Here is a 93,565-nt window from a genome sequence, read left to right as displayed (position 1 = left end):
TCCGCTCCGAGAACTCAGCGAACCGTTTCGCCACCGCCCGGGGGGAGGCCACGCCATGGCGGTCGCAGGCAAAGCGCTTCAGTGCCCGGATGTCCACCGGGCTCCCCTCACCGGATTTACGGCAGTTCTTCTCGCAGGGGGCGGTGCAGACCCTGCTGCAGACGGAGACCAGGGGGTTGGTCTGGCGGGCGATGAGGTAGGCCTTCTCGTACTCCCCTTCGGTGATAGCCCGTACGTACCGCTTGGTATCGGTCGCCAGGGGACAGGCGCTCTGGCAGGCCACCAGGGCCTGATAGTCCTCAACCCCCAGAATCTTTACCTGATACTTGCCGCTGTGATTGCCCATCTTCTTCTCCTCTGTCTGGTGCACGGTCATTCGGCCGCTTATTGCTAGAACTGTGTTAATTGCCGTTAAGCCCGGAGATATAAGACATGGTGTATGTATGATGTTTATGTCTCGTGTACTAAGCATTGCATATGCCAAACAATGTTACATTGTGCGCGATGGTTGCCTTCCGTGACGACAAAGTCCTTGAGTGATAAGGGGTTGCGAGTGGGTAGAATTTTGTTTGAACGGGTCGATGGGGTTGTGACGAGGTGGGGAGGTCGTGGCTGTAGTTTATTATTTCGTGAATTTTGTTGCGACCGGAGCGAATGTTTTTTATCATTTGATAAATTGGTGACAAGGGCGGGGAGGGGTGGTCAGGCGGGGAGAGGGGTGTTTTCTTTCTTGCTCGCAGCGTTGATACATAGTAACGTAACCTTGTTTCGGTATGGTGTGCGTAGCATTTTCCCGTGCCTGGTAATGAATATGTGTAGTTCTGGCAAGCTGATATGATGGTTGGTTGAGCCTTGAGATACAACGATATACGTCCTGGTGAGGTGATATCCGGCATATCGTATAACGCGGTTTTTGCGATGCGGTGGGCGGTTCAATCAATGGTGCATATGGATCGACGGGGGATAATGAACAATGTCCAGCAGCAAGAAAAGATCTGTCAGCGGATTGGTTAAAGGCGATCTTCGTGCGCAGCTACGCTTCTGTTCCGAGACCGGCCAGATATGGCTGCACGAGCACCGCATGCTCCTGGTCCATGCCGAGGCCCAGGGTGGGATGCGCAGGGAGTTGATCGACACCCTGGGTATGGACCGCGCGCGCGGACTTCTCATCCGCATGGGGTTCGCATCGGGTATGCACGATGCCGAAATCTTCAGCAGACAGGATCAGGGGGCGTCCGATTACGAAGCGTTCGTAACCGGCACACAACTCCATACCCTTGAGGGGATCGTAAAGGTTACCACTCTCAAGCTTGATGTAGATCGTGCCGCCGGCAAGTACTACGGCGAGTATCTTTGGGAAAACTCCTGGGAGAGCCAATGGCACCGGAAGCACTTTGGTAACTTTTCCGAGCCGGTCTGCTGGAGCCAGATCGGCTACGCCTGTGGCTACACCACTTCCCTGATGGGGCGCCCGATTCTGTATAAGGAAGTTGAATGCGTCGGCATGGGGGACAACAACTGCCGCATCATTGGCAAACCTCTTGATGAATGGGAAGATGCGGCCGAGTACGAGCGTATCTTCAACCGGGAATCGATCGCCGAACAGCTCATCGATCTGCAGACCCAGGTCGTGCAGCTCCGTTCCGCCATAAGCGAGAAGGAGAAGCTTCCTGCTGACATAGTGGGGAATTCCCCGAGTTTTCGTGCCGCCTATGACCTGCTCAAGCAGGCGGCAAACAGCCAGATTACGGTACTGTTGCAGGGCGAGACCGGCGTTGGCAAGGAGGTGTTTGCCCGTTCATTGCATGACAGGGGAACCCGCCGCCAGGAATCCTTCATTGCGATCAACTGTGCCGCTATTCCCTACGATCTGGTGGAATCCGAGCTGTTCGGCGTCGAGAAGGGAGCCTATACCGGTGCACTGGCTTCCCGTCCCGGACGTTTCGAACGTGCTAACGGTGGCACGCTGTTTCTCGACGAGATCGGCGATCTCCCCCTTTCGGCGCAGGCCAAACTTTTGCGTGTGCTGCAGGAAGGGGAAATCGAACGGCTCGGCGACCACAAGACCCGCAAGGTCAACGTGCGGCTGGTGGCGGCAACCAACGTCGACCTCAGGCAGTTGGTCAAGGAGGGGAAGTTCCGCTCCGACCTCTATTACCGGCTCAACGCTTTCCAGATCAACATCCCGCCACTCAGAGACCGCAGGGACGACATCATGCTCCTTGCCGAGCGCTACCAGGAGAAATACTCCGCCGTCCACGGCAAGAAATTGCGCGGGTTCACCGACAAGGCCAAACGGGCGCTTCTTGCCTACCAATGGCCGGGCAACATCCGCGAACTGCAGAACATGGTCGAACGTGGCGTCATGCTCGCCCCGAACGGCACCCGTATCGAGGTGGACCAGATGTTTTCGGCCAGCAACGACGACCATGCACTGGAATACGGCCTCGACAGCAACGGGAGTCTCGACATCGACCGCCCGGAGTCCGGCAAGGATATTTACGAGTCGGTGCTGAACGGCAGCATGACGCTGGATCAGGCTGAGGCCACGCTTATCGAGGCTGCCGTGAAGAAGGCAGGCGGCAACCTCTCCGCCGCTGCCAGGCAGCTCGGCCTGACCCGGCCCCAGCTCGCCTATCGATTGGGACGCCTGAACGGCAGCGAATCGGCCCAGCCGGATAGCGCCCCTTCACACGATCATCAGCAATGACAGATGCTCTGGCTATGCGGGTGCTGCGGTATCTGCGGGAGCACAATGTTGCCACCCTGGCTACCGGCAGCAACGGTGATCTCTGGGCCGCGGCAATATTCTATGCCAGCGACGGCTATACCCTTTATTTCCTCTCCTCGCCCACGAGCCGGCACTGTCTCCACCTGACGCAGCACCCGCGCGTTGCCGTGACGATCCAGGAGGATTACTCGGACTGGCTGGAGATCAAGGGGGTACAGATCGAAGGTGTTGCCAGCGAGATTTCCGGTGCGGAAGAAGAAAAGGCCCGCCGGTTATACGGGCAGAAGTTTCCCGTGGTCGGTCTGCTGACGCAGGCTCCGTCGGCCATTGTGAAGGCGCTTGCCAAGGTGCGCTGGTACCGGATTGTCCCCCAGCGCCTCTATTTCATAGACAACTCCATAGGTCTGGGCCACCGCGATGAGGTCGATTTGAGCCCTGGGAACAATGACGGTACTTGAAGGGAATCTGGTCAGCGGAGCAGGGCGGGCTGCGGAGTTCTTGCAGCTTGACTGGGTCCGTTCTCAGCTCATGGAACTGGTCGGGATCGATCCGTTCCCCGGCACGCTCAATCTGGCGCTTGAGGACGATACGAGCCTGGCCAGCTGGCGGCAGTGGCGCAGCATGCCCGGTCAGGCCCTGGAGCCGAAGGAGGCCGGCTTCTGCAGGGCGCGCTGTTATCCCGTGCAGGTTGCCGGCCGTATTCCGGCGGCGGTGCTGCTGCCGGCTGTCGCCGATTACCCCGAGGACAGGGTCGAACTCGTCGCTGCGCTGCCGATCCGCCGGCATCTGGCGCTCGGTGAGGCTGCACGGCTCAGGGTGGAGTTGTGCAGCCCTCTTGCCGTCAGGGCGGTACTGTTCGATCTTGACGGCACGCTGGTCGACTCGGTCAGCGCCTATATCGAGGTGGCGCGGGGTGCTGCCGCCCCGTTCGGGCTGAAGGTTACCGGGGAGCAGGTGCGTACGGCGCTCGCCACGGGTGGCAGTTTTTGGAAGGGGATTGTGCCTGAGGGGCGGACTGACGTCGATGCCATCGCAAAAGGACTTTCGGCGCATGCCGCCCGCGAGTGGCCGAGGGTGCTCAGGGAGCATGCCCGGCTCTTTGACGGGCTTGCGCAAACGCTCGATGCGTTGAAAACTCTCGGCATCATGCTCGGCATCGTGAGCGGCGCCCGGCCGGAGGTGTTGGAACTGCTCCGGCCGGACGGTATTCTGGACCGGTTCGACGCGGTCATACTCGGTTCCGACGTGTCAAAAGCGAAGCCCGATCCCGAGGGTATCCTCAAATGCCTGCACCAGTTGGGCGTGGCGCCCACTGAGGCCCTCTACGTGGGCGATGCCCCGATAGACATCCAGGCCAGCCGTGCCGCCGGAGTGCGCGTGGCGAGCGTGCTCACCGGAGCCGGTGACAGCGCCATGCTCTCCGCATACGGGCCGGATCGTCTGATTTCATCGCATGTCAGGTTGCCGGCGATGGTGGCATCGCCAGCGGCCATTGACCATTGATGTAATCCCGTTCTTCAAATAAATGCCTTCCGCGTTGAGGTGATCCTTATCTCCCCACGTCCTCATTCGTTGTTTACCCCGTTTTTTCCAATTCCTCACGTAACTCCATCCAGGCCAGCCGTTTGCCCGTTTCGGTAAAAAACCAGGCATCAATCTGGTTGGATGTCCATTGCAGATGATACTGCCTGCTGTGCCGGAACCGTTCACCATCGATGGCCATACCTGTTGGCGTACACCGGAACAGTTTGTCGGCATCCTTGACAATTTTGTCGCTGTCCGAGATCGCGTACAATCGGGAATCATGGCCGTCGATAATTTCCAGAATCTCCGCGGTCTTAACCGGATCATACTGTACCTGCTGTAAAATGCCCCTGGCCAGTTTGACTCCTTCCACCTCATGGATCCGCCGTAAATCCGGATCGAATCCCGGCCCGAACGCCTTCATCTGCAGCTCCTCGGAAAGCTTTATCCACCCCAGGTCATGACAGATAATTGCCGGTATGACCACTTCCGGATCACCCGGTTCATCTTCAAGCAACCGGCGGGCAAATGTATAAGAAATTTCAACATGAATATCGTTCTTCCGGGTAGCTAAATACGGTTTGGCCAGTTCGTAAATTGTGTCATACCTGGTCGACATTATTAGCCTTTGTCCCCGCCAGGGCGGTGGTCTGCTGTGGTGCGCGCCAATAACGAATTGATTGGGATTAAGAGGGGAAAGGGGATAGGACGATCGATCAGTTCTTATCCCCTTTCCCCCTCTGAGCTCAGTTGGCCAAGGTCTCCTGGACGCTGGTGACTATCTCGGCACTGGTGAATGGTTTATGAATGAAACCGTTCACTCCTGATTCAACAGCGATCCGCGTCAACTCCTCTTCATTTTTTGAAGAGATCAGCAGGATGGGTATATGCCTTGAACACTCCTTTTCCTTCAGGAGCCTGGCCTTTTGATCCCCGGAGAGCATCGGCAGCATGACATCGAAAATGATCAGGTCCGGCTGGTGCTTGGAAAATATGTAGCCATTGGCGTCGATGCCGTTGGTGGCAGTCAGCACGTCATAACCCGCTTCCCTCAAGGCCTCACTGGCCTGCGTCAGAACCAGTTCACTGTCGTCAACAATCAGAATCTTCTGTTTGTTCATGGTCGTTAACCTTTCAAGAACTCAATTTTTCACCGGCTACGGGACATTTATCAAACAGCCGCTTTGGGATTGTACGGCAACATCACCGCTTTTTATGCTGCCTTCGATCACAACGCCTTCAACGTAATAATCTCCCAGGTCCTTGGTAATCTTGATCTTTCCTACCTCATTCCGGATCAAACCGGTGCTGCCGATGCTGGAAAACCTTCCTTCATACCGATATACCGGGACCACTGCATTGAGACAGAATTCTTCCTTGGCCAGCTTGCTCCCTCCATGGAAAAGATGGACGGTGTCTCCAGTCTTGGCGAAAACGGCATTCTGCACCTGGACCGGGACTTGAGGGGGAACCGTAGCGCAGGCAAACACCAGGACAGATAGTGTAAGCATTGTAGTTCCCATTACGAATCTTTTTACCCCGCTCATAATTTCTCCTTTATTTTTAGTTAGTTACTCTCTGCCACTTGCAAGGGCTGTCATTGTTCCCTAAAGAGCGTACCCTGGCTAGAAGGCATAGATAATCTTGAACTGGGTCTGGGGACCGGTGGCGATGTTCCTGGCGCCGTACTCCCAGTACTGCTTGAGGGTCATGCTGAGCGGTCCCATTTTGGGCCAGTACTTGATGCCGATGCCGATACCCCCGACACGGCTCTTGTTGTTTTCCACTGTGGCACCGTTGAATTCATCGTCGGTGGTCTGCCAGTAGTTATAGCCGACCAGGCCGCCGCTCAGGCCGTTCTTCAGGCCATAGCCCGCGGCCCAGTCGATATGAAACTCCTGGCCCGGATCAAGATTGCCCACCGTGCCGGTAGCGGGGTTGAGGAACTTATCGTTGCTTGTGTTGAAGTCGTACATCAATTTGGCAGAGACATCAAACCCCTCCCAGAGATACGAAACAGCGAGAAGCGGTTCAATGGTCCAGTGGTTTTTGGAGAGGATCTGTGTGGCTGGGCGATAGGTGTCGTAATTGCCGGTGGGTGCCCAGAAATCAACGACTGCGACGGCGTGCAGGTTTTGATTGAAATGCCAGCCAAAGATCAGCGGGCTGAAGATGATGTCGCCAAGTCCCTTTTCCCGGGAATCGAGTGCTTTGCCCCCGGGGGTGGCCAGGGACGAACCGGCCTGGAGGTCGGCGCTGTAGTAAGGAAGGAAAATCTGTGCTCCCCAGTCGGCCCCTAACAGTTTGAAGGGGCTGACGTAAATGAATCGGGGTACCTCGGCCACTACGTCAGCCTTGAAGCTTCCCGGCTGGCTGTTCCCGGAGTTGTCCCTGACGCTGTTTTTCTGTGCGAGGATGAGATAGTTGACGAGATACACGCCGGGCGGGGGGAGGGCGCCGACTGCGAAGTCTTCGACACCGTTGGGGTAGTGTTGTCCGCCCCCGGCCCAACTCTGGACAACAGTCAGAATAAAAAATACAGCAGCTATCCAAAGGGTGCGCAACACTCGATAACCTGGAACTTTCATCATGTTAATTCTCCTCTCGTTTTCCTTCAGGAGTAGACCGACAATGCTTCCTCGTTGTTGAAGTAGCGCAGCGCCGCATCGGCCAGCGCTTCCATCTCGTTTTCGCCGGGATTCAGATACACCGGCGCGATGAACGAGATCTTTTTCTTCAGGCTGTCCAAAAGCCGCTGGGAGTAGACCAGGCTCCCGGTCAGGGCGATGGCGTTCACCTCCCCTTCGAGCACCGCCGCGCAGGCGCCGATCTCCTTGGCCACCTGGTAGATCATCGCCTCGAACAGTTCTGCCGCCTGCTGGTCGCCGGCCGTGATCCGTTTCTCGATCTCGATGACATTGGTGGTGCCCAGGTAGGCGTATAAACCGCCGCCACCGGTCAACAGCTTCAGGACCTCGGTCTTGGTGTACTCGCCGCTGAAGCAGAGCTTGACCAAGTCTCCTGCCGGAAGCATCCCGGCCCGTTCCGGCGAGAAGGGGCCATCCCCTTCCAGGGCGTTGTTGACATCGATGATCTTCCCCTTCCGATGGGCGCCCACCGAGATCCCGCCCCCCAGATGGCTGACGATCAGGTTGACCTCGTCGTACTTTCTCCCCAGCGTTGCTGCAATTTTCCGGGCAGTGGCCTTCTGGTTCAGGGCATGGAAGCTGCTCTGCCGGGCAATCTGCGGAATTCCGGAATAGCGGGCCGACGTACACAATTCATCGGTCATGGGCGGGTCGGCCGTCAGCACCGGGATGTTGAACTGGTTCCCCAGATCGAAGGCCACCAGCCCCCCGACGTTGATCGGGTGTCCGCCGTAGATGCCGCTTCTCATGTCCGCAATCATCTTCGGGCATATCCGGTAGGTGCCTCCGGGGAGCGGTTTGACGTTGCCGCCGCGGCAGGCGATGGCATCGATTCCCTCCATGGAGAGGTTGTGTTTTTTCAGGAACTGAAAGATGGCCTCCTTTCTAAAATCGTATTGATCCCAGATGGTTGGAAACTTCCTCAACTCCGCGTCGTCATGCTTGACCGATTCGTTGATCTTCATCTCACCGGCCGAGAAAATGCCGATCTTGGTCGACGTTGAGCCGGGATTGATGATCAGAATGTTTTTGTCACCGTTCATGCTCTGTTCTCCAGTACATGCGGGTCAGTTGGCGATCCGCAGCGACTCTCTGAGCTGCTCCTTTGGGTCGTGTCCGCTCCAGCGTTTGAACAGGTTGTGCTCTATGCCGACCTGGTCGAGCGCCTTGCCGATGCTTTGATGGATAATGTCCATGATCGATTCCGGTTTGTGGTAGAACGCCGGCATCGGCGGCAGGATCTGGGCGCCGCAGTCGGCGGCGCGTGACATGAGATCGAGGTGCCCTTTGTGCAAGGGAGTCTCGCGCACCATCAGTACCAGCGGTCGCCGCTCTTTGAGCGTTACATCGGCGGCTCGTACCACCAGATTGTAGGTGAACGAATTGGCAATGGCCGAAAGCGTCTTCACGGTGCAGGGCGCGACGATCATGCCACGGGTACGGAACGACCCGCTGGCAACGGCGGCGCCGATATCCTTGTTGTCATACACCACGTCCGCCAGCGACTTGACATCGTCAAGTGTGTACGACGTTTCGATCTCCAGGTTCTTGCTGGCAGCCTCGCTGACGATGAGGTGGGTCTCCTGCCCCAACCCTTTCAGTACACTCAGCATCTCTACCCCATAGATCACTCCGGTTGCGCCGGTAATTGCCACTACCAATGGAAGGCTCATGGTCTGCTCCTCTCGTTTCGTCGCGTTTTCTGCGTGGGCCGTTGTCCGGCAATCAACATCTCCCGCTGACCGGGAAAAAGCCCGCCGCCTCCAGCGCGGAAATGACTTTTTCAAAATCAGGGGCGTGGAAGCGAAGGATGACCGATTTCTCCGGATAGCCGTCATCCGCCTGTTTATCGTGCATTGCTATGGGATAGATCGCCTGTAGTACGGCACCGGCAGCTTCAGCGACATCGGCAATTCGACCCAGCACACCGGGGCTGAGCCGTATTCCGCCCAGCGTCACGCCGTTGCGTCGTTCCCAGGCCCCCACGCAGTGAGCGGCAAGCTGGAAAATCTCGTGCGCCGAGATGATCCCCGCCACCTCGCCTTCGTCCATGACGGGGAACTGTGCCACCATCAGTTCCTTGCCGTACCGCAGGCAATGCTCCATGGTGTCGTTGATATCCACGGTGGCGGGATTGCGGACCATGAAGTCCCGCACCTTGAGCCGATTGACAAAAAAGCTCAATTCGTCAGGATTCTGGGTGCGCGTAACGTAGTGCCCCATGCGCAGCATATTGTGTCGCGTTACCAGGCCGCGTAACCGTCCGTTGTCCACCACGGGCAGTGCATTCAGGTTGTTGTCGATGAGGAGGCGCTTTGCCTCCGCGGCAAGCGTATCGCTCGAAACCGTCATCGGGTTGGCTTGCATCCAGTTGCGCACTATCATTGCCCATCCTCCTTTATTGCGATCAGCGGTGTTATGCCACTGCTTTTGCCCGTTCCTCCGCATACAGCCGCACGAATTCGTCGACTGCCACGCGGGCGAATTCCGGTGTGTACAGGTGAAGATCGACCTCCTTGACCCGGCCGGGATCGTCGAGTCTCTCCTTCAGCCGTGTTACGAAAGCGGCGTCGGCAATCGGATCAAAGATGATCCTCCCTTCAAGATCCTGTGACGACCACCCCTTGAGCGGGATCAGGAAGGTCCAGGCACCCTTGGCCCGGTTGAGCCGATCGGCGATGACGTCGGCGGCCTGGCGCAGTTCGTCGGCGCTGGTGCGTACCTGGACCCGCAGCGAGTCCTGCACATACTGCGGCCGATCCTTGGTCTTCTCCAGCATGTCGGCACGACCGCCGTAGGACAAAATGTCGAGCCCGCACGGTGCCAGCACCATGGGAATGCCGGTCTCCACTGCCGCATTCAGCCGGTCCGGCCCGGGATCGCGGTTGCCCTGGAACAGATTTTCGATGATCCCCCCGGTGCAGATGTCAAGCACCCCGTGGAAAGCGCCGGCGCGGATCATATCCTCCATTGCCTTGTCCCCTTTACCCTGGGCATGGCAGACGATGGGGGTGAAACCGGCCTCCTCCAGCATGGACAGCGCCGCCTGCACCGCCATCTCGCCGAAGCCGAACGAGGAGATGGCAACACATGGCTTGTCAAACGTGATGTTCGTCCCCTGGGTTACCTCGACCATGCCGCAGATGGCGCCCACCGCGTTGATGATCTGCGCCTTCAGGAGCGGGTTCATCTTCACCACATCGAGTACCGTATGGTGCATGGTGATGTCAGAGGTGCCGACGTACTTGCCGACATAGACGGGATGAGCCGCCATGGGGGACGCCATCAGTTTGGGCATGCCAAAGGGCAGGCTTTTCATGACGCTGGTGCCGACCAGCGACGACGTCCCGCCGCCAACTCCGAAGACCCCTTGAACCTTTCCCTCTTTCATCATGTCGGCGACAATTGCTTTCGCACCTTTAATCTGGTTTTCCATCGCTCGATCGCGATCGGAACGGTAACATTCACGCACGGCCTCAATCGTCATGCCACCCCGCTCAGCCACCTGCTCGCAGGTGATATCTCCAGGAAAAGGGGGGGGCTCTTCCATGCTGAAATCAAGGAAATAGGCGTTATGCCCCCGTTCCTCGATCATATGTTTGACAAAGACGATATCCTCGCCCCGCGTGTCCAGGTTGCAGATGATGACGATACCCTTTTTCCGGGCCATGGTATGTTCCTCCCTCTTGATTGCTGCTCCGGCAGGCGGCCAATTGAGGCCGCCTGCCGTCCCACCGCTACCTACTTCTTCTTGACCGTCTCGGGTCGGGTCAGGCGCGGAATCATATCGGCCACCGGACTTACCCCGGTGAAGCCGTACTCGTTCCAGCGGTCGGAGACCTTCTGCAGCACTGCACGATCCATGAAGATCTCGTTCGGTTTGTTTTTCCACTCGAAGGGGGTGCAGGCATCCATGATGATACGGCTGACCACATCACGCGCCTCGATCGGCAGACCCGGATCGAGCGGTGTGGAACGGCCGCGGGTGATGATCTGGACCGAGCGCTTCGGATCGAAGCGGGTGGCCAGCGCCCACCAGACACGGTCCATGTCGTCTGCCTCGATATCGTGATCAACGACGATGATCCCCTTGACCCCGTAATGCCCGGTGGTGCTCCCGTTCACCGCATCGGCCACGTGGTTCGAGTGGCCCGGATACATCTGCTTCACGGACACAACGACCCAGAAGCGACCGGTGGCCGCGGCCGGGAAGTAGACGCTCTGGATACCGGGCACCTTCATGGTTTCCAGGTCGTGCCACAGCGTGGCGGTACGGTTGAGTGACTGGACCATATGGGTGTCGTTGATCGGCTTGCCAACCGTGGTCGACCAGAAGACCGGCTTGGTACGGTGGATGATCCGTTTCACGCGAATCACCGGCTTCGGATAGTCCTTCATCTTGTTACCCGAGTAGTACCCGGTGTATTCGCCAAACGGGCCTTCCTCCATCAGTTCGTTCGGATCCATCCACCCCTCTACGATGATCTCGGCGTTGGCCGGCAGAGTCAGGCCGGTGAGATCGGACTTGAACACCTCGATCGGGCGGCCGCGCAGCGCACCCCCCACGTCGTACTCGTCCGTCTGGGCGCTGACCAGGGTGGAGCTGGCCAGGAACAGCACCGGATCGCCGCCCACCACGTAGGCAACGGGCATCTTCTCGCCGCGCTCCTGGTACTTCTTCATGTGGAATTCGCCATGCTTGCCGGCGATGATCTGTGAGCCGAGGATATTCTTGCCCAGAATCTGCGAACGATAGGTGCCCAGGTTGGTCCAGCCGGTGTCAGGGTCCTGGGTCACCAGGTAGCCGGAGGTACCGAAGAAACGGCCGCCGTCATCGGGATAAAACCAGGGTGCGGGAAAGTTTTCCAGGTCGATCGCCTCTCCCTCGATGATGTTTTCCATTACCGGCGGGTTCTTGACGAACGTGGGTTTGATCATCTGCTTGGTGGTCAGTTCCATCCATTTCCGGGAAAGCTGGCACATGGTAAGCGACGGATCCTGCTCCAGGCAGATTGCGATCCGCTGAGGTGTGGTAAAGGCACTGGTGAAGACCGGAATGGTATGCCCTTTTACATTCTCATAGAGCAATGCCGGGCCTTTTTGCTCTTCGTTCACCTTGGATATGTGGGCAAGTTCGAACTTCCAGTCCACTTCCGATTTGACGCGATGCAGTACCCCGTGGGCCTCAAGGGCTGCAATGTAACTCCTGATGTCGTTGATGGGTTTTACGTCCGGACGGTTGTTCATAATATTCGTGCCTCCTTGTTGTGTTGGTTTGAGTGGTCGCTGCTGTTTTTGTTCCGTAGATAGTCCTCCTTATGGTTTTAGTTTGTGAAGCTGCCGTAGCGGCGGTTGCCCGGTGCTCCTACGCCACTCGTTTCCCTTCCAGTATGCTGGCCAGGATGTAATCCATGGCAGAAGCACCTGCCTTGGCTGCTACGGGTGATTGCTGTTTCTGGCTCCAGACCGTTTCAGGGCGCGCCTGCAGAATGAAGATGTTGCCGCCGAAGGGGAGATCCTTATCCACTGCCCATTCGACGTCCATGGGCCGGCCGTAATGTTTCTCGATCAGCTTCCCCATCCTGGCCAGTTCGGTGATTTCGTCATCCATCAGCGACTGCACCTTCTGCCGCTCGAATGGTACCTCTATGGGACGGGAAACCTGCGTCTTCTGGTCGACCGTGTAGTAGATATCCTTCTGCGAAATGGTCCGCTCTAAGATGTCCAGCGTGATCTTGTTCACGACAAAGTTGTCCGGCGTTACCTCTCCTGAGACCACCGACTCGCCGAAACCGTAGTTGGAATCGATGACGATCACTGAACGGTCGCCGTTGGCCGGATGAATGGTGAACATCACGCCTGCCGTGAACGAATTGGCCATCTTCTGCACGCCGACGCTGATTGCCACCAACTCGTCGGCGTACCCCTGGTTGATCCGGTAGGCAATGGCCCGGCCCGTGTACAGGCTGGAGATGCAGCGCCGCATGTGATGCAGCACTTCATCCACACCGCGGATCCAGAGGTAGGTGTCCTGTTGGCCGGCAAAGCTTGCTCCGGGCAGGTCCTCGGCGGTGGCGCTGGACCTGACGGCCACCGGAACCGCCGGCAGGCAGCTGCGGACCGAGAGCTTGCGGTACTTTTCCGCCACCAGGTCCTCTATTTCCATGGAGAACGAGTGGGCCTCTATCATCTCGCGGATGGTCGAGCTGGTTTTTTCCAGGGCATCCATGTCCCGGGCGTCGATGCCGGTCAGCAGGGACTGTATTTCCCGGTCGATCCCCGCACCGGTCATGAAGCTCCGATACCCCTCGGTAGTGAGCGCGAAACCGGGGGGGACGCGGATTCCGGCGTTGATCAGTTCGCCGAGCGAGGAGCACTTCCCCCCGACCAGGGGAACCGAATCCTTCCTACATTCCTCGAACCAGCAGACCAGGGGGGTGCCAGTAGTTGCCGATTGGGTTGCACGTACGTTCGCTGTCATATCCGTCGTCTCCTTTTGAATCTTTCAGCGCTCAATGGTCACGATCCCGGTTGAGCCATCGACATGGAGCATCATGCCGGTCCTGATGATCTTCGTTCCGAGCCCGGTGCCGACCACCGCCGGCATGCCGTACTCGCGGCAGACGATTGCCGCGTGGCTCATGACGCCGCCTACATCGGTAACAGCGGCCTTGATCTTGGCAAAGGCCGGGGCCCAGGATGGCGAGGTGGTGGGGGCAACGAGGATTTCACCCTCCTGCAGGAGGCGGATGTCGTCGGCGCTGCGACAGACCCGCGCCTTCCCTTCGACGACGCCGGGGCTGCCGGCGAACCCCTTCAGGGATGTGATGCTGTCCGGATCGGAGGCGTCCTGGACCTCGGCCCAATCGGAAATGGACGAGTTGGTGACCCCCCACAGCACGATGGTGAACGGTTCCTGGATTACCTCCGGCGCCGTGCCGATGGCAGGAGGCGGACTCCATTCCTGGAACTTTTGCATTACCCCTTTACGCCAGGCGATTTCCTTCGGCCAGACCTTCGTGCCGCGCGGCTTGACCCCGGTTGCCCAGGCCGTGACCATGTCCCACAGCGCCTGCTTGATCTCGTCACGGCGCAGATACCAGACATCCTCGATATCTTCGATCAGGCCGTGCTCCTTCATGATCGCCGCCACTTCGCGCATCTTTCTCCAGAAGATGGTATGGAACCAGTGCTCGACATAGAACAGGTGGTTTTCCACATAGGGGAAGACCGTCTTGGCAGTGGCCAGCAGATCATCGAAGGTCTTGCGCTCTTCGTCCGAATTGATCAGATTGCGATATTCGGCGGTGATCCGGTCGCGTTCGGCACGCACCTTCTCCATTGGCCGCTCGATGTCCACTCCCTGCTTGAGCTGCTGGATGTAGGTGGCGATGCCCGACATCGGTATGTTCAGGTCGTCGTTCCAGGATTTGTCGCTGTGGGACCAGCCGGTGCCAGTGGATATGTGGAACCAGGGGTAACGGGCCTCTTCCAGGGCCGCAAGCCATTCCTGCCCCTTGGGTTGGTTCTTCAGGGTCGCCTCGGCATCCTTCCACTCCGTACAGGAGGTGAGTACCTGGTCCACGCCCAGCTCGATCGCCTTTTTTGCCAGCTTCTTCAGCTCCTCGTCGGAGCGGAACATGAGCACGTCGATGCCGGCGATCATCTGTGTCACGCTCTGCAAGGGGACGCTTGGGAACAGTTTCTGGACGAAATCGAGGAAAAAGACATAGGCCGCGTAGCCGAGGTTGAGAAATTCAAAGTGATACTGCCAGCACTGGATACCCAGGTTGATCAGGTCGTCATAGGCCTTGATCAGGTGGAACCCCTTGGATTCGCCGATCCCGTCGGTCACCACGCTGATATCTTCGAGATCGGGCAGGCGCGGGATCGACAGATCCTCGACTTCCTTGATGACCCGCTTCATCTTCTCTTCCCACTTGGCTTCCAGCTCGTTCCAGTTCTTGTAGTAGTAACCGGCCCGCTCCATGAAGTTCGGGACGCGTCTGCCAATCTCCTCCGGATCCATTACCGGCACTGGCGAGATATAGACGTAGCCGTTGATGATCCGATGGTCGACGCCGCGCACCGGCGGCACCTGGAAGATCCGGTTGTTGTACTGGGACAACCCCAGGTACCAGGCCTCGTCCCAGATCGTGTCAAAGGGGTAGATCGCTTCCGGATAGTGGAGCCCGTCGTAGAACCAGAATGCCTGCTCTTCGTAGACCTTCCGTTCCGGGTCGTCAGTGACGAACTGGTACTGGTACGGATACATCCTCTCCCAACCTTCTGTTCCCGGAATGTCCTTGATGTCGTGCGGCTTCGGAAATTTCATTACGTCTCCCCCCAATTTGTTCGTGGATGCTGCATGGTTTCGGAAATGACGTTCCTCTTGCACCGGGTGTTCGGTGGCTCTACTACAATTCGTGATTACGCAATGTTATGTTGCCAACTGCTGATTCTTGCGGGTACCATGCTGGATCTATATCTCCATGAGCATGGCTTGTGCCAAACATTGTTTTGATTGCTGATGGTGGTCGCCGGGTCGTACTGAAAGCGCAGGCGAATGGTCTGTTAATTAAGGACAAACGACGATTTTTATTGGCCGTAAATATTTCGAAAAAACCGTCTTCGAATCGGTCGGCATCGCCGACTCCCTCCATCGACAGTTGACCATTTTGTCATTTCTTGCCGTCGACGAACCGGGTGATTTGACAATTTTGTCAAACTTCGAAAGTGGCAAAATCGAGCAGGGTAGTAAGGGATGCCATACTGACCGGTATGGAAAGGGTTTGGGTGGGGTAGTGACTTCTGTCGGGCAACCGGAGTGGTGCTGAGATTTCCGGTAAAGAGTGGCAGATGTATCGTCAGTCCGGATTGGGCAACTGTTGTTGAGCGCAGTTTTCTTGCTTGCATGTCAATTGTGCGGGTGTTAGCATAACCTTGTTTTGCAAACTGATCCCGGACGGTTGACGCCGGCAGTATCGGATTGAGTCTGGCTTCGTGATGAGTTGCTAATCTGTTCCGGTCAGCATTGATGTAAGTTGTCGTCAACCTGACTGCTAATTGGAAATGAATGCGACAATGTTTTGTTTTGGCGGGCTCTGAAGAGATAGTCTAACCGCTACGGGAACTGTAGAGAGGTTCGCCTATGACCAAGCTCCGCAGTATCAGTAAACCCACCCGCGATACGACCGACGGGGATCTGCGCGCACGGGTCCATTTCTGTGCTGAATCCGGTCATATCTGGCTGCACGAACATCGTATGCTCCTGGTCCACGCCGAGGCACAGGCCACGCTGCGCCGGGAGTTGATCGACACGCTCGGTATGGAGCGCGTACAAGGGCTTCTCACCCGCATGGGGTACGCGGCGGGGATGCATGATGCCGAACTTGCCCGGACGCGCTTCGAGGGGGCGACGGACATGGAACTCTTTATGACCGGTCCGCAACTTCATATGCTGGAGGGGTCGGTCAAGGTCGTCCCGGTTAGGGTTGAATTCGACCGTGTTGCAGGAAGCTTCTACGGCGAGTTTCTCTGGGAGAACTCATGGGAGGCCCAATGGCACCGCCGCCACTACGGTACCTACTCCGCACCGGTCTGCTGGGGTCAGATCGGCTATGCCAGCGGGTATACGACGGCCTTCATGGGGTGCCCGATCCTGTACAAGGAGGTGGCGTGTGCGGGGATGGGAGAGAACCATTGCCGCATTGTCGGTAAGCCGATTGCTGAATGGGAGGACGCGAACGAGTATGCGCGCCTTTTCAGCCGGGAATCGATTGCCGACCAGCTCATTGACTTGCAGACCCAGGTGGTGCAGCTCCGTTCAGTCATCGGCGAGAAGGAAAAACTTCCCGCCGACATAGTGGGCAATTCCCCCCCCTTCCGAACCGCCTACGAATTGCTCCAGCAGGCGGCAAAGAGTCAGATCACGGTACTGCTCCTCGGGGAGACCGGTGTCGGCAAGGAAGTGTTCGCCCGCACCCTGCATGACAGCAGTGCCCGCCACAAGGAATCCTTTATCGCCATCAACTGCGCGGCCATTCCTCACGACCTGGTGGAATCCGAGCTGTTCGGGGTTGAGAAGGGGGCCTATACCGGAGCACTAATCACTCGTCCGGGCCGATTTGAGCGGGCAGACGGCGGCACGCTGTTCCTCGACGAGATCGGTGATCTGCCTCTTTCGGCTCAGGCCAAACTCTTGCGCGTGCTGCAGGAAGGGGAGATCGAACGTCTCGGCGACCAGAAGACCCGTAAGGTCAACGTGCGGCTGGTGGCGGCAACCAACGTCGATCTGAAACAGCTGGTCAAGGAGGGGAAATTCCGCTCGGACCTGTATTACCGGCTGAATGCCTTCCAGATCGGCATCCCGCCTCTTCGGGAACGCAAAGAGGACATCCCGTTGCTGGCCAAGCGCTTTCTGGAGAAATATTCCGCTATCCACGGCAAGAAGCTGCGCGGCTTCACCGACAAGGCCAAGCGGGCACTCCTTGCCTACCCATGGCCTGGCAACATTCGCGAATTGCAGAACATGATTGAGCGTGGCGTCATTCTGGCCCCGAGCGGCAGCCGCATCGAACTTGAGCAGATGTTTTCGGCAAGCGGCGACCAGCAGTCAGTGGAATTTGGTCTTGATGGCAACGGTGATCTCGACACCAACCGCTGGGAATCGGGCAAAGATCTTTGCGAGGCGGTCTTTAACGGGGTCATGACGCTGGACCAGGTCGAGGCCATGCTGGTCGAAACCGCCGTGGCCAAGGCCCGCGGCAATCTTTCCTCTGCTGCCAGGATGCTCGGCCTGACCCGGCGTCAGCTCGCCTATCGTCTCGGGCGCCTGCACGAAGGCGAACCGGCCCGGCCCGACATCGGGCTCGTTTCCTCCTGAGATTGGCGCCGATTGATGCGTCCGGATGAAACGTGGTGTATGATACTTGCGGGCCTGCCAACAGTGGGGTGTATGGTGATTACGGACTGACTCCGCTGGTACGCCTTCCCTGATATGATGATATTTCTGCGCACGCATAGGCTGTTGATTGCCCTGGTCTTGATTGTTGCCAGTGCCATCGGTGCGCTCCTCTGGATTCAATATGCCAATAACGAGGTGCGGGCCGAAGCACGTGCTCGTTTCTTCGAACAGTACAATCGTCAGCAATTCCTAGTGGCCGAACTGGCATCCCAGAGCCTCAATGAAATGTTCACCACGTTCCACCGCGACCTGGACCTCGTGGTAAGCCTCTTCGAAGGGAAGGAGGTCAACCAGCGACGGGCCGAAGAGGTGAAGGGTAGCCTGAAGAAGATCTACGGCTCCCTTGTCAATACCCCGATCATCGAACTGGTTGTCTTTGACCGCAATGGGATCGTTGTCGCCATCGAACCACACGATACGTTTACCCTGGGCCGTAGCTATGCCTGGCGGGACTATTACCGCTGGGCCAAGGGAAACAAGGAGCCGGGGCGGATGTATCTTACGCCGTTCATGCGGCTTGAGGGTGGGCGGCATCGCGGGGTCAAGGAGCTGATCGTTGCCGAAGGTATTTACGGTCCGCGGGGGGAGTTTCTTGGTGTTGTCACCTGTACGCTGAATTTTGACGAACTGGCGCGCAAACATGTCCTTTCCGTCCGGATGGGTAAACACGGCCATGCCTGGTTGATGGACCGCAGCAACAGGACCATTCTTGTCGATCCCAACGGTAAAATTGCCGGGAAGAGTTTCGAGGAGGCGCTTCTCCCCAAATGGCCCCGTATTTACAATCTGTTGATCTCTGCCGGGGACGGGAAGCCGGGGAGTGGCTGGTATGATTACGTGGACCCGGATGACCCGAACCGGCACGTCCGCAAGCTGGTCAGTTACCATCCGGTACGCCTGGAAAATAGACTCTGGATATTGGGTGTCGCTACGCCCGAGCGGGAGGTGGAGGCGCTTCTCTCCTCCTTTCTGCAACGTCAGGAAGCCATTTCAACGACACTGTTGGTAACGATCCTCGGCGGCGCCACCCTGTTGCTGGCGCTCTTGTTCAACTGGAACAGGACCCTTTCGACCCAGGTCGGGGTGCATACCAGGGCTCTCAGTGAGGCGCATTCGCGCCTTGAGTCCACCTTCGACGAACTGCTGGTGGCCAAGAAAGTTGCGGCTGTGGGGCACCTCGCACTGGGACTTGTGCATGAAATCCGCAACCCTCTTTCGGCTATTCAGATGAATATGCAGATGATTCGCAAGAAGATCGATCTTTCCGGCGTCCTCAGTGAAAACTTCTCCATTGTTGATGGCGAAATTCAGCGTCTCAACCGTCTGCTCAAGGATGTCATGGACTTTGCGCGTCCCCGGCCGCTGCGGCTGCAGTCCGTTGAACTGGGAGAGATTGTCAGCCGCTTGATTCAGCTTATGTCGGAGCGCCTCGCCGACCAGCGCATTCATGTCGAAACCAGTATCGAATCCCCTGTGCAGCTTGTCTGTGACCCCGAGCAGATCCATCAGGTGCTGCTGAATCTTGTTCTTAACGCAATCGAAGCCATGGAGGGGGTCGCACACGAAAGATGTCTGGACATAACCGCATACGGCAAAGACGGCCAGGCGCATATCCTGGTGGGCGATACCGGCGGAGGAATCCTGAAGGACAAGCGTGAGCAGCTCTTTGATCCATTTTACACAACCAGGACCTCTGGCGGTGGTTTGGGACTGTCAATCCTTCAGACCATTGTTCTCCGTCACGGTGGGTCGGTTACGGTTGCAAGCGAACCTGGTCTTGGTGCCACTTTTACGGTGGTCCTGCCCTTAGAGGGGCCTTCCGAAAAAGGAGAGCAGCTGCTTTAAGAGCTATGCTGTAGCCGGGGGCAACCGACCCGGCCATTGGGCAATGGAAAAACCATGAGAGTGTTCTACGATAATCGTCAATCGGTTCCTGGGCAGGTCTCTTTCAGTCCTTCTGCCGGCAAGCCGGCACAGGTGCTTGAGAGCTGGAGAAAACTAGGGATTCCTTTTTGTGAGCAGTCTTTTGCGCCGCTCACTGCTGACGACATTGCCCTGGCGCATGCCAGGGAGTATGTGGACGGTGTGCTTTCATGTACCCAGATAAACGGTTATGAAAACCGGAGCCCGGAGATTGCGGCGGCCTTGCCGTGGGTTGCCGGAAGCATGGTTGCCGCTGCCCGGCACTCCTTCATTACCAAGGAGGTGAGTTTCAGCCCTACGTCAGGCGCACATCATGCCTGCTATGCCAGCGGCGGAGATTTTTGTACCTTCAATTTTCTTGTCATTGCCGCGATAATGGTACATCGGGCCGGTGCCGGGCGGATTGGCATTCTGGACCTGGACTATCACTACGGGAACGGTACTGACGACATCATAGAGCGACTTGATCTGAGATATGTCCGGCATTACAGCTTCGGGGGGGACCCGGATGCTAAATCCTCATCCGCGGAGCGCTGGCTCAAAAGGCTGCCGGGTGTCGTGGGGGAATTCTCGGATGTAGACCTGATAATTTACAACGCCGGCGTCGATTCCCATATTGACGACCCATTGGGCGGCAATCTCACCACTGAACAGATGGCCAGACGCGAAAGGATTGTCTTTGAGGTGATCCGTGAAATCGGGGTTCCCATCTGTACCAGTCTTGCCGGGGGGTATCAGGTGATGCGGGATGGTACCATTGATCCCGTTCTCAGGCTTCATGACACAACCTTTGTGTCTGCGTGGGAGATGATCGAGTCGCCAGAGAAAGGATACATCCGAGAAACATGGACATCATGGTAATAAGAGTACGTTTGGCCACTCTTCGGGATGAAAAATAATTAAACTTGAAAACCATTTTAAATTGTGGTATTAAGGTACCAAATTAGCATTCTCTTGCTCGTAGTCTACAGAGGCGGTCTGATCCTTATGTTCGCAGGTAATGAGCCGTGCGGCAGATTACTCGGCCGGACGTTGCTGCGACACAACAATCATTCAGGATACGGAAATGAAAAGTCAGATTTCCATACGCAACGCCGTTCCGACCGACCTTGATGCCGTTATCGCATTGGACGATGTTGACCCCGAGGAGGCAAAACCTGCCTACTGGCGCGGGGTTTTTGAGCACTATGTGATAAGCGATAAAGGGCAACGGCTCTGCCTGGTCGCTGAAGTCGGCAAAGAGGTCGTCGGTTTTATTATTGGCGAGGTGCGTGCCTGGGAATTCGGCTCGCCCCCGTGTGGTTGGGTGTTCGCGCTGACCGTCTCTCCAAAGGTACGTCAGAGGGGGATCGCCCATCTGATGTTCGAGGAGATTTGCAAGCGGTTGAAGGAGACCGGGATCAAGACGGTGCGAACGATGGTGCATCTCGATAATACACTCACCCTGTCGTTTTTCCGCAGCCAGGGTTTGCGGACGGGCCGCTATGTCGAGCTCGAAAAAAAGCTCGATTCGCTTTGACCTTTATCTACTTGACTATCCAGGTCTCTGACCGGAGCGGGATCTTATTATGAAGCTTAATAAAGGAAGCCTGTTTGCCCTTCTTGCCGTACTCGAACTGGCCAGCGACGCTGATCGCCAGCTTTCAACCACCGATATTGCCGACAAGTACGGGATATCCTCCCATCATCTTGCAAAAGTGATGCGGAATCTTGTTCACGAGGGGCTGGTACAGGCGGTGCGTGGCGTTGGCGGCGGATATCGGTTCGCGGGAAACGTCAGTCGCACCACGCTGCTGGACGTAATCCAACTTTTTGAAACCCTGGAATCGGAGCTCGACATACCGAACCACTGGAATCACTCGGGCGACCCCATCGTGGCGGAGTTGCAAAGTATCACCAACGAAATCGACGAACTTACCAAGGCAGTGCTGGATACGATTACCCTTGCCACTGCATTGAAAAGCGCGCGCAAGCGTTCCGAAACCGATGCCCAGAATAAGGCTCCCGGGAAACCAGCTCTTCGCGTAACGCCTGATTCCGCCTAGGTATCCTCTTGTTTTTGTACGCTCATGCCGTGTGTCAGGGTATGCCCGAGCGGCGTACCTCAACCCGAGAAATCACTGCCCGAACCCCTCCGCCCCGTTTCTCCCGCCGATTTTGTCTCGATCTTCTGATGCTTCTTGTTGAAACGGAATTCCATGTGATAGGTGTCTGTTTCCTGAGAATATGCCAATGAATGACCCAGCTTGCGGTGATAGCTGATCATCGCCTCGTTGGTGGGCAGTATCTCCGAACAGAACCCCTCGATTCCCTTGCTGATTGCGTAACGTTCCAGTTGCCGGAGCAGGTATTGGGCCAGCCCCAGTCTGCGGAACGCCTCATGGACCACCACCGCCGTTTCCGCCATGTTCGTGCGGGGATTGACCGCATAACGTGCTACGGCCACAATTGATTCGGCATTGTCCACCTGCAGGAACACAGCCAATGCCATACGACTATGGTAATCGACGCAAACCTGTTTTGCCGCCTCCAGATGCGCAAGCTGCAGTTTGGGTCCGAAGTACCGGTTGTAGATTGTTTCCGGATTGTGGCTATAGAAAAATTCCTGCAGGGTACGTTCATCGGTGGCCTTGAGGGGTCTGACCAGCATCATGGTGCCGCCGAACTGCCTCTGCTCCTCAAACTCCTTTGGGTACTGATCCAGTGCCTGTTGCCACACCTGCTCGTCTTCATAGACATAATGCTTCTTCTTGACGAAATCCAAGAGCTCCTGGCGATAGTCGGGGTGGGCGATGGAGATCAATGCCAGAGCCCGTTCGCGAATGGTTTTGCCATGCAGATAGGCGATGCCGTATTCGGAAACCACGTAATGGGCATCACCACGGCTGGTAACGACGCCGGCGCCGTCGTCGATCCGGTGCACTATGCGGCTGATTGTCCCATCTTTTGCGGTACTGCGAATTGCCACGATAGGCTTGCCTCCCCGGCTCATGGCCGCACCGCGGGCGAAATCCACCTGACCGCCAATGCCGCTGTAAAACTTGTAACCAATGCTGTCGGCGCATATCTGCCCGGTCAGGTCCACCTGTAGCGCCGAATTGATCGCCACCACCTTGTCGTTGCGGGAAATTACCCGTGGATCGTTGACAAAATCCGACGGATGAAATTCGATGCCGGCATTGCCATCGATAAAATCGTAAAGCGTTTTGCTGCCCATGACAAAACTGGTGACCGTCTTGCCGGGGCAGACCTGTTTCAAGCGGTTGGTGATATTGCCTCCGTCGATCAATGGTATCAAGGCATCGCTGAACATCTCCGTATGGATACCGAGATCACGCTTGTCGGCAATAAACTGCAATACGGTACCGGGTATGGTGCCGATTCCCATCTGCAGGCAACTGCCGTTTTCCACCAGGCGTGAGATATGGTAGCCAATCTGCAACTCCACCTCATCGGGCTGTTTTGCCTCGGATTCGAGAATGGGCTGGTCGATCTCTACCATAAAATCTATTTTACTCAGGTGTACGTAGCTGTCGCCGTGAGTCCTGGGCATTCGGCAGTTAACCTCGGCAATGACCAGCTTGGCACGATCCAGTGCCGCACGCTGGATATCCACATTTGTTCCCATGCTGCAGTATCCGTGTTTGTCAGGTGGCGACACTTGTAATAAGGCCACTTGATTGCCTCGCTGACCATTACGGATAAGTTCCGGGATTTCACTCAGAAATATCGGTGTGTAATCGGCCCGCCCATCGCAAACGGCCTGGCGGACATTTTCGCTGATAAAGAATGAGTTGTGCCGGAAATGCCCGGCATTTTGTTCGGCAATATAATCGGCAGCCCCTAAGGAGAGGAGTTGGATCAATTCTAGATCGTGAAGACGGTTGGCGTTTCTGCAAAGAGCGGCAACCAGTGTTTGCGGGACCGCACACCCTGATCCTACAAAAACGCGCCAGCCTGATTGTATCTGACATACCGCCTCATCTGCGGTTTTCAGCTTCTGTCGGTAAAGCTCGGTTAGGGTGTTCATGTTCACGCCTTTTTGACTTGTTAACGCAGTGTGAAGTGACAGCCGATGGTTTGTCGGGGTAGTGTGCTGCTCTCCATGGCGGTGCCGATGTGCGGCAGCGCATCGACGATCACCGCTTCTTATCCATCGGTTGTACACTAATTGCTTCAGATCATTCTATAAGGTTTCGCACGCTTCTCAACAAAAGCCGCTGGCATCGGCACTCCCAGATTTTTACACGGCTGCTCAATATATTACATTGTCGAAAGGCTTATGGTTAATGTATAACAATGTTGTTTGAGGTTTGAAATTATTTTCTTTTATTTTTGGGTGTGTTTTTGGTGTAGCGGGTCGAACGTGTCTGTCTGTGGCTTTTGGTTTGTAATATGCATAACGATATTTTAAATTATAACATACCGGTCAACGTTTCCACGACTGTCAAAAACTACATCGGAGGTTCACCATGCCCTACAATCTCAATCTACCGGAAGCTTTCAACGCCGCTGACTTTTTCGTAGATCGCAATATTCGTGAGGGAAGGGGGGACAAGCTCGCAGTCCTCTGCGAGGAGCGGGCCTTCACCTACAGCCAGATCCAGGAAGGGGTGAACCGTTTCGGAAATGCTTTGCACTCACTGGATGTCAGGATGGAGGAACGGGTAGCCCTTCTCCTCCTGGATACCGAGGTATATCCCCAGGCCTTTTTCGGGGCGATCAAGATAGGGGCTGTCCCGGTCTGTCTGAACACCATGAATCGTTCCAAGGATTTTGAGTTCTACCTCAACGACTGCCGTGCCCGTGTCCTTGTTGTCGATTCACTCCTCCTCGAACAAATTGAGCCCATTCGTGGCAACCTCAGGTTCCTCAAGCACATTATCGTTGCCAACGGGCCTGCCCCGGCCGGCGATCTGAGCCTGAATGAGCTGACCGGTTCGCAACCCACCACCCTTGAAACCGCTCCCACCTGCCGTGATGATGCCTGCTTCTGGCTGTACAGTTCCGGCTCCACCGGTTCTCCCAAAGGTACGGTCCATCTTCAACACGACATGGTGTATGCCGCCAAGACCTATGGGGCTAAGATTCTTGACATCAAAGAGGACGACATCTGTTTCTCCGCAGCCAAGCTGTTTTTTGCCTACGGCCTCGGCAACGGCATCTACTTCCCCTTCTGTGTAGGGGCCACGGCTGTCTATCTGCCGCAACGACCGACACCGTCACAGGTCTTTGAGACGGTGCTGCGCCACCGGCCAACCCTTTACTTCGGTGTACCCACGCTCTACGGACAGATGCTTGAGGAAGAAGGGGCCATGGACGGGGTGAGATTGTGCGTTTCAGCGGGCGAAGCCCTGCCGGCGCCCTACCTGCATCGCTGGAAAGAGCGCTTTCAACTGGACATCCTCGATGGTATCGGCTCCACCGAGATGGCCCATATTTTCATCTCCAACAGGCCGGGTGAGATCGTTGCCGGCAGTTCCGGCAAGGCGGTGCCCGGTTACGAAGCCCGCATCGTTGGCGAGGATATGCACGATCTGCCGGTGGGTGAGATCGGCACGCTGCTGGTCAAGGGTGACAGCGCCGCGGCCCTGTATTGGAACAAGCACGAAAAAACCAGGCAGACCATGATGGGCCACTGGATAAATACCGGTGACAAGTATTTCTGCGACGAGCAGGGCAATTTTTACTGCGCCGGGCGTTCCGACGACATGCTCAAGGTGGGGGGGATCTGGGTGTCGCCCAACGAAGTGGAATCCTGCCTGATAGAACACCCTGCTGTCCTCGAATGCGCGGTTATCGGGGCTCCTGATGAAGACGACCTTGTCAAGCCGATGGCGTTTGTTGTCCTCAACAAGCAGCATTCGGCATCTGAAGAGATGGAAAATGTACTGAAGGACTATGTGAAGGGCCAGCTGGCGCTCTACAAGTATCCCCGTTGGATACGGTTTCTTGACGAGCTGCCCAAGACCCCGACCGGAAAGATCAAGCGTTTCGAGTTGCGCAATCTGATCATGCAGGAAGCTGCCTGACCGCACGGCGTTTCATGCCACGGTCGGCAGATGAGGCGGGCATGGCGCACCAGGCCGGACGCCCGAAGCTGAAAAAATGCCCTTTATCGTCTATTTTCAGACAGGTAAAGGGCATTTTTGTGTTACTGTAACGTGGTGTTTCTCATGGAGTTCCCGGATCAGTCCGGGAGCTGGATAATCAGGCAGCTGGTTACTTGTTGCAAGGGGAGATGGTTAATGCTGGTTACTGAAATCATGATTTCCACCTCAATTCAGATGTGCCCTCACGACAGCATACGTAAGGCTTTGGAGTTGTTCAAAAGTTCCAAGCTGAACGGCGTGCCTGTCGTCGATGGGACCGGGAAACTGATCGGCTTTTTCAGCCGCACCAATCTGCTTGATTGCCTGTTGAACGATATCAGTCTCGATACGGCCATTGACAACTACTACATCAGGGATGTGGTGTACCTGCGTGAAGACAAGTCCTATGATACGTTGGAAGAAATATCCCATTGGCTGCAAACGTGCCAGGTCGGACAGACCGTTGTCGTCAATATGGACCATGAACCTATCGGCTTTCTTACCCAGGCGAGTACGGTCATTGATCTTCTTGATCGTACCGAGTATCTGTACAAAGAACTGTCCGGCGTGATTGAAAATGTACCGGCTGGTATCCTGGCGACTAACGATGCCGGGTTTATCACCCTGGCAAATCAATACGCCAAGGACATCCTGCAGGATATTCGGACGGGGAAATACATTGGCGAGTATCTTTGTGACTTGAAAGGTAATTTTACCCCCGTTACCAATGGCAACTGGATTGCCCCCCGCAAGATCGAGCATAAGTCCCTGAAGTTGATTGCCACGGCAGTACCGATATATAAAAACAACAGGGTCAAGGGGGTCATTTTCGTTATCCAGGATCTGACCGATGTCGAGGGAGTTGCCCATGAGCTGGGGGCCGTAAAAGAGCTTAAAATGACCTTGGAGACAGTGTTGGAGGTGGCCTACGAAGGGGTGGCCGTCCTGGATGAGCAGGGTCAGATCACGTTGGCCAATGCACGCTTCTGCGCTAAGGTGGGAGCGGCAAGGGATCAGATTATCGGCCAGAACATAAGCAGATTCATCCCCATGACGGATAACAATCTGGTGTTGAAGGTGCTGGAAATCAATGGCAAACCATGCGTCATCTCTTCGTTGCCCATTACCAAGGAAGGCAATGTCAAGGGGGTCGTGATAAAGATTTACGAGGACCTGGATCAACTGGCCGATGTGATGCAGCAGCTGAACCGGCTGAACATGCAACTGGATTATTACAAGGACGAACTGTACAAGGTCAACGGCACCAGTTACACCATCAGCAGTATCGTGTGCAACAACGACCTTATCGCAAACATCAAATCTCGGATTATCCAGGTTGCGCGAAGCAACTCCACAGTGCTCATCACCGGGGAAAGCGGTACCGGCAAAGAGCTGTTCGCGCACTCCATCCACAATGCGTCCAATCGGCGCAAGGAACCGTTCATCAAAGTCAACTGTTCGGCCATTCCGGCCGAGCTTGCCGAAGCCGAGCTGTTCGGGTATGAGGATGGCGCTTTTACCGGCGCGCGTAAGCAGGGCAAGCCGGGCAAGTTTGAGCTGGCTGGTGGCGGCACAATTTTTCTCGACGAAATAGGCGACATGCCACTGTTGCTTCAGGGCAAACTGTTGCGGGTGATTCAGGAAAAAGAGGTCGAGAGAGTCGGCGATGTCAAGACGCGTAAGGTCGATGTGAGGATCATTGCCGCGACGAACCGGGATCTGAAGCGTCTTGTGGCCGAAGGCAAGTTCAGGGAGGACCTTTATTTCAGGATAAACGTCATCGAGTTCAAAATCCCTTCTCTGCGTGAACGGAAGCAGGATATTCCGGTTCTTGCCGATCATTTCATACGAAAATACAACAGCCTGTTTACCAAGCGGGTCAGTGGCATCACGGATGCCGCTTTGGAGGCATTGGTCCAGTATGACTGGCCGGGCAACATCAGGGAGTTGGAAAATATTATCGAAAGAATGTTGAATTATGTCGAGAGTGGCCTGATTGATCTTCGTGATGTGCCTGAGGAGATCAGGCTGCCGGAGAAGGTTGCCATGAAAGCGGGCAGGAGTTTGGCCGATATCGAACAGGAGGCTATCCAGGCCGTCCTGGCAGAAGCTCAGGGGAACAAATCCAAGGCCGCGAGGTTGTTGGGAATCAGCAGGTCGAAACTGTATGAAAAGCTTTCGCAGGGCCAGTAGTTCGTTGGCGTTGTAATAGGATCAGTACCGGTTGGATTGTTCAAGCCCCTGGCTTTTCGTTGCCAGGGGCTTTTTGCGTTCGGTTGTATGGAAAACATACGACTGTTTGTATTCAGGACAGCACTGCTGAGTTGCCGGAAGGGTGCTGTGTGGTAGGATTTCATGATCCCGATCCAAGTTGCTATGATGTTGGCGTATTCTGCCCGGTCCCCGTGCCGTTCAATTGGCTTCTGTGGTCGGTATGGCTGGTACTGAAATTGCAAAGTCTGTGATTCGGAAAACAGTGTTATTTGATAATCAAGTCAAGTATCATAAATGGCTGGAATGTGGCGTTGGCTTGTTTCTGGCGCAGTTGGTCAGTTTGTCTCAGTTTTTTGAGTTGTGGAGCAGGTGTGGTGATGGAGTGTTGTAAGTCGTGGTAATGTATTGTCGGTAAATTTTAAAACAACGTACCAGTACTGGCTTTACAGGAAAGGTGTAAAATGGTACAAGAATACTACGTGGACCAATTGTGGTTCAACTAGGGGCGGAGTTTTACTTCTAAAGGAGGCTCAGGATGGAAAAACAGAGACACAATTTGTTGACGATTGTTCATGGTGTTGCGGTTTTTCTCATGGTGATGTGCGGAATAGTTGCACTTGCAACCGACCAGGCCTATGCCGCGGGGGACACGATCAAGGTCGGGATCATTACCGAGATGACCGGTACTTTCGCTGATTTCGGGCGGCATATTGTCGGCGGCGCCAAAGCGTACATGAAGGTGCATGGCGATACGGTCGCGGGGAAGAAGGTCGAGCTTATCATCCGGGATACTACCGGCCCTGTGCCCGATGTTGCAAAACGACTTGCGCAGGAACTGATAGTCAAGGACAAAGTCGACTTCATTGCCGGCCTCGGCTTCACTCCAAATGCGCTTGCAATAGCACCGCTCGTGACCGAAGCGAAAAAACCGACCATCATCATGAACGCGGCGACCTCGATAATAACGACCAAGTCGCCCTACTTCGCCAGGGTGTCGATGACGCTGCCCCAGGTCACCGAGCCGATGGCGCAGTGGGCGTTCAAGAAAGGCTATCGCAAGATATATACGCTTGTCGCCGACTACGGCCCGGGCCACGACGCTGAAGCTGCCTTTAAGAAGGCATTCACGAAAATGGGTGGCGAGGTGGTCGGCGAGTCACGTGTGCCGTTGAAGAGCCCGGAGTTCGGCCCCTACGTGCAGCGCATTAAGGACGCCAAGCCGCAGGCGGTGTTCGCGTTCGTAATGCCCGGCGAGATGGCTGTTGCTTTCATGAAGACCTACAACGAGCGTGGTCTGGCCAAGTCGGGCATTAAGCTGCTTTCAACCGGTGACGTGATGGACGACGCGGTGCAGGATGCGCTGGGAGATCACGCGCTGGGCGTGATATCGTCACATCAATACTCCGTAGCCCACAAGTCTCCGGAAAATAAGAATTTTCTTGCGGCCTACAGCAAGTTTGACCCCCAGCGACCGAACTTCATGGCAGTTGGTGGCTATGACGGTATGGCGGCGATCTATAATGTGATCAAACAGTTGAACGGTAAAATAGATGGCGACAAGGCGATGGCCGTACTCAAAGGGATGAAGCTGAACAGCCCTCGTGGCCCGATCCAGATAGACGCTGCTACCAGGGACGTTGTTCAGAACATCTATATCCGCGAAGTAAAGAAGGTGGACGGCCATTATTACAACGTCGAGTTCGAGACATTTAACGCGGTGAAGGATCCGGGCAAATGATAGTTATCTCCACCAACGTGGATCAAAGGTCAAACTATGCTTAGTTTACTCGGAGTCCTTTTCGACGGTTTGGCCTACGGTGCCTTGCTGTTCGTGATCTCTGTCGGACTGTCAATTACGCTTGGCCTGATGGGATTCAACAATCTTGCCCATGGCGCGTTTGCAATGGCCGGTGGGTATCTGTTGGTAACGTTGATGTCAAAGGCCGGAATCGGTTTTCTTCCGGCTCTGCCCATCGTGTTCTGCATTGTTGCGGTGGGGAGTCTTGTTCTCGAACGGACTCTCTACCGGCAGCTTTACAAGAGCACGCCGCTCGATCAGGTGCTGTTGTCGGTCGGCATCATTTTCGTCGCCACCGCCGGGACGACATTTTTGTGGGGACCGGGGCAGCAGCCGGTGGTTATCCCTGAGTGGCTGAGCGGTCAGTATAGCGTACTGGGACTCGATCTGTCGCGGTATCGGCTGTTCCTGATGGCGATTGTTGCAGGGATCACGCTTGCACTGGTATTTGGTCTTGAACGCACCCGTTTCGGGGCCAGGATTCGCGCTTCGGTCGACAATCAGCGGACAGCCGAGTCGATGGGTATCCGGGTCGAACGGGTATTCCAGATGACGTTTGCGCTCGGCAGCGGCCTTGCCGGCTTGGGAGGAGCGCTGGGCGTGGACGTGCTCGGGTTGGACCCTAACTTTGCAATCAAATATCTCGTGTACTTTCTACTTGTTGTGGTGGTTGGCGGTCCCGGATCGGTGTTCGGCACCTTGCTGGCGGCATTGCTTCTCGGTGTTGCCGACATCGCAGGGAAATATTATGTGCCGCAACTCGGCGCATTTATCATCTATGCAGCGATGATCTTCCTGTTGTTATTGTTCCCCCATGGGCTCCTGGGGCGGAGGAAGTCGAAATGAGTGATACTTTGGCCCGGGATTCGCGTCACCTCTCTTTTCTGCGGGCGCGCGAACGCTGGAAACCGGCGGAGATTGCGTTCTGGCTCGCATTGGTCGGCGTCTATTTCGTTTTTCCGACCAGCTTGATATTTGCCTCCCAGATTCTGATCACCGGCCTGTTCGCCCTGTCGCTCGACATGATTCTCGGCTACGCCGGAATAGTCACGCTCGGCCATGCCGCGTTCTTCGGCATTGGCGCCTATACGGCAGGCTTGATGGCGGCGCACGGTTGGCACGAGCCGCTTTCGGGGCTGCTGGTGGCCGGCCTCGCCGCCGGTATTGCCGGCTACCTCAGCAGTTTCCTCTTGTCGCGAGGCGGCGGTGACTTGACCCGTCTCATGATTACTCTGGGCATCGGCCTGCTGCTTTTCGAGGTAGCGAATAGCGCGACGGAATACACGGGGGGCGTGGACGGACTGCAGGGTGTTGAAGTCGGCAAGTTGTTCGGCGTTTTTGGGTTCGATCTCTACGGTAAAACGGCCTATGCCTATGTACTGGGCATAGCTTTTCTGTTGTTTGCCTTCACGCGCAGCATGATGCATTCGCCCTATGGGCTTGCCCTGCGCAGCATGCGAGAGAATCAGACCCGTGCGCTTGCCATCGGGATTCCGATCAGTGCCTGCCTGACCAACATCTACACTATCGCGGCGGTAATCGCGGGGATCGCCGGCGCATTGCTGACGCAGACAACGCAGTTTGTCGGCATCGATGTCCTCAGCTTCCAGCGTTCGGCAGACTTGCTGATAATACTGATTATCGGCGGTACGGCAACGTTGTACGGCGGTTTTGTCGGCGCAGCGGTATTCATGCTGGCGCAGGACCGTCTTTCCAATCTCAATCCACAGTACTGGCTGTTTTGGCTCGGTATCATACTCATCGTCATGACACTCTATCTGCGCGGCGGGATGCTCGGTGGACTGAGCCGACTGGCGGATCTGTACAGACACTGGCGCAACAAGGAGCGTCCATGAACGCCATTCTTCAGACTCGTGACCTTTGGAAGGCCTTCGGTGGACTCATCGTTACGAAGGACGTCAACCTGTCGCTTGCGCCAGGTGCGCGGCATGCGCTGATCGGTCCGAATGGCGCCGGCAAGACCACCCTGATCAACCAGCTTACCGGCGTGCTGCGTCCTTCGAGCGGTTCGGTATGGCTCGACGGTGCGGATATCACACGGATTCCGCCAAATGAGCGGGTTTATCGCGGCTTGTCGCGAACATTTCAGATCAATACGTTGTTCCCACGGCTGACTCCTCTGGAGGCGGTGACAAACACAATTTGTGTCCGGGAGCGCAAGCGGTTGAACATATTGAAACGGAGATTTTTCGGGGTATCGCGGTGCAGTAAGTTGATAGACGAGGCCTATGCGTTGCTTGAGCAACTCAATCTTGCCCAGGATTGTCTGGTCGAAACTCACACGCTGGCCTACGGTAAACAGCGTCTGCTCGAAATGGCGCTGGCGCTGGCGACCAGACCGAAGGTGCTCCTGCTGGATGAGCCGGCAGCAGGCGTGCCGGAGGGAGAGAGCGATGAATTGTTCGAGGTGTTGAACACATTGCCGAAGGAGATCAGCATCCTTTTGATCGAGCATGACATGAACCTTGTGTTTAATTTTGCCGATCGCATCACGGTACTGGTCAACGGAGAGGAACTGGTCACGGGGACGCCGTCTGAAATTGCCGACGATCCGAGGGTACGCGAAGTGTATCTGGGAAAGGGGCACTGAGATGCTGACGCTTGAACATGTGTACGCCGGATACGGTGAGGCGATTGTTATCGATGACTGTTCGCTGACGATGGCTGAGGGCGAAAGCATTGCGCTGCTTGGTCGTAACGGCGTCGGCAAGAGTTCGCTGTTGTTGACGGTCATGGGGCATACCAAGGTGCATCGTGGTTCGATACGCTGGTGTGGGCAGGACCTTGTGAAAGTGCCTCAGCATGCTCGCGCACGCGCTGGTCTCGGCTGGGTACCGCAGGAGCGTGAAATATTCAAGTCGCTGACTGTCGAGGAAAACCTGACGGTAACCGCTTTGCCCGGAAAGTGGGACCTGAAATCGATCTATGCACTGTTCCCGCGTCTTCAGGAACGACGCAGAAACTTCGGTAATCAGTTGTCGGGCGGTGAGCAGCAGATGCTTGCGATTGGGCGTGCCCTGATGCTTAACCCGAAAGTGTTACTGCTTGACGAACCGTTGGAAGGACTTGCGCCGGTGATCGCCGACGAACTCTGCATTTCAATTCAACGCATGATCCGCGACGAAGGGCAGTCCCTGATTTTGGTCGAACAGCACGTTGAACAGGCTTTGTGCTTGACGCATCGAGCCATAGTGCTGGAACGCGGCCGCGTAGTGCATAACGCCCAATGCTCCGACCTGCTTGGCAATCTCTCTGTTCTGGAAAAATGGGTCGGCGTACGCGTTGCGCATCCGTAACTCCCATTACAGGAAGTTACCGGCCACTTTTCCGGCAACTGCAGGTGGTGGCCAATAATCTTAGCTGGCTCCGCGTAGATTCAGTGGTAAGATTCCGTTCCGCGGTTACTGAAAGCCTGGGAGGCTCTCATGAAGTTCAAAGATATTCTCGTTCATATCGATAATTCACAACAGTGCGCAAACAGGCTTGAACTTGCAATTAAACTCGCCAGGGAGCATGAGGCACATCTGACGGGACTTTACATAATTACCCATTCCCCGTACGAATCGCAAAGCATAAGGGTGAAACAGGATGAAGCGCAAGCGGAAGCGAAGTTTGTACAGAAAACAGGTGAGGCTGATATCAGCGCAGAATGGGTATCCGCTGATTGGGCACGAGTCGGTGTCGGCATGGAGGTGGTCCTCAATCACTATGCACACTCAAAAGATCTGATTATTGTTGGCCAGACAGATCCGGGCGTCCTGCCAGGGGATGTGCCTCCCGATTTGCCCCAACGGATTGTCGTGGGCGCGGGGCGACCGGTACTCGTGGTGCCGTATACGGGGACGTTCGCTACCGTTGGCAAGCGCGCAATTGTGGCTTGGAAAGCCGGACGTGCTGCAGCACGGGCAGTAAATGATGCGCTACCTTTCCTGCTGAATGCCGAAGAGGTGTCCGTGCTCACGATAAGGGATCCCGATGAACAAGGTTCCGAGGAGCGGACGGATGGCGGTATTCGTGTCAACCTGGAACGTCATGCTATCAGGGTCAAAGAAGCACATATCGTGATGAAGAACATTCCGGTTGCCAATTTATTGATGAATTATGCCTGGGAAAATTCCTGCGACCTTATTGTCATGGGCGTCTATGCCCAAATCTCCCGTGGGAAATACGATCTCGGCCCGGTAGCCAAGGATTTTTTTGATCACATGACACTGCCGGTGTTAATGTCCCATTGAAATCAGATCAAAGGCGGGATGTAGATGGAATCAACGGCCATCCATGCGGCGAAACAAATCCTTTTCATTGTTGGTATCATCCTGCTGGCCGGTTCCTTCAGCGGTATCCTGGCGCAAAAGTTCAAGGTACCTGACGTAGTTGTCTTTCTCCTTATCGGCATAGGGCTGGGTCCGGAACTGGCGGGAGTGATCGATGTCAGGGCCGATTCCACCATCAATCAGTTGATCCTCATTTTTGGCTCTTCCTATATCCTTTTCGATGGCGGGGCCGGCCTGCGGCTGAAGGTGCTGAAGGAGGTCTGGATCACCATCGTGATCATTTCCACTGTCGGTGTGCTTATAACGACAGCCATCGCCGGTCTTGCCGCTCTCCAGTTCCTCGGAATGCCGCTGATCACGGCACTGCTCCTGGGGAGTACCATCGCCTCCACCGACCCGGCGACACTGGTGCCGGTCTTCAAGCAGGTGCGGATCAAGGACCGCGTTGCCCAGACCGTCATGAGCGAATCTGCCTTCAACGATGCCATGGGCGCCATTGTTACCTTCACCATAATGGGGGTCGCCCTTGGCACCGGCGGACCCTTTTCGCTCGGCGCGGCAACATTCAGCCTGGTCAGCAACGCATTGATCGGGGTGCTGATCGGGGGCGTTCTCGGCTATGCCGCGGCATTTCTGATCGCCCATGAAAAATTCGGATTCCTCCTGGAGTATGCGCCGCTGGTCACCCTCATGGCGGTTGTCGGGGCCTACATGAGTGCGGAAAGCATGCATGCCAGCGGCTTTATGGCGGTCTTTGTCTTCGGCATCATGCTTGGCAACAAGGATACCTTTGGCTTCACGATGGAAGAGCAGGAACAGGAGAAGCTCGAAGACTTCGTGCTGACCACTTCTCTCATTATGCGCATGTTCATCTTCATCCTGCTCGGGAGCCAGGTGAACTTCGCCCTGATCGGGAAATATCTCTGGGGCGGCATTGCCCTGGTCCTGGTCTTTATGTTCATCGCCCGGCCGGTCACGGTCTTCTGTTGCGCACTCCCTGACCGTCGCACCAGATGGAGTCTGAAGGAAATGTTGTTCATGAGTTGGACCCGTGAAACCGGGGTGATCCCGGGGGCACTGGCCGGCATGCTGCTCGGGATGAAGGTGCCCGGTGGCGAGATTATCGCTTCAGTCACATTCATTACCATTCTCCTGACCATATTGATCCAGGCGACAACTACCCGCTGGCTCGCCGGCAAGTTGGGTTTATTGCTCGATGAGCCGCAGATTCCGCTCCGGAGCTTCAATGGCAATGATCTGCCCACTCCAGAGTGACAACGTCCTTATCCCATGTACGCCACCTACCGGATTTACCAAGGCCCCAGTTATTCCCGTCTTCTGGCATTGCCCCGATCCACGTTCATCCACGGCCTGTCTCCACAGGACGGGTTTGTTGAGCCCTTCCCTCAAGCCAGCGACCGGCACCCGCAAAGGGCCTGTGCAGGATTTATCCGTCATATTCATCATCAACGACGATTGCTACCTGAGTGGGGGCAGGGGAGGGGGGGCGGTTCCGACGGGATCTGATCGTCTGCGATTGTCGTGGTGAGGTGTCCGCAAATCAGACGGTTGTTTGGTTCCAGGACATGTTGTCGAAGCGATTGGGGCGTACTTCTTTCATCAAGCCCGTTGTTCCTCTCTGGTATACAGCCGATCGAAAGTTTTTGTCATGGAGGCTCGGTTGGTCTGGTGGTTACGCTATGAGGGTGGCTGACATCTGCTGAAATCAGTCAGGTAGCGATCGCAGGGAAAGGTTGTGTTGGGCCGGGTTGTCTCGCCGATCAAGCGGAACAGCTCTTTTTTGTATCGGATTGGTCAAGCAGAACAGTGTTAATTAATTGTTGAAGTGCAAACTTCGAGTAGTCGTTGTTGTTGGGCATATACCGTGCAATAAAAGGGTTATGGGTGGATCGGTATTAGAACAGTGTGCGGATGTACTTTACAAAAAGTACGCATTAAGGTACTAGTTTACCAATAGGCCCTTTTCCGGATATGAAGTACGCCTCTCAAGGCTGATGGTGTTGTTCATTGCGGAGTAATACATAAAAGGAGCCGGATATGGGAAAAGAAAAGACAATACTGGTCATTAATCTCGGATCGACCTCAACCAAGGTGAGTGTCAGCACGTCGGGGGAGATGCTGTTCACCGAATCGGTGAGCCATTCTGCGGAAGAGCTCAAGCAGTTCACGTCGATCATTGATCAGTATGACCTGAGGAAAAACACGATTCTGGGTGTCCTTTCAGGTAAGGGTATAACCCTTGATCAGCTGGACTGTATAGCCAGCCGGGGGGGGAACATGAAGCCTATTCCCGGCGGGATCTATGCCATCTGCCCCGAGATGATCGACGACATGAAGAGCGGTAAGTTCGGCCAGCATCCCAACATGTGCGGCGGCATCGTGGCGTACAACCTGGGACAGGAGCTGAATATCCCGGCCCTCACGGTCGACCCGCCCACGGTGGATGAGATGTGCATGTTCGCCCGCTATTCGGGTATTCCGCAGATAACGAGGCAGAGCAGTTTCCATGCCCTGAACCAGAAGGCAACGGCCAGAAAGATCTCCGCCAGGCTGGGAAAGGGGTACGACGAGGTCAACCTGATCGTCGTGCACCTGGGTGGGGGTATTTCGGTGGCGGCGCACAGAAACGGCAAGGTCGTGGATGTGAACAATGCTCTGGATGGCGATGGTCCCTTCTCGCCGGAGCGCGCCGGAACGCTCCCGGCCGGCGATCTGGTCAAGCTCTGCTTCAGCGGCGACTACACGAAGGAACAGGTCTACAGGCTCGTGCAGGGTGGTGGCGGGCTGGTGTCCTATCTGGGGACGACCAGCGGTCTTGAGATAGAAAAGAGGATCACCGGAGGGGATGCCGTTGCGGCAGAGGTGTTCGAAGCAATGGCCTATCAGGTCGCCAAGGAGATCGGCGCCTGTGCGGCCGTGCTGGAGGGGCGAGTGGACGCCATTGCCCTCACCGGCAGTCTTGCCTACTCGAAGCGCCTGACCGAGAGCCTGAAGGAAAAGGTCTCGTTCATCGCCCAGGTGTTGCTGGATCCGGGCGAGAACGAGATGGAGGCATTGGCCGCCGGTGCGATGCGCTACTTCAACGGTGAAGAACAGCTGTCAACATACTGAAAGGAGCATGACCATGATCAAGTCTTTTAACGAACTGATTGCCGCCGTCCAGGAAAAGCCGAAGAAAAAGGTCGCGATTGCCGCCCCCGAGGGGACTACTGTCATAGAGCTCGTCAAAAAGGCAACAGAAGAGGGTATTGCCGAATTCATTCTCGTCGGTAACGAAGAAAAGATCAAAAGCATGTGCGCCGAAGCCGGCTTTGATTCCCATTGTGTCAACATCATCAATATAACTGATCAGAAGGAAGCCGCCGAAGAGGCCGTCAGGCTCGTTGTGGCAGGTGGTGCCAACGCCATCATGAAGGGCAATCTGCCGACGGCTACCTTTATGCGGGCAATACTCGACAAACAAAAAGGGCTCAATGACAACAAGGTGATCAGTGAGATTACCATCTATGAAAAGATAGTTGACCCGGCCGGGGGAGGATTCCGCTTCCTGACCGATTGTGCCATCAACGTGCAGCCAACGCTGGATGAAAAAAAGCAAATCATCGAAAATGCGGTCGGTCTGGCGCACAAGCTCGGCAATCCACTCCCCAAGGTGGCTGTCATATCTGCAGTAGAAGTGGTGAACCCTGCCATGCCGGATACCATCGAGGCCGCAGCCCTGAGCAAAATGGCCGATCGTGGCCAGATTACCGGCTGCATCGTTGATGGCCCCTTTGCCTTTGACAACGCCATCTCGGTCGAAGCCGCTGAATACAAAAAGGTGGGGGGAGAGGTCGGAGGGCATGCAGATATCATCATGATGCCCAACCTGCTGGCGGCAAACCCGCTGCGCAAGTGCCTCGTCTACTACACCAAGCAGCGGATCGCCACCGCCCTGATGGGCGCTAAAGCGCCGGTCATCCTGACCTCCAGGACGGATTCCGCGGACACCATGCTGCTGACCATCGCCCTGGCAGCGTATATTTCCTAACACATTTAAGGAGCAGGTCATGGCATCGACACAGCAGGTTCTTACCGATTGTACCCTCTGTTATCACAGTTGCGGCACCAGGGTGACCGTCGAGGACGGCACGGCCGTCAAGGTCGAGGGGCTGGAAGGTCACCCGATCAATGACGGGCAGCTCTGTCCCAAGGGGGAGGCGGCACTCACGCATATATACTCCCCCAACAGGATCAAGACGCCGCTGAAAAAGGTCGACGGGAAGTTCGTTCCGGTCAGCTGGGAGCAGGCGCTGGATGAGATCGCCGCCAAGCTCCTCAAGCTGAAGGAGGAGTTCGGACCCAGCGTTCTCGGGGTGTTCAGCGGTTCCATCGGCGTCGAGAACCTGGAGATGGCGCAGCTGACCCAGCGGTTCAAGGCCGCCTTCGGCTCGCCGAACTTCTTTTCGGTGGAGAGCATCTGCTACCGGATGCGGATACGCACCAGGCAGATCACCTTCGGCAAGTACCCCACTGAGGAGCTCGATTCCAAGCTGTATATCCTCTGGGGCCACAACCCCGATGCCAGCGACTTTCCCCTGAAACTCGCCCTGGAACGGAACCTGGCCAAAGGGGCGAAGCTGGTGGTGATCGACCCCCGGCGGATACCGCTGGCCGATCAGGCCGACATGTACCTGAAGATCCGCCCCGGCACCGACGGCGCCATGGCCATGGCAATGATGCACGTCATCATCAAGGAAGACCTTGTCGACCACGACTTCGTCGACAAGCATACCTCCGGCTACGACAAGCTGGTGCCGCACATCGAGCCGTTCACCCCGGAATGGGCCGAGGAGATCACCTGGGTCCCGGCCGACAAGATCCGGGAGCTGGCGCGGATGTTTGCCACCACCAAGGGGGCGTCCATCTACCAGGGGACCTGCACCCAGGACCAGACCGCCGGCGGCACCCAGAACAGCCGCGCTTTTTCGGTCCTCCAGACCATCACCGGCAACATCAACGTGCCGGGCGGCTGGGTCATCAGCCCGCGTCCGCACTTCGGCAATGTCGGGCTCAACGTGGAGGGCGACCCGCTGGGGATGGACGAGTATCCGCTGTTCATCGAGGTTTGGGGCCGCAAGAGCCCGTATGGCGTCATCACCATGGTGCCGGAGGCGATTCCCGACAAGCTGAAGGCGTTTTACGTGGTGGGGGGGAACCCGCTGGTCTCCATGGCCGATTCCAACGCCTTCCGCGAATCGTTCCGGCGTCTGGACCTGCTGGTGGTGCACGACATGTTCATGACCGAGACCGCCCAGGAGGCCCACTATGTGCTGCCTGCCTGCTCGCACCTGGAAAAATGGGGCCTTGCCTATACCTACAACGTCTGCCACTGCCTGCCGTTCCTGATGCTCCGCAAGAAGGCCATCGAGCCGATCGGGGAGAGCTGGTCCGAGTGGAAGGTGTTCACCGAGCTTGCCAAGAGGCTCGGGCTGGGCGATCAGTTCCCGTGGCAGAGCGAGGAGGAGCTGATCCAGTTCGAGCTCGGACCCTCGGGCATCACCTTCGAGCAGATGCTTAACGAGCAGCCGGAAGGTCTCTACTACGGCAAAAAGAAGTACGAGGTGCGGGACGGCATCTTCGCCACCCCCACCGGCAAGATCAAGATCTACAGTTCAGCCCTGGAGCATGTCGGTGCGAACCCTCTGCCGGTCTACATCGAGCCGGAGAGGAGTCCGAAGCGCAGCAGCAAGGAGTTCCTGGAGAAATATCCGCTCATCCTCTCCACGGGCCATCGCAACTACTATTACGTGCACTCCCAGTTCCGGGGGGTAGACGCCCTGAAGGCGGAAACCCCGGACCCGGTTGCCGAGGTGGGGATGGCGACCGGCACGCAGTACGGTCTGGCCACCGGTGACGATATCATCATCGAAACCAACCGCGGCAAGGTCAGGATGAAGGTGGCGCTGGACGAGCGGGTGGCGGAAGGGTGCATCTTCGTCCCCCATGGCTGGTCAGGTGAGGCCAACGCCAACCTGCTCACCGATACCGACTGTCGGGAAGAGATCCTCGGGTATCCCGACGTGAAATCGCTCATGTGCTCGGTGAGCAAGGCCGCCTGACGCTAACGCCAGATAAGCCAATAGCCGCTGTTTCTTACGCCGTACCAGTAACCATAGATGGTGGGACCGGCCCCATGATACCGGTCCTCCCGGCAAAGATAAGGAGTAGCTTGATGTCAGAACCAGATTACGATTGGAAAAGCATCGCCAAGAATCCGAAGTTTGTCACGTTGCATCGCAAGAAGAGCCGGTTCCTTTTCGGACTCTGGGTATTCGGAGCGATTCCTTACTTTCTGCTGACCCTTGGCGCCGCTTACGCCCCGGACATCTTCAAGACGAGGCTTGTCGGCAGGATGAACCTGGGGTACCTGTTCTGCGTCGTGCAGTTTTTCGTGACAGTGGCAATCGCTGTTTACTACACGTACCGGACTAATAAGGTATTCGATCCTCTCACCAGAGAACTGTTGGAAGAACTGGAGCCGGGGAGGGGCCGATGAAGAAGATAGCATTGCTGTTTATAGTTCTGGGGGTGCTTTGCACCGTTGCCTTTGCTGCTGAACCGGCACCGAAGGTGGCAGCTCCCGGCCAGGTGACAGTAGCGTCCGTAGCAGTCTCGGCTGCTTCTACACCCTCGGCCATGCGGGGTATTCCGGCCACGGCCAGCGCCAAACCGGCTCTGCCGGCAAAGGAGCTCAAGACCAATCGGGTGTTCACCATCAGCATGTTTCTGGCGATTATCGCCACCACGGTCGTGATTCTGGTCTGGACGTCGGGCAAGACAAAGACTGCGTCCGATTACTACGCCGCCGGTGGAGGTATATCAGGCCTGCAGAACGGTTGGGCCATTGCCGGCGACACCCTGTCGGCCGCCACCTTCCTCGGGACCACCGGGCTCATCTCCCTCTTCGGCCTCGACGGGTTCATGTATGCGGCCGGTCCAACGGTCTGCTTCCTCACGATTCTCCTGATCATCGCCGAACCGTGCCGCAATGCCGGCAAATACACCTTGGGCGACATCCTGTCGTTCCGTTCGCCGTCCAAAATGGTCCGCGGTGCCGCATCGGTTTCGGCGGTGGTCCTGTCCTCGTTTTATATGCTGGTCCAGATGGTGGGTGCGGGCAAGCTGATGCAGCTTCTGCTCGGCATTCCCTACAATGTGGCCGTTGTCGGCGTCGGCATCCTGATCGTCGTCTATGTCAGCTTCGGCGGGATGAAGGCCACCACCTATGTCCAGATCATAAAGGCGGCGCTGCTGATATTCACTGCCATCATCCTGGCCGGAGCCGTACTCTGGAAGTCGGGTATGAACCCGGTCGCTCTCCTGGACAAGGTTGCGGACAACACGGCGGTTCAGGACCATGTGCGGACGCTTCTGAAGCATCCCTCGGCGGTACAGGGTTTCGACTACGGCCAGCGCTTTCTTGAAATGGGACTGTTTCTCAAGGATCCCCTTGACCAGATCTCACTCGGCATCGCCATGTTCCTCGGTGTTGCCGGCCTGCCGCACATCATGATGCGCTTTTTTACCGTGCCCAATGCCCAGGCGGCGCGCAAGAGCGTTGTCGTCGCCATGAGTCTGATCGCCATTTTCCAGTTAATGGTGACGTTCCTGGGGCTCGGCGCGGCCGTCTACGTGACGCCGCAGCATATCATGGCCATTGACAAGGGCGGCAACATGGCGGCGCTGATGATGGCCCAGTTGATCGGCGGCGGTCCGGGAACCATCGGCGGCGACCTCCTGCTGGCCTTTCTCTGTGCCGTGGCCTTTGCCACCATCATTGCGGTCGTGTCGGGGCTGGTCCTGGCTTCTTCCGCGGCCATTGCCCATGACCTGTACGTCAACATCATCAAGGATGGCAATGCCGACCAGAAGACCCAGGTAAAGGTTGCCAAAATGGCTTCGGCTGGGGTGGGGGCTATCGCGATCCTGCTGGCGATTGCCTGTGAAAAGCAGAATGTCGTAGTCCTGGCCTCGCTCGCCTTTGCCGTGGCAGCTTCCAGCAACTTCCCGGTGATCCTGCTCGCCCTGTTCTGGAAGAGGCTGAATACCGCCGGTATCGTCAGCGGGCTGATGGTCGGTGCGGCCGTCACCATCGGTCTGGTGATGGTCTCTCCAAATATGACCTACCCGAAAAAAATTGCTGCCGATGCGCAAAAAACCATTGTAACATTGGAACAAAAGCAGACTGCAGGTCTGCTGCTGTCGGAAACGGAGTTGCAGACCCTGGCCAAGGCGCGTACCGATTATGCCAGGAACAGGAACGGCACCTCCCTGGTCGGGCTCGATGCCCCACTGTTCCCGCTCAAGAACCCGGCGATCGTCTCGGTACCGTTCGGTTTCATGATCACGTTTATCGTTACTCTCGTCTTCGGCAGCCGGCGAAACGAGGAGATGTTCGACGAACTCTTCATTCGCCAGAACACGGGGCTCGGCATTGCGAAAGCGGATGTACATTAGGGCTGAACGAGTTTGCAGGACTCAGAGGTATGAGCCATGATCAGCATCTACAGCTACAGCAAAGACAGTAACGGCACAGGCCAGCTGACACCACGGGAGCGGGAGGTGGTGGAGGAGTTTCCGCTGCCCCTGAACGTGAACGGCCGGGAGATCGCCACCCTGATCGCCTCTCCCCACGATCTCCGTTTCCTGGTCGCCGGGTTCCTCCGGCTCCAGGGGTTCGTGGAGCGGGTGGAGGATTTCAAGCTCCTCTCCGTCTGCACCGACTTCGGCGTTGCCAAGGTCGAGATCAAGGGGGAGCTGCCGGAGAAGCTGAAGCCGGTGCTCACCTCCGGCTGCGGCACCGGGATTACCTTCACCATCCCCAAGGCGCTCCAGGGTGGGACTGTTGACCAGGACAGAACTTTTTCGCCGGATGCACTGTTCAGCATGATGGACGAAATGGCCAAGGCGGCGCAGAGGTACAGTAACCATGGCGGCATGCATTCAGCAGCCGTGGGTTTTGACAGCCTCTGTCTCTACGCCGAGGATCTCGGGCGTCACAACACCATTGACCGGATAGCCGGGGAGGCACTTCTGAAGGGGATCGACCTGGCCGGCATGATGCTGGTCACGTCGGGGAGGGTTTCCTCGGAGATGGTGGCCAAGGCGGCCCTGCTCGGGATCACGCTGATCGCTTCCCGCACCTCTCCGACCAGTATGGCGATAAAAATAGCAGATGCTGCCGGCATCACCCTGATCGGTTATGTCAGGGCAGGGAGGTTCGATATTTATGCCCATCCCGAGCGATTGCAGATTGCATCTCAGTAGGAAGGTCAAGGGGGTGACCGGCGTCATCCTTGCCGGCGGGGCTTCCAGCCGAATGGGGAGCAACAAGGCGCTCCTTCCCCAGAAAGGTGTCCGGTTTATCGAGGGGATATACCGGACCCTGGCGAAGCTGTTCGAGGAGGTGATCGTCGTCACCAACTCGCCGGAACAGTACGCGTTCCTCCCCTGTCGGAAAGTCTCGGATCTCTGCCCGGGCAAAGGGGTGCTGGCGGGGATACACTCGGGGCTGATCCACAGCAACGACCCGGCAATCTTTGTTGTGGCCTGCGACATGCCGCATCTGAATGCGGAACTGATCCGGTACCAGGTATCCCTCGTCACCGGGGCAGACCTCATCATCCCCTCAACCGACAAGGGGTTCGAGCCGCTGCATGCCCTCTACCGGAAGGCGTGTCTGCCGGCGCTTGAGGAACTGCTTCAGAGCGGGACAAACAGGCGGGTGGTAGGCCTCATGTCGAGGGTCTGCGTCCGGGAGCTCCTGCCCGAAGAGATCGCACCCTTTGATCCCGAGTTCAATTCATTCATCAATATCAATACGCCGGAAGACTATTTCCGGCTGAGAAACGGCAAGAAGGAGTCGCCGAAGGAGGGGATCATCCCGCTTGCACACTCCTTGTAGGCCGGCGTTAACCAACCGCTCTCCAAGCCTGCAACTTTGCATCAAAGGGGCTTTCCTATCCGGGAAGGCCCCTTTGATCTATTGAATCTTTACCGTTAGTGGTGGCTAATTTTGCCTAACTGCATGGCTGACAACAGGTTTTCAATCATGAACGTGCCACGCATTTTGACCTGATCATAGTCGCAAGAGACCGGAGGAGGCAGACGGTGACTGTTGAACGGAAACACCTGGATGGATTCGGGGTCGCCTGCATGATCTTCCTGTGCATGGTGTTGGGGCTGCATCAGGTGGCGATCAAGGCGGCCGCGCCCGACATCTCGCCGATCCTGCAGATAGCCTTGCGTTTCGGGATCAGCTCATTCCTGGTCTGCATTGTCATCATGTGCGGTAAGGGAGTGTTTAGCCTGCGGGATGGGACCCTGCTCCCCGGGATCATCGCGGGGCTGGCCTTTTCATTGGAGTTTGTCTGCGTGGCAGAGGGACTCCGTTACACGACAGCCTCGCATATGTCTGTATTCCTGTACACAGCGCCCATATTTACGGCGCTGACGCTTCACTGGTTCAAGCCTTCCGAGCGTCTTCGCCGTCATCAATGGATAGGCATCGCAATCGCTTTTTCCGGCGTTGCGCTGGCATTCACGGGTGGTTCATTCCTGACCGGTATCAGTCCGCGTATACTTTGGGGTGATACCCTGGGTGTTTTTGCCGGCATCCTGTGGGCCGCCACAACGGTGCTCATACGCTGTTCGCGTTTGTCCGAGGCTCCTTCGACCAAGACACTTCTCTACCAGCTTGTTGCTGCTTTTATCATCTGCCTCTGCTATGCCGTACTTTCGGGGCAGGCAGACAGGTTTACCATGACCGGCATTGCCTGGACGAGCCTGCTGTTCCAAGGCGTTGTGGTGACATTCGCGGCATTTTTGGCCTGGTTTTCTCTGTTGCGGCGCTACAACGCTTCGCAGCTGTCAGTGTTCCTGTTTTTGTCCCCCCTGTTCGGAGTGTCGTTCGGGGTGCTCCTGCTGCACGAAGCAATCGATCTTTTTTTTGGCATTGGCGCCGTGCTGGTGTTGATCGGGATAGCCCTGGTGAGCAGACCGCATCTGCGAGGGGCAGGTAAGGAAAACAGGTCGGTGGTTGCTGAGGAGCGACCCTGCGAGGCCAACGATTAGGACTCGGTTCCTTCAACATCAGTCAGGCAGCACAACGTCATCATTATCCGGGATAAAGGAGAAGCCCATGTACAATCAAGAGTTTCATCAATTCAGCGGCACCGAGGGGTATGTTGCCTCCCGGGCGCTTCAGGATGTCGTCAACGTAGCTCTGGCCCTGGAGCGGCCGCTCCTGCTCAAAGGCGAGCCCGGCACCGGGAAAACGCTCCTCGCCCACCATATCGCCGAGTCCCTGGGGATGGAACTCATCCTCTGGAACGTGAAGTCGACGACCAAGGCGCGCGACGGCCTCTATACCTATGACACGGTCCAGCGCCTGAACGATGCCCGATTCGGCGACGGCGACGTGCGCGACATCCGCCACTACATCAAGCACGGCCCCCTGGGACGGGCCTTTGCGAGTCCCAACCGGGTGGTGCTCCTCATCGACGAGGTGGACAAGGGGGATATCGAGTTCCCCAACGACCTGCTCTTCGAGCTGGACGAGATGCGCTTTCACGTCCTGGAGACCGACGAGTGGGTGAAGGCCAACCATCGGCCGGTGGTGATCGTCACGTCAAACTCGGAGAAGGAACTGCCCGACGCCTTCCTCCGTCGCTGCGTGTTTCACTATATCGATTTCCCTGACGAGGAGCAGATGCGGGCCATCATCGATGTCCACTTCCCCGGCCTCTCCGGGGAGCTGCTGCAGAGCGCCTGCAAGATCTTCTACGGCCTGCGCGAGGTGCCGGGGCTCAGAAAGCGCCCCTCGACCTCCGAGCTTCTGGACTGGATCCGGGCGCTCCTGGCCAGCGGGGCGCGCCTCCCGGAGGAGGAGACCCCTTTGTTCAAGTCGGTCCCGTTCCTGGGGGCGCTGGTCAAGATGGAGGAGGACGTCGATACCTTGACCCGTCACGCCAACCGCCCGGCAGACGTGCGAACTGCCGGCCACAGGTTCTTCCGCTGATGTTTCTGGCACTCTTCCATTCGCTGCGAGCACTAAAGGTGCCGGTCAGCCTGACCGAGTGGCTTACCCTTCTGGAGGGGCTTTCCAAGGGGCTCCACAACGAGAGCCTCGACGACTTCTACTACCTCTCCCGAAGCGTGCTCGTGAAGGACGTGACCTACTACGACGCCTTTGACCAGGCCTTTGCCTACTGTTTCAAGGATGCGCCGCTCCCCGAGAACCTGGCGACCAAGGAAAAGATTCTGGAGTGGCTCCAGGGCCAGCTGGGTCCGCTTCGGCTCTCCGCGGAAGAGCTCGAAAAGATGAAGTCGCTCAGCCTGGATGAACTCCTGCAGGAGCTGGAGAAAAGGCTGCAGGAGCAGGATGAAGCCCATCACGGGGGCCGGAAGTGGATCGGCACCGGTGGATCAAGCCCCTTTGGAGCCAACGGCAGCCACCCGACCGGAATATCCTTTGCTAACGAGCGAAGCAGCGGCCGTGCCGCTTTGCAGGCCTTTGCCCGCCGCTACCGTAACCTGCGCAGCGACCTGACGCTCGACGTGCGCCAGATCAGCGTGGCCTTGAAGCGCCTGCGCGACCTGCGGGATTCCGGCGCCGAGGAGACGCTGAATCTGGATGCCACCATCGACAAGACCTGCAAGAACGCCGGGGAGATCGACCTGGTCTTCGGCCGGGAGCGGGAGAATAACGTGCGGCTGCTGCTGGTGATGGACTCGGGCGGCTCCATGGAGCCGTACCGGACCCTCTCGGAACGGCTCTTTTCCGCAGCCAACAAGCTCAACCACTTCAAAGACTTCCGCGCCTTCTACTTTCACAACTGCGTGTACGAGAAACTCTATACCGACCTGGAAACAGACGAGTTCGTTCCCACGGCCGAGGTCTTGCGCGAGTACGGCAAGAACTATCGCATCATCGTGGTCGGCGATGCCGCCATGGCGCCCTATGAACTGTTTTACCACTCCGGTTCGCTGGAGCATTTCCATGGGAATGCCACCAAGGGGGTCGACTGGCTGCGGCAGATCGCCGAGGCCTTTCCCCAGCGGGCCTGGATGAACCCGCTGCCGGAGAATACCTGGACCCACTACGAGACCGTGCCGACGATCGGCGGGCTCTTCCCCATGTTTCCCCTGACCATCGAAGGGCTGGGGCGGGCAGTGCGGCATCTGCTGTAACAGGTGAAGACTTGGACCCATAAACTGCAATTCAACACGGATGGACGCGGATTGGAACGCATTTACACGGATTTGAAAAGAGGGCGCCTCGGTTTATCCGCGTCAATCCGTCAATCCGTCTAAGATCAGCGTTGATCCGCGTTGAATTGCCTTTGATCCTTTTTGTTTGGTTCCGGCTTTGTCGGCTTAGGGGGGCAGGACCGTGACACATGCTGGCAGGGAACCGCTCTGGACCAGATCCTTCATCCTGATCCTGTTCGGGATGCTGTTTCTCTTCATCCCGTTTTCGCTCTACATGCCGGTTCTGCCGGCCTACATGCTGTCGGAGCTGCACAGCTCCATGCAGGCCGCCGGGGCGATCAACGGGGTCTTTCTGGCGGCGTCGGTGCTGTTCCGTGTCCACACCTCCCGCCTGGAGGCGCGGTTCGGGGTCCGCAGGGTGCTGCTTTCGACCTCTCTCCTGTTTGCCCTGGCCAATCTGCTCTACCTCCCGGCCGCTTCCACCACAAGCGTCATGCTGATAAGGTTTCTGAGCGGTATTGGGTTCGCCCTGGCAAACACCTCGATCATGGCACTCGGCGCCCGTCAGCTCCCGATATCCCGAAAGGGGGAGGGGCTCGCCTGCATGACGACCATGGTGCTGGGCGGCGGCGCCATCGGCCCCTACATCGGGCTGAGCCTTGCCCATTCCTTCGGCTACCGGTCGGTGTTCATCTTTGCCACCCTCGTAACCCTGCTGGGGCTCCTGATCGTTGCCGCCGTCCCGGTGGAGGAGGGGGTGACGGTCCGGCCGCGGTTCACGTTCAATGACCTGTTCGAGGTCAAGGCCATTCCGATATCGCTCATCGCGCTCATCATCGCGGCTGTGTACGGCGGGGTGCTTACCTTCGTGGCGGTCTTTGCCACGGAACTTGGGCTGCTATTCGTGGCAAAAAGTTTCTTCGTGGTCATGGCGAGCGCCTCGGTCGTCTCCCGGCTCCTGACCGGCTGGATGTACGACCGGCTCGGTCCGGGCGTCGCGATCGGCGCGTCCGTCGTCACGCTGGCGGCGGGCCTCCTGCTGCTGGGTGGAATGCACACAACCGTCAGCATGCTGATCTCGGCCGCCCTGGTCGGCATCGGCTACGGCATGGCAGTGCCAAGCACCCAGACACTGGCGATCCAGCTGTCACCGGTGCATCGGAGCAGCGCGGTAACCGCTACCTTCTTCACCTTTCTCGATGGGGGGGTCGGCCTGGGGGCATACCTGCTGGGCGGGGGGATCCAGGCGTTCGGCTACTCCGCCGTCTACCTCGCGCTCGGCGTGCTGAACTTCGGCTGCCTGGTGCCGCTCTATCTGCTGTACGGCAGGGAGGGGGAGAACTGAGGTGGTCGTACCGCGTTAAGTCCCGTCAGGGGTGCTTTGTGCCCTCTTTCCACTGCCTGCCAACCCCGTTCGTCTCTTGCTCCCCTCTGTTCACCCCAGTTAGATTCGTTATCCCCTCCGTGATGTGATGAAATATGGTTCGTCAGCTAAATATGTGGCATAGGGGTTCGGGTAATTTGCCAAGTGTATGATATAGCGCTACTTTAAGGCATCCTTGGGATTTGTAGCCATACGCTTTTCTGATAGTCAGTTTTGCTTTGAGGTTTAGACCCTCTACCGCACCACTGGAAAGCAGTCCTTTTGCCTTGAACCAGTTCATGATCAGCGGTTTGTGATTCCGGAGCATGTTGGCCACCTTCTTCATCGGCTCAAGGTTTGTCTGGAGGGTTCGCGTTATCCAGTTGTCGAGAAACTTTTCTGCCGCTGCCGGATACTTGTATTCCCAGAACCGTTGGAAATCTTCTCGCAAGAGATATCCCTTGATTGAGGAGATGTTCAGTTTCAGAAGCTCTCCAAGCCGGGTAGTCTGTTTCTCATTGAGATTCTCCGGTTTCTTCAGAAGCAGCCAGCGACCGTTCAGGAGGACATTTCCCTGATTCTCGGCTTTGAATAGCTTGACCTCGCCTCGGCGGATCTGGTCAATTGCTTCGTTGAACTTCTTCATGATATGGAAGCGATCAAGGATATTCAGGGCGTTCGGAGCCTTTTTTCTGATTACCTTGAGGTATGGCACCCACATATCGCTGCAAACGAATTTTAGATTTAGACTGCGCTCTTTGCCAAATTCATGAAAGAAACGGAGCAGGGGGAGAATAAAAGGGTCAACTCTCCATATTCCATTTTATGATGAATTCAATGTTTAGTGGAAAATGGAGAGTTGACCGTACGCAGTAACAGTTGAATATCTAACGGGTTTAAGTCCCGTCCGGGGAATTGTCCGATTCGCCCCGGTAGTTCAAGGGAGCGGCGTCTTGGCAACAAGGGGTCGTAAGTTCCCAATTGGCAAAGCAGCAGGCCGTAACGAAAGTGAACCTACAGGTAGCCTCGTAAATTGCTTGAAGATGCCGACCCTGTGGTCAGAAGGGGAAGGCCGTTGTTCTCTGGCCTTGATAACGGAATCAGCCAGCAAAATCTTCCGGGGTAGCAGGGGCGGCATGTTGCGGAAGATATCCAACCCAGTGCTGGAGACCCGTTACGGTGATGCCTAAGGAGCATCAACCGGCGCGTATAAGGAAATGAAATCGCGTTGGGCTGTAACGGGAGTCGGAGGGGTTCATAGTACCGCTTGAGGGCATGGGACAACATAACCCTGCCCGAGGGAAGGAACCCTGCTTTGTTCACGCAACCAAAGAGCGGAGGAGATGGGGATTGCAACCATGCTAACACCCCCGGAAACAATCAGAACGCTACAGAGGAAGCTCTACCGCAAGGCCAAGCAGGAACCTGCCTGCCGCTTCCACGCCTTGTATGACAAGGTTTATCGGGCTGACATCCTTGAGTTTGCCTACCGTCTTGTCCGTGCCAACAAAGGGAGTGCCGGTATTGACGGCTTAACCTTCGAGGCCATCGAGGAAAACGAAGGGGCACCCGCATTCATTGGGGCACTGGAAGAAGCACTGAGAAACAAGACGTACAAACCTGATCCGGTCAAACGGGTCATGATACCAAAGAGCGACGGCAGTCAGCGTCCGCTCGGTATTCCGACCATCCGTGACCGGGTGGCTCAGATGGCCGCAAAACTGGTCATCGAGCCGATCTTCGAGGCGGACTTCTGCGAAACCTCATATGGATTCAGACCGAAGAAATCGGCCCACGCCGCAGTCGATGACGTAGCACACGCCATGAGTAGAGGCTTCAACGAAGTCATCGACGCCGATCTTTCCAAATACTTCGACACCATACCCCACGCCAACCTCATGGCGACGGTTGCCGAGCGCATCTGTGACGGCGAGATACTTCGGCTGATTCAGATGTGGCTCAAGGCCCCGATCATGGAGATGGACAAGGACGGAACGAAGCGGAACATCGGTGGCGGCAAGGGCAACCGCACAGGAACACCGCAAGGCGGTGTCATCTCACCGCTGTTGTCCAATCTCTACCTGCACATACTGGACAGGATATGGGAGCGGAATAACCTTCAACAGCGCCTGGGAGCCCGGATTGTCAGATATGCTGACGATATTGTCATCCTCTGTAGGAGAAACAAATCCGACAAGGCAATGGCGGTGTTGCGACAGATACTGGAGCGGTTGAAGCTTACCCTGAACGAGACAAAGACGAAGATCGTCAATGCTCATAAAGAAAGCTTTGATTTCCTCGGATTCTCAATTTGGGTAGGTGAAAGCAGGAAAAGTGGGAAGCTGTACTCCCATGTTCAACCATCGAAGAAATCCCTGCAAATTATCAAAGATCGAGTTACCGAACTCACGAAGAGAACGAGAACGGTAAAGCCGCTTACCTGGGTTGTGAATGAAGTCAACGCCACCGTGAGAGGCTGGGTTGGCTACTTCCACTACCGTAATTGTAGCAGTGCGCTCAAAAATCTCAGGTACCATACTGAAGAGCGGTTACGGACACATCTTCGAAAGCGGCACAAGATCAAAGATAGGGGCACCGGTTATTTTCGTTTCAGTAGCCGCGCACTCTACGGGAAGTATAGGTTGTATAAAGTGCCAACAACAGCTGGTTGGACGAAAGCGCATGCCTTACAGTGAAGAACATCGGAAAGCCGTGTGCGGGAAAACCGCATGCACGGTTTGATGAGGGAGGGCAGGGTGAAACCTGCTCTCTACTCTACCCTCTTCTTCGACCCGAAATGCTGAAGCCGGATGTGCAGTCGGAGGGTACTCCGCCTGAGATTCAGGAACAGACCGCGTCGCCTCAGACAGCCAGGAAGCCTCAGTTTTCCGCTGCCGGTTATGATGAAAAATCCGATTCGCCGGAATGGGACGAACTGTTGGCGACTCTGGCAGCGGAAATCAAGGTGCGCCACTATTCACGCAAGACGCTGAAGACCTATGCCAATTGGTCGCGCCAGTTCCAGCGTTTTCTCAAGAACAAGCCGCCGCAGGAGCTGACCACTGCGGATGTGAAGACGTACCTGACCTGGCTGGCGGTGAAATGTCACGTGGCGGCTTCGACCCAGAACCAGGCGTTCAACTCCCTCCTGTTTCTGTTCCGCCATGCCCTGAAGCGGGAATTCGGCATCCTGCGCAATGTACCGCGGGCGAAGAAGTCGCTCGATATCCCGGTGGTGCTCTCCCGAGAAGAGATTGACTCCATCGTGCAGCACCTCTATCACCCCTATAGCCTGATCGTGAAGCTGCTGTTCGGTTGCGGACTGCGGCTACCCATTGCGTCCCGGTGCGGACCATCAAGGAGGCGAGGAGTCCGCTGGACTTCTGAGCCGTCACCGCTTGTGCTGAAATGAAAAGAGCCCGGCGGAATTCCCGCCGGGCTCGTGCGTGTCGCTGTGCGAACCGTTTACTTCCTGATGTTGTAGAACACGTCCTTGCCGCGGAAGATGGCCACGCTGTCCAGTTCGTCCTCGATCCGCAGAAGCTGGTTGTACTTGGCGACCCGGTCGGTACGGCAGAGCGAGCCGGTCTTGATCTGGCCGGCATTCACCGCCACCGAGAGGTCGGCCAGGGTGGTGTCCTCGGTCTCGCCCGAACGGTGGGAGATGACGCAGGTGTACCCGGCCCGTTTGGCCATCTCGATGGCGTCAAGTGTCTCGGTCAGGGAGCCGATCTGATTCAGCTTGATCAGGATCGAGTTGGCGATACCCTTCTGGATACCCTCTTTCAGTATCCGCGGGTTGGTGACGAACAGGTCGTCGCCGACGATCTGGATCCGCTTGCCCAACCGGTCGGTGATGAGCTTCCAACCGTCCCAGTCGTTTTCTGCCATGCCGTCCTCAATGGAGATGATCGGGTACTTGTTCACCAGGTTTTCGTAGAAGTCGACCATTTGGGCCGGGGTCTTCTTCGGATCGGCCTCGTTCTCCAGGGTATAGACGCCGTCCTTGAACAGCTCCGAAGAGGCCACGTCCAGGGCCAGGAGCACTTCCTCGCCCGGCTTGTAGCCGGCCTTCTGGATGGCTTCCATGATCACTTCCAGGGCCTCTTCGTTGGACTTCAGGTTCGGCGCGAAGCCCCCCTCGTCACCCACGGCGGTGTTGTACCCTTTGCCCTTCAGCACACCCTTCAGGGCGTGGAAGATCTCGGCCCCCATGCGCAGCGCCTCGGCGAAGTTCCTGGCTCCGGCCGGCATGATCATGAACTCCTGGATGTCCACGTTGTTGTCGGCGTGGGCGCCACCGTTCAGGATGTTCATCATCGGCAGCGGCAGCTCCTTGGCGTTGCAGCCGCCGATGTACTGGTAAAGGGGAACCCCGACCTCTTCGGCAGCAGCCTTGGCCACGGCCAGGGAAACGCCCAGGATGGCATTGGCGCCCAGCTTGCTCTTGTACTCGGTGCCGTCCAGTTCCAGCATCTTGTTGTCGATGCCGACCTGATCGGTCACTTCCAGGCCGATGACTTCGTCGGCAATGACGCTGTTCACGTTGTCCACTGCCTTCCGGACCCCTTTGCCCAGATAGCGGGACTTGTCGCCGTCCCTGAGCTCCAGTGCCTCGCGCTCGCCCGTGGATGCCCCGGACGGTACGGCCGCCCGGCCCATGGCGCCGGACTCGGTGAACACTTCCACTTCCAGGGTTGGGTTGCCGCGGGAATCGAGGATCTCCCTGGCGTAGACATCAGTAATCTGGCTCACGTTGTTGCCTCCTTGCATGAATTGGTAATGACAGGCATGAAACCTGGGGAATTGACCCGTCATATATAGCACAGACCTGCCAAAATGGAAGAGATTTCATGAAGCTTTCCGTTGTTTGGGTATGCAACGCTGACGTCGGCCTGAAGCCGTTGCCAGGGCTGTTTTTACACATTAAGACCCTCTTGCGTTCGTATGGTTAACATGTTATAAGAAAACGCTTGTTACCGTAAACGCATCATCAAATATTCTGCGCACGACAAAGGAGAACAGCATGGCGTACACGGCAGACTTTGAAAAAGCGCTCCAGGTGGGGCGGCCACCCAACATCAGGGAGCTTTTTCCCAATTCCAAGGCCCTTATCGTGAGCGGCAAGGTGGTCGAGCGGGCGATGCTTGCCAAAGGACATGCCATCGTCATGGCGTGCAACGGCCGCAGCTCTCTCGTTATCCGTGGCGCACTGCTGGCGGCCCAGCGGGCCAATGCCCCGGTCATCATCGAGATCGCCAAGTCGGAAGGGGGGCAAAAATCCTACTGCGCGGTGAATTACTGGAACATGGCCCGCATCGTGGATGCGCTGTGCAACGAACTGAAGATCACCGTGCCGGTGGCCATCCATGCCGACCATTACGGGATCAAGAACGACAAGGACCTGGCCGCCGCCAAGGTGGAGATCCCGACCATGTTCGAGGCCGGCATCACCTCCATCGCCATCGATGCCTCCCATCTGCCCGATGACCAGAACCTCCTGACGAATCTCGCCCTCAGCCCGTTCATTCCCAAGTGGGCCGGTCTGGAGACCGAGGTGGGGGAGATCAAGGGTAACCAGGGGCTTTCAACGGTGGACGAGGCCAAGTTCCTGATCCAGGGATTGAACGCCCACGAGATATTTCCCGACTGGATCGCCCTGAACAACGGCACCACCCATGGCCTGGAGGCAAGCGACGCGGGTATCCAGGTCGGCCTGACGGCCGAGATTCATCAGGCGCTGGCTCCCTACAGGGTCAATGGCGCCCAGCACGGCACCTCCGGCAACAGCTCGGAGCGGCTGCGGGAAATCGCCACCAGGACCGCCACCACCAAGGCCAACGTGGCCACGGCGCTGCAGATGATCTCCTGGGGGCTGGAGGTGAACGACTACGGGAACGCCCAGTTGGACGCCAATGGCAACTTTATCAAGGTACCGGGCGAAGGGATGACCGAGGAGCTCTGGGCCGAGATGGTGGCCTATGCTACCGACAAAGGGTGGAAAAAAGGGGACTACAAGAGCCTGAACCTGCCGTTCGAGAACAAGATCCTGGCCCAGCCCAAGGAGATCCGCGAGCGGATGGCCCGGCGGGTGGCCGATTTCGCCTACAAGATGATGACCGAGGTTTTGAATGGCCGTGACACGGCGCCGTTGGCCATCGAGGCGATCCTGAAGGCGGGTTCCTACGACGTCGGCGCCAAGGGGAGCCGGCTCGAAGACCCGGCTCACTGGACCAAAGAGCAGATCGTCGAGCGGGCCAAGAAGCTTGGTGGCGATAAAGGACCGGCAGGCAACTTTGACGACTGACGGTATGACGCATCAAAAGAAAGGGGCGCCTGCCCCTTTCTTTTTCAGGGCGCCACGTTATACTAACCAGCCACGGAATGCTTCGCACTGCAACGGGTTGCATGGGGAGGGTGAACATGGAAAAAAGACGGTTCAGCCGCGTTGATTTCACGGTTAAGGCCCTGGTTACCGCCGGCACCACCGTTTTCCGCGGTGAGGTGGACAACCTGAGCCTGCACGGAATTTTCATCAAGACCGACCAGCGGCTCCCGCTGGGAGGCACCGCAGAAATTACCATAGGTCTGGCCGAGGTTGAGCCGGAGATCGTCATCCATGTCACGGCTACCGTGGCGCGCCATACCCCTGAAGGGATCGGTTTCGAATTCGGCAAGATCGATGTGGATTCCTTTACCCACCTCCGGAGCATCATCTCCTACCGTAAGGGTGATGCGGACATTGTTATGGACGAGTTCATCAATTATGTGGAACGTAAATATTCAGAATAAGCCAAGTGCTCCATCCGTCCACACCATTCAAAAAACGCTGGCCCTAAGATGCTGGTGAACGGTTCCACTGCCAAGCACGGCAAGCTGTTTCTCTGGACAGGGTTACTGCTGGGAACCCTGGTAAGTGGCTGGTATCTGTACTGCCTCCATGGCCCGAGCCGCCTTACCAGACTGGCCGTGCCGGAATCGGTCGGCACCCAGTTCGTCAATATCGGTCTCATCTATTTCGCGGCTATTGTCCAGTGTCGCCTGATCTTCCGGCTGTTCCGCTGGCTGATGGGGCGCTTCCAGGCCAACCGCCACGATCACTGATCATCCTCTGTTATGACCCCATCCCTACTGCAAGAGTTAAAGAGCTGGTTTGCCGCTTATCTGGAGCGCTTTGTCACTGACGATCCCGACGTGGAGCGGCATTACGAGCTTAAGCGGCTCCACACCGAAGAGGTCTGCGCCAATTGTGTCGCCATTGCCGGAGGCGAAGGGGCGGGAAGCGATCAACTCCTGCTGGCGGAGGCCATCGGCCTGTTCCACGACGTGGGGCGATTTCCCCAGTACCGCCAGTATCGCACCTTCCGGGACAGCGATTCCGTCAACCATGCCGGACTCAGCGTCAGGGTGCTGCGGGAAGAGGGGGTCCTGCAACATCTGCCAGAGACGGAGCAGCGGACGATCCTGCAGGCCGTGGCCCTGCATAACGTCTTTGCCATACCGTCTTCGTTACCGCCGGAGCGTCGTTTTTTTCTCGCATTGATTCGCGATGCGGACAAGCTGGACATCATGAGGGTCTTTCTGGATCACTTTCGGCGTCCGGCTGCCGAGAGGGCGTCCGGAGCGACCCTGGGCCTTCCCGACGAGCCCGGCTGCTCGTCCGAGGTGCTCGCCGCCATTGAGCAAGGGGAGATGGCCCGCCTGGCGACCCTTGCCACCCAGAACGACTTCAAGCTGATGCTGTTTTCCTGGGTATACGACCTCAACTGTGCCACGACGTTCCGTCTGCTGCGGGAGCGGCAGCTTCTCGAGGCCCTGGCCGCGACCTTGCCGCAGAGTGCAGCTGTCGAACGGGCTGTGGCGCAGGTGCAATCCTACGTGATGCTGAAGGCCGGCAGCCCCGTTTCATCCCTTTGTTAACGATTCTGAAAAGAGAGATATTTGCCGGAAACCCAGTGCTGATCCCGCGGGTGGATCCGGCACCATCCCCGTTGCCGCTCATACACTCCCACCATTGCGCCACGCTGCAGGACTGCGACCAGCGGGGCCTCTGCCGTTGTTGAGCTCCTGACGTTCAGGGCGTTTGCCGTCACTATTGCCGCCTCGCCATCCGCCGATGCCGACGGGTTGGTGGCCGGAACACAGGCCGAGCAGGCGGCAAGGACCAGGGGGATAAACTTTTCGGCAGCTGTTGCCACCGTGTTCCCGCCAAAAAAGGCACTGCCCGGACAGCTCTTGGTGGTCCCCTTGCCATCGGTTCTTACGCCGGTGACGAGGTCGTACCAGTGGTGGTACACGATGGTGGCGATGGATGGCGTGAGGCTGAATTCCCTGCAGAGAAGGGCGTTAACCCGGATGATCGTCTCCCGGTGCGGGTCGCTCGGGAGATCCTTCCCCTGGTCGAAGTTGCCCAGATGCTCGATGCAGATGCCGTTGCTGTTGGCCCCCTTGATCCCGGCCGGAACGTGGTCAAAGGGGCGGCAGACCGCTAACGTGCCATCAGGAAAGGTCGTCACGTTCTGGGCGATCTCGCTGAACCCCCGTTCGCGGTGGCTCAGCTCCATTCCCCTGAGGAGATCGAAATGGTTGTTTCCCGTGAAGTTGCCGTAGGCGGGCAGCCAGGTGTGATGATTCTGGATCAGGTGAATGGCCCGGTTGAAGCGGGTTTCCTGGAGCCATTTGTCAAATTCGTCTGCCGAATAGAGTGTGTAACCATACCTGCTGCGCATGGAGCCTCCTTGTGGGACATCCCTATCGCATTGTCGTGTTAGTTGTGTTTAATTTGTATCACCGATTTTTGTGACTGCAAGGTACAGCTGTGTGGCCACCGGGATAATTCTTGAGTTGTTGGCCAGTTGCTGCAATGATGAAGACAAAAAGAGCAGGAAATCGAAAGAGCGGGGGGATTAACTCCGACTGAATCTCTTCACGAACAGGTAGGTGACCAGCAGAAACGGCAGTGCCGAGAAGGCCGCTTCGAGATTGCCCCGGAAAAGCTGCCAGGTGCCGAAGGAAATGATGCTGAGGGCGAACAGGAGCAGGAGGAGTGCAGGAACTCTTTTCATGGGAAGATACTACACCCTGGAGGGGAGTGGTTGTCTACCTGATTTGCACGCCGGTGTTGCCGGCTTGATGCAGAAAGCGGGAAAAAGCATGGGAAGCTGTGATCAATCACCGCCCGGCGCCTTGCTGCGGGCCATGGGGGAATTCAACCGCGGCGACTGGTTCGAGTGCCATGAAACCCTCGAAGAACTCTGGGTCGGCGAGGAAGGTGAGACGCGTGACCTTTACCAGGGTATCCTGCAGGTTGCGGTGGCGCTCCACCATTGGCGGAACGGGAATTTCGGCGGTGCCGTCAGTCTGCTCAAAGGGGGGACCGGCTATCTGCGCCGGACGCAACCGGTCTGTCAGCGTATTGCGGTGGCGGAATTCATTCTGGCGGCGGACCGGCTGCGGGACGCCCTGGAACTCCTCGGTCCGGACCGAATGAACGAACTCGACCCTGCACTGATTCCCGGACTGCGGCTTGCGCCGTCTTCTGGTGCGGCGGACGATTCCGCCCCGGATATGAACTGAGATTGGTAACGATATGACGAATAAGGTGACAACGGAATGCGAAGGTTTTAGTAGTCTGCCGCTGCCGGCAATTGACGTCAATCGCTGCAAGGGGTGCGGTCGTTGCGTGGCTGCCTGCGGTGAGCGGCTCGTGTCGCTGGCAACGTCGGGGACGCGAAAGCATGCGGTCCTGGCCTCCTCGGGAGCGTGCGTCAGTTGCGGGAACTGTATCCGGGAGTGCCTGTTCGGTGCCATCGGCAGGCAAGGCGAGGCTGCTCCCCAAGAACCGCCGCGGTCGCTCCCTTGGCCGCAGGGAGAGATGCCCCTCATGCTGGCGCCGATGCAGGGGCTTACCAACCGGGCCATCCGGTCCCTGTTCGTTCAATGGGTGCGGCCGGACACCGTGTTCACCGAATTCATGCGGGTCAGTTCGGTGAGTGCCAAGCGGCTTACCCCGAGTGACCGGCGCGAGATCACCGATACGGAAGAAGGTGTACCCCTGGTGGTGCAACTGGTTGGCCACGGTGCGCAAGCCCTTGTGGATGCGGCGCTGGCTGCCCGGGCTGCAGGTGCCCGGCATATCAACCTTAACATGGGGTGTCCGTACGGCCGCATGACCACCGGCCTGACCGGCGGCGGCATGCTGCGGCGACCCGAGGAGCTCTATGAGGTCATCCCGGCCCTGCGCCGGGCGATCAACGGGACCTTTTCCATAAAACTCCGCGCCGGGTACGACGATCCAAACCAGGTGCTGACCCTGCTTCCCCTGTTCGAGTCGGCAGGAGTCGATTTCCTGGTGCTCCATCCCCGCACCGTGGTGCAGGAGTATGGCGGCCAGGCGGACCACGCCGTGACTACTGCCGTGGTGAAGCGTACCAGTCTGCCGGTTATTGCCAATGGAGACATCCGTACTGCCCCTGACGGTCTGCGGGTACTGCGGGAGACCGGCGCAGCCGGCCTGATGTTGGGGCGGGGGGCTATTGCCGATCCGCTCCTGTTCGAGCGGCTGCGGGGCAGGGCCGCAGCAACACCGGAACGGCAGGAGCGGGCTACACTGCTCTGTCGCTACCTGCGGGAGGTACTGGGACGGTATCAGGAGATTTTCTGCGGTGAGACCCAGGTGCTGGGCAAGGTGAAGGCGATTTTGGCCACCATGGAGGACGACGATCTCGGCAAGATTCTGAAGCAGCTTCGGAAGGCACAGAATGTGCGGGCGTTTGTTGCTGTGCTCGATGGAATCGGCTGATCTTCGCTACGCCTCACAGAACACTAGCTCCGGCTCGGGCTGATGGCGGTGATCACCACCGTCATCGCTCCTGACGGCCGCCGGATGACCACTTCGTCGTCTACTCTCTTTTTGAGCAGCGCCTGTCCCACCGGCGAATCGATACTGATCCGTCCCGCATTCACATCGAACTCGTCGGGGCCGACCAACTGATAGCAGCGCTCCTCACCCTCTTCGTTCTCGTACGTCACCCAGCAGCCGAACGAAACCGCCTCCGGCCTAGCCGGGGGCGTCGCCACCTTGAGCAGTTTGAGCCGTGAGCCCAGGTGCTTTAGCTTCCGATCGATCTCCCGCAGCCGTTTCTTGCCATAGATGTACTCCGCGTTCTCCGAACGGTCACCCTCGGCAGCGGCGTCAGCAACCCCCTGTACCACCTTGGGGCGCTCCACATACCAGAGCTGGTCGAATTCGGCCTGCAGTCTTTTCATGCCTTCAAAGGTAATCAGGTTCGTCATAGCATTCCCATTAATAACAACATCATGATACGAACGGGGCAGGACCGGAGAGATGAGACAGGGTGGTCTCCAGGGTCTCGCCGTCACGTTCGAGATAGAGAGAGCCTTCGGTAACGGTGAGCGACCAGGTGATCGATCGTTCCAGCCGGGAGACCAACTGGCCCGGGAAGCCCTGATCAAGGCCGAGCACGGTCAGGTTTGGGACTGTTGCCAGTTTTGACAGATGCTGTTTTTCCCAGGTATACCGGGCGGTCCCGCTGGCCAGCAGTACCGCCCGTGCAGCATGGCGGCTTGCCTTGACCAGACGCTCGGGATCGGGTAGTCCGACCTCCACCCAGAGGAGTACCCGTCCGTCCGGGCCCTTGACCCACAGGTCGGGTTCGTCGCCGGCACAGATTCCCTTGGTGAACGTCAGATCAGGTCCGTAGAACAGGGCAAAGGCCAGCAAACGGGTTACCAGCCGTTCCGCTGTTTCCGAGGGATGGCGGGCAACTGTTACCTGCAACGGTTCGTAAAGGTTTCTGTCGATGTGGGAAAGCTGGATGTTGGCGCGGTAAATGGTCGATGGCAGGGCCAATGGAGCGTGTTTCCTTTGCGGTTGAATGCGCTCATCATAACCGCCATGTCGTGGGATTTCCAGACACAAATGCGGCGGTGCGATAATTGCCGCAAACCAAAAAAAATGCCCCTGACCTCCAAGAGGTAAAGGGCTATGGATAAGCTTGATGATATGTTTAGCAAGGTTTTGGTATTGAGTCAAGCCTAATTTATAATTATTTATTAATAACTATAGATACACATCAAGCCGAACAGGCTTTTACACAAAAACCAATCAGTCAACGCTGACATAAACCGCTTGACACAGGTTCCCTTTACTGGGTATGTTAGGAATGAATGTTCATTCTTGGTGGTGAGGTAATATGAAAAGTGCTCAGTGTGACAAGCGGCTGGCGATACTGCAGGCCGCTCTTGAGTTGATTGCCGAGCAGGGATTCCATGGCGCTCCCATGGCGATGGTCGCCGACCGGGCCGGGGTGGGCGCCGGGACGATATACCGCTACTTCGAGAACAAGGATCTGCTTATCGCAGAGCTCTACAGTGCCCTTGAACAGAAGCTGAAGGTGGTGCTGATGGAAGGTTATCTGCCGGAAAAGCCGATCCGGGAGCGATTCATCCACCTCGGCCGTGCGTTGCTGCGTTACTGCATCGAAAACCCGCTCCACTTCCGCTACATTGAACAGTTCCACAATTCCCCCTACGGTGTGGCTTTTCGTCGGGATAAGATACTGGGCAAGCAGGGGGAGTGCGATGTGTTCCGCGAACTGTTCGATGATGGGGTCGCCCAGCAGGTGATGAAGGACCTGCCGCTGGTGATTCTTTTTGCCCTGGCGTTCGGCCCGCTCCTGACGGTGGTGCGTGACCACATCTTCAATTTCATCGTCCTGGATGAACCTTTGATCGCCCGGACCGTAGAAGCCTGCTGGGACGGTATCCGGCGTTAGGGGCCACTATCTGTTCGCATCGGATCTATGCTTATTGGAATGAATGATCATTCATTGTGCGGTGGGCGGCACTGGTATTGAATCCGTGAATCAAATCAACTACTGGGATTGACCATGATGACCATTTTTGTCCTTTCAATGACGGTGGTTTGGGCGCTGATCGTCATCATTGCGTTCGTAAAGAAGGGCGACTAGCCGGCCGGAAACGGCGCCAAGAAACCACAATCAACAGCGGCCCAGCCGACCGGCTGGCAATTATTGCACACGATAGAGGTATTTATGCGAACCATGTACAGAGTGAAACTGATCACCGTAGCAGGACTGCTGGCAACCGGCATGATGATGACCGGCTGTGGCAGGAAAACCGCTCCCAAGCCGCAATCCGGCCCGCCCGAGGTGGGGGTGATGACGGTGCAGCCGCAGCGGGTGGCCCTGACCACAGAACTGTCCGGCCGCACGTCACCCTACCTGATTGCTGAGGTTCGGCCCCAGGTCAGCGGGATTATCCAGAAGCGGATTTTTACCGAGGGTAGCGATGTCAAGGCCGGTCAGGTGCTGTACCAGATCGACCCGGCAACCTATCAGGCGGCCTACGCCAGCACCAAGGCCGCCGAGGCCAGGGCTGAGGCCAACCTGATCCCGGCCCGACTGAAGGAGGAGCGATTTCGCGACCTGGTGAAAATCAAGGCGGTGAGCCAGCAGGACTATGATGATGCTCATGCAGCGCTCAAGCAGTCCGAGGCCGATGTTGCCTTAACCAAAGCCGCGGTGGAGACTGCCCGGATCAACCTGGCCTACACCAGGGTAACTGCCCCCATCTCCGGCCGGATCGGCCGCTCGACCGTAACCAACGGCGCCCTGGTAACCGCCAACCAGCCAGCTGCGTTGGCCACAGTCCAACAGCTCGGCTCCATGTATGTGGATGTCACCCAATCCAGCGCCGAACTGTTGAAACTGAAACAGAACCTGGCCAGCGGCCTGCTGAAGAACAGCGGTGCCAGTCAGGCGCGGGTAAAGCTGATGCTTGAGGATGGCAGCGCCTATCCGTTGCCGGGCACCCTGAAGTTTTCGGAAGTCACCGTGGACCAGAGCACCGGTTCCATCACCCTGCGGGCGATCTTCCCGAACCCTAAACAGACCCTGCTGCCGGGCATGTTTGTCCGCGCCATCCTGGAGGAAGGTGTCAGCGAGAAGGCACTCCTCATTCCGCAGCGGGGGGTCACCCGTAATCCTGCCGGCAATGCCATGGTCATGGTGGTCGGGGCCGGGGAGAAGGTGGAGCCGCGGCCTATCAAGGTCGTCCGGACCGTCGGCGACAGCTGGCTGGTCAGCGACGGCCTCAAGGCGGGTGATCGGGTCATCCTGGAAGGGATACAGAAGGCGCGCCCCGAAACCCCGGTCAAGGCCGTGCCGTTCGAGAGCAAACCTGCCGCAGCTCCCACCGGAGCGACCCAGTCAGTCGCAGCCAAGAAATAAAGGAGATCCTCCATGCCTCGTTTTTTCATAAATCGCCCGATCTTTGCCTGGGTGATCGCTATCATGGTCATGCTGGGGGGGGTCCTGGCGATCAAGACGCTGCCGGTCTCCCAGTACCCGCCCATTGCGCCGCCTCAGATCACCATCAACGCCATGTATCCCGGCGCTTCAGCCCAGACCGTGCAGGATACGGTCACCCAGGTGATCGAACAGAAGCTGAACGGGATTGACAATCTGATCTACATGGCCTCCACCAGCGACTCGGCCGGTGCCGTGGCCATCAACCTGACCTTCAAGGCCGGCACCGACCCGAACATCGCCCAGGTGCAGGTTCAGAACAAACTGCAGCTGGCCACGCCGCTCCTTCCCCAGATCGTCCAGCGCCAGGGGATTCAGGTGGTCAAGTCCACCAAGAACTTCCTGATGATCGTTGGCATTGTTTCGGAAGACGGTTCCATGGATCGTCCGGCCCTGACCGACTACCTGGTAGCCAATGTCCAGGACATCATCAGCCGGACGGAAGGTGTCGGCGAGGTGACGGTCTTCGGTTCGCAGAACGCCATGCGGATCTGGCTGAACCCGACCAAGTTGAACAACTTCCACCTGACCACCACCGACGTGATAACCGCCCTGCAGGCCCAGAACGCCCAGGTTTCCGCCGGCCAGTTCGGGGGAAACCCGGCGCCGGCCGGTCAGCAGCTGAATGCCACCATCACGGCTCGCACCCTGCTCCAGTCGCCTGAGGAATTCGATGCCATCGTCCTGCGCACCAATCCTGACGGCTCGACCGTCAAGCTTAAGGATGTGGCCGAGTGCAAGATCGGCACGGAAAACTACGACATTGAGGCCCGCTACAAGGGTAAACCGATGGGGGGCATGGCGTTGCGCCTGGCAGCCGGTGCCAACGCCCTGGATACCGCAGATCGGGTCAAGGCCAAGATGGAGGAGTTGTCCGGATACTTCCCCGCCGGAGTCAAGCTGGTCTATCCCTACGATACCACTCCGTTCGTAAAAGTCTCCATCGAAGAGGTAGTCCAGACCCTGATTGAAGCGGTATTCCTTGTTTTTGTCATCATGTTCCTCTTCCTGCAGAATATCCGCGCTACCCTGATCCCGACCATCGCGGTGCCGGTGGTGCTTCTGGGCACCATGGGCGCGCTGTCGGTAGCCGGTTTTTCCATCAACACCCTCACCATGTTCGCCCTGGTCATTGTCATCGGACTTTTGGTGGACGACGCCATCGTCGTGGTTGAGAACGTGGAGAGGATCATGTCCGAGGAGGGGCTCTCGCCCCATGACGCCACCATCAAATCCATGGGACAGATCACCAGCGCTCTCTGGGGTATCGCCACCGTCCTGACGGCGGTCTTTCTGCCCATGGCCTTTTTTGGCGGATCCACCGGCGTCATCTACCGCCAGTTCTCCATCACCATCATCTCCGCCATGATCCTCTCGGTGCTGGTGGCCATGATCCTTACCCCTGCCCTGTGCGCCACCCTGCTCAAGCCGGTGGAAAAGGGGCATGAAGCGTGTGAGACCGGTTGGTTCTGCCCGTTCTTCCGCCGGTTCAATAAATTATTTGATTTCTGCAGGACAAAGTATGAAGGAATCGTCGGCCGCTCCTTTGGCAAGCCGGTGCGCTACCTGGTGGTATACGGCGCCATTGTCGCGGCCATGGTCGTCTTTTTCCTGCGTCTCCCCACCGCCTTCCTCCCCGATGAGGATCAGGGCTTCATCATCTGTCAAATCCAGCTCCCTGCCGGGGCAACCCAGGAGCGGACCTTGAAGGTGGTTGAGCAGCTTGAGCGGCATTTTCTGGAGAAGGAAACCAAAACAGTTGAAGCCATAATCACCGTGGCCGGTTTCAGCTTTGCCGGTCGTGGTCAGAATATGGGGCTCGCCTTTGTCCGGCTCAAGGACTGGAAACTGCGCCAGACTCCTGATCTGAAGGCAGCGGCAGTTGCCAAACGGGCCATGGGGGCTTTCTCGAAATTCCGGGACGGTCTGGCCTTTGCCTTTTCGCCACCGGCGGTGGTGGAGTTGGGGCAGGCCAACGGCTTTGACTTCCAGCTGCAGGATCGTGGCGGACTGGGGCATGACAAGCTGATGGAGGCACGCAACCAGATGCTGGGGATGGCCATGAAGAACCCGAAGCTGATTGCGGTGCGTCCCAACGGCCAGGATGACTCTCCCCAGTTCAAGCTGGACATCGACGATGTGCGGGCAGGTGCCCTGGGGGTCTCCCTGGCCGATGTCAACAGCGTGCTGTCTACTGCCTGGGGGAGCTCCTATGTCAACGACTTCATCCAGGACGGTCGGGTCAAGAAGGTTTATCTCCAGGCCGACGCCAAGTACCGGATGCTGCCGGAGGATATCGGCAGATGGTACGTCCGCAACAACCAGGGGGAGATGGTACCGTTTTCCGCTTTTGCCTCAGCCCGCTGGCAGTATGGCTCACCCCGTCTGGAGCGCTATAACGGCATTCCGTCCGTGGAGATCATGGGGCAGGCTGCTCCAGGGATAAGCACCGGCGAGGCGATGGCCGAAATGGAAAAGATGGCTGCCCAACTGCCGCCCGGGGTCGGTTACGAGTGGACCGGCCTCTCCTACGAGGAAAAGCAGGCAGGGAAGCAGGCGCCGGCCCTCTATGCCATCTCTCTCCTGGTGGTGTTTCTCAGCGTGGCGGCACTGTATGAAAGCTGGACCATCCCGTTCGTCAACCTGCTCATGCTGCCGCTTGGCCTGGTGGGGGCGGTTACGGCAGTTTCGTTGAGGGTGCTGCCCAACGACGTCTATCTGCAGATCGGTCTACTCACCACCGTGGGACTTTCCACCAAGAACGCCATCCTGATCATCCAGTTCATCAAGGAACAGATGCATCAGGGTCATGAGCTGGTCGAGGCCACCCTGTCGGCGGTGAAGATCAGGCTCCGGCCGGTCATCATGACCTCTTTGGCCTTCTTCTTCGGCACCCTGCCGCTGGCGCTTACCAAAGGCGCCGGGGCGGCAGCCCAGAACGCCATCGGCACCGCCGTTACGGGCGGGCTGCTTTCCGCCACCTTCATCGACCTGATCTTTATTCCGTTTTTCTTTGTCATGGTCTCCCGGATATTCGCCAGAAAACGACAGCCCGAGCTCCAGCCTGCAGAATCCGCTGCTGCCAACGCCACGGAGGTGAATTGAGATGAAGAGGAAGTTTTTGGCCTTCTGCCTCCCTTTAGGGGCATTTCTTTGCGTGGCCGGCTGCACTACCATGGCCCCGAAATACTCGCAGCCGGCCGCTCCGGTGCCGGCCGCCTGGCCGGAAGGACCGGCCTACAAGGGTGACACCACCCAAAAAGCTCAAAAGCCGGTGGCCGACATCCCCTGGCAGGAGTTTTTCGTCGACCCGCAGATGCGGAAGGTGATCGCCCTGGCACTGGAGAACAACCGTGACCTGCGGGTTGCCACCCTCAATATCGAGCGGTCCCGCGCCCAGTACCAGATCCGGCGTTCCGATCTCTTGCCGAAGGTTGACGCCACCGCCGCCGGCAGCATTCAAAGGGTGCCGGCAGACCTCTCCAGCTCTGGCAATGCCAAGACTGTCGAGCAATACAATGTCGGCCTCGGCGTCAGCTCCTACGAACTGGATCTGTTCGGCCGCGTGCGGAGCCTCAAAGACCAGGCGCTGGAACAGTACCTGGCCACTGAACATGCGCGGCGCAGTGTGCAGATCAGCCTGGTTTCCCAGGTCGCTGTCACTTATCTTGCTTTGTCCGCCGACCGCGAACGGTTGAAGCTTGCCAAAGAGACTCTGACGAGTCAGCAGGAGTCCTATAAGCTTACCAGGAGCCGTTACGAGGCCGGTGTCTCTTCCGCGCTGGCCGTAAATCAGGCCCAGACCACTGTCGATGCGGCCCGGGTGGACATCGCCCGGTACACCACCCTGGTGGCCCAGGATGAGAACGCCCTGCACCTGGTGGTTGGTTCGCAGGTTTCGTCTGAACTTCTCCCCAAGGCCCTTTCCGAGACGCTTACCGCCTTGAAGGACGTGGCCTCCGGCCTGCCGTCCGATGTCCTTCTTCGCCGCCCCGACATCCTCCAGGCCGAGAACCTGCTCAAGGGATTCAACGCCAACATCGGCGCGGCCCGTGCAGCCTTTTTCCCCCGGATCACCCTCGTTTCCAGCGTCGGCTTCGGTAGCGACGAGCTGTCCGGGCTCTTCAAAGGCGATTCATTTACCTGGAGCTTTGCCCCACGCATCACCCTGCCGATCTTCGACGGTGGCAGCAACCGGGCCAATCTGACGGTGGCGGAGGTTGACCGGGACATCGCCGTGGCCCAGTACGAGAAGGCCATTCAGACTGCCTTCCGGGAAGTGGCCGATGCCCTGGCCCAGCAAGGGACCATTGATGAGCAGGTGGCGGCCCAGCAGTCCCTCACCGATGCCACCGCCGAGAGCTACAAACTTTCCCGGGCGCGCTACGACAAGGGGGTCGACAGCTACCTGAACGTACTGGACTCCCAGCGCTCCCTCTACGGCTCCCAGCAGAACCTGATCAGCGCGCGCCTTTCCCGGTTCGCAAATCTGGTGACCCTGTACAAGGTGCTCGGCGGCGGGAGTAAGTAAGGGATGTGAAATGGAATCAGTCGCGATGGTTCAGTGTCTGGCCGGCACCAGGTCGATGATGGTCACTTCCGGTGGTGCGAGGAAGCGGATGGGCGGTCCCCAGGTGCCGGTGCCACGGCTGACGTAGAGGTTGGAGCCCGCGGAAAGCCTGGTCAGGCCGGCATGGACCGGAAAGGTCAGGTAGGTCAGGAGAGTGAAGGGGAATATCTGCCCTTTGTGGACGTGGCCGGAGAGTTGGAGGTCGTAGAGCCCCACGGAAGTGGGGTCAACCACCGGGCGATGTTTGAGTAACAGGGTGAACCGGTGGCGGGGGAGGGGGCCGAGCAGTGTGGCCTCCTTTTCCTGTTTTGCGGGGCCAAAACGGCTTGCTGCCGGGTCATCCACACCGGCGATGGTGATCATGCCGGCGACATCCCTGGTTCTGCCGGGCAGGAGCGTGAAGCCGGCCCGTTCGGTAAAGGCGTTTGCCTGTGCGATCCCCGCGTAGTATTCATGGTTGCCGGTAATGGCAAACGCCCCGTAGCGGGGGTGCAGTTCCCGGAAGAGTTCGGCAATGCCGTTGAAGTGGCTGACATGACCATCCACCAGGTCGCCGGTGGAGACGAGGATGTCCGGGTTTGCCTCCCGGATGACGGCAATGATCTGCCTTATCCGCTCCTCACGGACGATCAGCCCCACATGGACGTCGGAGATCTGGACGATCCTCAGACGTTCGATGCCGGGCGGGAGCTTGGCAGTCACTAGGGTGACCCGTTCCTGCCGGATGTCCAGGGCCTCGAACCAGCCGTAGATGCCGATACCCAATGCCAGGCAGCAGGGAAGCAGGAAGCCGGTGGTGCCGGCCAGGGGGAGGGGACTATCCCGTCTGAGCAGGGCGCCGGCGAGCCATGTCAGCAGACGGCCGAGGTCCAGCAGTGCAGCGCTGACCACGAAAAGAAAGAGAAACCCCATCCAGCAGTAGCCGACATAGGCCATTACCCGGGCCACTGTTTCGTGGCCGGCCCGTTCCAGAACGCGGACCAGGATCGGTGCCGACACCATGACGATCAGAAAGAGGGCCAGGGCCGGGGTGCCGATGCCGGCCGCCCGGGCTTTCAGAAAGAAATAGCCGTGGGCGGAGCCGTAGATGGTGAGAAAGGTAATGACGAAAAGGGTCATGGCAGATCCGTCCGGGTGGTTTCCCTGAGACTTTACCACAGATTTTGCCGTAATTCCTGATTGCCGTTTCGGCCGGACGGAAGTATACCTTGCAGGGGTAATCGAACGCTTGCACCACGGGTCGTATGGGATCGAACGAAACAAACAACAATAAACGGCCCGAGACGTGGCTTCTCGGTGAGGCCAAAGGGGTTCGGGGACGGCTGGCCGGTGCGGTCTGTCTCGCCTTTTGCGCCGGGTTGCTGATCATCCTCCAGGCCCGTTTCCTGGCGCTTGCCTGCCACCGGGTCGTGATAGGCAGGGCAGCGGTTGCGGACGTCCTGCCGCTGGCCGGCGGCGTGGCGCTGCTGGCTATTCTGCGGGGTCTGTTGACGTATCTCGCCGAACGGCAAAGTGCTGCTGCCGCAGCCCGCCTCAAGGAACGGGTGCGGAGCGCTCTCTATCGCCATATCCTGGCCTTGAGCCCGGCCGGCCGGGCCGGCGAGGAGACCGGTCCGCTGGTGGAGGTGGTGACCTCCGGGGTGGAGGGGCTGGAGCCCTATGTGGCCCGTTTCCTTCCCCATCTGGCCCTGGCCGCCTTCCTGCCGGTACTTGCGCTCGCCTTTGTTCTGCCGGCGGAATGGCGTGGCAGCCTGGTGCTGCTCTTCTCGGCCCCGTTCATACCGCTCTTCATGGTGCTCATCGGCCGCGGCTCGGAGAGCCTGAACCGTCGCCAGTGGGGGCGGTTGTCGCGGATGGCGGGCCATCTGCTGGACCTGGTGCAGGGGTTGCCGGACCTGAAGATCTTCGGGGCGGTCAGACGCGAGGCCGCCATGGTGGCGCGTGTTTCCGAGGAGTACCGCCAGGCGACCATGGCCGTGCTGCGGCTTGCCTTTCTTTCCGCCTTTACCCTGGAATTCTTCGCCACCGTCGGCACGGCCGTAGTGGCCGTGTTGGTGGGGTTCCGACTGCTTAGCGGTCATCTCTCCCTGGCGGATGGCCTCTTTGTTCTGCTCCTGGCCCCGGAGTTCTACCTTCCGCTGCGGACGCTGGGACTATCCTACCATTCCCGGATGCAGGGGGTGGCCGCTGCCGAGCGGATCGCGCCGCTCCTGGACCTGCCGGCTGCCGAAGGCTACGGCGGCACTCTGCAGGTGCCGACCGGCCCGTTGACGGTCCGTTTCGAAGGGGTATCGTTCAGGTATGCCGGCGACCGGGGCGGGGTGACCGGTGTCGATCTGGAGCTGCCGTCCGGGAGCCTGACCGCGCTGGCCGGGGAGAGCGGCAGCGGCAAGAGTACGCTGGTGAGGCTGCTGGCCGGTCTGATCAGACCCTCCTCAGGAACGATCAGGGTCAACGGGATCGACCTGGCCCAGCTCGATCCGGCCGGCTGGCACGGGCGGCTGGCGTTCGTGCCGCAGCGGCCGTTCTTTTTCAAGGGGACGATCCGGGACAACCTGCTCCTGGGATGCCCGCAGACGGATGGGGAGGCGATCCGCAGGGCGCTGGATGCGGCCCACGCCTCCCCTTTCATTGACCGACTGCCGAGCGGTCTGGGCACGGTGCTGGGCGACCGGGGGGCCGGGCTGTCCGGCGGGGAGTTGCGGCGGCTGGCGCTGGCCCGGGTCTTTTTGCGCGATGCTGCGCTGGTGGTCCTCGATGAGCCGACCGCCGGCCTCGATGCCGAGAGCGAACGGCTGGTGGGAGAGGCACTGGAGCGTCTGGCAACGGGGCGGACGATGCTCCTGATCAGCCACCGGGAAGGGTTGCTCAGGCGGGCGGAACGGGTTGCCGTCCTTGCTGCCGGAACCGTGGAGCGGGTTGTCTCACCAACCCGTTTTCTTGACGGCGAGGAGGCGCCATGACTGTTTTCCTGCGCATCCTGGCCGTTGCCAGGCGTCAATGGCTCTGGATGGCCGCCGGTATCGGGCTCGGGATCGGGGTCATTGCCGCCAACGCACTCCTGATGGCTGTTTCGGGCTGGTTCATCGCTTCGATGGCCGTTGCCGGTGCCACCGGCGCTTCCTTCAATTACTTCTTTCCGTCGGCAGCCATCCGCGGCCTGGCGATCTGCCGGAGCGTCGGCCGGTACGGGGAGCGGCTGGTGACCCACGAGGCGGCCTTCCGGATGCTGGCCGACGTTCGGGTCTGGCTCTTCCATCGTCTGGAGCCGCTTGCTCCTGCAGGGCTGGAGCGGTATGCCGGCGGAGATGTGGCCGGCCGGCTCAGGGCTGATGTGGATTCTCTTGAAAGCCTCTATCTGCGGATCATCGCGCCGCTGATCACCGGTGGAGTCTCGATCCTCCTGGCCGTGCTGTTCGTGGCCCGGTGGAGCGCTCTGGCGGCCGCGGCACTGTTCATTTTTCTCCTGACAGCCGGGGTCTTGCTGCCGCTTCTGGCCAGACGGCTGGCTGCCGGGCCGGGGCGTCGCTCGACCGTGCTGGCGGGTGAACTCAGGGTTGCCGTAACCGAGGGAATGCAGGGGGTGGAGGAGTTGATCCTTCTTGGTGCCCTGGAGCGTCAGGCCGCGCAGGTCGACCGGTTGTCTGAACAGCTCGTCGTTGAGCAGGAGCGGCTGGCCGGAATCGGCGGTCTGACCCTGGCGGGAAGCATCGCCTGCAGCGGCCTGGGGGTGGCAGCGGTGTTGGTAGTCGGCTCACTTGCCGTAGCAGACGGGCTCCTGAACGGACCGGTACTGGTCATGCTGCTCCTCTTTACGGCCGCCGCCTTCGAGGCCGCGGGACCGCTTCCGCCGGCCCTGCAGCTGATACCGTCCGCCAGGGAGGTGATCCGCCGGATCCTGGAGTTGGCGGATGCTCCGCCGCCGGTGCCGGAGCCCCGAGCGCCTGCCGCGCTCCCGGCAGCGACCAATATCCATTTTCTCGATGTCTCCTCGGCCTATGATCCGGCACTGCCGGTGCTTCAGGGCTTCACGCTTCAGATCCCGGCAGGGGGGCGGGTGGCGCTTCTCGGCCCGAGCGGTGCCGGCAAGAGCACGGTTGCCGAGGTTCTGCTCCGCTTCCGCGACTATGGGGGGAGTGTCACCGTGGGAGGGGTCGAGCTGCGCGACCTGGCAGCAGACGACCTGTACCGGCTGATCGCGGCCGTGCCGCAGCGGCCGCACCTCTTCAACGCCACCATCAGGGAGAATATCCTGGTGGGGAACTATGAGGCCGGCGAGGACGACCTTGCCCGCGTGCTGGAGGATGCGGGGCTGTCGGCGTGGGTTGCGACGCTGCCGCAGGGACTGGAGACGCCGGTGGGGGAGGGTGGGAGCGCGGTGTCCGGAGGTGAGGCGCGGCGGATCGCTCTGGCCAGGGCCTTGCTGAAAGGGGCGCCGATCCTGCTCCTGGACGAGCCGACCGAAGGGCTGGATACGGCGACGGAGCGGCAGGTGGTAACGCGGCTGGCAGAGCGGACAAAAGGGATGACCGTGCTGCTCATCACCCATCGACCGGCCTGTCTGGCCCTTGTCGACCGGGTGATCCGTTTGCCGGGCAACAAGGGATAAGCCGTTTTCATAACCCCTCCCGGCCTTCCCTTACCTTAAGGGGAGGAGAGAAAAATCCGTTCCCCCTCTTATAGGTAAGAGGGGGGCAGGGAGAGTTATGTCATGGTGCTGAACGTTACCTGTTTTCAAATTTACATTAAGAGGGATCTTCTGTGGCTCAACCGTGGCAAACACTAGACAGCATCGTCACCAAAGACGGAACCCTCGAGCTGCGGCAGCGGGGGGAGCGGGACTTCCTGATCACCGTGGGCGGCCTGGTGCTGATGAACAGCTCGGCCCACCGGTCCGAGGTGGCCCTTGGCACCATGGCCTGCTCGCACCTAAAAAACCATCCGGTGCCACGGGTGCTGGTAGCGGGCCTCGGCATGGGGTACACGCTCAGGGCCGTTTTGGATGAACTGCCGGCCTCAGCCCGGGTGGTGGTCGGTGAACTGAATCCCGTTGTCCTGACCTGGTGTCAGGGACCCCTGGCGGAGCTTACCAGGGGCGCTGCCGCCGATCCCCGGGTGACCGTGGCGATTGCCGACGTCGCCGACCTCATCCGGAACTCGGCCAGCAGCGGGGAGCGGTTCGATGCGGTGGTGCTCGACCTGTACACCGGTCCCCACGCCCGCTCCCACAAACGGGACGACCCGCTCTACGGCAGTCGGGCCATCGAGCAGACCCGTGCTGCCCTGAATCCCGGCGGGGTCTTCGCCGTGTGGGGGGAGAATTACGATGCCGGTTTCGTCGAACGGCTGCAGTCTGCCGGATTTACGGTCAAGAGCGACCGGCCGGGGCGTGGCGGGCTGCGCCACGTGGTCTATGTGGCCACCTTGCCCATGTCAGGTGGAGACGCCCGCCAGGGTGGAATCCGGGGCGGTGGCAGGGGACGATCCCGTGGTTGAGATCAGGGAGGCAGATATTCGCGTGGAATTCTACCGGGCATCCGGTCCCGGTGGGCAGCATCGCAACACCACCGACTCGGCTGTGCGGATCCGTCACCTTCCCACCGGGATCGTGGCCCAGGCCAGCGAGAGCCGGTCCCAGGCCCAGAACCGGGAAGTGGCCATGGAGCGGCTCAAAGCCGCTCTGGAAAAGCGCCAACGCAAGGCAAAGAAGAGGATTGCCACCAAGGTGCCGCGAGGCGCGCGGGAAAAGCGGTTGACAGAGAAGAAGCTGGTTTCGGAACGGAAAAAGCTTCGGAAGGCGCCGGAGTGAGCTTGGACTAGAGGTCGGGGCGACGGTGAAGCCGTTGGGTATGGGGACCCGCTTCCGCGAAAGCCCCGCGATTTGACCTCAGAGGCATCTCCACCGCCGCAACGGACCTGCTCAGGAGCCAAATCGCTGGCTCTGGAGCGGAAGCAAGCCCCCCGCCTCATGAATCAGCGCCACGGAGAGAGAATGCAGTCCACGTCCAGCCTGACCATAACCTGGCACAAGCCCGATATTGACGGGGAGGCGTGGGAGTTCCACAACCACCCGGCCAAGCAGGAGTATTACCGGCGCCACGGGATCGACTGGCCGTGCCTTACTGCCGCCTTCGAGATGGGCCGGCTGGAGCCGTATCCCCGCTCGGACCGGATTCTGGATATGCCGGTAATGCTTTCCCACCACCGCTACGACGACTACGCCAGGTATCTGGCCAAGGCAAAGCGTGGCTACCGCCTGAACTACGCCCGGATGGAAGACGCTCTCCAGCGGGCCGGAACCCTGACCCTGCCGGCTCCGATAGTCCTGGCGTGCCATGGCGAGGCGCTGCTCTTCTCCGGCTACCGGCGCCTCTGCCTGGCCTGGAACTACGGGATGGTGCCGTATGTCTGGCTGGTTGACCTGGCATCTGAACGGACTCGGGAGTCGTGATGGGTAAGCGGGGAGCACTGTTCGGGCTGACGGAACGGCATTGGGCGGTTGTCTCGGACGTCCTGAAGTATGTCGGGCCCGGGCTCCTGGTGACGGTGGGGTTCATCGACCCGGGCAACTGGGCCGCGAACGTGGCAGCGGGCTCCCTCTACGGCTACCGCCTCCTCTGGATGGTCTCCCTCTCCACCCTGATGCTCATCCTCCTCCAGCACAATGCCGCCCACCTGGGGATTGTCACCGGCTCCTGCCTGGCCGAGGCGGCAACCCGGCATCTGCCCCCCTGGCTCTCCCGCACGGCCCTCGCGTCGGCCTGTATGGCGGCGGCAGCCACGGCGATGGCCGAACTGCTGGGCGGGGCCATTGCCCTGCAGATGCTGTTCGGCCTGCCGATCGGTGTCGGGGTCCTGCTGGTGCTCGGCCTGGTAGTCTGGCTGCTGTTCGGCACGGTCTACCGGAAACTGGAACGGTACATCATCGGTTTCGTTTCCCTGATCGGGTTGTCGTTCATCTTCGAGCTGTGGCTGGTGCGGCTCGACTGGGGGGCCGCAGCCGGAGGGTGGGTGACGCCGGCGTTCCCCGCCGGTGCCATGCCGATCATCATGAGCGTGCTCGGGGCCGTGGTCATGCCCCACAACCTGTTCCTCCATTCCGAGGTGATTCAGAGCCGGCAGTGGAACCGGGAAGATGAGGCTGTGATCGTCCATCAGCTCAAGTTCGAGTTTCTGGACACCCTCTTCTCCATGGGGGTCGGCTGGGCCATCAACAGCGCCATGATCCTGATGGCGGCCGCCACCTTCCACGTCAACCGGTTGCAGGTTACCGAACTCGCCCAGGCGGAGAGCATGCTCCGCCCGCTCCTGGGGAATAGCGCTGCCGTTGTGTTCGCCTGTGCGCTCCTCCTGGCCGGGGTTGCCTCGTCCATTACCGCCGGCATGGCTGGCGGCAGCATTTTTGCCGGCATCTTCGGCGAGCCGTTCAACAGCAAAGACGTCCATACCCGTGCCGGGATACTACTGAGCCTCGTTCTTGGCGCCGGCGCGGTCTTTTTCGTCGACAACCCGTTCAAGGGGCTCATCTTCTCCCAGATCCTCCTGAGCCTCCAACTCCCCTGGACCATCTTCCTCCAGGTCTCCCTCACCTCGTCCCGCAAGGTCATGGGGAGTCACGTCAACACCCCTTTCGGTTCCTTGCTGCTCTGGGGGGTGGCGGCGATTGTCACGGTGCTGAACGTCATGCTGCTGGTGGAGTGGCTGCGGTAGAAGTTTTGACCTGCTCCTGCTTCCGCGATAGACTCTAGCCAGAGGGTACCAGTCATGCGCAGAATCATCATAGTGGTTGCATGTTCCCTGCTCCTGGCCGCTTCCGGCCGGGCGGACAGCGGTTTCAAGGAAGCCGGCCGGGAGGTGGGGCAGGGGTTCAAAAAGATCGGCAAGGAAACGGGCCAGGCCTTCAAGGAAGGGGGCAAGGAGGTCGGTCAGGGATTCAAGAAGATGGGGAAAGAGACCGGCCAGGTGGCCAAGAAGGAGGGGCACTCCGCAGGGGAGTGGTTCAAGGAGACCGGCAAGAAGACCGGCGAGGCATTCAGACAGATGGGTCGGGATATCCGCAATTTTTTTACAGGAAGGTGAGACTAGCGATGGGAAAGCAGCTGTATGTGACGAATATCTCGTTTCAGGCCACTGAAGAGGACATCCTGAAACTTTTTTCCGTGGCCGGCACGGTCCGGTCGATCAAGCTCCTGACCGATCCCCAGAGCGGGAAATCCAAGGGATGCGGATTCGTGGAGATGGCAACCTTGGCCGAGGCTTTGGAAGCAATCGATTGTTGCGACGATGCCCTGCTGATCGACCGGACGTTGACGGTCGTGGAGGCGAGGCCACCGAAGCCGAAGACGCCCCAGCCCTACAACAAGAATTTTCGGAAGCCGGGCAATGAGCCAAGGTCCGGCAAGGGACGAAAATAGCCCGCCCCGGCAAAGCTGGAGCGGGCTATTATAGCAGCTGGTTGTCAACGGTCCCTCAGCCGAGCTGGACACCCTTGATCGCCTCTCCACCCTCGGTCAGCGCCTGGTGGAGGCAGGTGTGCGCCTGCTCCAGCAGAAGCGGCGCTGTCATCCCCGTCTTCTCCTTGCTGGCGGTGAACCCGGCAACGCCGAAGCTGGCGCTGACCTTTATCTCGGCGCCTTTGTGCCGGGTAAGGGTCGAGGCAATCCTGATCCGCAGCCGTTTGGCAAGGATTACGGCCCCGGCGGCGTCGGTCTCGGGCAGCATCACCATGAATTCCTTTTCCCCATAGCGTGCCAGCCAGTCGATCTCCTGGCGTATCGACTCGGCAATGCAGTCGGCGCAAGCCTTGAGCACCAAGTCGCCCACGAAATAGCCGTGGGTGCCGGTGATTTCCCGGAACTGGTTGATGCTGACCAGGATCAGTGACAGGGAGCGCTCGTAACGGTAGGCCCGCATGATCTCGATTGGCAGCCGTTCATCCATATACCGCCGGTTGAAGATCCCGGTCAACGGGTCGACCAGGGAAAGGCTCTTGACCTCATCCAGGGCCTGTTTCAGCGACCCTTCCAGATCCAGGATACGTCTGGCGGTTTTCAGCCGGGTAACCAGTTCCGCCTGGTGGGCCGGCTTGATCAGGTATTCGTCGGCACCGGCCTCAAGGCCGGTTATGATGTCGTTCTTGGAGTTCTGGGAGGTGAGGAGGACAAGGTACGTGTAGCGGCCAGAGTCGTCGCTGCGGATGGCCCGGCAGAGCTCCAGGCCATCCATTTCGGGCATGACCCAGTCAGTCATGACGATCGGGTAGTAGCCGGAGCGGAAGATCTCCAGGGCCTGTCTGCCGTTTTCAGCGGTAACCACCTGGTAACCGGCAGATTTCAGGTTCGATTCGAGCATGGTCCTCAAGAGGAGATTGTCGTCCACAACGAGGATGGGAAACGGAAACACTGTCTGTTGCGATGGGTCTGGCATGGTGTGCACCTCTGCAAGCTATTTCGTCAATCATTCATGTTTCTTGAAGCAAAAGTAACGAATTCGACCATGGGAGTGATTATGGAATTGTGAACCTTTGTTCTGTCCCGCAGTATACGGAGAGTCTCCTAATGTGGGAAAATTCCTGATATTTATATCCCCTTTTCACTTGACTTGCACCACTCCCTGTACTAATTTTCCCGGTTAACCATCCGGCGCTCGGCAGGCTGTTGACCGGTGCGCCGAAGCCTCTCCCACAAACTATCTCTCCCTAAAGGCAAGGAAAAGGAGCCCGCATGCTGGACGAGCTGATTTCGGAAGGTCTTACCTTCGATGATGTGCTGTTACTTCCCGCCCACTCCCAGATCATACCCCGCGACGTCGATCTGACCACCTGTCTCACCAAGAACATCATACTGAACATTCCGCTGGTCAGCGCGGCCATGGATACGGTCACCGAGGCCCGTGCCGCCATTTCCATGGCCCGGGAGGGGGGGCTCGGCTTCATTCACAAGAACCTCTCCATTGTCGACCAGGCACTGGAGGTGGACAAGGTCAAGAAGAGCGAGTCCGGGATGATCGTCGATCCGATCACCATGCGGCCCAACCAGAAGATCCGCGAGGCCCTCGATATGATGGCCAAGTACCGTATTTCAGGCGTGCCGATCACCAAGGCCAACGGCAAGCTGGTGGGGATTCTGACCAACCGGGATCTCCGCTTCGAGACCGACCTGGACATCCCGATCTCCGAGCGGATGACCAAGCGCAATCTGGTGACCGTGTCGGTGGGGACCACCCTGGAGGAGGCCAAGGAGCACCTGAAGCATACCCGGGTGGAGAAACTCCTGGTGGTGGACAATGAGCGGAACCTGAAGGGTTTGATCACCATCAAGGATATCGAGAAGGTCAGGAAGTACCCGAATGCCTGCAAGGACTCCCTGGGGCGTCTGCGGGTAGGGGCCGCCGTGGGTCCGACGCCGGACATGGAGGCGCGGATCGATGCCCTGCACAGGGCCGGGGTGGACGTGATCGTTATCGACACGGCCCATGGCCATTCCCAGGGGGTCATCGACGCCGTCCGGCTGGCCAAGTCGTCCTTTCCGGGGATCGAACTGGTGGCCGGCAACGTGGCCACGGCCGAGGCGGCCGAAGCGCTTATCAAGGCCGGGGCCGACGCCATCAAGGTCGGCATCGGGCCGGGCTCCATCTGCACCACCCGCGTTGTGGCAGGGATCGGCGTACCACAGGTGACCGCCATCAGCAACTGTTCGCGGATCGCGAAAAAATACGGCATTCCCATCATCGGCGACGGCGGGATCAAGTTCTCCGGCGACCTGACCAAGGCGATTGCCGCCGGTGCCGACGTGGTCATGATCGGCTCGCTGTTTGCCGGCACCGAGGAATCGCCCGGTGACACGGTCCTGTACCAGGGACGGACCTACAAGAGCTACCGCGGCATGGGCTCCATCGGCGCCATGAAGGAGGGGAGCAAGGACCGCTACTTCCAGGCCGACGTGGAGAGCGAGATGAAGCTGGTTCCCGAGGGGATCGAGGGGATGGTGCCGCTGCGCGGTGCCCTTTCCACCAATATCCACCAGTTGATCGGCGGGCTCAAGGCCGGCATGGGGTACACCGGCTGTCCGACCATCACGGAGCTGCAGCAGCAAGGGCGTTTCATCAAGATCACCGGTGCCGGGCTGAAGGAGTCCCACGTCCATGACGTGACCATTACCAAGGAAGCGCCCAACTACCGCGTGGGCGGAAATTAACAGGTGTCTGTAGGGGCGATCCTTGTGATCGCCCGGCTGGGGCAAACACAAGGTTTGCCCCTACATCTGCCCTACGTTTAAAAAGGAAATGCATGTCCAGCGACATCCACAGTGAAAAGATCCTGATTCTCGACTTCGGCTCCCAGTATACCCAGCTCATTGCCCGGCGGGTGCGCGAGGCGCATGTCTACTGCGAACTGCATCCGTTCGACCTCGATCTGGCAGCGATCCGCGCCTTTGCCCCGACCGGCATCATCCTTTCCGGCGGACCCAAATCGGTCTACGAGCCACAGGCCCCGGCGGTGACCGAAGAGCTCTTCGACCTGGGGGTGCCGATCCTGGGAATCTGCTACGGCATGCAGCTGATGAGCCGTCACTTCGGCGGCGAAGTGGTGCCGGCCGGCAAAAGGGAGTTCGGCCACGCCGACCTGCATGCCGCCGGCAAGCCGGGCCCGCTGTTTGATGGGTTCTTTATCGAAGGAAAGAGCCCGGTCTGGATGAGCCATGGCGACCATGTCTCCAGGGTGCCGGCCGGGTTCGAGGTGGTGGCCGAGACGGCCAACGCCCCGGTCTGTGCCATTCAGGATGCCGGCCGCCGCCTCTACGGGGTGCAGTTCCACCCGGAGGTCAACCACACACCGCGTGGCGAGCTGCTTATCGACACCTTTGTCCGCAAGATCTGCGGCTGCACCGGCCAATGGACGCCGGGCCACATCATAGAGGATGCCGTGGCGCGCATCCGCAGGCAGGTCGGGAGCGAGCGGGTGATCCTCGGCCTTTCCGGCGGTGTCGATTCTTCAGTTGCAGCAGCCCTGATCCATCGGGCCATCGGTGACCAGCTCACCTGCGTCTTCGTGGACAACGGCCTTTTGCGGCTCGGTGAGGGTGACCAGGTGATGGCCACCTTTGCCGAAAACCTGGGGGTCAAGGTGATCCGGGTCGATGCCGAGGAGCGTTTTCTCTCCGCCCTGGCCGGGGTCAGCGACCCGGAGCGGAAGCGGAAGATCATCGGCACCCTGTTCGTCGAGATCTTCGAGGAAGAGTCGCTGAAACTGACCGATGCCAAGTGGCTGGCCCAGGGGACCATCTATCCCGACGTGATCGAGTCGGCCGGGGCCAAGACCGGCAAGGCACACAACATCAAGAGCCACCATAATGTCGGCGGACTTCCGGAACATATGAAGCTGCAGCTCCTGGAGCCGCTCAGGGAGCTGTTCAAGGACGAGGTGAGGGCCATCGGCGAAGAGCTGGGACTGCCGCACCAGATGGTCTGGCGTCATCCCTTTCCCGGTCCCGGTCTGGGGGTGCGGATCCTCGGCGCGGTCACCAGGGAGTTTGCCGATATCCTGCGCCAGGCGGACGCCATCTACATCGAGGAGCTGTACGCCGCCGGCCACTACGATAAGATCAGCCAGGCCTTTGCCGTGTTCCTGCCGGTGAAGAGTGTTGGTGTCATGGGCGATGGCCGGACATACGAATATGTCGTTGCCCTGCGGGCGGTGGAGACCAGGGATTTCATGACCGCCGGCTGGTATCCGCTACCCTATGAGGATATGGCCCGCATCAGCAGCCGGATCATCAACGAGGTGAAGGGGGTGAACCGGGTGGTGTACGATATCAGCTCCAAGCCACCGGCCACCATCGAGTGGGAATAGTCAGCAGTGTCCGGTTAGGAATTGCCGAACAGCACAGCTGTAAAGCCCCGTTAGGGGCGCTCGCCTGTAGCCGGGGGATTCATCCCCCGGATTGTTGCCGATATATCTTCGCGTCACGTACGTGACGGGAATGGCATTTTGCCAAGATGACCGGGGAATAAATTCCCCGGCTACCGGCATTCTGTCCCGAAGGGACGTAGGCAAGAACCTAACGGACAACGCTGGGGAATAGCAAAACAAAACGGGATTAAGGGCAGGGGCAATTCATGAATTGCCCCTGAGTTTTTGGTTAATGATGTCAACCATCAAGCTCATCATATTCGACCTGGACGGGACCCTGATCGACTCCCTGGACGACCTTACCCAGGCGGTGAACAACATGCGGTCCGCCTTCGGTCTCGACCCCATCGATCGCAACGCTGTGCGCGGCATGGTAGGGCAGGGGGCCAGGAACCTGGTGGAGCGGGCTCTTCCCAAAGCCGGGCAGGCCGAGGTCGAGCAGGGGCTCTCGCTCTTCCTTGCGTACAATGAGGAGCATGTCGCCGACCGGACCGTTCCGTATCCCGGGGTCCGGGAGACTCTCGAACTCCTTTCATCCCGCGGCTTCACCAGCGTCGTCGTCTCCAACAAGAACCAACTCCTCTGCCGCAAGGTGCTGGAGCAGCTTCACCTCGACGGCATTTTCAAGGGGATCTACGGTGCCGATTCCCTGCCGGCCCGCAAGCCCTCTCCGGAACCGCTCAGGCATGTCATGCGCGTCTGTGGCTACAGTGCGGATGAAACGATCATGGTGGGAGACAGCATCAACGACGTGGCAGCCGGGGTGGCGGCCGGGGTGCTGACCATCGGCTGCAACTATGGCTATGGGGAACCAACGGAACTGGATGGGGCGGCCATCCGCATCCGGGAGTTTGCCGAACTGCTGGCCCTGCCGCTGTTCGCTGCCGAGCTGCCCGTGAGGGACTGACCGAAAGCCATGCTCAGGACACTTTTCATAACCCTGCTGATGTTCCTGCTCCTTATCCTTCAGGTGACCGTCCTGCCGTACTTCCTGCGCGAACCGTTCGTGCCCAACCTCCTGCTGTTGCTGGTGGTCTACCTCGGCGTCAAGGAGGAGGTCGGCATGATCGGCACGCTGCTAGCGTTCTGCCAGGGGCTCCTGCATGATACCTTCAGCGGTATCTACCTGGGATTGAGCGGCTTCTCGTTTCTGGTCATCTACCTTGTGCTCCGGCTCCTGCGCGATCAGCTCTACACGGACAGCAGCACGCTTATGGTAGTGGTTGCATTCCTCTCGACCCTGGTGTATGGGGTGCTCAGCCTGTTGCTTCTGCTGCTCTTCTCTGCGGCGGATGGTATTTTCCCGACGCTGCTGGCCGCCCTTGTTCCCCAGGCGTTGGTGAGCGCCCTTGTTGCTTCGCTCGTAACCGCGGCCACGTCGTTTCGTCTGCAGGAGGTGGAGTGATGCCGGAGCAGAGCTACATACGGGTAGCCGCCCCTCGCCAGCGGATTTTCTTCATCTCCATCGGCGTGGCGTTTCTGTTCCTGTTCCTCTTAAGCCGCCTCTGGTACCTGCAGGTCATCCAGTCGGAGAAGCTCAAAACCATGTCGGAGAACAACCGGCTCCGTTTCGTGCCGGTGGCTTCATCACGGGGGGTACTGCTGGATCGCAACGGCAAGGTGCTGGTGGACAATTCCCCATCGTTCAGCCTGGCTCTTATTCCCCAGGACGTGCGGGCCAAGGATGCCCTGCTGGAGAAGCTGGCCACGATTCTGGGGCTCGACCGGCGCGAACTGCAGGAAAAGTGGGAAAAGGGAAAGGGGCGAGCCAAGTATTTCCCGATCATCGTCGCTGCTGGCCTCACCCGGGACCAACTGGAATTTTTCGAGGAGAACAGCCTCTGGCTCCCCGGGGTCGATATCGAGATGAAGCCGATCCGCCAATACCCGAACGGCACCCTGGCGGCCCACCTGTTCGGCTATCTGGGCGAAATCACCGAGGCCGAGCTGGGAAGTACGGAATTCGGCGAGTACAATCCCGGTGACTATGTCGGCAAGGGCGGCATTGAGCGGAGCTGGGAGTCCTATCTGCACGGCGACGATGGTGGCCGGCAGATCGAGGTCGACGCCCGTGGCCGCTTCCTGCGCACCATCAGCGAGACGGCGCCGACGGTTGGTCACAGTATCATGCTGACCATTGACGAGGGGTTGCAGAAAACGACCGAAAAGGCCCTTGGTGACAGGGCGGCAGCGGCCGTGGTGATGGACGTTAACAATGGCGAGATTCTCGCCTTTGCCAGCAATCCCACCTTTGACCCGGCCCTGTTTACCGGCCGGATGCCGGTGGATACCTGGAAAGGATATCTGGAGGACAAGCGGCATCCGCTGGAGAATAAGGCGCTGAAGGGCCAGTACCCCCCCGGATCAACCTTCAAGATCGTAACCGCTCTGGCCGGCCTGGCCGAAGGTTTAATCGACGAGCATACCACGGTGAACTGTTCGGGTGAGTACACCCTGGGGAAAAATACCTTCCGTTGCTGGGAAAAAAAGGGGCATGGCAAGGTGGATCTCAAGCGGGCGCTGAAGGAGTCATGCGACGTCTACTTCTATCAGCTCGGGGAGCGGCTCGGTGTGGACAAAATCGCGGCCTATGCCCGGCAATTCGGTCTGGGTGAAACGCTGGGAGTCGGTCTGGAAAACGAGAAGAGCGGCCTTATACCCACGGCAGCCTGGAAGCAAAAGCGATTCGGCAAGAAATGGTACAAGGGGGAGACCCTGCCGGTATCCATCGGACAGGGGTATGTGCTGACCACTCCCATTCAATTGGCATCCATGATCGCCACCGTGGCCAATGAGGGAACCGTTTACCGCCCCCACCTGGTGAAGAAGGTTGTTGATCGGGACGGCAAGACCATCAAGGAATTTGCCCCCGAAGTGCTGCGCAGGACGCGGTTCACTGCCGAGCAGTTTCGTCTGGTCAAGGAAGGGCTCCTGGCCGTGGTCAACGAGCCACGGGGGACCGGTGCAGGGGCACGGCTCTATGAGGTGAAGGTTGCCGGCAAGACCGGTACCTCCCAAGTGGTCAAGATGCGGGACGGCAAGGGTGATATCCCCTATCAGTACCGGGACCACGCCCTTTTTGTCGCATTTGCCCCCTATGACAAGCCGGAAGTGGCCGTGGCCGTGGTGATCGAGCATGGCGAGCACGGCGGCGGAGCTGCGGCACCGGTGGCAGGGAGCATCCTGCGTCACTACTTCGAGTCCAAGGGCGGCATCAAGAAGCCGGTTCGGGGCGCTGGTATCGAAGTTGACGATGCCGATGGCGGTCAGCCCGCTGAAAAGAGCCAGGGGGAGTAACCGTGATCGATCGCAGGCTGGTGACCAACTTTGACTGGAAGCTCCTCATCATGATTCTGCTCATTGCGGCAGTTGGCGCGATGAACATCTACAGCGCTTCGGCTTCGTACAAGGTTGTTGGTACGCCGTACGCCGTGAAACAGATTTACTGGGTCGCTGCCGGCATGATACTGGCAGTTCTTTCCTGCAGCATCGATTACCACCTGCTGGAAGATCTGTCGTACTGGCTGTACGGCGGCGTGTTGGTGCTGCTCGTACTTGTCCTGGCGGTCGGCAGGACCTCCATGGGCGCCACACGCTGGCTCAACCTGGGACTCTTCACCCTCCAGCCGTCTGAACCGATGAAGATTGTCATTATCGTGACCTTTGCCCGGTATTTCGCGCGCCGGCCATATCCGGACGGTCTGAGTCTGTCGGAACTGGCCGTACCTCTTCTGATACTCGGCCTTCCCGCCCTGCTCATCATGAAACAGCCTGACCTGGGGACTGCCATCATTGTGCTGCTGGTGGCGGGTACCATCATGCTGGCGGTAGGGGTCCGCTGGTCAACCGTTGCCTATCTCCTGTTGGCCACGGTCCCGGTTGGCTATCTGGGGTGGCAGTTCTATCTGAGGGAATACCAGAAAAACCGGATTCTCAATTTCCTCAACCCGGAGCGGGATCCCCTGAGAAGCGGCTATCACCTGATCCAGAGCAAGATTGCCGTCGGTTCCGGTGGCCTTGCGGGTAAGGGCTTTCTGCACGGTACCCAATCGCAGCTCCGTTTTCTTCCCGAACAGCATACCGATTTCGCCTTCTCGGTCTTTTCCGAGGAGTGGGGATTCATCGGCTGTCTGGTGCTTCTCGTCCTCTATTTTCTGCTGATCCTCTGGGGACTGGCCATTGCCGACCGCTGCAATGACCGTTTCGGGAGCCTTCTGGCCGTCGGGGTCACAGCCATGCTCTGCTGGCACATCGTCATCAATATCGGCATGGTCATCGGTCTCTTCCCGGTAGTGGGGGTACCACTGCCATTTTTTTCCTATGGCGGCACCTCCATGGTCACCTCCATGATCGGGATAGGCATCCTGCTGAGCATCCGGATGCGCCGCTTCATGTTTTGATCCCGGTCGGTACATAATCTTGCTGGAATTATCTCAACCAGCGACTACACTTGAAAAGTATAGATAACGTCTATTCACCGTACTACGGCAGATCCACCGTGGGAGAGTTCTTCTCCGTGACTGAGCAATACCTGTCCGCCGGTATCTGGATGAACTGGTAGGTGGGGTGCTGCTCAGGCTGCGAACTGATGGTTGATGATGGTGATATGCAACCGGGAGGTACGTATGCGTGAGGCTCGTTTCTACGAAAAATGTCCGGACCGGGTTGTGCTCTGCCGGCTTTGCCGGCATCGCTGCCGAATCGTCCCCAGTGGCCGGGGGATCTGCGCGGTACGGGAAAACCGTGACGGTACCCTGTATACCCATAGCTATGGGCATGTGGTTGCAGAGCATGTCGATCCGGTTGAGAAAAAGCCGCTTTTTCACTTTCAGCCCGGGAGTAGGTCCTATTCCATTGCCACGCCGGGATGCAACTTCCGCTGTCTCCACTGCCAGAACTACTCGATTTCCCAATGTGCCGGCGAGCTGCTTCGTCATGAACTCCCCGAACTTCCGCCGGAGCGGGTGGTGGAACGGGCAATGGCCGCCGGCTGCAGTTCCATTTCCTACACTTATACCGAACCGACCATCTTTTTCGAATATGCCTGTGATATCGCAGCCCTGGCTCATGAGCAGGGGCTGAAGAACATTTTCGTCACCAACGGCTATATTACCGATGAGGCCCTGGCTGCCATCGCCCCTTATCTGGACGGAGCCAATATCGACCTGAAAGGGTTTTCCGAGCAGTTCTACCGCGAGGTGGTGGGGGCCCGCCTGGCCGAGGTGCTTGCCACCATCCGGTCATACCGGCGGCTGGGGATCTGGGTGGAGATCACTACACTGCTTATTCCCGGCCTCAATGACGATGCGGCCCAACTTCAGGAGCTGACATCCTTCATCGTCAGGGAACTCGGCATTGATACGCCATGGCATGTCAGCCGCTTCTTTCCCACCTACCGGCTCCTGGATCGTCCACCCACGCCGGTCAGCACTTTGCACCGGGCGCGGGAGATCGGCCGCCAGGCCGGTCTGCGCTATGTCTACGAAGGCAACACGCCGGGTGGTGAGGGGGAGAATACCCGTTGCCCGGCCTGCAGTGAGCTCATCATCGAACGTTACGGGTTCGCGGTCGTGAGCAATAGGCTGACGAATGGCCATTGTCCAACGTGCAGGGCTGTGATAGCGGGGGTCGATATGGGGCACGGGGCACCATGAGGCGTTTCCTGACCAGGTTGCCGTGCAAAACCGTTGCAACTTTATTGCTTCTTAAGTAAGATTGTACGGCTTTCCGGTCAACTACGCACGAGTGCTCACATGCCTAAATTCCAACAGCGCCATATCATTGCCTTCGGTGTCGCCTGCGTTATTTTTTTCTGGTGCTTGGACGCCATTGTTGATGCACTGATATTTCATGAGGCGAGCCTGGTCGAGCAGCTCATCTCGCCACCCGGCCACGAAATCTGGCTGAGGGTGCTCTTTTCCTTTTTACTGGCCGTCTTCACGGCCTGTGTCTGTCTGATCATCGGGCAGCGTGATCGTCTGGAAGCCGAGCTGGCTGCGGCGCTCACCCTGGCCGCGGAAGAAAAGGCCAAGAGCAGCGCCATCATCGCTGCCATCGGTGACGGCATCAGCATTCAGGACCTGCAGATGAAAGTCCTCTACCAGAACCGGGTCCATAAGGAACTGGCGGGTGGCGACTTCGCCGGTGAGTTCTGTTACCGGGTCTATGACCGGCGCGAAACTCCCTGCACTGAATGTCCTGTCATGCAGGCATTTGCGGACGGGAAAGTCCATAAACTGGTCAAAACGTCGCCGGGGGGAGCAGCCAGCCATATAGAGATCACTGCGTCTCCCTTGAGAGACGGAACCGGCAAGAACCGGCAGATCATACAGAATCCCGGTGTGCAGACCTATGAAAGCGTTCTCTTCTGCGGCAACGGGGAGCTGCGGGACGCGATCTTCAAGAAGGCTACCTATGTCGATGGCGATGGGGCAATTGCCGGCATCGTCTGCGTGGTGGTTGACATCACCGAGCGAAAGATGGCGGAAACCGCCATCCGCGACCTGAACGAGGACCTGGCCCGGAAGGCGGCGGACCTGGAGGCGGCCAACCGTGAGCTGGAATCGTTCAGTTACTCCGTTACCCATGATCTGCGCAAACCCCTGACCATAATCTATACTGCTGCCCAGGCACTTCGCGACGAATGTCGCATTGAAGGGGACGAGACGGCCGCCTACTTCATCCAGACCATCTGTGAAGGCAGCCGGCGCATGGAAGAACTGATCGAGGCGCTGCAGATACTTACGCATGTTTCCCGGAGTGAGATGGTTGTTGCGACCGTCGATCTGTCTCAACTGGTCGAGGAGATTTTCGCCGATCTGCGCCTGATGGCGCCGGAGCGTAACATTGAACTGAAGATTGCCCCGGGCATCACGGCCGTAGGTGACCCGCGTCTGCTGAGGGTTATGCTGGAGAATCTGTTGGGCAATGCCTGGAAGTACACCGGTAAATGTCGTGAGGCCAGGATCGGTTTCGGTGTTGCCCAAACCCCTGTCGGTGAGGCATACTTTGTCCGGGATAACGGCACCGGCTTCGACATGGCCCGGGTAGGCGAGCTGTTCAAGCCTTTTGTCCGGCTCCCCAACGCCAGGGAATTTCCTGGCACCGGGGTCGGGCTGGCCACCGTCTACAGAATCGTGGAGCGTCACGGTGGTCGGGTCTGGGCCGAAAGTGCAGCCAGGAGCGGGGCGACCTTCTATTTTACCCTGCCGGAACCGTATGACCTGTTTGACGAACGATCTGCAGCCTGAATTTACCTGAAGCGAGATACCCCACTGTGAACAGATCTTTGCCACGTCGCCTGTGGGTCACTTTTTCGGCCCACGTGATCGGCATATACGCGTCGATCCTGAACAATTTTCGGAGTAAAGGGGGGGAGCATATTCCCCGTCATGGCGGCGTTCTCCTGGCTGCCAACCATATCTCCGCCTATGAGACGATCTTTCTTCCCTGGGCCGTTGTCCGACTTTTCCCAATGAGTCTGCTTTGGGCGCCGGCCAAGGAAGAGCTCTTCCGAAAACCCTTTCAGCGATGGCTGTACAGTTCGTGGGGGGCGTTTCCGGTGCGGCGCGGGCGCGATCTCCGTGCCGGAAAGGTCATTAACGAACTGCTTGTTGACCAGCGGGTGATGCTCTTTCCGGAAGGGACCCGTCACCGTGACGGTCGCTTGGGCAAGGGGAACCGTGGGGTTGGCAAGATCATCTACGATACCCGGCCGACAGTGATCCCGACGGCTCTCGTCGGCCTCAACCACTGGAAGTTTCCCGGCCTTCGCCAGGACGGCCTGGTGGTCTTCGGTGCGCCGCTGGACTTCACCGACCTTTACCAGCAGCCCGACGTCAAGGAGACCCATCAGCTCATCGTAGACCGGGTCATGGCGGCCATTGCCGAGCTGTTGAAGGAGGAGGGGGCGTATGCCGGTGAGTGTTGACGGCTTCGTAACTGGTCCATATGCTGCGTTACGCTCAACCTTCGTCACTGCGGCGTACCTCGGTATGCCTCATTCCTCAGGTATCGCAAGCCTTGCATCTGGAGCCAGTTACTATGCCGTTGGAAAATAGGAGAAACGTGATAGAGATTTTCTGCGACGGCGCCTGCAGCGGCAATCCCGGCCCCGGCGGCTGGGGGTGCATCCTTCGCTACCAGGGGCGCGAAAAAGAGCTCTCCGGCGCCGAGGCGCAGACTACCAACAACCGGATGGAACTGACCGCCGCCATTACCGCCCTGGCAACCCTGACCCGTCCCTGTCAGGTAGTGCTTACCACCGATTCCCAGTATCTGGTCAAGGGGATGACCGAGTGGCTCTCCGGCTGGGTCAGAAAAGGGTGGGTGAACAGCAGGAAGGAGCCGGTGCTCAATCGGGATCTGTGGGAGCGGTTGGCCGAGCTGGCCAAGGTGCACACGATCCGCTGGGAGTGGGTAAGGGGACATGCCGGCCATCCGGAGAACGAACGGTGCGACGAACTGGCCAGGAAGGCGATAGTAACGCTCGGCGCCGGACGAACCTGCTGACTTTCCGGGAAGTTCATCTCGTATCGTACATCTCACAGGTTCCCATGGACTATTTCATCAGTGACATCCCCGAACAGGAGGTCCGGCGGGAGAAGGACAAGGCCCGCGAACTCCGCAGGAGCCAGTGGTGGAAGAACCGCGTAGCCAGAGGTGTCTGTCACTGGTGCGGTGATTCCTTCCCACCGGAGGAGTTGACCATGGACCATATCGTGCCGATCATCCGCGGTGGCAAGAGCACGCGGGGAAATGTGGTCCCGGCCTGCAAGGAGTGCAACAACAGAAAGAAATACCTGCTCCCGGTCGAGTGGGAGGAGTATCTGGAAAAGGCCGGGACCAGGGGGCGGGGACCGGGGGCCGGAAACGACCGGCAATGAACGCGGGAGCGACTGAAACAATGTGCAACAACGGCACGTACAAGGCGATAATCTACGACTGCGACGGGGTGATGTTCGATTCCTTTGAGGCGAATTTCACCCTCTACGAGCGGATCATGGGACACATGGGGCGAAAGTTGGAACGGCATGATCGAGAAATCACGCGCATCCTTCACTCCTACGCCAACCGGGAGGTGCTGGCCCACCTTTTCCCCGCCCCTGACGAGTTTCAGGAGGCGGTCCGCTTTGCCGGCACCATGGATTATCTTGACCTGGTACCGCTGATGGTCATGGAAGAACGGTTTGTCGAGACCCTGGACCTGCTGCAGGAGAGCTACCAACTTGCGGTCTGCACCAATCGCTCCACTTCCATGGAAGCCGTTCTCGATACCTTTGGCCTTACCTCTTATTTTAGCTGTGTCATGACCGCCAGTAGGGTAGCCAACCCCAAACCCCACCCGGAACCCCTCTTAACGGTGCTGGAGTATTACGGAATCGCACCTGCCGAGGCGCTTTTCGTCGGCGATTCCGCCGTCGACCACCAGGCCGCAACTGCGGCCGGAGTACCTTTTGTCGCCTACAAGGCCGACTTTCCCTCAGGCGCCCGAATTGACCGCCATGACGAAATTTTCGGGCTACTCTGAACCCTTCAAGTTTTTTCTACACAGCTCATTGAGAAAATACATATTAAGCCGATACTGTTGATACGATGTTTTAAAGTCGGGCTAAGGCGGATGAGGCCGGTCAATGGCTGATGACTCTTTTATCAAGGAAGAGGAAAAGATCGAGCGCCTGGAGTTCAAGCGCCTGGGCTATACGCTCGTGCTGGAAGTCTCGGCTGACGAACTGGCATGTCTTTGTACTTACGAGCCGAACGAGGATGGGAAGCCTCTCACTGCCGAGGAACTGGAAGATTTCCTTGCCCAGGCGAGAATCCGTGAGGGGGTGATCGAGGAGGGGGGCGCCGCACTCCTTGATTCGGCAGCTTCCAAAAACGGTGTCGCCGGGCTGCTCCTGGCAAAGGGAGAGCCGATGTCTCCCGGCGAGGATGGAAAGATTGTGCTGGAGGTCGCTGAAGACTCTGCTGACGAGGCACGCGGCAGTGAAGATACGTCCATTGTCGATATGCGCCAGGTGCAGGAATTCATCAATGTCAATGCGGACGATCTGATCGCCCGCGTCCTTCCGCCGGGGGAAGGGACTGCCGGTCGTACCATCCGCGCGCGCACCATTCCGCCCCAACCGGGGAAACCCTTGGATCTTCACCTCGGGTCGAATGTGAGATTCAATGAGGAAGACGGCACGGTTTACGCCATCGCGGCGGGTCGCGTCTACTGCCAGGGTGCGGATATCTCCGTTGAGGAGACCTATCTGGTGAAGGGGGATGTGGATTTCAAGGTCGGCAACATCGAGTTCAATGGCTTCGTCGAAATTCGCGGCGATGTCCTGGACGGCTTTACCGTGAAAGCGACCAAGGGGGTCAAGGTTCACGGCAATATTGAGGCCTGTCTGATAGAATCGGGTGGGAATGTTTCCTTCTGCGGGATGAGCGGGCAGGGCAAAGGGGTGATCCGCTGCGGCGGGTCGATAGCCGCCAATTTCGTTTATGATGCTACGATCGACGCCACCGGTGACCTGCTCGCGGATACCGAGATCCGCAATTGCCAGATCAGGACCCTTGGTGCCGTTCGCGTCGGCAAGCGAGGCATGGCGGGAGGTGAGTGCGTTGCTCTGGCAGGCGTGGATGCGGGCTCACTGGGCGCGGTCTCGTCCCTCCGTACCCATATCATCGCCGGTGTCCACTACGGCGATCAGGAGGAGATCACCCGCCTGTTCAATGAGTTGAAGGAGGTTATTGCCCGCTTCAACGCCACCCAGAAGACAGCCTCCGATCTCAAGGAGTTCCAGACCGCCCGTGCGGCTGTTACTGCCCGGACTCATGAGGTCAGGTCGCGACAGCACGAGGCAACCAACCCCAAGATCAACGTCAGGAAGATGCTCTACGACGGCGTTACCATTACCCTTGGCAGTTACAGCGAGACGATCAGGGAAGAACGGAAAGGTCCCATGTCGATAATCGAGAATACCATCGAATCGGGGCTGCGCTTTCTTGGTCTCACGGAGCTATCGATCAAGGCACAGGATATCGAGAGTGCCTTCGTGGAGCAGCAAAAGCTTGGCAAATACGCAGCAGAAAAAGGGGCGACCGTATGAAGGTCCTGATAGCTGATGATTGTGAAATCTCACGCGAACTTCTGGCCGTAGCATTTGAAGGCCTCGCGCGGGTCAAGTGTGCGGACGACGGCGAACGTGCCGTACAGTTCTTCACGGAGGCGTTGAATCAGGAGGACCCGTTCAACCTGGTCTGTCTGGATATTACCATGCCCAGGTTGAGTGGACACGAGGTGCTCAGGACCATCCGTACCCTTGAGGCAGAGGCCGGGGGGAGAAAAACGATTGTCTTCATGATTACGGCGAGCAGTTCGCCTGACGACATGCTTGAGGGGCTACTGGGGTCGTGCGATGACTATCTTACCAAGCCGGTGGTTCAGCATGCCCTGCGTGCACTCCTGAGCAAGCACGGCCTGTTGCCGTGAACAGATAAAGCTTGAGAGGCGGAGAAAAAGGGCATGGAGGATGACCGTCAGCGCTGGAACGAGCGGTATCGCACAGAAGAGTACCTGATGGGGGACCGGCCGTCGAAGTTCCTGGTGGAGAGTCTGCCGCTGATTACCGGCCACTGCCCGGGCCGAAGGGCACTGGATCTGGCCTGCGGGGAGGGGCGGAACAGCATCTTTCTGGCCAGTCAGGGTTTTAGCGTGACCGGCGTGGATATTGCGGAAGAGGCCCTGGCAAAGGCCGGGCGGCGGGCAGCGGCCGAAGGGGTGAGGGTTGACTGGATCAGTGCCGACCTGGAAGGGGTTGTTATCCCCGGCTGTTACGACCTGATCCTGAACATCAATTTTCTGCTGCGGGACCTCTTTGGGAAGTGCGTGGCAGCCCTGTCGCCGGGGGGACTGCTGCTGGTTGACACGATCATGGCCGGCCCCGGCGCCATCGTTCCCCACGACCCGCTCTATCTGCTGCAGCCCGGGGAGTTGGCAACGCTGTTCGCGGCGTATCCCGGGCGGATACTCCTGAGCGAGGAGTTGCCGGAGGGGAAAAACCCGACTGCCCGGCTCATCTTTCAAAAAGCCAGCGAATGACCTGAGTTGGTTAACTAGACATTTTTACAGGATATTGAGCGCTATCGTCGCGGTAGCTCAAAGTGCCCCCAAGCGAACATGCTCTGGGGGCGTTTTTCGTCTGCCGGGTGTCGAGAGGCAGGGTAGCGGCCCAGGTGTAACAAAATGTTGCAGATGACTGTGAAGCCATGCCCAGAGGTAGTCTATGGGTCGTGCTGTAATATTTTGTTGCAGTTGTGGGGTTTTTTGCCATCTTGAAGACCTGGAGCAATTGAATGATATCAAGTTGTTATGTGTTGGCACGAATGTTGTTATAGGGTAGTAATTTGCCGGGAGCAGATCCGGGTGGCGACGAGGTCTGCAGAGGCGGGCATGGCTAGTGCGCTACGGTTGCATAGTCGGTGCAACACTGAGAAAGCTTATAGTCTTAGAAACCGAGGATAACACTTTAAGTGAGGCAGAAGTTTATATTATTAGAAACTGATATGTCTGTCAGTAGTCAATAAGGGAATAGTGTACCTTCCCTCGTTTTAAGGATTTTGTTGTTTTTATGTTTCCCAGGGCACAGGCAGAGACGGGATCCTGTGGCGACGTTTGATCATTCTGATATACGCGGGTTGGGTACCGCAAGACTTGGCTGCGTCGCGGAGCTGCCTCGCTCTAGGAACTGAAGTTCGGCAAATGCCTTATTCACATAGTTTCGTCGAGGGTTCTCCTGAACGTGATCGCGTCTCTGCCTCTGGCCTGGGATTTTTGTGGGTTTGAGTTGTTAGCCTCCTTGGGCTGTAGTTCTTGATCTATTTCTGTGCTGCAGGTTCCGGTAGTAGTGCGCATG

General features: G+C 58.3%; 81 protein-coding genes and 3 pseudogenes. 63 read left to right on the top strand and 21 right to left on the bottom strand.

What is annotated here, in order from left to right; genetic code table 11:
- Positions 1-346: pseudogene (locus tag JN12_RS14710) on the bottom strand (FAD-dependent oxidoreductase); the annotation flags it as partial.
- A 627-nt stretch (positions 347-973) separates the two neighbouring features.
- Between JN12_RS14710 and JN12_RS14705 the strand changes: the two are divergent.
- From JN12_RS14705 to JN12_RS14695, 3 genes are read left to right on the top strand one after another with little or no spacing between them, the layout of a single operon-like run.
- Positions 974-2,710, top strand: a complete 1,737-nt coding sequence (locus tag JN12_RS14705) for a sigma-54-dependent Fis family transcriptional regulator (protein ID WP_145024059.1) — start codon at positions 974-976, stop codon at positions 2,708-2,710.
- A complete protein-coding gene (locus tag JN12_RS14700) occupies positions 2,707-3,189 on the top strand; it encodes a pyridoxamine 5'-phosphate oxidase family protein (protein ID WP_145024057.1) in 483 nt (160 codons plus the stop codon). Before JN12_RS14705 ends, JN12_RS14700 begins: the two co-directional genes overlap by 4 nt.
- Positions 3,176-4,234, top strand: coding sequence for an HAD-IA family hydrolase (locus JN12_RS14695; RefSeq protein WP_145024055.1), 1,059 nt, complete (start codon positions 3,176-3,178; stop codon positions 4,232-4,234). Before JN12_RS14700 ends, JN12_RS14695 begins: the two co-directional genes overlap by 14 nt.
- 73 nt (positions 4,235-4,307) lie before the next feature.
- Here the strand turns inward: JN12_RS14695 and JN12_RS14690 are convergent, their stop codons facing one another.
- The 11 genes from JN12_RS14690 to JN12_RS14640 all read right to left on the bottom strand — a co-directional run bounded on the left by JN12_RS14690 (position 4,308) and on the right by JN12_RS14640 (position 15,238).
- On the bottom strand, positions 4,308-4,874 hold the full coding sequence (locus JN12_RS14690; RefSeq protein WP_145024053.1) for an HD domain-containing protein: 567 nt from the start codon (positions 4,872-4,874) through the stop codon (positions 4,308-4,310).
- A gap of 127 nt (positions 4,875-5,001) precedes the next feature.
- Entirely contained in the window at positions 5,002-5,376 is a 375-nt protein-coding gene (locus JN12_RS14685; RefSeq protein ID WP_145024051.1) for a response regulator, read from the bottom strand.
- Positions 5,377-5,412: 36 nt separating this feature from the next.
- Positions 5,413-5,766 (bottom strand): hypothetical protein, encoded by a 354-nt coding sequence (locus tag JN12_RS14680; RefSeq protein WP_145024049.1) that lies wholly within the window; start codon positions 5,764-5,766, stop codon positions 5,413-5,415.
- 114 nt (positions 5,767-5,880) lie between these two features.
- Positions 5,881-6,846, bottom strand: coding sequence for a SphA family protein (locus JN12_RS14675; RefSeq protein WP_145024047.1), 966 nt, complete (start codon positions 6,844-6,846; stop codon positions 5,881-5,883).
- 23 nt (positions 6,847-6,869) lie between these two features.
- Positions 6,870-7,946, bottom strand: a complete 1,077-nt coding sequence (buk, locus tag JN12_RS14670) for a butyrate kinase (RefSeq protein ID WP_145024045.1) — start codon at positions 7,944-7,946, stop codon at positions 6,870-6,872.
- A 24-nt stretch (positions 7,947-7,970) separates the two neighbouring features.
- A complete protein-coding gene (locus JN12_RS14665; protein ID WP_145024043.1) occupies positions 7,971-8,576 on the bottom strand; it encodes a UbiX family flavin prenyltransferase in 606 nt (201 codons plus the stop codon).
- A gap of 52 nt (positions 8,577-8,628) precedes the next feature.
- On the bottom strand, positions 8,629-9,288 hold the full coding sequence (locus JN12_RS20850; RefSeq protein WP_145024041.1) for a CBS domain-containing protein: 660 nt from the start codon (positions 9,286-9,288) through the stop codon (positions 8,629-8,631).
- Between the two features lie 31 nt (positions 9,289-9,319).
- Entirely contained in the window at positions 9,320-10,573 is a 1,254-nt protein-coding gene (locus JN12_RS14655) for a Tm-1-like ATP-binding domain-containing protein (protein WP_145024039.1), read from the bottom strand.
- Between the two features lie 71 nt (positions 10,574-10,644).
- Positions 10,645-12,150 (bottom strand): phenylphosphate carboxylase subunit beta, encoded by a 1,506-nt coding sequence (gene ppcB / locus JN12_RS14650; protein ID WP_145024037.1) that lies wholly within the window; start codon positions 12,148-12,150, stop codon positions 10,645-10,647.
- Positions 12,151-12,268: 118 nt separating this feature from the next.
- A complete protein-coding gene (locus tag JN12_RS14645) occupies positions 12,269-13,384 on the bottom strand; it encodes a PEP/pyruvate-binding domain-containing protein (RefSeq protein WP_145024035.1) in 1,116 nt (371 codons plus the stop codon).
- Positions 13,385-13,408: 24 nt separating this feature from the next.
- Positions 13,409-15,238 carry a PEP-utilizing enzyme gene (locus tag JN12_RS14640; protein WP_145024033.1) on the bottom strand — a complete coding sequence of 610 codons (1,830 nt, stop codon included), beginning with the start codon at positions 15,236-15,238 and terminating at the stop codon, positions 13,409-13,411.
- A gap of 816 nt (positions 15,239-16,054) precedes the next feature.
- Between JN12_RS14640 and JN12_RS14635 the strand changes: the two genes are divergently transcribed.
- The 5 genes from JN12_RS14635 to JN12_RS14615 all read left to right on the top strand — a co-directional run bounded on the left by JN12_RS14635 (position 16,055) and on the right by JN12_RS14615 (position 21,837).
- Positions 16,055-17,788, top strand: a complete 1,734-nt coding sequence (locus JN12_RS14635; RefSeq protein WP_145024031.1) for a sigma-54-dependent Fis family transcriptional regulator — start codon at positions 16,055-16,057, stop codon at positions 17,786-17,788.
- A gap of 114 nt (positions 17,789-17,902) precedes the next feature.
- Positions 17,903-19,714, top strand: a complete 1,812-nt coding sequence (locus JN12_RS14630; RefSeq protein ID WP_211360547.1) for a sensor histidine kinase — start codon at positions 17,903-17,905, stop codon at positions 19,712-19,714.
- A gap of 54 nt (positions 19,715-19,768) precedes the next feature.
- On the top strand, positions 19,769-20,653 hold the full coding sequence (locus tag JN12_RS14625; RefSeq protein WP_145024029.1) for an arginase family protein: 885 nt from the start codon (positions 19,769-19,771) through the stop codon (positions 20,651-20,653).
- 205 nt (positions 20,654-20,858) lie between these two features.
- Positions 20,859-21,311 carry a GNAT family N-acetyltransferase gene (locus JN12_RS14620; protein WP_145024027.1) on the top strand — a complete coding sequence of 151 codons (453 nt, stop codon included), beginning with the start codon at positions 20,859-20,861 and terminating at the stop codon, positions 21,309-21,311.
- A gap of 49 nt (positions 21,312-21,360) precedes the next feature.
- Positions 21,361-21,837, top strand: a complete 477-nt coding sequence (locus JN12_RS14615; protein ID WP_145024025.1) for an Rrf2 family transcriptional regulator — start codon at positions 21,361-21,363, stop codon at positions 21,835-21,837.
- A 59-nt stretch (positions 21,838-21,896) separates the two neighbouring features.
- Here JN12_RS14615 and JN12_RS14610 read toward each other — a convergent pair whose 3' ends face one another.
- Positions 21,897-23,822 carry a bifunctional acetyl-CoA hydrolase/transferase family protein/GNAT family N-acetyltransferase gene (locus JN12_RS14610; RefSeq protein ID WP_145024069.1) on the bottom strand — a complete coding sequence of 642 codons (1,926 nt, stop codon included), beginning with the start codon at positions 23,820-23,822 and terminating at the stop codon, positions 21,897-21,899.
- A 442-nt stretch (positions 23,823-24,264) separates the two neighbouring features.
- On the opposite strand from JN12_RS14610, the gene JN12_RS14605 reads away from it, so the two are divergent.
- The 20 genes from JN12_RS14605 (at position 24,265) to JN12_RS14510 (ending at position 48,811) form a co-directional block, all read left to right on the top strand.
- Positions 24,265-25,824, top strand: a complete 1,560-nt coding sequence (locus JN12_RS14605) for a benzoate-CoA ligase family protein (protein ID WP_145024023.1) — start codon at positions 24,265-24,267, stop codon at positions 25,822-25,824.
- A 216-nt stretch (positions 25,825-26,040) separates the two neighbouring features.
- Positions 26,041-28,077, top strand: a complete 2,037-nt coding sequence (locus tag JN12_RS14600; RefSeq protein ID WP_170241933.1) for a sigma-54-dependent Fis family transcriptional regulator — start codon at positions 26,041-26,043, stop codon at positions 28,075-28,077.
- 556 nt (positions 28,078-28,633) lie between these two features.
- A complete protein-coding gene (locus tag JN12_RS14595) occupies positions 28,634-29,836 on the top strand; it encodes an ABC transporter substrate-binding protein (RefSeq protein ID WP_211360546.1) in 1,203 nt (400 codons plus the stop codon).
- A 36-nt stretch (positions 29,837-29,872) separates the two neighbouring features.
- On the top strand, positions 29,873-30,742 hold the full coding sequence (locus tag JN12_RS14590; protein ID WP_145024019.1) for a branched-chain amino acid ABC transporter permease: 870 nt from the start codon (positions 29,873-29,875) through the stop codon (positions 30,740-30,742).
- The gene (locus JN12_RS14585; RefSeq protein ID WP_145024017.1) at positions 30,739-31,752 is read left to right on the top strand and encodes a branched-chain amino acid ABC transporter permease; all 1,014 of its coding nucleotides are present in this window, start codon (positions 30,739-30,741) and stop codon (positions 31,750-31,752) included. The genes JN12_RS14590 and JN12_RS14585 overlap by 4 nt, the downstream gene beginning before the upstream one ends.
- Complete coding sequence (locus JN12_RS14580) at positions 31,749-32,507, top strand: ABC transporter ATP-binding protein (RefSeq protein WP_145024015.1); 759 nt, start codon at positions 31,749-31,751, stop codon at positions 32,505-32,507. The genes JN12_RS14585 and JN12_RS14580 overlap by 4 nt, the downstream gene beginning before the upstream one ends.
- A gap of 1 nt (position 32,508) precedes the next feature.
- Positions 32,509-33,213 carry an ABC transporter ATP-binding protein gene (locus tag JN12_RS14575; protein WP_145024013.1) on the top strand — a complete coding sequence of 235 codons (705 nt, stop codon included), beginning with the start codon at positions 32,509-32,511 and terminating at the stop codon, positions 33,211-33,213.
- Between the two features lie 129 nt (positions 33,214-33,342).
- The gene (locus tag JN12_RS14570) at positions 33,343-34,152 is read left to right on the top strand and encodes a universal stress protein (RefSeq protein WP_145024011.1); all 810 of its coding nucleotides are present in this window, start codon (positions 33,343-33,345) and stop codon (positions 34,150-34,152) included.
- Positions 34,153-34,176: 24 nt separating this feature from the next.
- Positions 34,177-35,466, top strand: coding sequence for a cation:proton antiporter (locus JN12_RS14565; protein WP_145024009.1), 1,290 nt, complete (start codon positions 34,177-34,179; stop codon positions 35,464-35,466).
- A 783-nt stretch (positions 35,467-36,249) separates the two neighbouring features.
- Complete coding sequence (gene buk / locus JN12_RS14560) at positions 36,250-37,323, top strand: butyrate kinase (protein WP_145024007.1); 1,074 nt, start codon at positions 36,250-36,252, stop codon at positions 37,321-37,323.
- A gap of 13 nt (positions 37,324-37,336) precedes the next feature.
- Positions 37,337-38,242 (top strand): bifunctional enoyl-CoA hydratase/phosphate acetyltransferase, encoded by a 906-nt coding sequence (locus JN12_RS14555; RefSeq protein ID WP_246125876.1) that lies wholly within the window; start codon positions 37,337-37,339, stop codon positions 38,240-38,242.
- A gap of 19 nt (positions 38,243-38,261) precedes the next feature.
- Positions 38,262-40,313, top strand: a complete 2,052-nt coding sequence (locus JN12_RS14550; RefSeq protein ID WP_145024003.1) for a molybdopterin-containing oxidoreductase family protein — start codon at positions 38,262-38,264, stop codon at positions 40,311-40,313.
- Positions 40,314-40,426: 113 nt separating this feature from the next.
- On the top strand, positions 40,427-40,750 hold the full coding sequence (locus JN12_RS14545) for a DUF485 domain-containing protein (RefSeq protein WP_145024001.1): 324 nt from the start codon (positions 40,427-40,429) through the stop codon (positions 40,748-40,750).
- The gene (locus tag JN12_RS14540) at positions 40,747-42,711 is read left to right on the top strand and encodes a solute symporter family protein (protein WP_145023999.1); all 1,965 of its coding nucleotides are present in this window, start codon (positions 40,747-40,749) and stop codon (positions 42,709-42,711) included. The genes JN12_RS14545 and JN12_RS14540 overlap by 4 nt, the downstream gene beginning before the upstream one ends.
- A gap of 36 nt (positions 42,712-42,747) precedes the next feature.
- Positions 42,748-43,521: a formate dehydrogenase accessory sulfurtransferase FdhD gene (gene fdhD, locus JN12_RS14535; protein ID WP_145023997.1), complete on the top strand. Its 774-nt coding sequence runs from the start codon at positions 42,748-42,750 to the stop codon at positions 43,519-43,521.
- A complete protein-coding gene (gene mobA / locus JN12_RS14530; protein WP_246125875.1) occupies positions 43,508-44,158 on the top strand; it encodes a molybdenum cofactor guanylyltransferase in 651 nt (216 codons plus the stop codon). The genes fdhD and mobA overlap by 14 nt, the downstream gene beginning before the upstream one ends.
- A gap of 206 nt (positions 44,159-44,364) precedes the next feature.
- Entirely contained in the window at positions 44,365-45,327 is a 963-nt protein-coding gene (locus JN12_RS14525) for a DMT family transporter (protein WP_145023993.1), read from the top strand.
- A gap of 67 nt (positions 45,328-45,394) precedes the next feature.
- The gene (locus JN12_RS14520) at positions 45,395-46,273 is read left to right on the top strand and encodes an AAA family ATPase (protein WP_145023991.1); all 879 of its coding nucleotides are present in this window, start codon (positions 45,395-45,397) and stop codon (positions 46,271-46,273) included.
- Positions 46,273-47,445 carry a vWA domain-containing protein gene (locus JN12_RS14515; RefSeq protein ID WP_145023989.1) on the top strand — a complete coding sequence of 391 codons (1,173 nt, stop codon included), beginning with the start codon at positions 46,273-46,275 and terminating at the stop codon, positions 47,443-47,445. Before JN12_RS14520 ends, JN12_RS14515 begins: the two co-directional genes overlap by 1 nt.
- A 202-nt stretch (positions 47,446-47,647) precedes the next feature.
- Entirely contained in the window at positions 47,648-48,811 is a 1,164-nt protein-coding gene (locus JN12_RS14510) for an MFS transporter (RefSeq protein WP_145023987.1), read from the top strand.
- Between the two features lie 142 nt (positions 48,812-48,953).
- Here the strand turns inward: JN12_RS14510 and JN12_RS14505 are convergent.
- A pseudogene (locus tag JN12_RS14505) lies at positions 48,954-49,625 on the bottom strand (transposase); the annotation flags it as partial.
- Positions 49,626-50,172: 547 nt separating this feature from the next.
- Between JN12_RS14505 and ltrA the strand changes: the two are divergent.
- Positions 50,173-51,525, top strand: coding sequence for a group II intron reverse transcriptase/maturase (ltrA, locus tag JN12_RS14495; RefSeq protein ID WP_246125874.1), 1,353 nt, complete (start codon positions 50,173-50,175; stop codon positions 51,523-51,525).
- A 101-nt stretch (positions 51,526-51,626) separates the two neighbouring features.
- A complete protein-coding gene (locus JN12_RS14490) occupies positions 51,627-52,241 on the top strand; it encodes a site-specific integrase (RefSeq protein WP_246125873.1) in 615 nt (204 codons plus the stop codon).
- Between the two features lie 53 nt (positions 52,242-52,294).
- Here JN12_RS14490 and eno read toward each other — a convergent pair whose 3' ends face one another.
- The gene (gene eno, locus JN12_RS14485; RefSeq protein WP_145023985.1) at positions 52,295-53,584 is read right to left on the bottom strand and encodes a phosphopyruvate hydratase; all 1,290 of its coding nucleotides are present in this window, start codon (positions 53,582-53,584) and stop codon (positions 52,295-52,297) included.
- Positions 53,585-53,855: 271 nt separating this feature from the next.
- Here eno and JN12_RS14480 point away from each other — a divergent pair, with 271 nt between their 5' ends.
- The 4 genes from JN12_RS14480 to JN12_RS14465 all read left to right on the top strand — a co-directional run bounded on the left by JN12_RS14480 (position 53,856) and on the right by JN12_RS14465 (position 56,749).
- A complete protein-coding gene (locus JN12_RS14480; RefSeq protein ID WP_145023983.1) occupies positions 53,856-55,136 on the top strand; it encodes a class II fructose-bisphosphate aldolase in 1,281 nt (426 codons plus the stop codon).
- Between the two features lie 116 nt (positions 55,137-55,252).
- Positions 55,253-55,621, top strand: coding sequence for a PilZ domain-containing protein (locus tag JN12_RS14475; RefSeq protein ID WP_145023981.1), 369 nt, complete (start codon positions 55,253-55,255; stop codon positions 55,619-55,621).
- Positions 55,622-55,669: 48 nt separating this feature from the next.
- Positions 55,670-55,933: a hypothetical protein gene (locus JN12_RS14470; protein WP_145023979.1), complete on the top strand. Its 264-nt coding sequence runs from the start codon at positions 55,670-55,672 to the stop codon at positions 55,931-55,933.
- Positions 55,934-55,945: 12 nt separating this feature from the next.
- Positions 55,946-56,749 (top strand): HD domain-containing protein, encoded by an 804-nt coding sequence (locus JN12_RS14465; RefSeq protein ID WP_145023976.1) that lies wholly within the window; start codon positions 55,946-55,948, stop codon positions 56,747-56,749.
- Here the strand turns inward: JN12_RS14465 and JN12_RS14460 are convergent.
- Both JN12_RS14460 and JN12_RS20515 read right to left on the bottom strand, forming a co-directional pair.
- Positions 56,746-57,558 carry an N-acetylmuramoyl-L-alanine amidase gene (locus JN12_RS14460; RefSeq protein ID WP_145023974.1) on the bottom strand — a complete coding sequence of 271 codons (813 nt, stop codon included), beginning with the start codon at positions 57,556-57,558 and terminating at the stop codon, positions 56,746-56,748. The genes JN12_RS14465 and JN12_RS14460 overlap by 4 nt on opposite strands.
- A 177-nt stretch (positions 57,559-57,735) precedes the next feature.
- Positions 57,736-57,894, bottom strand: a complete 159-nt coding sequence (locus JN12_RS20515; protein WP_170241932.1) for a hypothetical protein — start codon at positions 57,892-57,894, stop codon at positions 57,736-57,738.
- Between JN12_RS20515 and JN12_RS14455 the strand changes: the two genes are divergently transcribed.
- On the top strand, positions 57,893-58,405 hold the full coding sequence (locus tag JN12_RS14455) for a DUF309 domain-containing protein (protein WP_342795416.1): 513 nt from the start codon (positions 57,893-57,895) through the stop codon (positions 58,403-58,405). The two genes, JN12_RS20515 and JN12_RS14455, sit on opposite strands and share 2 nt — an antisense overlap.
- A 13-nt stretch (positions 58,406-58,418) precedes the next feature.
- Positions 58,419-59,630, top strand: a complete 1,212-nt coding sequence (locus tag JN12_RS14450; protein WP_145023973.1) for a tRNA-dihydrouridine synthase — start codon at positions 58,419-58,421, stop codon at positions 59,628-59,630.
- A 23-nt stretch (positions 59,631-59,653) separates the two neighbouring features.
- On the opposite strand, the gene greB is transcribed toward JN12_RS14450, so the two are convergent.
- Together greB and JN12_RS14440 are read right to left on the bottom strand one after the other, a co-directional pair.
- The gene (gene greB / locus JN12_RS14445; RefSeq protein ID WP_145023971.1) at positions 59,654-60,124 is read right to left on the bottom strand and encodes a transcription elongation factor GreB; all 471 of its coding nucleotides are present in this window, start codon (positions 60,122-60,124) and stop codon (positions 59,654-59,656) included.
- A 22-nt stretch (positions 60,125-60,146) separates the two neighbouring features.
- Positions 60,147-60,701: a YaeQ family protein gene (locus JN12_RS14440; protein ID WP_145023969.1), complete on the bottom strand. Its 555-nt coding sequence runs from the start codon at positions 60,699-60,701 to the stop codon at positions 60,147-60,149.
- A 343-nt stretch (positions 60,702-61,044) separates the two neighbouring features.
- Between JN12_RS14440 and JN12_RS14435 the strand changes: the two genes are divergently transcribed.
- The 4 genes from JN12_RS14435 to adeC all read left to right on the top strand — a co-directional run bounded on the left by JN12_RS14435 (position 61,045) and on the right by adeC (position 67,711).
- The gene (locus tag JN12_RS14435) at positions 61,045-61,626 is read left to right on the top strand and encodes a TetR/AcrR family transcriptional regulator (RefSeq protein ID WP_145023967.1); all 582 of its coding nucleotides are present in this window, start codon (positions 61,045-61,047) and stop codon (positions 61,624-61,626) included.
- A gap of 279 nt (positions 61,627-61,905) precedes the next feature.
- Positions 61,906-63,102 (top strand): efflux RND transporter periplasmic adaptor subunit, encoded by a 1,197-nt coding sequence (locus JN12_RS14430; protein WP_145023965.1) that lies wholly within the window; start codon positions 61,906-61,908, stop codon positions 63,100-63,102.
- A 12-nt stretch (positions 63,103-63,114) separates the two neighbouring features.
- On the top strand, positions 63,115-66,285 hold the full coding sequence (locus JN12_RS14425; RefSeq protein WP_145023963.1) for an efflux RND transporter permease subunit: 3,171 nt from the start codon (positions 63,115-63,117) through the stop codon (positions 66,283-66,285).
- A gap of 1 nt (position 66,286) precedes the next feature.
- Positions 66,287-67,711, top strand: a complete 1,425-nt coding sequence (gene adeC, locus JN12_RS14420; protein ID WP_145023961.1) for an AdeC/AdeK/OprM family multidrug efflux complex outer membrane factor — start codon at positions 66,287-66,289, stop codon at positions 67,709-67,711.
- 30 nt (positions 67,712-67,741) lie between these two features.
- Here adeC and JN12_RS14415 read toward each other — a convergent pair whose 3' ends face one another.
- Positions 67,742-68,869 carry a metallophosphoesterase gene (locus tag JN12_RS14415; RefSeq protein ID WP_145023959.1) on the bottom strand — a complete coding sequence of 376 codons (1,128 nt, stop codon included), beginning with the start codon at positions 68,867-68,869 and terminating at the stop codon, positions 67,742-67,744.
- A 125-nt stretch (positions 68,870-68,994) separates the two neighbouring features.
- On the opposite strand from JN12_RS14415, the gene cydD reads away from it, so the two are divergent.
- From cydD to JN12_RS14375, 8 genes and pseudogenes are all read left to right on the top strand, one after another.
- Positions 68,995-70,713: a thiol reductant ABC exporter subunit CydD gene (cydD, locus tag JN12_RS14410; RefSeq protein WP_145023956.1), complete on the top strand. Its 1,719-nt coding sequence runs from the start codon at positions 68,995-68,997 to the stop codon at positions 70,711-70,713.
- The gene (cydC, locus tag JN12_RS14405) at positions 70,710-72,359 is read left to right on the top strand and encodes a thiol reductant ABC exporter subunit CydC (protein WP_145023954.1); all 1,650 of its coding nucleotides are present in this window, start codon (positions 70,710-70,712) and stop codon (positions 72,357-72,359) included. Before cydD ends, cydC begins: the two co-directional genes overlap by 4 nt.
- A gap of 152 nt (positions 72,360-72,511) precedes the next feature.
- Complete coding sequence (locus tag JN12_RS14400) at positions 72,512-73,246, top strand: spermidine synthase (RefSeq protein WP_145023952.1); 735 nt, start codon at positions 72,512-72,514, stop codon at positions 73,244-73,246.
- A pseudogene (locus tag JN12_RS14395) lies at positions 73,230-73,559 on the top strand (peptide chain release factor-like protein); the annotation flags it as partial. The gene JN12_RS14400 and the pseudogene JN12_RS14395, both read left to right, overlap by 17 nt.
- 183 nt (positions 73,560-73,742) lie before the next feature.
- On the top strand, positions 73,743-74,201 hold the full coding sequence (locus tag JN12_RS14390; RefSeq protein WP_145023948.1) for a hypothetical protein: 459 nt from the start codon (positions 73,743-73,745) through the stop codon (positions 74,199-74,201).
- Entirely contained in the window at positions 74,201-75,460 is a 1,260-nt protein-coding gene (locus tag JN12_RS14385) for an Nramp family divalent metal transporter (RefSeq protein ID WP_145023946.1), read from the top strand. Before JN12_RS14390 ends, JN12_RS14385 begins: the two co-directional genes overlap by 1 nt.
- Positions 75,461-75,514: 54 nt before the next feature.
- The gene (locus tag JN12_RS14380; RefSeq protein ID WP_145023944.1) at positions 75,515-75,829 is read left to right on the top strand and encodes a hypothetical protein; all 315 of its coding nucleotides are present in this window, start codon (positions 75,515-75,517) and stop codon (positions 75,827-75,829) included.
- Between the two features lie 8 nt (positions 75,830-75,837).
- Entirely contained in the window at positions 75,838-76,164 is a 327-nt protein-coding gene (locus tag JN12_RS14375) for an RNA recognition motif domain-containing protein (RefSeq protein ID WP_145023929.1), read from the top strand.
- A gap of 55 nt (positions 76,165-76,219) precedes the next feature.
- Here JN12_RS14375 and JN12_RS14370 read toward each other — a convergent pair whose 3' ends face one another.
- Positions 76,220-77,176, bottom strand: a complete 957-nt coding sequence (locus JN12_RS14370; protein WP_145023927.1) for a diguanylate cyclase — start codon at positions 77,174-77,176, stop codon at positions 76,220-76,222.
- Between the two features lie 296 nt (positions 77,177-77,472).
- Here JN12_RS14370 and guaB point away from each other — a divergent pair, with 296 nt between their 5' ends.
- The 15 genes from guaB to JN12_RS14295 all read left to right on the top strand — a co-directional run bounded on the left by guaB (position 77,473) and on the right by JN12_RS14295 (position 92,751).
- Positions 77,473-78,945, top strand: a complete 1,473-nt coding sequence (gene guaB / locus JN12_RS14365; protein ID WP_145023925.1) for an IMP dehydrogenase — start codon at positions 77,473-77,475, stop codon at positions 78,943-78,945.
- 92 nt (positions 78,946-79,037) lie between these two features.
- Positions 79,038-80,600: a glutamine-hydrolyzing GMP synthase gene (gene guaA, locus JN12_RS14360; protein WP_145023923.1), complete on the top strand. Its 1,563-nt coding sequence runs from the start codon at positions 79,038-79,040 to the stop codon at positions 80,598-80,600.
- A 292-nt stretch (positions 80,601-80,892) separates the two neighbouring features.
- Complete coding sequence (locus JN12_RS14355; RefSeq protein ID WP_246125871.1) at positions 80,893-81,567, top strand: HAD family hydrolase; 675 nt, start codon at positions 80,893-80,895, stop codon at positions 81,565-81,567.
- 9 nt (positions 81,568-81,576) lie between these two features.
- The gene (mreD, locus tag JN12_RS14350; RefSeq protein WP_145023921.1) at positions 81,577-82,065 is read left to right on the top strand and encodes a rod shape-determining protein MreD; all 489 of its coding nucleotides are present in this window, start codon (positions 81,577-81,579) and stop codon (positions 82,063-82,065) included.
- Entirely contained in the window at positions 82,065-83,957 is a 1,893-nt protein-coding gene (mrdA, locus tag JN12_RS14345; protein ID WP_145023919.1) for a penicillin-binding protein 2, read from the top strand. Before mreD ends, mrdA begins: the two co-directional genes overlap by 1 nt.
- A 2-nt stretch (positions 83,958-83,959) precedes the next feature.
- Positions 83,960-85,060, top strand: a complete 1,101-nt coding sequence (rodA, locus tag JN12_RS14340; protein ID WP_145023917.1) for a rod shape-determining protein RodA — start codon at positions 83,960-83,962, stop codon at positions 85,058-85,060.
- Positions 85,061-85,285: 225 nt separating this feature from the next.
- A complete protein-coding gene (gene amrS, locus JN12_RS14335; protein ID WP_145023915.1) occupies positions 85,286-86,314 on the top strand; it encodes an AmmeMemoRadiSam system radical SAM enzyme in 1,029 nt (342 codons plus the stop codon).
- Positions 86,315-86,413: 99 nt separating this feature from the next.
- Positions 86,414-87,910: a PAS domain-containing sensor histidine kinase gene (locus JN12_RS14330; protein WP_145023913.1), complete on the top strand. Its 1,497-nt coding sequence runs from the start codon at positions 86,414-86,416 to the stop codon at positions 87,908-87,910.
- Positions 87,911-87,936: 26 nt separating this feature from the next.
- Entirely contained in the window at positions 87,937-88,590 is a 654-nt protein-coding gene (locus tag JN12_RS14325; protein WP_145023911.1) for a lysophospholipid acyltransferase family protein, read from the top strand.
- 113 nt (positions 88,591-88,703) lie between these two features.
- Complete coding sequence (rnhA, locus tag JN12_RS14320) at positions 88,704-89,171, top strand: ribonuclease HI (RefSeq protein WP_145023909.1); 468 nt, start codon at positions 88,704-88,706, stop codon at positions 89,169-89,171.
- A 44-nt stretch (positions 89,172-89,215) separates the two neighbouring features.
- Positions 89,216-89,545, top strand: coding sequence for an HNH endonuclease (locus JN12_RS14315; protein WP_145023907.1), 330 nt, complete (start codon positions 89,216-89,218; stop codon positions 89,543-89,545).
- Positions 89,546-89,565: 20 nt separating this feature from the next.
- Positions 89,566-90,189: an HAD family hydrolase gene (locus JN12_RS14310; RefSeq protein ID WP_145023905.1), complete on the top strand. Its 624-nt coding sequence runs from the start codon at positions 89,566-89,568 to the stop codon at positions 90,187-90,189.
- 103 nt (positions 90,190-90,292) lie between these two features.
- Complete coding sequence (locus JN12_RS14305; RefSeq protein WP_145023903.1) at positions 90,293-91,759, top strand: DUF342 domain-containing protein; 1,467 nt, start codon at positions 90,293-90,295, stop codon at positions 91,757-91,759.
- A complete protein-coding gene (locus JN12_RS14300; RefSeq protein WP_145023901.1) occupies positions 91,756-92,142 on the top strand; it encodes a response regulator in 387 nt (128 codons plus the stop codon). Before JN12_RS14305 ends, JN12_RS14300 begins: the two co-directional genes overlap by 4 nt.
- A 33-nt stretch (positions 92,143-92,175) precedes the next feature.
- Positions 92,176-92,751, top strand: a complete 576-nt coding sequence (locus JN12_RS14295) for a class I SAM-dependent methyltransferase (RefSeq protein ID WP_145023899.1) — start codon at positions 92,176-92,178, stop codon at positions 92,749-92,751.
- Positions 92,752-93,565: the final 814 nt, after the last annotated feature.

This window comes from Geobacter argillaceus, assembly GCF_007830735.1.
Lineage (GTDB): Bacteria > Desulfobacterota > Desulfuromonadia > Geobacterales > DSM-12255 > Geomobilibacter > Geomobilibacter argillaceus.
The sequence above is the reverse complement of the archived record's forward strand: the minus strand, read 5'-3'. Positions and strand labels throughout refer to the sequence as shown.

Bases quoted from the DNA above. Each gene is read 5' to 3' on its own strand.
- JN12_RS14705 (WP_145024059.1), top strand. From the start codon at position 974: ATGTCCAGCAGCAAGAAAAGATCTGTCAGCGGATTGGTTAAAGGCGAT.
- JN12_RS14700 (WP_145024057.1), top strand. From the start codon at position 2,707: ATGACAGATGCTCTGGCTATGCGGGTGCTGCGGTATCTGCGGGAGCAC.
- JN12_RS14695 (WP_145024055.1), top strand. From the start codon at position 3,176: ATGACGGTACTTGAAGGGAATCTGGTCAGCGGAGCAGGGCGGGCTGCG.
- JN12_RS14690 (WP_145024053.1), bottom strand. From the start codon at position 4,874: ATGTCGACCAGGTATGACACAATTTACGAACTGGCCAAACCGTATTTA.
- JN12_RS14685 (WP_145024051.1), bottom strand. From the start codon at position 5,376: ATGAACAAACAGAAGATTCTGATTGTTGACGACAGTGAACTGGTTCTG.
- JN12_RS14680 (WP_145024049.1), bottom strand. From the start codon at position 5,766: ATGCTTACACTATCTGTCCTGGTGTTTGCCTGCGCTACGGTTCCCCCT.
- JN12_RS14675 (WP_145024047.1), bottom strand. From the start codon at position 6,846: ATGATGAAAGTTCCAGGTTATCGAGTGTTGCGCACCCTTTGGATAGCT.
- buk (WP_145024045.1), bottom strand. From the start codon at position 7,946: ATGAACGGTGACAAAAACATTCTGATCATCAATCCCGGCTCAACGTCG.
- JN12_RS14665 (WP_145024043.1), bottom strand. From the start codon at position 8,576: ATGAGCCTTCCATTGGTAGTGGCAATTACCGGCGCAACCGGAGTGATC.
- JN12_RS20850 (WP_145024041.1), bottom strand. From the start codon at position 9,288: ATGATAGTGCGCAACTGGATGCAAGCCAACCCGATGACGGTTTCGAGC.
- JN12_RS14655 (WP_145024039.1), bottom strand. From the start codon at position 10,573: ATGGCCCGGAAAAAGGGTATCGTCATCATCTGCAACCTGGACACGCGG.
- ppcB (WP_145024037.1), bottom strand. From the start codon at position 12,150: ATGAACAACCGTCCGGACGTAAAACCCATCAACGACATCAGGAGTTAC.
- JN12_RS14645 (WP_145024035.1), bottom strand. From the start codon at position 13,384: ATGACAGCGAACGTACGTGCAACCCAATCGGCAACTACTGGCACCCCC.
- JN12_RS14640 (WP_145024033.1), bottom strand. From the start codon at position 15,238: ATGAAATTTCCGAAGCCGCACGACATCAAGGACATTCCGGGAACAGAA.
- JN12_RS14635 (WP_145024031.1), top strand. From the start codon at position 16,055: ATGACCAAGCTCCGCAGTATCAGTAAACCCACCCGCGATACGACCGAC.
- JN12_RS14630 (WP_211360547.1), top strand. From the start codon at position 17,903: ATGATGATATTTCTGCGCACGCATAGGCTGTTGATTGCCCTGGTCTTG.
- JN12_RS14625 (WP_145024029.1), top strand. From the start codon at position 19,769: ATGAGAGTGTTCTACGATAATCGTCAATCGGTTCCTGGGCAGGTCTCT.
- JN12_RS14620 (WP_145024027.1), top strand. From the start codon at position 20,859: ATGAAAAGTCAGATTTCCATACGCAACGCCGTTCCGACCGACCTTGAT.
- JN12_RS14615 (WP_145024025.1), top strand. From the start codon at position 21,361: ATGAAGCTTAATAAAGGAAGCCTGTTTGCCCTTCTTGCCGTACTCGAA.
- JN12_RS14610 (WP_145024069.1), bottom strand. From the start codon at position 23,822: ATGAACACCCTAACCGAGCTTTACCGACAGAAGCTGAAAACCGCAGAT.
- JN12_RS14605 (WP_145024023.1), top strand. From the start codon at position 24,265: ATGCCCTACAATCTCAATCTACCGGAAGCTTTCAACGCCGCTGACTTT.
- JN12_RS14600 (WP_170241933.1), top strand. From the start codon at position 26,041: ATGCTGGTTACTGAAATCATGATTTCCACCTCAATTCAGATGTGCCCT.
- JN12_RS14595 (WP_211360546.1), top strand. From the start codon at position 28,634: ATGGAAAAACAGAGACACAATTTGTTGACGATTGTTCATGGTGTTGCG.
- JN12_RS14590 (WP_145024019.1), top strand. From the start codon at position 29,873: ATGCTTAGTTTACTCGGAGTCCTTTTCGACGGTTTGGCCTACGGTGCC.
- JN12_RS14585 (WP_145024017.1), top strand. From the start codon at position 30,739: ATGAGTGATACTTTGGCCCGGGATTCGCGTCACCTCTCTTTTCTGCGG.
- JN12_RS14580 (WP_145024015.1), top strand. From the start codon at position 31,749: ATGAACGCCATTCTTCAGACTCGTGACCTTTGGAAGGCCTTCGGTGGA.
- JN12_RS14575 (WP_145024013.1), top strand. From the start codon at position 32,509: ATGCTGACGCTTGAACATGTGTACGCCGGATACGGTGAGGCGATTGTT.
- JN12_RS14570 (WP_145024011.1), top strand. From the start codon at position 33,343: ATGAAGTTCAAAGATATTCTCGTTCATATCGATAATTCACAACAGTGC.
- JN12_RS14565 (WP_145024009.1), top strand. From the start codon at position 34,177: ATGGAATCAACGGCCATCCATGCGGCGAAACAAATCCTTTTCATTGTT.
- buk (WP_145024007.1), top strand. From the start codon at position 36,250: ATGGGAAAAGAAAAGACAATACTGGTCATTAATCTCGGATCGACCTCA.
- JN12_RS14555 (WP_246125876.1), top strand. From the start codon at position 37,337: ATGATCAAGTCTTTTAACGAACTGATTGCCGCCGTCCAGGAAAAGCCG.
- JN12_RS14550 (WP_145024003.1), top strand. From the start codon at position 38,262: ATGGCATCGACACAGCAGGTTCTTACCGATTGTACCCTCTGTTATCAC.
- JN12_RS14545 (WP_145024001.1), top strand. From the start codon at position 40,427: ATGTCAGAACCAGATTACGATTGGAAAAGCATCGCCAAGAATCCGAAG.
- JN12_RS14540 (WP_145023999.1), top strand. From the start codon at position 40,747: ATGAAGAAGATAGCATTGCTGTTTATAGTTCTGGGGGTGCTTTGCACC.
- fdhD (WP_145023997.1), top strand. From the start codon at position 42,748: ATGATCAGCATCTACAGCTACAGCAAAGACAGTAACGGCACAGGCCAG.
- JN12_RS14520 (WP_145023991.1), top strand. From the start codon at position 45,395: ATGTACAATCAAGAGTTTCATCAATTCAGCGGCACCGAGGGGTATGTT.
- JN12_RS14515 (WP_145023989.1), top strand. From the start codon at position 46,273: ATGTTTCTGGCACTCTTCCATTCGCTGCGAGCACTAAAGGTGCCGGTC.
- ltrA (WP_246125874.1), top strand. From the start codon at position 50,173: ATGGGGATTGCAACCATGCTAACACCCCCGGAAACAATCAGAACGCTA.
- JN12_RS14490 (WP_246125873.1), top strand. From the start codon at position 51,627: ATGCTGAAGCCGGATGTGCAGTCGGAGGGTACTCCGCCTGAGATTCAG.
- JN12_RS14480 (WP_145023983.1), top strand. From the start codon at position 53,856: ATGGCGTACACGGCAGACTTTGAAAAAGCGCTCCAGGTGGGGCGGCCA.
- JN12_RS14475 (WP_145023981.1), top strand. From the start codon at position 55,253: ATGGAAAAAAGACGGTTCAGCCGCGTTGATTTCACGGTTAAGGCCCTG.
- JN12_RS14470 (WP_145023979.1), top strand. From the start codon at position 55,670: ATGCTGGTGAACGGTTCCACTGCCAAGCACGGCAAGCTGTTTCTCTGG.
- JN12_RS14465 (WP_145023976.1), top strand. From the start codon at position 55,946: ATGACCCCATCCCTACTGCAAGAGTTAAAGAGCTGGTTTGCCGCTTAT.
- JN12_RS14460 (WP_145023974.1), bottom strand. From the start codon at position 57,558: ATGCGCAGCAGGTATGGTTACACACTCTATTCGGCAGACGAATTTGAC.
- JN12_RS14455 (WP_342795416.1), top strand. From the start codon at position 57,893: ATGGGAAGATACTACACCCTGGAGGGGAGTGGTTGTCTACCTGATTTG.
- JN12_RS20515 (WP_170241932.1), bottom strand. From the start codon at position 57,894: ATGAAAAGAGTTCCTGCACTCCTCCTGCTCCTGTTCGCCCTCAGCATC.
- JN12_RS14450 (WP_145023973.1), top strand. From the start codon at position 58,419: ATGACGAATAAGGTGACAACGGAATGCGAAGGTTTTAGTAGTCTGCCG.
- greB (WP_145023971.1), bottom strand. From the start codon at position 60,124: ATGACGAACCTGATTACCTTTGAAGGCATGAAAAGACTGCAGGCCGAA.
- JN12_RS14435 (WP_145023967.1), top strand. From the start codon at position 61,045: ATGAAAAGTGCTCAGTGTGACAAGCGGCTGGCGATACTGCAGGCCGCT.
- JN12_RS14430 (WP_145023965.1), top strand. From the start codon at position 61,906: ATGCGAACCATGTACAGAGTGAAACTGATCACCGTAGCAGGACTGCTG.
- JN12_RS14425 (WP_145023963.1), top strand. From the start codon at position 63,115: ATGCCTCGTTTTTTCATAAATCGCCCGATCTTTGCCTGGGTGATCGCT.
- adeC (WP_145023961.1), top strand. From the start codon at position 66,287: ATGAAGAGGAAGTTTTTGGCCTTCTGCCTCCCTTTAGGGGCATTTCTT.
- JN12_RS14415 (WP_145023959.1), bottom strand. From the start codon at position 68,869: ATGACCCTTTTCGTCATTACCTTTCTCACCATCTACGGCTCCGCCCAC.
- cydD (WP_145023956.1), top strand. From the start codon at position 68,995: ATGGGATCGAACGAAACAAACAACAATAAACGGCCCGAGACGTGGCTT.
- cydC (WP_145023954.1), top strand. From the start codon at position 70,710: ATGACTGTTTTCCTGCGCATCCTGGCCGTTGCCAGGCGTCAATGGCTC.
- JN12_RS14390 (WP_145023948.1), top strand. From the start codon at position 73,743: ATGCAGTCCACGTCCAGCCTGACCATAACCTGGCACAAGCCCGATATT.
- JN12_RS14385 (WP_145023946.1), top strand. From the start codon at position 74,201: ATGGGTAAGCGGGGAGCACTGTTCGGGCTGACGGAACGGCATTGGGCG.
- JN12_RS14380 (WP_145023944.1), top strand. From the start codon at position 75,515: ATGCGCAGAATCATCATAGTGGTTGCATGTTCCCTGCTCCTGGCCGCT.
- JN12_RS14375 (WP_145023929.1), top strand. From the start codon at position 75,838: ATGGGAAAGCAGCTGTATGTGACGAATATCTCGTTTCAGGCCACTGAA.
- JN12_RS14370 (WP_145023927.1), bottom strand. From the start codon at position 77,176: ATGCCAGACCCATCGCAACAGACAGTGTTTCCGTTTCCCATCCTCGTT.
- guaB (WP_145023925.1), top strand. From the start codon at position 77,473: ATGCTGGACGAGCTGATTTCGGAAGGTCTTACCTTCGATGATGTGCTG.
- guaA (WP_145023923.1), top strand. From the start codon at position 79,038: ATGTCCAGCGACATCCACAGTGAAAAGATCCTGATTCTCGACTTCGGC.
- JN12_RS14355 (WP_246125871.1), top strand. From the start codon at position 80,893: ATGATGTCAACCATCAAGCTCATCATATTCGACCTGGACGGGACCCTG.
- mreD (WP_145023921.1), top strand. From the start codon at position 81,577: ATGCTCAGGACACTTTTCATAACCCTGCTGATGTTCCTGCTCCTTATC.
- mrdA (WP_145023919.1), top strand. From the start codon at position 82,065: ATGCCGGAGCAGAGCTACATACGGGTAGCCGCCCCTCGCCAGCGGATT.
- amrS (WP_145023915.1), top strand. From the start codon at position 85,286: ATGCGTGAGGCTCGTTTCTACGAAAAATGTCCGGACCGGGTTGTGCTC.
- JN12_RS14330 (WP_145023913.1), top strand. From the start codon at position 86,414: ATGCCTAAATTCCAACAGCGCCATATCATTGCCTTCGGTGTCGCCTGC.
- rnhA (WP_145023909.1), top strand. From the start codon at position 88,704: ATGCCGTTGGAAAATAGGAGAAACGTGATAGAGATTTTCTGCGACGGC.
- JN12_RS14315 (WP_145023907.1), top strand. From the start codon at position 89,216: ATGGACTATTTCATCAGTGACATCCCCGAACAGGAGGTCCGGCGGGAG.
- JN12_RS14310 (WP_145023905.1), top strand. From the start codon at position 89,566: ATGTGCAACAACGGCACGTACAAGGCGATAATCTACGACTGCGACGGG.
- JN12_RS14305 (WP_145023903.1), top strand. From the start codon at position 90,293: ATGGCTGATGACTCTTTTATCAAGGAAGAGGAAAAGATCGAGCGCCTG.
- JN12_RS14300 (WP_145023901.1), top strand. From the start codon at position 91,756: ATGAAGGTCCTGATAGCTGATGATTGTGAAATCTCACGCGAACTTCTG.
- JN12_RS14295 (WP_145023899.1), top strand. From the start codon at position 92,176: ATGGAGGATGACCGTCAGCGCTGGAACGAGCGGTATCGCACAGAAGAG.